This window comes from Streptomyces sp. AK02-01A (genome assembly GCF_033795305.1).
Taxonomy (GTDB): domain Bacteria; phylum Actinomycetota; class Actinomycetes; order Streptomycetales; family Streptomycetaceae; genus Streptomyces.
Map to the genome: position 1 here is coordinate 170,383 of NZ_JARBAE010000005.1, position 85,259 is coordinate 255,641.

The 85,259-nt window shown below is 71.0% G+C and carries 66 protein-coding genes, 2 rRNA genes and 2 pseudogenes (1 of these 70 running past the window's edge); 13 read left to right on the plus strand and 57 right to left on the minus strand.

What is annotated here, in order from left to right; translation table 11 throughout:
* Together PV679_RS08120 and PV679_RS08125 are read left to right on the plus strand one after the other, a co-directional pair.
* Nucleotides 1-327 carry the 3' end of a lytic polysaccharide monooxygenase gene (locus PV679_RS08120; protein WP_319679385.1) on the plus strand. Its footprint begins 726 nt before the window's first position, so the window shows 327 of its 1,053 coding nt (coding positions 727-1,053); its start codon lies beyond the left edge, outside the window; it ends in the stop codon at nt 325-327.
* 269 nt (nt 328-596) lie between these two features.
* Entirely contained in the window at nt 597-4,349 is a 3,753-nt protein-coding gene (locus PV679_RS08125; RefSeq protein ID WP_319679386.1) for a S8 family serine peptidase, read from the plus strand.
* A gap of 77 nt (nt 4,350-4,426) precedes the next feature.
* On the opposite strand, the gene PV679_RS08130 is transcribed toward PV679_RS08125, so the two are convergent.
* The 4 genes from PV679_RS08130 to PV679_RS08145 form a co-directional block, all read right to left on the minus strand.
* The gene (locus PV679_RS08130; RefSeq protein ID WP_319679387.1) at nt 4,427-5,317 is read right to left on the minus strand and encodes an esterase/lipase family protein; all 891 of its coding nucleotides are present in this window, start codon (nt 5,315-5,317) and stop codon (nt 4,427-4,429) included.
* A 158-nt stretch (nt 5,318-5,475) separates the two neighbouring features.
* The gene (locus PV679_RS08135; RefSeq protein WP_319679388.1) at nt 5,476-6,492 is read right to left on the minus strand and encodes a DNA polymerase thumb domain-containing protein; all 1,017 of its coding nucleotides are present in this window, start codon (nt 6,490-6,492) and stop codon (nt 5,476-5,478) included.
* The gene (locus tag PV679_RS08140) at nt 6,489-10,031 is read right to left on the minus strand and encodes a DNA polymerase III subunit alpha (protein WP_319679389.1); all 3,543 of its coding nucleotides are present in this window, start codon (nt 10,029-10,031) and stop codon (nt 6,489-6,491) included. The genes PV679_RS08135 and PV679_RS08140 overlap by 4 nt, the downstream gene beginning before the upstream one ends.
* Before the next feature lie 211 nt (nt 10,032-10,242).
* A complete protein-coding gene (locus PV679_RS08145; RefSeq protein ID WP_319679390.1) occupies nt 10,243-11,325 on the minus strand; it encodes a S1 family peptidase in 1,083 nt (360 codons plus the stop codon).
* 357 nt (nt 11,326-11,682) lie between these two features.
* Here PV679_RS08145 and PV679_RS08150 point away from each other — a divergent pair, with 357 nt between their 5' ends.
* Nucleotides 11,683-12,549, plus strand: a complete 867-nt coding sequence (locus PV679_RS08150; protein WP_319679391.1) for an alpha/beta fold hydrolase — start codon at nt 11,683-11,685, stop codon at nt 12,547-12,549.
* A 57-nt stretch (nt 12,550-12,606) separates the two neighbouring features.
* Here PV679_RS08150 and fxsT read toward each other — a convergent pair whose 3' ends face one another.
* The 5 genes from fxsT to PV679_RS08175 all read right to left on the minus strand — a co-directional run bounded on the left by fxsT (nt 12,607) and on the right by PV679_RS08175 (nt 21,243).
* Complete coding sequence (gene fxsT / locus PV679_RS08155; protein WP_319679392.1) at nt 12,607-16,554, minus strand: FxSxx-COOH system tetratricopeptide repeat protein; 3,948 nt, start codon at nt 16,552-16,554, stop codon at nt 12,607-12,609.
* Nucleotides 16,538-17,893, minus strand: a complete 1,356-nt coding sequence (fsxC, locus tag PV679_RS08160; RefSeq protein WP_319679393.1) for an FxsC protein — start codon at nt 17,891-17,893, stop codon at nt 16,538-16,540. Before fsxC ends, fxsT begins: the two co-directional genes overlap by 17 nt.
* 80 nt (nt 17,894-17,973) lie before the next feature.
* A complete protein-coding gene (locus tag PV679_RS08165) occupies nt 17,974-18,768 on the minus strand; it encodes an AAC(3) family N-acetyltransferase (protein WP_319679394.1) in 795 nt (264 codons plus the stop codon).
* On the minus strand, nt 18,761-20,992 hold the full coding sequence (fxsBH, locus tag PV679_RS08170) for a radical SAM/SPASM protein FxsBH, inactivated beta-hydroxylase extension form (protein ID WP_319679395.1): 2,232 nt from the start codon (nt 20,990-20,992) through the stop codon (nt 18,761-18,763). Before fxsBH ends, PV679_RS08165 begins: the two co-directional genes overlap by 8 nt.
* A gap of 86 nt (nt 20,993-21,078) precedes the next feature.
* The gene (locus PV679_RS08175) at nt 21,079-21,243 is read right to left on the minus strand and encodes an FXSXX-COOH protein (protein ID WP_319679396.1); all 165 of its coding nucleotides are present in this window, start codon (nt 21,241-21,243) and stop codon (nt 21,079-21,081) included.
* A gap of 230 nt (nt 21,244-21,473) precedes the next feature.
* Between PV679_RS08175 and PV679_RS08180 the strand changes: the two genes are divergently transcribed.
* Nucleotides 21,474-22,382: a DUF4231 domain-containing protein gene (locus PV679_RS08180; RefSeq protein WP_319679457.1), complete on the plus strand. Its 909-nt coding sequence runs from the start codon at nt 21,474-21,476 to the stop codon at nt 22,380-22,382.
* Nucleotides 22,383-22,449: 67 nt separating this feature from the next.
* On the opposite strand, the gene PV679_RS08185 is transcribed toward PV679_RS08180, so the two are convergent.
* From PV679_RS08185 to PV679_RS08215, 7 genes are all read right to left on the minus strand, one after another.
* Nucleotides 22,450-22,929: a hypothetical protein gene (locus tag PV679_RS08185; RefSeq protein WP_319679397.1), complete on the minus strand. Its 480-nt coding sequence runs from the start codon at nt 22,927-22,929 to the stop codon at nt 22,450-22,452.
* Between the two features lie 159 nt (nt 22,930-23,088).
* Nucleotides 23,089-23,988, minus strand: a complete 900-nt coding sequence (locus tag PV679_RS08190) for a S1 family peptidase (protein WP_319679398.1) — start codon at nt 23,986-23,988, stop codon at nt 23,089-23,091.
* 330 nt (nt 23,989-24,318) lie between these two features.
* Nucleotides 24,319-25,146 carry a DUF1684 domain-containing protein gene (locus PV679_RS08195; protein WP_319679399.1) on the minus strand — a complete coding sequence of 276 codons (828 nt, stop codon included), beginning with the start codon at nt 25,144-25,146 and terminating at the stop codon, nt 24,319-24,321.
* Nucleotides 25,147-25,151: 5 nt separating this feature from the next.
* Nucleotides 25,152-26,225, minus strand: coding sequence for an LLM class flavin-dependent oxidoreductase (locus PV679_RS08200; protein ID WP_319679458.1), 1,074 nt, complete (start codon nt 26,223-26,225; stop codon nt 25,152-25,154).
* Between the two features lie 53 nt (nt 26,226-26,278).
* On the minus strand, nt 26,279-27,352 hold the full coding sequence (locus PV679_RS08205) for an LLM class flavin-dependent oxidoreductase (RefSeq protein ID WP_319679400.1): 1,074 nt from the start codon (nt 27,350-27,352) through the stop codon (nt 26,279-26,281).
* 101 nt (nt 27,353-27,453) lie between these two features.
* Nucleotides 27,454-29,448, minus strand: a complete 1,995-nt coding sequence (locus PV679_RS08210; RefSeq protein ID WP_319679401.1) for an FAD/NAD(P)-binding protein — start codon at nt 29,446-29,448, stop codon at nt 27,454-27,456.
* 386 nt (nt 29,449-29,834) lie between these two features.
* The gene (locus PV679_RS08215; protein WP_319679402.1) at nt 29,835-31,049 is read right to left on the minus strand and encodes a DUF5685 family protein; all 1,215 of its coding nucleotides are present in this window, start codon (nt 31,047-31,049) and stop codon (nt 29,835-29,837) included.
* Nucleotides 31,050-31,325: 276 nt separating this feature from the next.
* On the opposite strand from PV679_RS08215, the gene PV679_RS08220 reads away from it, so the two are divergent.
* Nucleotides 31,326-31,760 carry a cell division protein SepF gene (locus PV679_RS08220; RefSeq protein WP_319679403.1) on the plus strand — a complete coding sequence of 145 codons (435 nt, stop codon included), beginning with the start codon at nt 31,326-31,328 and terminating at the stop codon, nt 31,758-31,760.
* Nucleotides 31,761-31,797: 37 nt separating this feature from the next.
* Here the strand turns inward: PV679_RS08220 and PV679_RS08225 are convergent, their stop codons facing one another.
* Together PV679_RS08225 and PV679_RS08230 are read right to left on the minus strand one after the other, a co-directional pair.
* A complete protein-coding gene (locus tag PV679_RS08225) occupies nt 31,798-32,994 on the minus strand; it encodes an acyl-CoA dehydrogenase family protein (RefSeq protein ID WP_319679404.1) in 1,197 nt (398 codons plus the stop codon).
* 120 nt (nt 32,995-33,114) lie between these two features.
* Nucleotides 33,115-34,881 carry an MFS transporter gene (locus PV679_RS08230; protein ID WP_319679405.1) on the minus strand — a complete coding sequence of 589 codons (1,767 nt, stop codon included), beginning with the start codon at nt 34,879-34,881 and terminating at the stop codon, nt 33,115-33,117.
* A gap of 421 nt (nt 34,882-35,302) precedes the next feature.
* Here PV679_RS08230 and PV679_RS08235 point away from each other — a divergent pair, with 421 nt between their 5' ends.
* Nucleotides 35,303-36,283, plus strand: a complete 981-nt coding sequence (locus tag PV679_RS08235) for a phosphatase PAP2 family protein (protein WP_319679406.1) — start codon at nt 35,303-35,305, stop codon at nt 36,281-36,283.
* 124 nt (nt 36,284-36,407) lie between these two features.
* Here the strand turns inward: PV679_RS08235 and PV679_RS08240 are convergent, their stop codons facing one another.
* The 4 genes and pseudogenes from PV679_RS08240 to PV679_RS08255 form a co-directional block, all read right to left on the minus strand.
* Nucleotides 36,408-36,623, minus strand: a complete 216-nt coding sequence (locus PV679_RS08240) for an I78 family peptidase inhibitor (protein ID WP_319679407.1) — start codon at nt 36,621-36,623, stop codon at nt 36,408-36,410.
* A 348-nt stretch (nt 36,624-36,971) separates the two neighbouring features.
* Nucleotides 36,972-37,925: pseudogene (locus PV679_RS08245) on the minus strand (helix-turn-helix transcriptional regulator); the annotation flags it as partial.
* Between the two features lie 152 nt (nt 37,926-38,077).
* Nucleotides 38,078-38,905: a hypothetical protein gene (locus PV679_RS08250; protein ID WP_319679409.1), complete on the minus strand. Its 828-nt coding sequence runs from the start codon at nt 38,903-38,905 to the stop codon at nt 38,078-38,080.
* Nucleotides 38,902-40,170 (minus strand): glycosyltransferase family 4 protein, encoded by a 1,269-nt coding sequence (locus PV679_RS08255; RefSeq protein WP_319679410.1) that lies wholly within the window; start codon nt 40,168-40,170, stop codon nt 38,902-38,904. The genes PV679_RS08250 and PV679_RS08255 overlap by 4 nt, the downstream gene beginning before the upstream one ends.
* Nucleotides 40,171-40,608: 438 nt before the next feature.
* Here PV679_RS08255 and PV679_RS08260 point away from each other — a divergent pair, with 438 nt between their 5' ends.
* A complete protein-coding gene (locus PV679_RS08260; RefSeq protein ID WP_319679411.1) occupies nt 40,609-41,388 on the plus strand; it encodes a hypothetical protein in 780 nt (259 codons plus the stop codon).
* Nucleotides 41,385-41,834, plus strand: a complete 450-nt coding sequence (locus PV679_RS08265; RefSeq protein WP_319679412.1) for a hypothetical protein — start codon at nt 41,385-41,387, stop codon at nt 41,832-41,834. The genes PV679_RS08260 and PV679_RS08265 overlap by 4 nt, the downstream gene beginning before the upstream one ends.
* A gap of 85 nt (nt 41,835-41,919) precedes the next feature.
* Here PV679_RS08265 and der read toward each other — a convergent pair whose 3' ends face one another.
* The 5 genes from der to aroH all read right to left on the minus strand — a co-directional run bounded on the left by der (nt 41,920) and on the right by aroH (nt 46,387).
* Nucleotides 41,920-43,380, minus strand: coding sequence for a ribosome biogenesis GTPase Der (gene der / locus PV679_RS08270; RefSeq protein WP_319679413.1), 1,461 nt, complete (start codon nt 43,378-43,380; stop codon nt 41,920-41,922).
* A gap of 65 nt (nt 43,381-43,445) precedes the next feature.
* Nucleotides 43,446-44,033 (minus strand): lysophospholipid acyltransferase family protein, encoded by a 588-nt coding sequence (locus PV679_RS08275; protein ID WP_319679459.1) that lies wholly within the window; start codon nt 44,031-44,033, stop codon nt 43,446-43,448.
* A 53-nt stretch (nt 44,034-44,086) separates the two neighbouring features.
* On the minus strand, nt 44,087-44,797 hold the full coding sequence (cmk, locus tag PV679_RS08280) for a (d)CMP kinase (RefSeq protein ID WP_319679414.1): 711 nt from the start codon (nt 44,795-44,797) through the stop codon (nt 44,087-44,089).
* Between the two features lie 145 nt (nt 44,798-44,942).
* On the minus strand, nt 44,943-46,028 hold the full coding sequence (locus tag PV679_RS08285) for a prephenate dehydrogenase (RefSeq protein ID WP_319679415.1): 1,086 nt from the start codon (nt 46,026-46,028) through the stop codon (nt 44,943-44,945).
* Complete coding sequence (gene aroH / locus PV679_RS08290) at nt 46,025-46,387, minus strand: chorismate mutase (RefSeq protein WP_319679416.1); 363 nt, start codon at nt 46,385-46,387, stop codon at nt 46,025-46,027. The genes PV679_RS08285 and aroH overlap by 4 nt, the downstream gene beginning before the upstream one ends.
* Before the next feature lie 179 nt (nt 46,388-46,566).
* Here aroH and PV679_RS08295 point away from each other — a divergent pair, with 179 nt between their 5' ends.
* On the plus strand, nt 46,567-47,277 hold the full coding sequence (locus tag PV679_RS08295) for a DNA polymerase beta superfamily protein (RefSeq protein WP_319679417.1): 711 nt from the start codon (nt 46,567-46,569) through the stop codon (nt 47,275-47,277).
* Between the two features lie 16 nt (nt 47,278-47,293).
* Here the strand turns inward: PV679_RS08295 and PV679_RS08300 are convergent, their stop codons facing one another.
* The 11 genes from PV679_RS08300 to PV679_RS08350 form a co-directional block, all read right to left on the minus strand.
* On the minus strand, nt 47,294-48,316 hold the full coding sequence (locus PV679_RS08300) for an ADP-ribosylglycohydrolase family protein (protein ID WP_319679418.1): 1,023 nt from the start codon (nt 48,314-48,316) through the stop codon (nt 47,294-47,296).
* The gene (locus PV679_RS08305; RefSeq protein WP_319679419.1) at nt 48,313-49,056 is read right to left on the minus strand and encodes an NUDIX hydrolase; all 744 of its coding nucleotides are present in this window, start codon (nt 49,054-49,056) and stop codon (nt 48,313-48,315) included. The genes PV679_RS08300 and PV679_RS08305 overlap by 4 nt, the downstream gene beginning before the upstream one ends.
* Nucleotides 49,057-49,457: 401 nt before the next feature.
* On the minus strand, nt 49,458-50,759 hold the full coding sequence (locus PV679_RS08310) for a pseudouridine synthase (protein WP_319679420.1): 1,302 nt from the start codon (nt 50,757-50,759) through the stop codon (nt 49,458-49,460).
* Entirely contained in the window at nt 50,759-51,412 is a 654-nt protein-coding gene (gene scpB, locus PV679_RS08315; RefSeq protein WP_319679421.1) for an SMC-Scp complex subunit ScpB, read from the minus strand. Before scpB ends, PV679_RS08310 begins: the two co-directional genes overlap by 1 nt.
* Nucleotides 51,409-52,620: a segregation and condensation protein A gene (locus PV679_RS08320; protein WP_319679422.1), complete on the minus strand. Its 1,212-nt coding sequence runs from the start codon at nt 52,618-52,620 to the stop codon at nt 51,409-51,411. Before PV679_RS08320 ends, scpB begins: the two co-directional genes overlap by 4 nt.
* A 49-nt stretch (nt 52,621-52,669) precedes the next feature.
* Entirely contained in the window at nt 52,670-53,239 is a 570-nt protein-coding gene (locus tag PV679_RS08325; RefSeq protein WP_319679460.1) for a hypothetical protein, read from the minus strand.
* Nucleotides 53,236-54,357 (minus strand): ParA family protein, encoded by a 1,122-nt coding sequence (locus PV679_RS08330; protein WP_319679423.1) that lies wholly within the window; start codon nt 54,355-54,357, stop codon nt 53,236-53,238. The genes PV679_RS08325 and PV679_RS08330 overlap by 4 nt, the downstream gene beginning before the upstream one ends.
* 381 nt (nt 54,358-54,738) lie before the next feature.
* Nucleotides 54,739-55,854 carry an alanine dehydrogenase gene (gene ald / locus PV679_RS08335; RefSeq protein WP_319679424.1) on the minus strand — a complete coding sequence of 372 codons (1,116 nt, stop codon included), beginning with the start codon at nt 55,852-55,854 and terminating at the stop codon, nt 54,739-54,741.
* Nucleotides 55,855-55,998: 144 nt separating this feature from the next.
* Nucleotides 55,999-58,338 (minus strand): tetratricopeptide repeat protein, encoded by a 2,340-nt coding sequence (locus PV679_RS08340; protein ID WP_319679425.1) that lies wholly within the window; start codon nt 58,336-58,338, stop codon nt 55,999-56,001.
* A gap of 733 nt (nt 58,339-59,071) precedes the next feature.
* On the minus strand, nt 59,072-59,698 hold the full coding sequence (locus PV679_RS08345) for an NUDIX hydrolase (protein ID WP_319679426.1): 627 nt from the start codon (nt 59,696-59,698) through the stop codon (nt 59,072-59,074).
* 123 nt (nt 59,699-59,821) lie between these two features.
* Nucleotides 59,822-61,480, minus strand: coding sequence for a CTP synthase (locus tag PV679_RS08350; RefSeq protein WP_319679427.1), 1,659 nt, complete (start codon nt 61,478-61,480; stop codon nt 59,822-59,824).
* Between the two features lie 401 nt (nt 61,481-61,881).
* Here PV679_RS08350 and PV679_RS08355 point away from each other — a divergent pair, with 401 nt between their 5' ends.
* Nucleotides 61,882-63,690, plus strand: a complete 1,809-nt coding sequence (locus PV679_RS08355; RefSeq protein ID WP_319679461.1) for a glycoside hydrolase family 15 protein — start codon at nt 61,882-61,884, stop codon at nt 63,688-63,690.
* Nucleotides 63,691-63,822: 132 nt separating this feature from the next.
* Here the strand turns inward: PV679_RS08355 and PV679_RS08360 are convergent, their stop codons facing one another.
* From PV679_RS08360 to PV679_RS08375, 4 genes are all read right to left on the minus strand, one after another.
* Nucleotides 63,823-64,521 carry an HAD-IA family hydrolase gene (locus PV679_RS08360; protein ID WP_319679428.1) on the minus strand — a complete coding sequence of 233 codons (699 nt, stop codon included), beginning with the start codon at nt 64,519-64,521 and terminating at the stop codon, nt 63,823-63,825.
* Nucleotides 64,522-64,656: 135 nt separating this feature from the next.
* Nucleotides 64,657-65,022, minus strand: coding sequence for a hypothetical protein (locus PV679_RS08365; protein WP_319679429.1), 366 nt, complete (start codon nt 65,020-65,022; stop codon nt 64,657-64,659).
* A 27-nt stretch (nt 65,023-65,049) separates the two neighbouring features.
* Nucleotides 65,050-66,687: a phosphotransferase gene (locus tag PV679_RS08370; protein ID WP_319679430.1), complete on the minus strand. Its 1,638-nt coding sequence runs from the start codon at nt 66,685-66,687 to the stop codon at nt 65,050-65,052.
* Nucleotides 66,688-66,784: 97 nt separating this feature from the next.
* The gene (locus PV679_RS08375) at nt 66,785-67,690 is read right to left on the minus strand and encodes an SDR family oxidoreductase (RefSeq protein WP_319679431.1); all 906 of its coding nucleotides are present in this window, start codon (nt 67,688-67,690) and stop codon (nt 66,785-66,787) included.
* A gap of 416 nt (nt 67,691-68,106) precedes the next feature.
* Between PV679_RS08375 and PV679_RS08380 the strand changes: the two genes are divergently transcribed.
* Complete coding sequence (locus tag PV679_RS08380; protein WP_319679432.1) at nt 68,107-69,735, plus strand: PucR family transcriptional regulator; 1,629 nt, start codon at nt 68,107-68,109, stop codon at nt 69,733-69,735.
* Nucleotides 69,736-69,746: 11 nt separating this feature from the next.
* Here the strand turns inward: PV679_RS08380 and PV679_RS08385 are convergent, their stop codons facing one another.
* From PV679_RS08385 to PV679_RS08405, 5 genes are all read right to left on the minus strand, one after another.
* Complete coding sequence (locus PV679_RS08385) at nt 69,747-70,829, minus strand: glycosyltransferase family 4 protein (RefSeq protein WP_319679433.1); 1,083 nt, start codon at nt 70,827-70,829, stop codon at nt 69,747-69,749.
* Between the two features lie 191 nt (nt 70,830-71,020).
* A complete protein-coding gene (gene recN / locus PV679_RS08390) occupies nt 71,021-72,766 on the minus strand; it encodes a DNA repair protein RecN (protein WP_319679434.1) in 1,746 nt (581 codons plus the stop codon).
* A gap of 136 nt (nt 72,767-72,902) precedes the next feature.
* Nucleotides 72,903-73,808, minus strand: coding sequence for an NAD kinase (locus PV679_RS08395; RefSeq protein ID WP_319679435.1), 906 nt, complete (start codon nt 73,806-73,808; stop codon nt 72,903-72,905).
* The gene (locus PV679_RS08400) at nt 73,805-74,620 is read right to left on the minus strand and encodes a TlyA family RNA methyltransferase (RefSeq protein ID WP_319679436.1); all 816 of its coding nucleotides are present in this window, start codon (nt 74,618-74,620) and stop codon (nt 73,805-73,807) included. Before PV679_RS08400 ends, PV679_RS08395 begins: the two co-directional genes overlap by 4 nt.
* A gap of 87 nt (nt 74,621-74,707) precedes the next feature.
* Nucleotides 74,708-74,983: a hypothetical protein gene (locus tag PV679_RS08405; protein WP_319679437.1), complete on the minus strand. Its 276-nt coding sequence runs from the start codon at nt 74,981-74,983 to the stop codon at nt 74,708-74,710.
* A 42-nt stretch (nt 74,984-75,025) separates the two neighbouring features.
* Here PV679_RS08405 and PV679_RS08410 point away from each other — a divergent pair, with 42 nt between their 5' ends.
* Nucleotides 75,026-75,373 carry a sterol-binding protein gene (locus tag PV679_RS08410; RefSeq protein WP_319679462.1) on the plus strand — a complete coding sequence of 116 codons (348 nt, stop codon included), beginning with the start codon at nt 75,026-75,028 and terminating at the stop codon, nt 75,371-75,373.
* Nucleotides 75,374-75,670: 297 nt separating this feature from the next.
* Here PV679_RS08410 and PV679_RS08415 read toward each other — a convergent pair.
* The 6 genes and pseudogenes from PV679_RS08415 to PV679_RS08435 all read right to left on the minus strand — a co-directional run.
* Nucleotides 75,671-76,384: pseudogene (locus PV679_RS08415) on the minus strand (NAD(P)H-binding protein); the annotation flags it as partial.
* A gap of 104 nt (nt 76,385-76,488) precedes the next feature.
* On the minus strand, nt 76,489-76,668 hold the full coding sequence (locus PV679_RS36165) for a hypothetical protein (protein ID WP_416069669.1): 180 nt from the start codon (nt 76,666-76,668) through the stop codon (nt 76,489-76,491).
* 209 nt (nt 76,669-76,877) lie between these two features.
* Nucleotides 76,878-77,696 carry an ABC transporter ATP-binding protein gene (locus tag PV679_RS08420; RefSeq protein WP_319679438.1) on the minus strand — a complete coding sequence of 273 codons (819 nt, stop codon included), beginning with the start codon at nt 77,694-77,696 and terminating at the stop codon, nt 76,878-76,880.
* 69 nt (nt 77,697-77,765) lie between these two features.
* Nucleotides 77,766-78,836, minus strand: coding sequence for a FecCD family ABC transporter permease (locus PV679_RS08425; RefSeq protein WP_319679439.1), 1,071 nt, complete (start codon nt 78,834-78,836; stop codon nt 77,766-77,768).
* Nucleotides 78,833-79,798: a FecCD family ABC transporter permease gene (locus PV679_RS08430; protein WP_416069670.1), complete on the minus strand. Its 966-nt coding sequence runs from the start codon at nt 79,796-79,798 to the stop codon at nt 78,833-78,835. Before PV679_RS08430 ends, PV679_RS08425 begins: the two co-directional genes overlap by 4 nt.
* Nucleotides 79,799-80,058: 260 nt before the next feature.
* Nucleotides 80,059-81,087, minus strand: a complete 1,029-nt coding sequence (locus tag PV679_RS08435; RefSeq protein ID WP_319679440.1) for an HAD-IIA family hydrolase — start codon at nt 81,085-81,087, stop codon at nt 80,059-80,061.
* A gap of 72 nt (nt 81,088-81,159) precedes the next feature.
* On the opposite strand from PV679_RS08435, the gene PV679_RS08440 reads away from it, so the two are divergent.
* Nucleotides 81,160-82,482 (plus strand): DUF1015 domain-containing protein, encoded by a 1,323-nt coding sequence (locus PV679_RS08440; RefSeq protein WP_319679441.1) that lies wholly within the window; start codon nt 81,160-81,162, stop codon nt 82,480-82,482.
* Between the two features lie 58 nt (nt 82,483-82,540).
* Here the strand turns inward: PV679_RS08440 and PV679_RS08445 are convergent, their stop codons facing one another.
* The 4 genes from PV679_RS08445 to PV679_RS08460 form a co-directional block, all read right to left on the minus strand.
* The gene (locus tag PV679_RS08445; protein ID WP_319679442.1) at nt 82,541-83,413 is read right to left on the minus strand and encodes a tetratricopeptide repeat protein; all 873 of its coding nucleotides are present in this window, start codon (nt 83,411-83,413) and stop codon (nt 82,541-82,543) included.
* Nucleotides 83,413-84,735, minus strand: a complete 1,323-nt coding sequence (locus PV679_RS08450; RefSeq protein ID WP_319679443.1) for a hypothetical protein — start codon at nt 84,733-84,735, stop codon at nt 83,413-83,415. The genes PV679_RS08445 and PV679_RS08450 overlap by 1 nt, the downstream gene beginning before the upstream one ends.
* 222 nt (nt 84,736-84,957) lie before the next feature.
* A 5S ribosomal RNA gene (gene rrf / locus PV679_RS08455) occupies nt 84,958-85,074 on the minus strand.
* Between the two features lie 107 nt (nt 85,075-85,181).
* Nucleotides 85,182-85,259, minus strand: a 23S ribosomal RNA gene (locus PV679_RS08460); the annotation flags it as partial.

Genomic DNA, 85,259 nt, shown 5'->3' on the forward strand with positions numbered 1-85,259 from the left:
AACGGCCACGGTGACGACGACGCCTCCACCGGCGCCGGAGTGACGGACGCCGTGGCCGGTACGGCATCGGAGGAGCAGCAGGCTCAGGAGGACGCCAACTACCCGGAGCCGAACAGCGCCGCCGTCCCGGCCGGGGCGCAGGACGCGCGGCCCGCGCGGGCCGCGCAGCCCGCCGGTGGTCAGGAGAATCTCGCCGAGACCGGTGGCAACAGCACTACCCCGTACCTCGCGATCGGTGGCGCGGCGACGCTCGCCATCGGCGCCGCGGTGATGTTCGGTACGGCTCGCCGCAGGGCCGTACCGTCATCGGGACGCCACAGCCGCTGAGCCCCGGACACACCAAGCGCCCAGAAGACAGCCGTCCGCTCCGGTGCCCCATCCCGGAGCGGACGGCTTCCGCGTGTCCGGATCTTCGTCGCCGCCGGTGTTCGTGCCCGCTGTACGTGATCTTCGGTGGATGTTCGCCGGCCGTCCCGCCGCTGGCCATCTCGTGACTTGGCACAACTCCGCCAGCCGTTTCCGTGGCCCGGCCCGGTCGCGGATCCATAGATTCCCTCCGCCGGAAGATTTTCTCACCTACCTCCAGTGGGGTCCCCTTGCAACTCCCCTCTCGCAGACGCGGGCTGCTGGCGCTCAGCACGGCTCTGGCGGTCCTGGCCGCCGTCCCCGCCGCGGGCGCCTCGGCCTCTTCCTTGCCCGCCGCCGCTTCCTCTGTCGGAGCTTCCGCTGTCGGCGGATCCCCGGCCGCCGTCGCGGCGGCCTCCGGATCCGAGCGCACCATCACTCTGATCACCGGCGACAAGGTCACCGTCAGCCGGGCCGCCGACGGCACCGTGAGCCACTCCGTCCGGGGTCCTGACGGCCGGTTGGACGGCTTCGAGATCAACAGGACGGGCGACGACACCTATGTCTACCCGCACTCCAGCCTGCCGTACATCGCCGCGGACCTGCTGGACAAGGGCTTGTTCAATGTGACCCGGCTGCTCGCCGACGGCTACGACGACGCGCACACGGACCGCCTCCCGCTGATCGTCACCTACACCGGCGCCGCGGCCGCCTCACGTGCCCGGGCGCCCGAGGGAGCACGCACCGTCCGTGCGCTGAGCAGCATCCGGGGCGCCGCGCTGACGGCGGACCGTTCGGCCGGATTCTGGTCGGCGCTCACCGGCGGCGAGGCCGGAGCGGCCGGTGCCCGTACCGGTGCCGGACCCGTCCTCACGGCCGGTATCGCCAAGGTGTGGCTGGACGGCAAGGTGAAGGCGGATCTCGCCGACAGCACCGCGCAGATCGGCGCGCCTCAGGTGTGGCAGAGCGGGAACACCGGCCAGGGCGTGGATGTCGCGGTCCTGGACACCGGCATCGACAGAGGCCATCCGGACGTCGGCGACCGCGTCACCGCCGAGGCGAGCTTCGTGCCCGGCGAGGACGCCACCGACCTCCACGGCCACGGCACCCATGTGGCCTCCACCATCGCCGGTACCGGCGCCGCCTCGGACGGCAAGGAGAAGGGCGTCGCTCCCGGCGCCGATCTCCACATAGGCAAGGTGCTGGACAAGGACGGCAGCGGCCAGGACTCCTGGATCGTGGCCGGTATGGAGTGGGCCGCGCGCGACCAGCACGCCAAGGTCATCAGCATGAGTCTCGGCGGCGGTCCCACCGACGGGTCCGACCCGCTCAGCATGGCCGTCGACCAGCTCAGTGCCGAGACCGGCGCGCTGTTCACCATCGCCGCGGGCAACTCAGGACCGAACGCGTACTCCGTCAGCGCGCCGGGCGCGGCCGACGCCGCGCTGACGGTCGGCGCGGTGGACGGCGCCGATCAGCTCGCCGAGTTCTCCAGCCAGGGACCGCGGGTGGGAGACGGCGCTCTCAAGCCGGATCTCACGGCTCCCGGCGTCGACATCCTGGCCGCCCGGTCCCAGTACGCCGCCGAGGGCGAGGGCTACTACCAGACGATGAGCGGCACTTCCATGGCCACGCCGCATGTGGCGGGCGCCGCCGCCCTGCTGGCGGCGCGGCATCCCGACTGGAGCGGAGCGCAGCTCAAGGACGCGCTCGTCAGCACCACGAAGGCCACGCCGCAGTACGGCGCGTACCAGGCCGGCAGCGGCCGTCTGGACATCGCCGGTACGAGCGCCGGCACCGTGTTCGCCACCGGCAGCGTGTACTCCGGCTACCAGTTCTGGCCCACTCCCGCCGGACATCAAACGCGGCGGGAGGTGACCTACACCAACACCGGGGGCACACCGGTGACTCTGGACCTCTCGACGCGTGTGCCGGGCGCGCCCGAGGGAGTCTTCACGCTGTCCTCGTCGCAGCTCACCGTCCCCGCGCACGGGACCGGCAAGGTCACGGTGACCGCGGACTTCGACCGCCTGCCGGCCGACCGGATGCTCACCGGCAGCGTCGATGCCACGGACGCCGCCGGAGTGGTCAGGGCCCACACCACGATCGGCGCGGGCCGGGAGGGCGAGCGTCACACCCTTACGCTCAAGGCCAGGGACCGCGACGGAAAGCCGCTCTCCGGGACCATCATCCTGGCGGGCAAGAAGTTCTTCGCCCCGCTCCTGATGGACGAGTCGGGCACCCTCGATCTGCGTCTGCCGCCCGGCACCTACACCGCCTGGATGGACGCCGAGCTGGAGGGCGCCAACGGGCCGCACTCGCGCGGCCGGGGCCTGCTGACCCTGTCCGAGATCACTCTGGACCAGGACACCACCGCCACCATCGACGCCTCCAGGGCCCGGCAGATCAAGGCCGTCACACCGCGGAAGACCACGTCCGGCGGGGTCCGTCTCGATGTCTACCGCGGCTTCGCCGACGACGACTACTCCGCCTCGGAGATCTGGCCCGACGCCTCCTACGACAGCGTCTGGACGCTGCCCACCGGCAAGAAGGTCAGCGAGGGAGAGTTCGTCTTCGGGGCCCGCTGGCGTCTGGAGCAGCCGGCGCTGACGGTGTCCTCCGGGACCCGCGTCTTCGACGATCTGCGGGCCCACCGCGGTGCCGCTCCGCTGCGCGAGGGACGTCACACGCTCGACGCGGTGTTCGCCGGTGACGGCGGTACGGCCGGCTACCGGTCCCTGAAAGCCCGGGGCAGGGCCGTCGTGGTGCGCCGCAACAACACGGTGCCGCTCAGGGAACAGGCGGACGCGGCGACGGCGGCCGGAGCCGCGCTGCTGCTCGTCGTCAACGACGGCGACGGCCGCCTGGAGCCCTGGGGCGACTCGATCTGGGGCGCGTCCGATCTGGCGCCGCTGCCGGTGGCCACACTGAGCCGGGACGAGGGTGAGCAGCTCATCACGCGGATCCGAGGCGGCGGCCGGCGCACCCTGGAGGTGACCTCCAACCCGGTGACCGGCTATCTCTACGATCTGGTCCACCACTGGGACGGCGCCGTGCCCGCGGAGCCGACGTACCGGCCGGGCGGGCGCGAACTGGCCCGGGTCGATGTCTCCTTCCGTAACCACCAGCCCGGCAAGGCGGTGGAGACCCGCGGCGATGTGTGGAAGTTCGGCGAGACCGCGCTGAACGACACCGGGGTGCCCGCGCGCGGCGACCGCACCGACTGGGTCACCGCCGGTGTGGAGTGGGGCGAGCGCGCCCAGTTGGTCAATGTGCTCCATGAGCGGACGTCGGGACTGAGGACGTACCGGGCCGGCACCACCACGCCGCTGCACTGGTTCGGCCCTGTCCAGCGGCCACGTATGGACGACGAGATCGCACCGGTACGGCTGGACGACACGATCGCCGCGTTCGTGCCGGGCTGGGGCGACTCCGGGGCCGGCCATATCGGCACCACGTCCGGCAACAGCGATGTGTCGAACGCTCTGACGCTCTATCAGGGAGCCAGCGTGGTCGGCGAGATGACCATCGACCAGATCGTGGTGTCCGGACTCCGCCGGGAGCGCCTGCCGTACCGGCTCGTCTCGGAGAACTCCCGCGGTGCCTGGAGCGCTCCGTACTCCACCAGCACCAGGACCGAGTGGGAGTTCACCTCCGGCGCCGGCGCTGTCGGCGAAGCGGGGACGCTTCCGCTGATTCAGCTCGACTACGCGGTCGACACCGACACGGCGGGCCGGGCGGGCCGCCGGGCCGGCCTTACGCTGACCCCGTCCCATCTCACCGGCGCACCGGAGTCGGACACCATTCGCACCGTCACCCTGGATGTCTCCTACGACGACGGCGCGAGCTGGCACAAGGCCACGCTCCGGCGGAGCGGCAAGGGCTGGGAAACCACTCTGAAGGCCCCGGCCCGAGCGGACTTCGTCACTCTGCGCGCGAGTGCGCGCGACACTCGGGGCAACAGCGTCGAGCAGAGGATCAACCGGGCCTTCGGCCTGAGGTGACCGCGGCCTGAGCGTGTGTCATGGGAGGCGGGGCCGCGACGCGCGGTCCCGCCTCCGCCGTTTGCGGTCCGCGACGGTCAGCCGATCACCGAGGCGCAGGTGGTCGGCGTGGCGCGGGCCGGGTCGAGGGCGTTGGCGACCTCGTGGAAGGCGATCCTGTCGATCGTCCCGATCGCGCCGTGCTCGGAGAAGTCGACCGGGCACAGGTCCTGGAGCAGCACATTGCGTACGTCGGGACCGTTCAGGAACTGCGAACGGTACGGAGTGACCACCTCGTCGTACCGGGTCGCGATGACGGTGTAGCGCACTCCCGGGACCGTGTCGCCGCCCGCGTTGAGCCTGGTGAGGAAGGGCGATCCGGCCAACTGGTCGGCGAGGCCCGGTGTCTTGTCGTTCAGCAGATCTCCGGCTCCCGGGAAGTAGGCGAGCAGCCCGGCCAGTCCGAGCAGAGTCGTGCCGTGGTTGTCGGGCGCGATGCCGACCAGCGCGTTCACCTTCGCCGCTCCGCCCAGGAACTTCAGGTAGTAGCGCGGCATCATGCCGCCCTGGGAGTGGCCGACGACATCGGCCTTCGTGGCGCCGGTGGCGGCGAGCACTCCGTCCACATAGGTGGCGAGCCGGGCCGCCGAGGCGTCGATGGGGCCGAGGCCGTAGAAGACCGGCACACCGGGGAGTTGGCCGTAGTCGAGGGAGAAGACGCAGTAACCGCGGTTCACCAGATACGGCGCGAGGCCGAGCCAGTTGTCGATGGAGTTCCCGAAGGTGCCGTGCACCAGGACGACGGGTCGTGGATGAGCGGCGGAGGGCTTGCAGGAGTAGTTGTTCCAGCCGCTGCTCGCGGCGGAGGAAACGGTGGTCGAGGCGGCGGTCCGGGCGGCGGCGGGCGTGACCGCGACCGTCGCGGCCAGCAGCAGTGCCGCCAGCGGTCCGAGCGCGCGTTTCCAGGGCAGCGTTTTCCAGGGCAGCATCGGGCGGTCTCCTTGCGGCTCAAGGGAATGGCGATGACTGTCAGCCCATATGGCCCGGACCACAAAGATGGCTGTGCTCATGCCAAGTTACGCACTGGTAAGAAGCGGAGGGAAGTTACGCGTCGGTAAAAACTCCGGCCGACCGCCTCACCGTAAGCTCAGGCGGCCAGCGATCCCGGTATCAACACCTGCGGGCCGAACTTGGCACGGGCCAGGTCCGCCACCGCCTCGATCCGGCGCGCCCGGTCGTCCACGGGGTCGAACGTCAGTTGCCGGGAGGCATGTTCGGCCGGTGCCAGGCCCTCGGCCCGCACCGAGAGGGCCCGGACCCGGGCCCGTTGCAGTCCGAGCGACTCATGGATCCGGTACACGGCGCCGGCGAGCGCCGCCGAGTGGGCGGTCGGCTCGCGCAGCGTACGGGTACGGATGGTCGTGGACCGGTCCGCGTATCGCACGGTGAGCGTCAGGGAGCGGCACACCTGGCCCGTTTCCCGCATCCGGATGCCCAGTTCCTCGGTGATCGAGAGCAGTGCGCGCCGGTGCGAGTCCTGGTCCAGTTCATCGCGGGAGAAGGCCCGTTCGGCGGCGAGCAGGGAGGATCTGCCGCGCTCCGGGCCGTGATGGTGTGCGGCGGCGTCCGGGACGAGCGTCGTGCGGTCGATGCCGTGCGCCTTCTCGTACACTTCACGCCCCGTACGCACCCCGGTGATCCGCTGCAGCGTCGACAGCGGCACGGCGGCGGCCTTTCCCACGGTGTCGAGTCCGTACGAGCGGAGCGCGCGGGCCGTCGCGGCGCCGATCCCGGGCAGGGCGGCGACCGGCCTGGGCTCCAGGAACCGTTCGACCGCGCGCTCGTCGTCCGCCACCACGAGCGTCGTCCCCGGCGCGGCCTGCCGCGCGGCCATCCTGGCCAGCATCGAGGTGGCGGCCACACCGACCGTGCAGCCGGCGCCGAGGTGCGCGAGCGCCCGTACCCGCAGTACGGCGGCGATGCCCGCCGCGTCCTGCCCGAAGTACCGCTGCGCGCCGCGCACATCGACGAGCGCGGTGTCCGGCGGCAGCGCCTGGACGGCCGGGCTGATGTCCTCGATCAGTCCGAGCAGAGCGGGCAGCGCCGCCTCGACGGTGCCCGCTCCGGGCTCCGGGCCGAAGTGGAACCGGATACAGAGGATCATCCCGCGCTCCCCGGACTGGAGTGCCACAACTTCCGTCCGGTGGGCATGCCTTCACCGGGCGGCTTGAGGTCCGCCCAGGGATTCATCTCATAGCCCGTGGGCAGATGGATGCGCCGGCCGTGGTCGGCGGACGGGCCCGGCGGACCGGAGGAGGCGGCCGGGTCCGGCGCGTCCAGCGCGGCCGCGACCGCGTCCAGGCCGCCTTCCTTCCGCAGCTTCACCAGCTCCGCCAGATTCCAGGCCGCCGTCCCCACCACGCTCAGGCTCCGCGCGCCGCGCCGCTGCACCACTCCGCGTACCAGCAGCAGCCAGGAGTGGAAGACGGTGTGCGCGCACGCCTCGTGACTGTCGTCGAAGAAGGCGAGGTCGACCAGGCCCGTACCGTCGTCCAGCGTTGTGAAGATGACCCGCTTGCCGGATCTGATCGGCGGCGTCTGGGTCGCCGCCTTGGCGCCCGCGACCAGCACGGTCCTGCCCTGCGGCACCTCGCGCAGCCGCTTGGCCGACATCACTCCCAGCTCCTTCAGGAACGCCTCGTGATCTTCCATGAGATGGCGGGAGACATCCATGCCGAGCACACCCAGCTCGGCGCTGAGGCGTTCCGCGTCACCCAGGTCCGGCAGCCCCGCCGGAGCGGTCCGCCGTCCTCCGCCGAGCGGTAGCTGATCTCCGCGGGAGCCGGATTTCCGCTGCGCTCCGTGCAGTTCGGACAGATGCAGCAGCAGATCACGCCGATTGGCGCCGAATCCGTCCAGCGCGCCCACCTGCGCGAGCCGTTCGGCGACGGGCCTGCTGGGCCTGGCCCGCTGCCAGAAGTCCAGCAGCGAGGAGTAGGGCTGTCCCGCCTCGATCCGCGCCGTCTCCGCCGCGCTGATGCCATGGACGTCACAGAGCGCCAGCCGCAGCCCCCACACTCCTGCCCCGGCCCCGCTCACATCAGAGGTACCACTCACATCAGAGATCCCACCCACATCAGAGGCACCACTCACACCAGAGGTCCCGCCCACATCAGACACCAGTTCGATTCTATGAGCGGCCGCCGACCGGTTCACATCCAGCGGCAGCACCGGCACTCCGCGCCGTCTGGCGTCCGCGAGCAGCAGCCGCTTCGGATACATCCCCGGGTCATGCGTGAGCAGCCCGGCGTAGAAAGCGGCCGGATGGTGCGCCTTGAGCCAGGCCGACTGATAGGTCGGTACGGCGAAGGCCACGGCGTGCGCCTTGCAGAAGCCGTACGAGCCGAACGCCTCGATGATCTCCCAGGTGCGCGCCACGACCTCCGGCGTGTATCCCTTCTGCCGCGTCCGCCGCTCGAACCAGGCGCGGATCCTGGCCCCGGACTCCGGGTCGGACAGACCCCGCCGCACCTTGTCCGCCTCCTCCCGGCCGCAGCCGGTCATGATGTCCACCATCCGGATGATCTGCTCGTGGAAGACGACCACGCCATAGGTCTCGCGCAGCGGTTTCTCCAGATCCGGATGCGGATGGCGGACGGGCGCCCGGCCGTGCCTGGCCTCGATGAACGGCCGCACCATGTCGGCCGCCACCGGTCCCGGCCGGAAGAGTGAGATGTCGACCACCAGATCGTGGAAGGTGGCGGGCCGGAGCCTGGCGACCAGATCGCGCTGGCCCGGCGACTCGATCTGGAAGCAGCCCAGGGTCTCGGCGGAACGGATGAGCCGATAGGTCGCCGGGTCGCCCTCCGGCACCTGTTCCGGGTCGTCGATGTCCACCTTCTCTCCGGTGGCCCGCTCGATCTCCGCGACCGCGTGCGCCATCGCCGACTGCATCCGTACGCCCAGCACATCCAGCTTGAGCAGCCCCAGATCCTCGACGTCCTCCTTGTCGAACTGGGACATCGGGAAGTTCTCGCCGCTGGTCGGCACCACCGGAGTACGGCGCAGCAGCGAGGCGTCCGAGAGCAGCACTCCGCACGGGTGCATGGCGATCCCGCGCGGCAGCGCGTCCAGCGCCTCCACCAGCTCCCACAGCCGCCCGTACCTCGCTCCCTCCCGGCTCTCCTTCGCCACGGCCCGCAGCTCGGGCAGTTCCGCCATCGCGGCCCGCGCGTCACGGGCCCGGATGTGCGGGAAGGACTTGGCGATCCGGTCGATCTCGGCCGGGTCCATGGACAGGGCCGCGCCCACGTCCCGTACGGCATGGCGCACCCGGTAGGTCTCGGGCATGGCGACGGCCGCGACCCGCTCGGGGCCGAAGCGGTCGAGGATCGCGCGGTAGACCTCCAGCCGCCGCGCGGACTCGACGTCGATGTCGATGTCCGGCAGTCCCGGCCGCCGGCTGGAGAGGAAACGTTCCATCAGCAGTCCGTGCCCGACCGGATCGGCATGTGCGATCCCCAGCAGATGGTTGACCAGGGAGCCGGCGCCCGAGCCACGCGCGGCGACCCGGATGCCCATGCCTCTGATGTCGTCGACGACCTGGGCGACGGTGAGGAAGTACGAGGCGTAGCCGAGCCGGCCGATCGTGCCCAGCTCGGCGTCCATCCGCGCCCAGTACTCCCGGTCCCGGTCATAGCCGCGCAGCACCATCCCGGCGGCGCAGCGCGAGCGCAGCACCCGCTCGGCGGTACGGCGGTCCGCGCCGACCAGCCGCGGCTCGGGGAAGTGGACGGTGCCGATCCCCAGATCGTCCTCGGGGTCGACCCGGCAGGCGGCGGCCGTCTCCTCGGTCAGGGCCAGCAGCCGGTGCGCGGTGCCGCGCCGCAGTCCGGCCGCCTCGGCGACCAGCTCGGCGGTACGGATCATCCCGGCCGGGTCCTTGAGCCAGCGCTCTCCGCTGTCCAGGCCCCGCCGGGGATCGATGGGGACCAGCCGGCGGGCCGCGTCGAGGACATCGGCGACCGGGCCCTGTCCGGCGTCGGCGTAACGCACGGCGTTGCTGAGGACGGCCCGTACGCCTTGTTCGGTGGCGAAGCCGAGAGTACGTGCGGCATGCCGCAGCGAGCCGGGTCCGGCGCCCGGCCGGCCATGGTGCACGATCTCCAGACGCAGCGCGTCGCCGTAGATCTCACGCCACGGCACGAGCAGCCGCGCGGCCCGGTCGGGGCGGCCCGCCGCGAGGGCCCGGCCGATCTCGGAGTCCGGTCCGAGCAGCACGGTCAGTCCCTCGCCGTGGTTGTCCGTCCAGGGCACCAGCGGGCCGCCGTCCCCGGCGGCGTGCGCGGTGGAGACCAGCCGGCAGAGCTGCGCCCAGCCCGTCGCGTCCCGGGCCAGGAAGACCGCGCGCGGCGCGGACTCGTCGACGAAGGCGCCGCCGCGCACGGGAGCGCGCCTGCGTTCGGTGGGGCTCTCCGCGCGCGCCCGCTCGCCCACCGCCAGCTCCACTCCGAAGAGCGGCCGCACACCGCTCCTGGCGCACGCCTTGGCGAAGCGGACCGCTCCCGCGAGGGTGTCGCGGTCGGTCAGGGCGAGGGCGTCCATGCCCCGCTCGGCGGCGCGCTCGGCCAGCCGCTCGGGGTGCGAGGCCCCGTACCGCAGGGAGAACCCGGAGACGGTGCGCAGATGCGTGAACCCGGGCATCACGCACCTCCTGGATCTGTCCGTTCTCACCTCCCCCGTCTCCACCATAGACCAACTTTCGAACGTTCGTGCGAAAGCCGTGGCGCCCTCTTCGCACCGGCCCGGTGAGCTCCCGGAACCGGCAGAGCCCGGCCCACCAGTGGTGGGCCGGGCTCCGGAAGGCAGCCTGGGCCGGACAGCCGGCCGGTCAGCCGGTCAGCCGGTCAGCCGGTCAGCCGATCTGGGCACCGAACGCGGCGAGCGCCTCCGTCGCGGGCTGGAAGAACGTCTCACCGCCCGAGGAGCAGTCGCCGCTGCCGCCCGAGGTCAGCCCGAGCGCGGTGCCGCCCGCGAAGAGCGAGCCTCCGCTGTCGCCGGGCTCGGCGCAGACCGTCGTCTGGATGAGTCCGTTGACGATGTCGCCGCCGCCGTAGTTCACGGTGGCGTCGAGCCCGGTGACCTGGCCGCTGTGCACCTGGGTGGTCGAGCCGCTGCGGGTCACCGTCTGGCCGACGGTCGCGTCGCCCGCCTGAGTGATCGGCTGCGAGCTGCCGTCATAGAGGTCGACCTCACTGGGATGCGGCACATCCGCGGTGTACCTGACCAGGCCGTAGTCGTTGTCCGGGAAGCTGGAGCCCTCGTTCGTCCCGATCTCGGTGCCCTGCGCGTCGGACCAGGTCTGGATGGCCTCCGTGCAGTGCCCGGCGGTCAGGAAGTACGGCTCGCCGCCCTTGACCACGTTGAAGCCGAGCGAGCAGCGTCCGCCGCTGCCCGTGATGGCGTCGCCGCCCGAGACGAAGGGCTTGAACTCTCCCGCCGTCTTCCTGAGCTCGGCCTTGTCGCCGAGCTCCTTCACCACGCCGCTGAGCTTGTTCCACGCCTCGCCCTTGACCGTACGGTCGGCCGTGACGACCACCTTGTTGGACACCGGGTCGACGACCCAGGACGTCCCCGGCACGGTCGCCCTGTCGGTGAGGACCGCCCGGGCGCTCCTGAGCTCGGTGAGGGAGTTCTCGACCAGTCTGGCCCTGCCGCCCGCCTGGCGTATGGCCTCGGCCGCCCGCTCGTCGACGACATTCACCACGAGCGCCCTGGTCTTGGCGTCGTAGTACGAGCCGGCCGTGTCACCGCCCAGCTTCTCGTCGAGGGTGGATGCGAGGTTTCCGGCCGCCGTCGCCGTCAGCGACTTGACCGTGAACTGAGGTGTTCCCTCACTCGCGTTCGCAGTCTGGAAGGTGATACCCGCGACCGCCAGGGCGAGTACGGCACCGCCTGCCGCCGTCGCCCGCTTTTTGGACACACGCCTGTGCTGCAACGTCAACCTCCTGTGGGGGCCGTGTCAGGGCATGTGGGGTGTCCTGGCACGGAGGATGAGGCGCCCACTATTCCGAGACCGGCCGGGAGCACACAAGGTCGACTTCAGGACGCCCGTACGGCGAGTACGCCGCGCCCGGCACCGCCGGCCGCTCCGCCACGGCCAGGATCGGTTCCATTCGCGAACACCTGGAGCAATCACCACGTCATCAGCGGGTGAGGACTAGTCCTGTCTTGAATTCGCCCTCGACGGACCGGCGTCCGCACCGTCAACGGCCCTCGATGGGTGATCAGTACACCGACGGGGAATGCAGGGACACGGTGCCCGCACCGGGTACGTACGAAGAAAGGGGCACGGGTGCGACGTCGGGTGCGCGCGGCGGACGGGCGGCATCTGATGGTGGAGCGTCTGGGAGACCCACGCGGCAGACCGGTCTTCCTGCTGCACGGCACACCGGGCAGCAGGCTGGGACCCGCTCCGCGCGGCATGGTGCTGTACCAGCGAGGGATGCAGCTCATCGCCTACGACCGTCCGGGATACGGCGGTTCAGACCGGCTCCAGGGACGCAGCGTGGCCGATGTGGCCCAGGACGTCAGGACGATCGCCGACGCCCTCGGCCTGGAGCGGTTCGCCGTCGCGGGCCGCTCGGGCGGCGCCCCGCACGCACTGGCCTGCGCCGCGCTGATGCCCGACCGGGTGACCCGGACCGCCGCGCTGGTCACGCTCGCGCCCCGGGACGCCGCCGGGCTCGACTGGTTCGAGGGCATGGCGGCCTCCAATGTCCGGGAGTACACCACCGCGTCCGTGGACCCGGACGGCGTCGCCGCCCGGCTCACTCCGCGCGCGGACGCGATCAGAAAGGACCCGGTACGGCTGCTGGACGATCTGCGCAGGGAGCTGACCGACTCCGACCGCGTGGTGGTCTCCGACGCCGGCGTCAGGACCATGCTGCTGCGCAACTACCAGGAGGCGCTGCGGAGTTCCGCGTACGGCTGGATCGACGACGCCCTCGCCTTCTGCAGCCCCTGGGGTTTCGATCCCGCCGACATCCAGGGGCCCGTACTGCTGTGGCACGGCGAGAAGGACGTCTTCTCACCGGTCGGCCACTCCCGCTGGCTCGCGGCACGCATCCCGGGCGCGACGGCCGTCCTGGAACCGGCCGCCGCGCACTTCGACGCGCTGCGCGCCCTCCCGCGGATCCTCACCTGGCTGATCGACGACTAGTAGTGCCTGGTCAGACACGGGCTAAGGGCTGTCCCCGCCGTGCGCGGCCGGCCGGTCTCACACCGCCATTGGCTCCAGATCGCGGTGGGCCCTCCGCTCGTCGCGCGCCAGCCGGGTCAGCGCGTGATCCTCGCCGAGCAGCCGCGTCAGCTCTCCGGCGGTCTCCGCGCGCAGCCGCGCCGCCTCGTCCTTGCGGCCCAGCGCGCCGAGCGTCACACACATGTTGGAGACGACGGCGAGCACCTCCGGATGGTGCGCGCCCAGCACCGCGCGCAGTCCGGCGACAGCGTCCCGCTCGATGGCCAGCGCCTCGTCCAGCTCGCCCAGGTCCACCTTGGCGTTGGCGAGGTTGACCGTACAGAAAAGGGTGTGCGGATGCTCGTCCCCGAGCACCTCCCGCATGGTCCGCAGCGCGTCCTGGAGCAGTTGCTCCGCCAGCTCCGGGCCGCCGCAGCCCCAGTGGTAGATACCGAGGTTGTTGATCGCGGCGAGAGTGTACGGATGCCGCTCCCCCGGGACCCGCGTGTACTGGTCGACGACCTCCTGCGCCAGATCCCGCGCCGCCACCGGCTCGCCCGCGGCGAAGTGGTCGGCCGCCAGATTCAGATCGCAGGCGAGCGAGTCCGGGTTGGCGTCGGCGCCGTACTTGGCGCGGTAGCGGTTGCGGGTGGCCGTGGTCAGCCGCCGGGCGTCCTCCAGCAGGCCGGCCCTGCGCAGCGACACGGCGAGGCTCTTGGCCGCGGCCAGAGTGCCGGGAAAGGCCCGTCCCATCTGTTCCTTGTAGAGGGCGTAGGTGCGGGTGAGCAGCGCGACCGAGTCCTCGTACCGGCCGATCTCCCGCAGATCGCGCGCCAGGCTGGTGGCCGAGGAGAGGGTGTACGGATGTCCCGGGCCGAGCACCTCGGTCCGCCGGTCGAAGACGTCCTGGTCCATCTCGCGTGCCTGCGCGTAGCGGCCGACCATCCGCAGATTCAGCGCCCGGTTGTTGGCGGCCGCGAGTGTCCTCGGATGGGACTCGTGGAAGATCCCGCTGAAGCCTTCGTGCGCCTCCGTCGCCAGGTCCATCGCCTTGCCGTACTCACCGAGTGTGCCGAGGTCCATGGCGAGACCGCTGGTGGTCATGTACGTATGCGGATGGGACGGCCCCAGGACCACGCGCTGGCGCGCCAGGGTCTCCTCGTCCAGCTCCCGCGCCTCCACGTAACGGCCCTGTGAGCGGAGGATGTTGGAGAGATGGAAGCGCAGATACAGATACTGCGGATCGTCGTTGCCGAGCTTCTCCCGCCAGCTTTCGCGCAGTTCGCCGGCGAGCTCGGAGGCGGCCGGCCAGTCGCCGCGCTTCCACAGATAGCGCACTCGGTCGATCATCAGCCGGCGGGTCTCCGGCCGTCGGCAGAGGCTGGCCTCGGACGGTGTGAGGTGCGGCCAGATCGTGTTGAACCTCTCCCAGGTGGCGGGGTTGTCGATCGGTTCGTCACCATCGGGACGGGCGCCCGCGAGGATGCGGTGGACCGCGTGCCGGGCGTCCATCTGCTCCTCCTCGGTGAGCTGGGCCCGGATGATCGCCTGGACCAGCCGGTGCACCTGGATGCTGTTGCCGACCTGGTCCACCTTGGCCAGCGCGAACCGGCCGATCTCCCGGATGACCCGGCCGAGGACCAGGGTCTCCTGGAGCGAGACGTCGTACGGCTTGAGCGCCTCGATCATCTCCTTGCTGTAGAGGAGGTTCGCGGAGATCGGCTCGGGCGCGAAGAAGGCGCAGAGCTGGAGCAGCCGTACGGCGGCGGGTGAGCGTTCCTTGAGCCGCTCGATGGAGATGTTCCAGGTCGCGGCCACCGGCTCCGGATAGCCCACGGGCTGGTTGAGGGCCAGCACACTGGGGGCCTGCCGCGCGAGCTGGTCCAGATAGTCGGCGACGGGAGTGGCGGTCTCCGCGATCCAGGCGGCGGCCTGTTCGACGGCGAGCGGCAGATCGCCCACGGCGGTGGCCACCTTGTCGGCGTCCTGGGCGCTCAGCCCCGGCGCGCGCCGCTGGAGATGTTCGACGGACTCCTCACGCAGGAAGACATCGACGGGCAGCGCGTCGCCGTACTGCGACCAGCTCTGGTTGCGGGAGGTCACCAGGACATGGCCGGGACCGCCCGGCGGGAAGAACCGCTGGAGCTGCGCGGGGTCGTCCGCGTTGTCGAAGACGAGCAGCCAGCGCGAGGACGGTATTCCGCGCCGCAGCAGATCGACCGCCTCCTGCGAGGCGGCCGCCATGTCGTCGCCGCCCTGCGCCCCGAGCCGTACAGCCAGTTCGGCGAGGCCGGCCACCACATCGGCGGTCTGCTCGGACGAGATCCACCAGACCAGGTCGTAGTCGGCCATGAAACGGTGCACATACTCCAGCGCCACCTGCGTCTTGCCGATACCGCCGAGCCCGTACAGGGTCTGCGGCTGCGGCAGCACCACGGCCATTCCGCCGCCGAGCTGGTCGCGCATCCGCTCCAGCACGAGGGAGCGGCCGGTGAAGCCGGCGTTGCGGGCGGGCGCGTTCCAGATCTTCGGGACGGTGCCGGGAAAGCGCGGGCCCGGCGAGACCGCGTCGCTGAGCTGTACGGGCCGGTCCAGCGCGCGCAGCAGCGCGGTGGTGGCGTGCACCTCGTCCAGCCGGAACAGGTCCACCGGGTTGCGGTCGATATAGGGCGTGGTGAGCCGGACGTCACCGACGCGCAGCGGCAGCAGATGGCGCCGGCCGCCGCCGGGTTCCTCGGAGGCGGCGCGTGCCCATACCTCCACGGCCCGCGCGGACTTGAGATACGCGCTGGAGAGCAGCACGACCGTACGCGCGGCGTTCTCGGCGGCGCCGGCCCCGGTGCGCCGCGCGCCGGCGGTCTCCGGGCCGGCGGAGACATCGCGTGGCACGACCCGGAAGCCGGCCCGTGTGAGCACCGATTCGATCCAGTCGGCCCACATCCGGTTCTCGGCCACATAGCTGAGGAAGAGATCGGCGGGCAGCGCGGGACGGCGGCGGGTGAACGCGTCCCTGATCCGCAGCCTGATCTCTTCGCCGACCTGAGGCATCGAGGTGATGGCGCCGTCGGTGACATAGCTGGTCAGCCGTTCGAAGGCGGAGAGCAGGGAATTGCTCAGTCCGGCCTCGTCGCCGAAGGTCGCCAGCGTCTCCTCGTAGGCGTAGTAGGGACGGTACGGAATCTCCACCGCGCCCCAGTAGGCGGTGAGTCCCTCTCCGGTGAGCCCGCCGGGAAAGCGGTCGAACTTCAGCCGTGCCAGGGCCCGTCCGGCGTCGGCCTTCTCCTTCTCGCCCTCGTCGATGCGCATCGGCACCGGGAAGATCCGGATGCCGCGGCCGCCGTAGCGCTCGTCGATCTGGCGGGCCACCGCGGCGGCGCCGTCGATGGACTGGTCGCTGAGGGTGAAGCAGTCGACGAGGACATCGGGCAGATGGACCGTGCAGATGTCGGCGATGTCGCTCAGGCCCGTCCGGCTGTCGATGAGGACGTAGTCGTAGTGGGCCTTCATGTCGTCGCGCAGGGCGTCGAAGAAATGGCCGCCGCCGAGCCGGTCGTAGAAGTTGTCCCAGTCGAAGGTGGAGACCGTCGCGGAGTATTCGCGGTTCTGCTTGCCGGCGGAGACGAAGTCGAGCGTGCCGCCGGCCGGGAATTCCCAGCCCAGCGGCTCCGGAGTGAGAGAGACGGCGTGCGGCTGGATCCGCGCGTAGTCGCGGTGCCAGTCGCCGGGACGCTCCACGGGGCTGGTCGCGGCCCAGGCGTACTCGGTGATCAGATCGATGACACCGGTGGTGGCGCCGAGGGTGGAGGGGTCGAGAAAGGGATGGAAGAACCGGTGCAGGCCCGGTGCCTCCAGATCCCAGTCGACGGCCAGGACCCGCTGTCCGTTGGCGGCGAGAATCCAGGCGGTGTTGGCCAGGGCCATGGTGCGGCCCGTGCCTCCCTTGTACGAGTAGAAGGTGACGATGCGTCCGTCACGACGTTCTGTCATCCGTGTCCTCCGCATCGGGCGCCAGGTCGTGCGTCTCGGGTATGTAGTGCGTCGTCGCGTAGTCGGCGGCCATCGGGCCGCGCAGCCGCGGGCGTTCCGTGTGGCCGCCGCCGGCCGGTGGATAGGCCGCCGCGTGTCTCAGATACTGCTGGGCCGCCGCCTCCACCACCTGCGGCAGGATCTGACCGAACGCCTCCATGCTGGGCACTCCTTTGGCGGCGGCCCGGCAGGCGGCGCGGCCCTGGCCCATCTTCTTCGGCATGGTCCGCTCAAGCTGGTCGCTCAGCTCGGCGTCGGCCGCCCGGCTCTGCCGGTCCTCGCGGTTCCACGGCACGACAACGCTCACCCAGGGCCGGTGCTCGGCGTCGAACTGGGCGAGCCGCTCGCGCTGTTCGTCGTCGCGCAGGGCCCAGCGGTCGACGAGCAGGATCTCCGGCCGGGTGGGTGCCTGTTTGCCTTCGTGCGGTACGGACACCTCGTCGAACGAGATGATGTCGGCCTGGTAGTTGAGAGAGCGCACCAGATCCCTGGCGACATACGCCAGCGGCCGTGCGGAGTCCGGGTGATAGGGATTCCAGTCCTGGGCCATGCTGCCGTAGTAGTGGGCCTCCCGGCCCTCCGGCAGATCGTGCCGGGTGGGAGCGGCCACGGTGACCTGCATCGGACGCGGCCCGCCGTTCGCGCCGAAGGCGCTGGGCGCCTGCCGGTAGTCGACGGGACGGCCGGGGCCGACGGCGGCCGTGTCGGCGACACTGACGATGCGTTTGGCGAGTTCGTAGACCGCCCGCTCGTACTCCTCGGCGAACACCCGGAGCTTGATCAGGCCGTAGAGCCCGTCGGTGACATAGCGGTCTCCGAAGTCCCGGTGATTGAACTGGAGCCGCTCGGCGGGACCGGGCAGTTGCTGCGGCGGCACCGGCACCCAGAGCGCGGGGACGATCGCCTCCGCCGTGCGGTTGTTCTTGGCCTGCTCCCAGATGACGCGCTGGGCGAAGGCGTACCACTCCTTGCCGCACATCTCGCTGGCGAAGTAGCGCGGCGAGAACAGCGGCACGAACACCCGGCAGGTGGCCAGCACTTCGCCGAGCCGTTCCGACCAGCCCTCGCCGGAGCGTATCTCCCGGTCGATGAAGCCGGCCTGGGCCCCGGCCGGCAGGTCCGTCATGGCCATCACATGGCCGCACAGATCCCGGAAGAGCCGCTCGACCCACATGTCCGGGTCGGGTCCTCCCACACCGTTCCTCGGTGTGTGCGCATAACTCAAGAAGAAATACGGCCGATGGTCAGCCGCTCGCTGCTGCGGTGACGCGTACACACGACCCCCGTCCTGTGTGAGCACTCGCCTCCGCGATCGACGCGGACGCGAGCCAATCAATCATTCCGGAGCTGAGCCCGCTCCCTCCCATGACGTTCGGTCAATCAGCGCCGCTTTTCGGTCATCCAGCTCTCCGCGTGGGCGACGGCGGCCTTGATCGGGAACAGCCTCGCGGATGTTCCTCCCAGTTGTCCCTTCTGCTCCACGCCCCACGGGAACGCGGCGCCGATCGATTCGAAATCGCTGTCGTCGAGAGCGACATCCTCATATTCGACCCACCGCGGACTTCCGTCAGGCGCTTTCACCACACAGCGATAGGACCGCGGCGGCGCGGCGCGCTTGTATTCGGCGAAATGGAAAGCGGTGCAGGCGGCGAAACCGACATGGACCATCAGCACCCGGGCATCGGCCCTGACGAGAGCGCCCAGCGGCGAGTCCTCGCCGAGATGACTGTGCAGCGGATGGCCGGCCATCAGCTCGTGCGCCCGGCGTCCGACGGCCGCGAAGGACGTCTGCGGATGCGCGCTGCGTACGGCTCCGGGATGGGTCCGCACGGACTCGGCCAGCCGGCCCATTCCCTCACACGGTGTGGTCTCCGCGTCGAAGGCCGGCATCCGTGCCCGGAAGGCCGCCGCCTGGCGGCGGGTCATCCCCCGGATGCGCGCGAGATGGGCCGAGGAGGTGTCGGAGTTCTCCTCGGTGAAGGCCGGGACGACCAGGGTGCCCTCGTCTCCCAGCGCCGTGAGCAGCGCGGTGCGCAGGTCGTCTGCGTCCAGTCCGGTGCCGCTCAGGGACGCGTGGACGAGCAGTGTCGTCCCGGGTGTGACTCCCAGCGCCGCGAGATCACGCGTCAGCGCGTCCGTGCTCGCGGCTCTGGTCCCGGTCTCGTTCTCAGCCATGGTCGGCCTCCTTCCGCAGCGCCGCCAGCAGGCTCTTCCCGCTGACGGTCAGTTCGGCCGCGTTCTCCAGTGTGTCCAGGGCCCGGCGGGCATGGTCCCGGTACGCCGGGTCGTACGCCGCCAGCCCCACCCGCTCGTACGTCCCCGCCAGCAGTTCCGACACCGGGACCGGTGCCTCGCGCCAGGGCGCGGGCCGGCTCCACTCGCCGTCCCGCGCGTACAGGTCGGTGACCTCGGTCAGCGCCCGCAGCCTGGCCCGGCGGAAGCCGCGCAGCAGCGCGCGCGCCAGCTCTTCTGCGCCGCCGCGTACGGGCACGCCCAGCGCGCCGTAGCCGTGTCCGCCCACCTCGGGTCCGGCGGAGAGCAGCGGCGTCAGTGTGGACAGCGACTCGGCCGCCGCCGAGGCCTGCTCGGGCACGGCGGCACCGAGCAGCCTCCAGGCCGCGGCCAGCCGGCCGCTCCACTCGGCGGCCGCGTCGGGGCCGAGTCCGGGATGGACGGGCGCGCCGTAGCAGTCGCGGTACGGGTCGAGGTCGTCGAGTGCGAGAGCGGGCGACCCGGCCAGGACGAGCCCGCGCACGGGACGCCAGTGCGAGGTGGCCTCGCCGCGGCGTGGGACCAGCCGCTCCGTCGTGCCGGTACGCACCAGGAAGCCGTTCCCGGCGCTGCGCACCTCGGCCTCTCCGCTCTCCTGGGGACCGCCGAGGCGCAGTTCGCCGAGGGTGGGCAGCCGGAGCGCGCCGTCCCGCCAGCGGACCCGTACGGGCAGGTCCAGCCCGCCTCGGACGACCGCGGCGGCCACATACGACGACAGTCCGCGCGCGGCGGCGAGCGCGCCGGGACGCTCCTGGCGCAGCGCGGCCACGGCATCGATCAGCCAGGTGCGGGTGTAGGGGTGGGCGAGCACCTCGTCGAGCCCGTCGGAGCGCGCCTCGACCACGCCCGCCAGCTCCCATGCCTCCTGCCAGGCCTCGCCGCCTCTGCCCGCGAGTTCGCTGTGCAGGCCGGCCAGCAGCGCGCGGGTCAGGTCCTGCTGGGCCACCAGCAGTTCGCCGGTGTCCGTGACGGCGGGCGAGGTGCTCGCGGCGGCCGTACGGGATTCGACACCGCGGATCAGCGCCTCCAGGTCGGCGCAGTAGACCGAGGTGTTGTCGAAGCCGCCTTCGGTGGTGCCGTCCGCACCGGGCGCCGACCGGTAGCGGTGCGTGTAGAGCCCGCCGCCGCAGGAGCGTACGACCGGGCACCGCCGGCAGGTCTCCGCGACGCCGCCGAGCCCGAGCTGACGTGCTCGTACACCGGGATGGGCGGCGACCTCGTCGAAGGCGTGCGAGAAGACGTCGAAGCCGGTGGCGGCCGCGCCGTCGTAGGCGCTCTTGAGCGAGTCGGCCTGCTCCAGTGTGCCGTCGGTCTCCACGACGACCAGATCGGTGGGCGCGAGTCCCAGTGACTCGGTGAGACTCGGGCCCCCGGAGAGAGTGGAGAGCACCGACTCGAAGAGCCGTACGGGCATCCGGCGGCCCCGCTCGTCCCAGCGGTCGAAGACCGCGAGCAGCCAGTCGGCGTAGGCGGTGGGCGAACCGTCCGGGCGCGGCGGCGGCGCGTCCCAGGTGGCGTGCGGCAGCAGGAAGTCGATCCGCGGCGGATCGAGCGCGGCCAGCGCGTCGTACACCGCGACCGGATCGTTGGCCGCGTCGACGGTGCACAGCAGCCCGAGATCGAGATGGCGGTAGCGGTCCTGGCGGAGCAGTCCGACGGCCCTGAGGACCAGTGGATGGCTGCTGCGGCCGTCCGCGAAGCGGCGGTGGCGGTCATTGGCCGCCCGGTCGCCGTCGAGCGAGATGCCCACCTTGACGTCGAACTCGTCGAAGAGGTCGAGATGGCGGGTCGAGAGCTGGAGCCCGTTGGTGTGGATCCGGAGATCGAGTTCGGCGACTCCGTCGAGGGCCCTGGTCAGCTCCTCGCAGACGCGTCGCAGCCGTGCGATGCCCGCCAGCAGTGGCTCCCCTCCGTGCAGGATCACTGACACGGAGGGCAGGTCATGGGTCTTGGCATGCTCTGCCAGTCGCAGAGCCGTCCATAAAATCGCTTCGTCAGAGATTGTCTTGGGGCGGGTGCGCCAGCTCTGATCGGCGTGTTCGTAGATATAGCAGTGGTCACACGCAAGATCACACCTGCTGTGGACCTTCAGAACGATCTCGCGAAATGGGACCAGCGGTCCTGTCATTACGCCAGTCTAGAGTGTGTTTCGACAACGGTACCGCCGCCCGGAAGGCGACGTCCGTGGTGCTGGATGAGGCTCCTGGAGGCGCTTCAGAGTGCGGAGTTGAAGCTCGACACGCGCGCGGTGCGGTGGCTGGGCATGGGCAGCACGCGTCCGAGCTTCTTGGCGACCTCGGCGTCGCGCACATCGATCTCCGCGAGGGGAACCCGGTTCTTCTTCGCAGTGGCGAAGGTGACAGAGGTCTGATAAGTCACGACGGCCGTCCTTGATCATGTTGTCCGAACAGGAGACACGGCACCGTTGCAGTGTCAGCGGCTCGACTTTACTCTCATGAACTCTCGCGGCAACTCGGCACATGACGCCGAGACAGAAGCGTTGCCGGGAATTCACGACGCGGCGCGGAACGCACCATTCCATCGATCGAGTGACAACAAAACAGCAGACGGGGGCGCGCATGGCCGAGTTACGCGGACCACTGCACAGCATGGTCTTCCACAACGCTGATCTGCCGGTTCTCTTCCATCACGCGGACGCGCTCGCCATCGCGCGGCAGCGGAAGGCAGTCAACGCGACCCGCCTCCAGTTGCTGCTGCTGGTCCTGGGCGCCGTACCGGCCTCACTGCCCTGGCAGGCAAGGCTGGGAGGTTCGTTCCAAGTCGTCAGCGCTCTCGGCGCGTTGGCCTACGCGGGCGTACTTCTGCTCACCTTCCGGTCGGCCGGCCACAGAGCAACGTCGCATTGGCAACTCAACCGCTCCGCAGCGGAGTTCATCAAATCGCTCTCCTGGCGGTACGCGGTGCACGGCGCGCCCTTCGACTCCGGCGCCGCGGACGCCGCGGGCCTGTTCGCCGTCCGGATGGAGGCGGGGCTCGGAGAGCTGCGGAAGGTCGGCTGGCAGGATCCACGGGACGGCACGGACGGCGGGCCGGGACCGGCCGGTGAGCTGATAACGGCTCCCATGCGGACGCTGCGCGAGAAACCGTTCAGCGTCCGCAAGGAGACCTATGTCAGGGACCGGCTGATCGAGCAGCGGAACTGGTATCACCGCCGGACGGTGGTCTCGCGCCACGCCACCACGCTCTGGTCGGCCACCATTGTCCTGCTCACCCTGCTGGCGCTCCTGCTGACGGCGCTGCGGGCCTTCTCGGTGACGGAGTCCTCGGCCGTGCTGGGTCTGCTCTCGGCGTCCGCCGCCGCCTGTCTGGCGTGGAGCGAGATACGGCGCCATCAACCCCTCATCTCCGCACACTCGTTGGTCGAGGAGGACCTGGCGGCGATGCATACGGCGATGGAGACGATGGTCACCGAGGAGCAGTGGGCGAACGCCGTGTACGAGACCGAGCGGATCGTCTCGCCACAGCACACCGACTGGCTTGTCCGCCACCGGAGTTGAGAGAGAGGTTGTGGGAGTTGAGCGAGGGACCGCGCCGTCGGTGGACGCGGGCGGGTCCCGTGAGGGGTTAAGTGCGCTCGACGCCCTCGCACCAGATCACCGTCACCGGCTTTCCGCGCTCGCGCGCGTACCGCACGATGTCGCCGGTGCCGCCGAGGCCGCGGGCCGGACGGCCGTCCCAGACCGCCAGCAGACGGTCGCAGTTGTCGGCGATATAGGTGCCCGCCGCGTAGTAGGCCTCGTCGGTGGAGTGCGGGAAGGCCATCCGGACCTCCAGCGTGGCCCGGTTCTTCAGACGCAGATAGCCGGCCAGCTCCTCCGGGTCGTCGAAACCGTCCTCGTAGTCACCACTGGGAATGACCACGGTCAGCTCGGCGCCGCGGTCCAGCGCGAGGCAGGCGAAGAGCTGGTCCGCGCCCGCCGCCAGGCTGGAGAGTGCGCGCAGGGAGCCCGTATGGCCGCGGAGCGCGGTCCTGATGGCGGCCTCGATATGCGCGTGGGCCTCGGCGGGGATGTCCCGGTGGCCCGTCACTCCGATGCGTTTCACTGCTCCGGGCCCTCCGGTCCCTCCGTGGCCGACCATCCCGACATCTTCTCAGAGACACGCGGCAGCGAGCCCCCGGCCGGTGGTCGGCCGAGGGCTCGCCGGTGGCGGCCGCGGTTCCGTGGATCCGCGGCTCCGCCGTCGCGGACGGTCAGCCGTGGGTCAGAGGATGGTGACGCCGTAGGCGCTCAGGGCCTCGGTGACCGGCTGGAAGTAGGTCGTACCGCCGGAGGAGCAGTTGCCGCTGCCACCGGAGGTCAGACCGACCGCGCGGGAGCCGGAGTAGAGCGGGCCGCCGCTGTCGCCGGGTTCGGCGCAGACGTTGGTACGGATCAGGCCGGAGACGATGTCTCCGCCGCCGTAGTTGACCGTGGCGTTGAGTCCGGTCACGGAACCGCTGTGAATACCGGTGGTGGAGCCGCGGCGGGTGACGGACATACCGACGGTCGCGTTGACCGCGCTCGTGATGTCGACGCTGCCGACCGTGCCCGGGTGGGCGAGCGAGGTGTTGGAGTACCGCACGATGCCGTAGTCGTTGCCCGGGAAGCTGGAGCCGGCCGTGGGACCGATGCTCGTGGAGTGCGAGGAGTTGGTGTACCAGGGCGGATTGCCCTCGGTGCAGTGTCCCGCGGTCAGGAAGTAGTAGGTGCTGCCGCTGACGACGTTGAAGCCGGCCGAGCAGCGCCAGCTTGTGGCGTACACGGCGTCGCCACCGGAGATGAGCTTGGAGAGCTTGCCCGGTGTGCGCTCGACGCGCAGCGCGCCGGCGTTGGCTCCGGCGGCCTGCTTGAGCTCGGCGATCTCGGCCGTGGACACGGTGCTGTCGGCCGTGATGACGAGATCGTTGCTCGCCTTGTCGACGTACCAGGCGGTGCCCGCCACGTCCGCGCTCAGTACGGCGTCGCTCGCCGCGGTGAGCTGGGAGGCGCTGAAGACTCCGGCCGAGTCGGCGTTCGCGGCGGGTACCGCGAGCGCCGCGGCGGCGACGAGTCCGGTGGTGACGGCGAGCAGACGGATGCGTCTGGCTATGCCACTGCGGGGGGTGGTGCGCTTGATCCTCACGTGTCGTTCCTCCGAAGGGAATCGGGGGCCCGCGGGTGGGGTGCCGGGCCCGTGAGGCGCAGCCGGGAGCGCTCATCCGGATTGCGGAAAAGCCGTACTCCCGACCAGCGCTGTTCGGGAGTATTGGGGGCCACAACCGGCCGCGCAAGGGCGCCTTTTGGCCGTCCGTGACGGGTGAGGCGGACGGGGCTGAGGCGTCCCTTGCGGCGGTCCCGGAGCGGTCCGGAGCAGTCCCGAAGCGGTCCCGGAGAAGTCCCGGCGCGGTACGGAGCAGTCCCGGCGCGGTACGGAGCAGTCCCGGCGCGGTACGGAGGAGGACAAGCGGTGGTGTCAGCCGCCGAGAAGGTCGCGCTCTCCTGCCGGGACGGCGATCGGGAGCGTGTTGCCGGGCGGCGGGAACGGGCAGATGAAGTGGTCCGCGAAGGCGCAGGGCGGCAGCAGCGATCGATTGAAGTCGACCGTCACCGTGCCGTCCTCGGCCGGAGCGGCGGGACGCAGAAAGCGGAAGCGGTAGCTCTCCTTCCCGCTGGTGGTGTCGGCGAAGACCACCCAGAGAGAGCCGTCGGGCTCCACCGCGGCCTGAAAGGTGTGTGCCGTATCGCCGACGGTGAAGGAGAGTTCGCCGCCGAGGCCGAGGCCCCGTTCGCGTCCGTCGGCGTTCTCGACCTGGACGGTACGGCTCTCGTCGTACGGGCGGAAGCGGCCCGGCAGCACCCAGTCCGGGTCGTACGGCGTGGCGTCGATCCCGAGGAACGCGCGCCGCGCCGCCGAGTCCGGATCGAAGTCGCGTACCGCCCAGAGCCCTTCGCGACGCAGGACGACCAACCGGCGTTCACCGGCGGCGATCCGGGACTCCGCGTTCGGCGGCCGGTCGGCGGTGAGCCGGATCCGGCCGGCCAGCGGACGGCCGTCGGCGGTCAGACCGTCCTCGGCCGCCGCGGTCAGCACCACCTCGTCACCGTCCTCGCGCCACACTCCGGGAACCGCCGGAAGGTGTCCCTCCGGATGGTCTCCGAGCCAGTGGGTGCCGGTGAGCGAGAGCGGTCCGTACGGCGCGGACACCGTGAAGACACGCTGCTCGTGCCAGCTCTTCCAGTCCTGGACCGTCTCCGGCGCCGCCGCGGCGGCGCCGGAGACGGCGGAACTCTCGGTGGTCATACGGGTCAACCTTTCGGCACGGGGCTGAGCAGCCCAAGATGTGAGCGGAGCGTGGAGCCCGTGTATTCCGTACGGAAGGCTCCGCGCTCCTGGAGAAGAGGGACGACACGGTCGACGAAGTCGTCGAGACCGCCCGGCGTGAGCGGAGGTGTGAGGACGAAGCCGTCCGCCGCGTCCTCCAGCACAAAGGTGTCGAGCGCCTCGGCGACAGTCTCCGGGGCACCGACGAAGTGCGGGAAGACCCGCCGCTCGCGGATCGCGGCGGCCCGCTCCTGTGCCTCGGCGTCACTGTCGCCGAGGACGACGGTGACCCTCGGCATGATCTTGAGGTCGGAGGGTGTCCTGCCGTACTTCGCCAGCCTGCTCTTGGTATCGGCGTAGAAGGCGCGGCCCGCCTCCAGGGTGCCGTGGCGGGTGAGGACGACATCGGCGGCGGAGGCGGCGAACTCCCGGCCCTCCTCGGAGCCGCCCGCCTGGATGACCACCGGGTGGCCCTGCGGCGAGCGAGGGAGAGTGAACTCTCCCGCGATGTCGAAGTGCGCGCCGGAGTGGGCGAACGGGCGGGGAGCGCCGTGCGGGGAGCCGGGTCCTGCGGGGGTCCAGGAGTCCCACAGTTCACGGGCTGTCGCGACGAACTCCGCGGCCCGGATGTAGCGGCCGGTGCCTTCCGGACGGCCGCGCCGGACGTCCTCTCCGGCCGACGAGTCGGAGGAGGTGACGGCGTGCCAGGCGGCGCGGCCGGCGCTGAGATGGTCGAGGGTGGCGAGCCTGCGGGCCAGTTCGTACGGCTCGTTGAAGGCGGCGCTCACGGTGGCGGCGAGACCGAGCCGGTCGGTGACGGCGGCCAGCGCGCTCAGCACGGTGATCGGTTCCGGCCGGCCGGCCGTGTCCGGTTCGTGGATCAGGCCCTGGTGCTCGTGCGGACGCAGCGCCTCCGCGAGGAAGAGGAAGTCGAACTTCCCGCGCTCCGCGGTACGGGCCAGGTGCTCGAAGGAGGAGAAATCGATTCCCGGCTTCGAACGCCGGCCGGTCCTGACGGCGGTGGTGCCGGTCCCGGGATGACGCGCGGCGAGATGCATCCGCTTGCGGACGGCGCAGCCCGCGGCGCGGGTGGCACCGGTCGGGACGGCGGTCACGCGGTCCCTCCGGCGAGCGTGTACTGGGTGGCCGGGCGGGCGAGGCCGAGATGTTCCCTGAGGGTGCCGCCCGGATGGAAGGTACGGAACCGGCTGCGGTGCTGAAGAAGCGCCACCGTGCCGTTGACAAGCCGTTCGAGATCGCGCCACGGCTCGGCCGGCGTGAGATGGAAGCCGTCCACGGCGCCGGTCCGGTGCCAGGCCGTGATCAGTTCGGCGAGATCGACGGGACCGCCACGGTAGTGCGGGCCGCCGGCCCCGGCGGTGGTGCGCGGCGCGCTCTCCAGGCCCGGTTCCGCGGGCCGTTCACCGCCGCTCAGATCGATGGTGAGCGCGGCCAGTACCCGCAGCGTGTCCGGGTCGCGGCCGTGGCCGGCGGCGCGGGCGCGAAGCTCCTCCCGGACCGCTCCGATCCGCTCGGGCGCGGCGGCGCCGACCAGGACCACATCGGCGTACCGCGCGGCGGTCCTGACACTGTGGCCGCCGGTCACATCGACCACGGTGACGGGATGGCCCTGCGGTGGTCTCGGCACCACGGCCGGGCCACGGACCGGAAAGCCGGTGCCCTCGAAGCCGGCATGGTGCGGCCTGTCCCGGCCGACGAGGCGGCCGGTCGCCGTGGAGCGGATCCCGGCGCCGTCCTCCCGGCCGTCCCACAGCCGGGCCGCGGCGTCGGCGACCTCGCCCGCCTCCTGCCAGAGGTCCGCGGCGGGCGCGGCGGGACGCCGGCCGAAGAGCCTGGCCTGCGCCGGAGTGTCCGACACATCGACGAGCCAGCCGGCCCGGCCCCGGCTCACCCAGTCCAGAGTGGCCACGGCCGTGGAGACATGGAACGGCTCGGTGTGGGTGGTGGTGACCGTCGGCACCAGGCCGATGCGCTCGGTGGCGGGCGCGACCCGGGCCAGTACGGCGAGCGCGTCCGGGCCGGGGCGCGCGAAGGAGTCCCGGAGGGTGACGAAGTCGAGGGCGCCGTGCTCGGCGAGCCTGGCGAGTTCGACGTACGGCGCGGCTTCGTACTCCGGTGGACCGCCGATCTCGGCGGCCAGATGCAGGGGTCGGAGTGCGGACATGACGGCCTTTCAGCTTCTGTTGGCGGCGTGGTTGCCGGCGTCCGGGGTCGCGGTGCCGGGGCTTTGTCCCGCCGGCTTCTGAGCCCCGGAGCGGGACGCGGTCAGGCGCCTGGGCTCGTGCGACAGGACAGGTCGCGGAGCAGGCCGAGCGCGGCCCGCGCGGTGGCGTCGTTCTGCCGGAACGCCGCTCCTCCGGTACGGGGCCGGGTGAAGGCGCCGCTCGACCGCGCGGTGGTGTAAGGGCCGAGCGCGAAGCGCCGTGGATGCGGCCTGCCGTCGCTCTCCAGGAGCCGTCCGTCGTCCGGGTCGACCCGGACCAGGCCCGCCGATGTCGCGGCGGCGCCCTCCTCGTACAGCCCGCGCAGCAGCGGACTGCGGGTGCGCTCCGGCGAGGGGTCCGGGAGCCGGGCCTCGACCAGCGCGCGGGCCTCGATGTGCTCTCCCGGTACACCGGCGCCGCCGGCCCGGAAGATACCGCGCCGCTCGTCGGCCTCGACCGTCATGTCCGGGCCGAGGAAACGGACGACACCGGCCTCGGAGAGCGCGAGGAGCTGGCGCAGCCGGGGTCCCGGCGGGCCCGAGGCGACATAGCTGAAGAAGCCGTGCCACCGGCCGCCCGTGTCGCCCATGTCGCCGAGGCGGATGAGCTGGCCGTAGACGGAGAGCAGCCCGAGGAAGACGGCCAGGTCCGCGCTGTGCGAGGGGTCGTGCCGCCGGGCGAGATCGTCGCTTATGTAGCGGCGCAGGCCGTCCTGGAGCGCGTCGTACGACGGAAAGCGCACTCCTCGCAGCGGACGGTCGAGGGCATCGAGATCGAGCCGGTCGGCGGGGTCGGGCACGGCCGCGGCGACCAGCGCTTCCAGCTCCGGACTGGCGGGTTCGACCGCCGCGTACTTCTCCTCGAAGTCGGTCCAGGCGATGCGGGTGCGCTCCGGATGGGCGGTGAAGAGCCGGTGGTAGTGCGCGTAGCCCAGCTCTTTTTCGGCCAGCGGCCAGACATCGCGCCGGAAGTCCGGCGGTCCCGGTCTGTTCAGCAGCTCGTCTATCTGTTCGGGACCGAGGAAGCGCGGCAGCGGAGGCCGTTCGCCGTCCAGTCCGTAACCGATCTTGGAGTGGTACGGCACACCGCGCCGGGATCCCACGTACAGGACCGGCTCGCGGCCGGAAGGGTGGTAGACGAGCTTTCCGTCGGTGCCGTCGTCGCCGTTCTCGCGGGCGGCGTCCGAATAGCGGCCGCCGCGTCCCTCGGTGAGCAGCACCATCAGATCGATGAAGGCGAGTCCGAAGCCACGGACGATGACGGGTTCGCCTGCGGGCAGTGCGGACAGATCGCTGTCCGCGGTGAAGTCCGGCGGCAGATGGATCAGCCCGTGCCGGTCGGCGAAGCGGCTCAACTCCCGCTGCTCCTCGTCCGGTTCACCGTCGAGATGGCCAAGGGTCAGTACGACGAGATCGGCGAGCAGCGGTTCAACGCGGTCCTCCAGCCATACGCGCTGCCGGCCGTCGCGCGGACCGCTGACACGCAACGCGTGGGTGCGGTGCCGGTGGACGGTGACACCGGGCGGCAGCGCGGCCACCGTCTGTTCGTAGACCCAGCTCAGATAGGCGCTCTGGAGCCGCCGGCTGGGAAAGGTCTCGCCGGTCAGTTCGGCTATCTCCGTGCGGAGCGGCGGCCTCTCACCATCGGACTCACCGCCTCGGGACTCGGCGCGTTCGGACTCGGCGCGTTCGGACTCGGCGCGTTCGGACTCCGCGGAGATCCTCGACCGGCCCTCTCTGATGTCCCGTGCCCACTCGTGCAGCGCCGGCCCCTGCCGTACGGGCCCGGCCAGTGGCACCGTGTCGTCGGTGTACATCGTGACGTCCTGGGCCATGGAGTTCATCCAGAGCAGCGGCGACTGGTCACGCCGCCAGATCCGGCCGCCGCCCGGTGGATGCGGGTCCACAAGATGGATGTCCAGGGGCAGGCCGCCGTAAAGGGACCGCGCGTTGGCGGCGATCCGCTCCAGAAAACCCGTGCCGCGCGGACCGGCGCCGATGACGACAAGAGACGGGGTGACGGGCCGGTTACGGGCGGTGTCCGATGAGACAGGCATGCGAAGGCTCCGTGGATACAGAGATCGTGCACGGGAGGTGCCTTCATGGAAACGCAGCCGGATCGAGCCCCTCAGCACGGTCCGCTTGCCAGGTCGAGGCTACGGCGTGCGCACGGCCGGTTGTCAAGCCTGTCCGCACTGTGAGCCGACCGTCTCAGCCAGTTGACGCGGAAACGGATGCCTGTTCCACTTGGCGCATGTATTCGCAGCAGTGGCTGGTCACACGCTCCCACATCGACTTCGGTCGAGTGTGGTCCTCTTCCTGTTGAGCTGACGCCCTGCACGGCCTCCGGCGCTCGCGCCCGTCCCCGCGTGCCTTCACACGCAGACACCACGCTTCATTCCCCTCGCCCAGCCAGTCCGGTCCGCTGTCGGCATCGACCGCGTCAGCAGCCACAGTCACAGCAGTCGGGACAACCGTCGCAGTCACACTCCCGGCAGCAGCCTTCCCGCTTCTTGCGCGACCAGGGGCCCTCGTACTCCTCCGCGCAACACAGTTTGCAGGTGCAGCACAGTCCGACGAAGACCGCGCAGCCGGCCCAGAATCCGCGCCTGCCCGGCTTCGGCGGATCCGGCTCAAAACCGGGCGGGAGCCCGCCCGGGCCGCCCGGCGCGCCCGGGTTCCCGCCGCCGTAGGGGTTGTTGGAGCCGTACGGACCGTCGGAGCGGTACGGCCCCGCGCCCGGGCCGTCGTACGGCCCCGGCGGCCCGCCGTGCTGTCCGCCGTGCCCTTGGTGCGCACAGGTCGCCGCACCGAAGGCGCGCTCCACCGAGGTGCGCAGTTCGTGCGCCAGCAGCACATGCGCCAGCGTGCCGTCGGTGAACTCCGCGTCACGCAGCGCGAGACGTATTCCGTGTACGGCGTCGTCGGCGAGCCGCCGCGCCTCCGCGCGTGAGGTGGCGGTCGCGGTGAGCGGGTTCCACGCACCCGACGCCGCGTCAGCTCCCTGATCCTCCACGGCGTCCAGCAGATGCGCGAGCCGTCCGAAGAGCCGTCCGGCCTCGGCCAGCGGCGCCCGGTTGCCGGGCCGGCCCGCCAGTACCGCGGTGTGCGCGAAGGCGGCCGCGGTGGCCGTCTCGGTCGGCTCCGTGACGGTGAGCAGCGGGGTGCCGGGGCCGGCCAGCGCCTCGGTCCCCGGCTGCCGGTCGACCGCGTCGACCAGTACGGCCGTGTCGAAGCCCAGTTCCGCGCCGGCACGCGCGCCCGCCCTGTCCCAGCCGGCCGCGACCCGGCGCGCGGCGGCGGCCACCGGCCGCCGCTTGAACGCCCCGTCTCCGTCCGCGACGTGGTCCCGCACCTTCGCCGAGGCGAGCACCAGCGACACCGCGGCCGCCAGCCGGGCGCCTTCGCCACTGGCGACCGGAGCGGTGCGCATACCACGCAGTGGACAGGGCCCCGCCGTGCGCCGCCGCGCGGCGCTCCGCTCGGTCTGAGCATCCGTCAGAACCGAGACGATCAGGCCGTCGTAGTTGGTGACGATCCGCGAGAGCTGTCCATGGTCGGAACGAAGTGCCAGGCACAGCCCGCAGAGATGGGCCATCCACTCGCTTCTGAGTCCGCCGGTGAGCCGATGGCCGCACGGTCTGACGATTCCGAACACAACTGTCCCCCGAGAGTCGTTCGCGTGTGCGGAACGCATCGTATCGAGTGACCCGTTCACCCGGACGTCCCCTACGTCACCCATCTGGCCGGAAGTTCATATTTTGCACCCCGTCAGGGCCCGTACGCTGGAAGAACCTTGACGAATCACCACATCTTCTGCACCAGTAGCGTCACGAATCGCCTGCGCGCCGACTATCCCCTTGGCGCGCAATCCGCATCATGGACGACGATAGGGATAGGGAACGACATGTGACCGCGGTGAAAGGAGGCGTCCATGGGATCGGTGCGCAAGGCGAGTGCCTGGCTGGGCCTCGTTGAGGACAACGACGAGCGTTACTACGACGACGAGTACGCCGAGGGTGCGGAAAGTGGCGACAACTGGAAGACCGACCCTCGCGTGCGGGTCGCCTCCCGGAGCGCCCACGAGCAGGACCGCAGAATCGCCACCGTCTCCCCGGACGGCTTCCGGGACGCCCGGGGCATCGGGGAACTCTTCCGGGCCGGCGTCCCGGTCATCATGAATCTCACCGCCATGGAGCCCACCGACGCCAAGCGCGTGGTGGACTTCGCCGCCGGACTGGCCTTCGGGCTGCGCGGCTCGATCGAGCGCGTGGCCACCCGGGTCTTCCTGCTGACCCCCGCCGACACCGAGATCGTCACCGGTGACTCCGCGGGCCGCGCGCAGGACGGCTTCTTCAACCAGAGCTGAGCAGGGCGCTCACCGGTTCCGCCTGGTGTCCTACCGGTCACCGGAAGGCGTCGAGGCCGGTGAGCGCCTTGCCCAGCACGAGCTGATGCATCTCGACGGTGCCCTCGTAGGTGAGCACCGATTCGAGATTCGTCGCATGCCGCATCACGGGGTATTCGAGCGAGATCCCATTGGCGCCGAGGATGGTCCGCGAGGTCCGGCAGATCTCGATCGCCTCCCGCACATTGTTGAGCTTGCCGAAGCTGATCTGCTCGGCCCGCAGCCGGCCCGCGTCCATGCGCCGTCCGAGATGATGGGCGAGCAGGATGCCCTTGTGCAGTTCCACGGCCATGTCGGCGAGTTTGGCCTGGGTGAGCTGGAAGCCACCGATCGGGCGGCCGAACTGCTCTCGTGTCCTCGCGTACTGGAGCGCCGACTCGAAGCTGGCGCGCGCGGCGCCCATGGAGCCCCACACGATTCCGTAACGGGCATGGCTGAGACAGCCGAGCGGCCCGCGCAGCCCGGTGACTCCGGGCAGCACGGCGTCGGCGGGGAGCCGTACGTCGTCGAGGACCAGCTCGCTGGTGACCGAGGCGCGCAGTGACCATTTGTGCTTGATCTCGGGAGCCGAGAACCCGGCGGTGCCGGCCGGGACGAGGAAACCGCGGATGCCGTCGTCGGTCCCGGCCCATACGACGGCGACGCCGGCCACCGAGCCATTGGTGATCCACATCTTGCGGCCGGTGAGGATCCAGTCGTCGCCGCTCCGCCTGGCGTGCGTACGCATCCCGGCCGGGTCGGAGCCGTGGTCGGGCTCGGTCAGGCCGAAGCAGCCGATGATCTCGCCCGTCGCCATACCGGGCAGCCAGCGCTGTTTCTGCTCCTCGGAGCCGTAGCGGTGGATCGCGTACATGGCGAGTGAACCCTGCACGGAGACCAGGGAGCGGATGCCGGAGTCGGCGGCCTCCAGTTCCAGACAGGCGAGTCCGTACTGGACGGCGGTGGCTCCCGCGCAGCCGTAGCCCGTCAGGGACATCCCGAGCGCGCCGAGAGTGCCGAGCTCGCGGGCCAGCTCGCGGATGCCGGGCAGCTCGCCGCTCTCGTACCACCCGGCGATGTGCGGCAGGATCCGGTCGGCGGCCCAGGCACGCACGGTGTCCCGGATCGCCAGGTCCTCCGGGTCGAGCAGATCGTCGAGGCCGAGCGGGTCGTCCGGGTCGAAGGACGGCGGCTTCGTCGCGGACGGTGCGGACATGGGAAGGGCCTCCGGCGGCTCGCAAACACGCCCTGGCGGCGCTGGTCACGACTCGGCGCCGAGGTTACGGCCCAGTAGGCCGCTCGTCCAGTCCGGGCCCGCCCGGCGGCCGTCCGGCCCTCACCTGGACCGCGCCTCGGCCCTTCCGCGCAGCGCGGCCAGATCGGACGGCTCCCGTGTCTCCGGCGGTTTGCGCAGCTTGGGCGGCCGCTTCTCCGGCGGTTTGCGGAGCCGGGACGACGGCCGCTCGGCCGGCCGTGGCTCCGCGGAGCGCTGCTCCGGTGGCCGCCTCATCCCGCGCGCCTGCCGGGCCTTCGGCGCCTCTTCGGCCGGGGCGGCTCCGGGCGCCGGACAGTCCATGATCCTCGGCAGTCGTAGCGCGGCCAGTGCGCCGAGCAGCAGCAGACCGGCGCTGACCAGCAGCGTCACATGCAGGCCGTGCACGAACGACTGGCGCGCGGCGGTCCGCAGGGACTCTCCGGCCGGCCCGCCGAGCCGGGCCGCCACCTGATACGCCTCGCCGAGGGACTCGGCCGCCGCCGAGCGGGCTCCTGGCGGAACATCGCGCACCGACGACATCGCGGGCGCGTAGGCGGCGTTCATCACGCTGCCGAGCAGCGCGATTCCCATGCCGGCGCCGAGTTGGTAGGACGTCTCGCCGATGGCCGCCGCGCCGCCCGCCTGTTCGGCCGGGGCCTCGCTGAGCATCGACTCGTACGCGCCGAAGAGCGTGGTCTGGAGTCCGAAGCCGAGCAGGACGAAGGCAGCGGTCAGCAGCGCGGGCCGGTCGTGCTGGCCCATCAGGACCAGCAGCAGTACGGCGCCGGCGGTGAGGACGAAACCCCAGGCCACCATCGCGCGCGGGCCCACCCGGCGCAGCGTGGCCGATCCGGTGGCGCCCGCGGCCATGGCGGCGAAGGTCAGCGGCAGCAGCCGCAGCCCGGTCTCCAGCGGGCTCAGTCCCAGGACGAGCTGGAGGTACTGGACGGCGATCAGCTCCAGGCCGACCAGGGCCAGCATGGCGAGGACGATGCAGCCCACCGAGGTGGAGAAGGCCGGCCTGGCGAACATCCGCATGTCGATCAGCGGTTGCGTCCGGCGGCGCTGTCTGCGTACGAAGAGGACCAGCAGGGCCGCGCCGAGACACAGCGGGCCGAGAGTCGCCGGGTCGAGCGCTCCGTCTCCGGCGCCGAGGCGCTTCACGCCGAAGACCACGCCGAGCACTCCGGCCGCCGCCATCAGCGCGCCGAGCACGTCCCAGGGGCCGTCGGCGCAGCCCTTCGACTCGGGCAGCACCAGGCGGCCGAGCGGCAGGATGACCGCCAGCAGCGGCAGATTGATCAGGAAGACCGAGCCCCACCAGAAGTGCTCGACGAGGAAACCGCCGAGGACCGGGCCGACCGCGGCGCCGACCGCGGCCACGGCGGTCCAGACGCCGATGGCCACCGCGCGCTCGCGCCGGTCGGGAAAGACCGCGCGCAGGACGGACAGGGTCGCGGGCATGATCATCGCGCCGCCCACGCCGAGCAGGGCGCGCGCTCCGATCAGCACCACCGGACTGCCGGCGAAGGCCGCGACCGCCGAGGCGGCCCCGAAGAGCCCGTATCCCAGCAGCAGGACCCGTCTGCGTCCGATGCGGTCACCGAGCGTGCCGAAGAGGATCAGCAGCGAGGCGCAGACCAGCGGATACGCGTCCACGATCCACAGCAGCTCGACCCCGCTGGGGCTGAGGTCCGCGGTGACGGCCGGGACGGCGACATGCAGCACGGTCGCGTCGAGTGCGACCAGCAGCAGACTGACGCAGAGGACGATCAGGACGACCCAGCGGTTGGCACCGCCGCCGGTGGCCGCGCGCAGCCGTGCTCCGGCCGTGGTGGTCCCGGACATCTGAGTACCTCCCAATGCGTCCCTCGCGTTCGGCGGGCCGACGGGGACCTCGTCCCTCGGGGCGGCCCGGCATCGGCTGGCGAGTGAGCCGTCAGCGTACGCGAGTGAACGCGTGTGGTGCGTGGTGCATGTCTCACCGTTCCGACCAGGGAGTGTGGCGTACGCCACCCTCGGCGCGCCAACACCACGGGGCGGAAGGGCGAGCGGCAGGGAAATTCCACACGACGTCATGGTGAACTAATTCTGTTCCGCACAAAGACGGTTCCCGTGACGGCGTGTCGATTAATAGCGGCCAAGGTCACGTGGTTTTCGGGAACCGTCCCGAATAAACCGTCCCTTGCGACGGACTCCACATCACATCGTCATCACGAAGAGAGCGGATGGACCTGTTCGGTCACTCACTCGCTGTAACGTCGATTGCGTGCGTACCGACATCTTTGCCCGACTGGACCGGGAGCCGGAGCCGCCGAAGATAGAGATCCCGCGGATGAGCCGCACCCGCAAGGCTCTCTTCGGCGGGACGCTGGCGTTCTATCTCGCCATCGTCATTGCCGTGCTCGCCTCGTCCTGGCTGGTGACCCTGGACTGGAAAGTCATGCTCTTCCGGCCTTATCAGCAGTGGCCGGGCCTGCATGCCTTCCTCGACTACTTCGTGGTGCTCGGCCAGCGCGGGCCGACCGCCGTGATGATCGCGGCCTGGCTGGGCTGGCGCTCGTGGCGCCAGCACACGCTGCGGCCGCTGCTGACTCTCGGTGCCGCTCTGCTGCTGCTCAATGTGACCGTCGGAGCGGTCAAGATCGGGCTCGGGCGGCTCGGCCCGCACTACGCGACGCAGATCGGCTCCGCCGAGCTCTTCGCGGGCGGCGATATATTTCCTTCGGGACACACCGCCAACGCCGTGGTGACCTGGGGAATCCTGGCGTATCTGGCCACCACGCCGCGGGCCAGGCGCTATCTGTCGGTCATGTCGTCCGTGGTGGCGCTCGGCGTCGGCGCGACGACCGTCTATCTCGGTACGCACTGGCTGAGCGATGTGCTGCTCGGCTGGGCCGCCGGCCTGCTGATCCTGCTGGGACTGCCCTGGGTCGAGCCGCTCATCGGCCGGTCCGAGCTGGCGATCTTCGCGGGACGCGAGCGGTGGCGTGCGAGCCGAAGGCTCACTCCTTCCACTCCGGTCGCGGCCGGAGGCCCGACGCCGGCGCCGGCCGCGCAGCCGGCGACGCCGGGCGGCGAGGCGGCCAGGAAGCCGGTCGCCGCAGGTCAGGGTGGCCGCGTCACGGGCAACAGGACCATCGCTCAGCTCACCCAGCCACGGCCGCACGCGGTGCGCGCGGAACGGCCGCCGATGACTCCGGCGGGCAGCCGTCGCCCGCCTCACTCAAGGCCGGCGACGGGCGGCTGAGCGGCGCGCGGAGGCTTCGGGCACGGTACGCACAGACCGTCTCGCGCAGCAGGGAAGGCCCCGGCTCCGGCCGGGGCCTTCCGTATGCCGTGGTCCCGCATGCCGTTGTCCCGCGCCGGCGAGCTCAGCCGTGCCAGCAGCGGACGACCCGCCCGTTGTCGACCTCGAAGTTCAGCCTGCCCGCCACATACTCCATGGTGATGATCGAGCCCGGCGGCAGCCCACGGACCGTGCTCCAGCCGCGCTCACGGGCGAGACGCTCGGCGCTCTCGGCGTCGAGGCCGACGTAGGACGCGGGATCGTCGGAAGGGTGTACGGGAGGGGTCGGTGTCGGTGCCATACCACTCACCGTAGGCGCCGGGAGCCGGTGAAGGAAGCCGGGCGGACGCTCGCCGGGACGGCTCCTGTCTGTCACCGGTCACACCCGTGTCACAAGGTCATGACGCGCGTCGGACACGAACGGCTTCACTCCAACGGGCGCTTCATACACCACTCCGGAGTAATTCGGTGTTCCTGAATATCGCTCGATTTTTACTCGTCCTGAATTCACCTTTGCCGGACCATGACGTCGACGTTCCGGATCAATTCAAGAAGTGCACAGAATTCACGAATCCCCCGCACAATCCGACGTCCGGCGACACGTTTGATTCGCGCCATATCCGGACGCTCCGTACGCGCTCCATCAGCCCAGTGCCCGCGACAGCCGGTCGCGTGCCGTCCTGATGCAGTCGGTCAGCTCCGGCGGCTCGATCACCTCGAAGTCGAGGCCGAGGAGCAACACATGGATCACCATCACATCCAGGCTCGCCGCTCCGGTCCGCAGCAGACAACTGTGCTCGTCGATCGCCTCCAGGACACCGGCGGACGGAGACACGGTCCTGGCCGCCTCCTCCGCCGACGCCCGGAGCCTGATGACCGCCGTGGCGGCATAGGCCCCGGTGGACACTCCACGCGAGACATAGGCGGCGAGATCCTCGGCGGGCGGCGGGCGCGGAGTGAAGCGCGGGCCGTGCGGCGGCCTCGGAGTGACGCGGTCCGCCCGGAACGTACGCCAGCCGGAGCGGTCCAGGTCCCAGGCGACGAGATACCAGCGGCGCTCGGTGCACACCAGACGGTGCGGCTCGGCGGTACGGCGAGTGGCGGAGCCCTCGTGGTCGCGGTACTCGAAGCGCAGCCGCTCGCTGTCCCGGCAGGCGTTGGCCAGCTCCGTGAGTACGCCGGGATCGACGGTCGAGCGCTCCGGTCCGCGCAGCATCGGCACGGTGAAGGCGTTGAGTGCGCCGACCCGGCGGCGCAGCCGGTCCGGCAGTACCTGCTCCAGCTTGGCCAGAGCGCGTACGGAGGTCTCACCGATGCCCTCGACTCCGTTGCCCGCCGCCGTGCGCAGACCGACGGCGACCGCGACGGCCTCCTCGTCGTCCAGCAGCAGCGGTGGCAGTTCCGCTCCGGCGCCGAGCTGATAGCCGCCGCCCGTGCCGGGGCTGGCGTTCACCGGATAGCCGAGCTCCCGCAGCCGGTCGACATCGCGCCGTACGGTGCGCGTGGTGACGCCGAGCCGCTCGGCGAGACCGGCGCCGGACCAGTCGCGGTGGGTCTGGAGCAGTGAGAGCAGGCGCAGCAGGCGGGCCGAGGTCTCCAACATGAGGCCGAGTCTGGCAGCCGTCGCGGACAGAGGCTGTCCGCGAGTGCCTCACGGGCTCCGGCGAGACATGGCGGCGGACGGCCTGCGACGGCACTACGTTCTGCGGCTCATCGCGCGGCGGGTCATCGCGCGGCAGGTCATCGCGCGGCAGGTCATCGCGTCGTGGACGAGACCGGCGCGGGGTCCAGCCGTACGCAGAAATCGTTGTCACCGGTGTAGCACGGAGCCGCCAGCCAGCCGTCCGCCCGGTGGCCGGGATAGACGTGGATCGCGCGCTTGTCCCAGACGTCGTCGAGAATCCGGGAGATCCGTATCCCGGCGGCGTCCCGCGCCGGCCGCAGCCAGAGATCCCACCACTGGCGCTTCTCGACCGGCTTCGCGGCGAGCGGACCGTACGGCAGCGTGAAGACGAAGGCCCCGCCACGGCCGGTGACGGCGACCCGGTGGGTACGGTCGCCGCCGCGCAGCCGCGCCTCGGCCTCCGCGCCCTCTCCCAGCTCGGAGCCGTACAGCATGCCCTCGACCGTCGCCGTGTCCTGGTCGCAGCGGACCGTCCCGGCTTCGGCGTGCGGTGCGCGGACCCAGGAGCGGACGGCGAGACGGCCGTCCGGCGTGGGATACGGAATCCGGGCGAAGACCCGGCCGGATTCCGGGACCCGGTCGATCAGGGCCCGTACATCCCGGACGCCGGGCCGTACCGGCTCCTCGCCGGCGGCGCCCGTGCGGACGTCCCAGTGTCCCTCGGCCAGATCGACCGTGCTGGGCAGCACGGCTCGCAGCCGGGACTCCCCGGCCCCGGTCAGCGGCAGCCGGACCTCGTCACCGGCCTCGCCGGGCCGGCCACCGCGCCGGCGCAGCACGAGCAGCGCGTCGGGCCGGGCGGCACCTCTGATGTCGAAGGTGATCCCGCCCGCCGAGTCGGCGATGCAGTCGGCGGTGTGCACGGCGTGCGACATCCGCCGTCCGGTGGGTCTGGTCATGCGGTCCTGCCCTTTCGGATCACGTCGGCGGCCTTGTCGCGCACGCTGTACGCGCCGCCCAGTACCGCGCTGCCGCCTCGGCGCAGCGCGTCGCGCAGCGTGGCCCGAGGAGTCCTGGCCAGCTCGGTGAAGAGCGCCTCGTGGCGCCCGGCGATACGCGCCGGGTCGAAGCGGGCCGAGGCGGCGAGCGCCGCCTGTCCCGTGCGCCCGCGCAGTTCGTCGTCCTGGATCAGCCCGAGCAGCGCCGCGGCGATGGCGTCCACATCACCGGTCGGCACCAGCCGGCCGTCGACACCGTCCTCGATGATCTCACCGGGCCCGTGCGGGCAGTCGGTGGCGACGACCGGGACGCCGCAGCGCATCGCCTCCACGATGGTCATGCCGAAGGCCTCGCGGCTGGAGGTGACGGCGGCGATCGATCCCTTGACCCACTCCGCCTCCAGCGGAGCGGCCGGCCCCATCAGGAACACATGGTTGTACAGCCCGCTCTCCTCGACGAGCTTCCGGAGCGCCGCCTTCTCGTCGCCGGCCGAGTCGCCGCCGCCGTGGATCCGCAGCCGCCAGTCCGGGCGGACGGTCACCACCTGCGCGAAGGCCCGCACCAGCAGGTCGTACCGCTTGACCCGGGTGAGCCGGCCGGCGGCGACGACCCATTTGCCGGTCGAATCGGCGGGCGCGACAGTGGGCGCGGGCACGCTGTTGGGGATCGCGCCGATCCGTACACCGGGCAGCCGCAGCCGGGCGCGGTAGGCGCGCGCGTCGGCCTCGGTGACCGTGGTGACCGCGTCGAGAAGCCGGTAGCGGTGGCCGATCTCGCGGCGGAGCCGGCGGCTGTGGCTGTCGAGAGAGAGGTGTTCCTGCCCGACGCGGACCTGGCCGCGCCGGGCCTGCAGAGCGATATGGACATTGAGTCCCGCGCGGGTGCCGATGACGACATCGGCCTCCAAGGAGCGCAGATGAGCGGCGATCCTGGCGTCCGTGAGCCGGCTGTACTGCCGGTGCCGCCCGTCTCCTCGCGGGAAGACCCGGGCGGGCCTGGCGTGCTCCGGATCGTCGCCCTCGTAGCCGGGACCGTCGCGCCGCAGATCGACGAGGTGACGCAGCCGTACGCCGGAGGGAGCGCCGAGGGCCGGCTCCTCGCGGTGGCGGAAGACCGAGGCGATCTCGACGTCGTGCTGCTCGGCCAGTGTCCCGGCGAGGTTGAACGTGGTCCTGATCGTCCCGCCGATGCCGTACGCGTTGTGCAGCAGAAAAGAGATGTGCATACCGTGCCGGTTCCCCCTAATCCTGTCCGCCTGCCGGTCCCTCCGCCCGCCGGTCCTGTCCGGGCGACTGGGTAGACGCAGAAATGACCCGGATGGTGCCGACTCCAAGCACATTCGTACGATCACGCACCCGGACGGCGCAGCGAAGACACCCGGACCGGCGGGCTGACCAGCGGGAATCAGCCACCCCATTGCTTCACTGATTCCCGATTTGTCGACCTGTCAATGTACTGACCCGCGATTCGCCGTTCCGGGTCAACTTCCCGTCGTCCAGCACGCATTGGCACGGAAGCACTGGTTTCGTGCGACGCCTCGTCCGTTTCGCCGGATGGTTCGATTCTGTGCCATTCCACGCGTGACCCTGGCCACGGCTCGCCCGTTGTCTTCTTTACGAGCCGGGAACAGCCCGGCCCACGCACTGAGTTCGAGGAGCCACCCGTGCCGCGCATGCTCGACGTCAGCGAGGACGTACGCGCCGAGATCGGCGACGAAGAAGCCGACCGGCTGCTCACCGGTGAGAACTCCCCGGGCAGCTACGACTGCACCTCCTGCCGGACGCCCGGCGACTCCGAACAGGAGCGGACCAGCACCGTGCTGTTCGTCGGCGAGGAGACCGCCGTTCTCGCCTTCGCCCATGCCACCTGCATCCCGTCGCAGGTCGTCCAGGTCGCCGAGGACCAGCTCCAGGGCGCGGTCCGGAGCATCACCAGCAGCGAGCCGGGGCCCGGAGCCGCCGCCGGTGCGGGACAGGCCGTTCTCGGCGTGACCAGCGGTCTGGTGCTGATCGAGGGCGATCTGCACCCGGCCCTGGTCGTCGAGCCGACCGCCGCGATCACCCGGCCCGGCTCGCGCGGCACCACCGACGAGTTCCTCCAGCTCCTCGTCGAGCAGGGTTTCCAGCCGGTCGCCGATCTGAACCGGCTGCCCGCTCCGCTGCACGGCTGGTCGGTGCTGCTCGCGATGGGCCAGCTCCACGCCGTGCTCCAGCCGGGCACCGGCGGCGGCAGCCCGGTCGCCTGGTGGCAGGCCCATCAGCCGCTCCAGGTCACGGAGGGCTGGCGGGCGGCGGCCAACAGGTCGCACACGGTGCTGGTCTTCGCCGCGCCGGTCGGCGCGATCGGCCAGCAGCCCCGCGAGGACCTGCTGCGTGACGCCCTGGACAAGGCCACGGCCAATGGCATGCTGGTCGCCGCGGCCATGCCGCTGGCCGGCACATGACCGAGGCCACCCGGGCCGTCCTCGGTACGGCCCGCGCACCGTCGGCGGCAATTTCCGCGGCCTGCCCGCATCCGACGGAGGGCGGGGTCGTTGGCACGTATGTGCACTCATACGACCCCTCCCGACAGCCGTACCAGCGCCAGATCCCGTCCATGCGCCCCGCGCAGGACGTAGCGGACGGATATTCGACGACGCCGATCTACGACGCGCTGTACTCCGAGTTCCGCCGGTCCTTCAGAGCGCTGCCCGGAGACCGGAGCAACGAGGAGAATCTCGGCTTCACGGCCTTCGGCACCGGCCTGCACGCCGCCCACGTCGGATACGCCGGCGGCCACAGCGGGCTCGGTCACACCTCGTTCACGGGGTCCTGGCAGCGGGAGGGCCGCCAGCGCACCGGGCGGCACGCGCCGGCGGCCCTCCCGCCGGGTCCCCGGCGCGGTGCCTGACGGCGGGTCCTGCGGACCGGCGGGTCCTGTTCACGCGTGAGGGCCGGTCCTGCGGACCGGCCCTCACGTCACTCCTTCCGGCCGCTCACTTCTTCCGGCCGCGCTTCTCACGCACCCGCACGGAGATATGGATCGGAGTGCCCTCGAAGCCGAACTCCTCGCGCAGCCGGCGCTCGACAAAACGCCGGTAGCCGTGCTCGATGAAGCCCGACGCGAAGAGCACGAAGCGCGGCGGCTTCGTACCCGCCTGCGTACCGAAGAGGATCCGCGGCTGCTTGCCACCGCGGATCGGATGCGGATGAGCCGCGACCAGTTCACCGAGGAACGCGTTGAGCCTGCCGGTCGGCACCCGGGTCTCCCAGCCCGCCAGCGCCGTCTCGATCGCCGGGACCAGCTTCTCCATGTGGCGGCCGGTCCGCGCCGAGACATTTACCCGTGGCGCCCAGGCGATCTGGGCCAGCTCCGTCTCGATCTCGCGTTCCAGGTAGTAGCGCCGCTCCTCGTCGAGCGTGTCCCACTTGTTGTACGCGATGACGAGAGCGCGGCCCGCCTCCACCGCCATCGTGATGATGCGCTGGTCCTGGACGCTGATGGACTCGCTCGTGTCGATCAGTACGACCGCGACCTCGGCCTTCTCGACGGCGGCCGCAGTGCGCAGCGACGCGTAGTAGTCGGCGCCCTCCTGGAGGTGGACCCGGCGGCGGATGCCCGCGGTGTCGACGAACTTCCACACCGTCCCGCCGAGCTCGATCAGCTCGTCGACCGGGTCGCGGGTGGTGCCGGCGATCTCGTTGACGACGACGCGCTCCTCGCCCGCGACCTTGTTCAGCAGAGACGACTTGCCGACATTGGGGCGCCCGATGAGCGCGATACGACGCGGTCCGCCGACGGCGGTGCCGAAGGTCTGCGCCGGGGCCTCGGGCAGGGCTTCGAGCACCGCGTCGAGCATGTCGCCGGTGCCTCTGCCATGCAGCGAGGAGACCGGGTGCGGCTCGCCGAGTCCGAGCGACCAGAGCGCCGTCGCGTCGGGCTCGCCGTTCGGTCCGTCGACCTTGTTGGCGCAGAGCACGACGGGCTTGCCGGCCTTGCGCAACAGCCTGACCACGGCCTCGTCGGTGTCGGTCGCGCCCACCGTGGAGTCGACGACGAAGACCACCGCGTCGGCGGCCTCGATCGCGTACTCGGCCTGAGCGGCGACGGAGGCGTCGATGCCCAGCACGTCCTGCTCCCAGCCGCCGGTGTCGACGACCTTGAAGCGGCGGCCCGCCCACTCGGCCTCGTAGGTCACGCGGTCGCGGGTGACGCCCGGCTTGTCCTCGACGACCGCCTCACGGCGGCCGATGATGCGGTTCACGAGGGTCGACTTGCCGACATTCGGCCGGCCGACGACGGCGAGGACGGGCAGCGGGCCGTGACCGGCCTCACCGATCGCGCCCTCCACATCCTCGGCTTCGAAGCCCTCCAGCGCGGCAAGCTCCATGAACTCCGCGTACTCGGCGTCGCCAAGCTCTCCGTGCTCGTCGCCGGAGTCGATCTGGTCGTTCATGAAGTCCGTACCTCGTTCATCGTGATCGGTGCACCGCGGCACGCGGCGCACTACTCAAGTCTTGCCTAGCGCCCAGTGAGGCGCCTGGCGTTCTCCAGGTGGGCGGTCAGCCGCTCCTGGATCCGTACGGTGGCGTCGTCCATCGCCTCGCGGGTGCGCCGCCCGCCGCTGTCGCCCGCCTCGAAGGCGTCGCCGAAGACGACGTCCACACGGCCGCGCAGAGCGGGCAGCGCCGGTATCAACCGTCCCCGGCTCTCGGTGCTTCCCAGCACCGCCACGGGCACGATCGGCGCGCCGGAGCGTACGGCGAAGTACGCCAGCCCGCCGCGCAGCGAGGCGAAGTCGCCCTCGCCCCTGGTGCCCTCGGGAAAGATCCCCAGCACTCCGCCGTTCCTGAGCACGGCGAGCGCGCCGGTGATCGCCGCGCGGTCCGCGGCCTTACGGTCCACCTTGAGCTGCCCGATGCCCCGCAGGAACGGGTCGAGCGGGCCGACGAACGCTTCCTTCTTGATCAGGAAATGCACCGGACGCGGCGCCGTGCCCATCAGCATCGGACCGTCGATGTTGTGCGCGTGGTTGACGGCCAATATGACGGAGCCGCTCGCCGGCACCCGCCAGGCGCCCAGCACCCGCGGTTTCCAGAGCCCGTGCATCAACCCTATGCCGATGCCGCGACCGATCGCCGCGCCTCGTGCGGACGGTGCGCTCACCGTTCGGCCCGCTTCTCCTCGACGAGAGTCACGACACGGTCGATGACCTGCCGCAGCGTGAGGTCCGTGGTGTCCACCTCGACCGCGTCGTCGGCCTTCGCGAGCGGAGAGGTCTTCCGGCTGGAGTCCGCCGCGTCCCGCTTGATCAGCGCTTCCCGGGTGGCGGCGACATCGGCCGCCTCCTTGCCCTTCAGCTCACCGCTGCGGCGGGCGGCCCGTGCCTCCGGCGACGCGGTGAGGAAGATCTTGACGTCGGCGTCCGGCAGGACGGTCGTACCGATGTCGCGGCCCTCGACCACAATGCCCCGCGACGACGCCGCCGCCGACGCGATGGAACGCTGGAGCTCGGTGATGACGGCCCGTACCTCGGGAACGGCGCTGACCGCGCTCACCGCGGAGGTGACTTCCCGCGTACGGATCGGGCCCGCGGCGTCGACACCGTCGACGGTGATGGCCGGGTCGGCCGGATCGGTGCCCGAGACGAGGACGGGCTTGCCCGCGGCGGTCGCGACGGCGGCGGGGTCCCGCACATCCACGCCGTTGCTGATCATCCACCAGGTCATCGCCCGGTACTGCGCGCCGGTGTCCAGGTAGCTGAGTCCGAGCTGGGCGGCCACGGCCCTGGAGGTGCTCGACTTGCCCGTGCCGGAGGGCCCGTCAATGGCAACGATCACAGCGGTCCGGGCGGCGGTTGCTCCGTTTTCCACGGGGGCGGACACCTTCCTGGTTCACGGGGTGGATGTACGGGGACGTCCGTACGCCCCCGCACAAGGTTACCGAGTACTCAGGACCGCGAATGCACCCGTTCGGCGGGACGCCGCCGGTACCCGCTCCGCGGTGGCCGCGTGGCCGCTACTGGCGGATCGACCAGCCGCGTTCCCGCAGGGCCGCGCTGAGCACCGGGGCCGCCGCCGGTTCCACCATCAACTGGGCCAGGCCCGCCTGCTGCCCGGTCGCGTGCTCGATCCGGACGTCCTCCACATTGACTCCGGCCCGTCCGGCGTCCGCGAAGATCCGGGCCAGCTCGCCCGGCTGGTCGCTGACCAGGACCGACACGATCTCGTAGACCGTGGGCGCAGCGCCGTGCTTGCCCGGCACGCGCACCCGGCCCGCGTTGCCGCGCCGCAGGACGTCCTCGATACCGGCCGTGCCGCCGCGCCGCTTGTCCTCGTCCGAGGACTGGAGCGCGCGCAGCGCCTCGACCGTCTCGCCGAGATCCGCGGCGAAGCCCGCCAGCACATCGGCGACCGGCCCCGGGTTCGCGGAGAGGATGTCGACCCACATGCCGGGGTCGGAGGCCGCGATCCTGGTGACATCGCGGATGCCCTGGCCGCAGAGGCGTACGGCCGTCTCGTCGGCCTCCTGCAGCCGGGCCGCGACCAGCGAGGAGATGAGCTGTGGGGTGTGCGAGACCAGGGCGACCGCCCGGTCGTGCGCGTCCGCGTCCATGACGACCGGCACGGCGCGGCACAGCGCGACCAGTTCCAGGGCCAGGTTCAGCACCTCGGTGTCGGTGTCCGCGGTCGGCGTCAGCACCCAGGGACGTCCCTCGAAGAGGTCCGCGGTCGCGGCCAGCGGCCCCGAGCGCTCCTTCCCGGCCATGGGATGCGTACCGATGTAGGAGGTCAGATCGAGGCCGAGCGCCTCCAGCTCGCGCCGCGGGCCGCCCTTGACACTGGCCACGTCCAGATAGCCGCGCGCCACACCGTCCCGCATCGCCGCGGCGAGCGTGGCCGCGACATGGGCGGGCGGCACCGCGATGATCGCCAGGTCGACCGGTCCTTCGGGCATCCCGTCCGTGCCCGCGCCGAGCGCCGCGGCGGTGCGGGCGCGCTCCGGGTCGTGGTCGGTGAGGTGGACGGTGATCCCCCGGCCGGACAGCACCAGTGCCGCCGAGGTGCCGATCAGGCCCGACCCTATGACGACGGCGTTTCTCACTGGGCGATGTCCTTGCGGAGAGCGGCCGCGGCGCCGAGGTAGACGTGCGCGATCGCGGACTTGGGCAGGTCGGACTCGACATGGGCGAGGATCCGGACCACACGCGGCAGCGCACCCGCGATGTCCAGTTCCTGAGCGCAGATCAGAGGCACGTCGACGATACCGAGCCCGCGCGCCGCGGCGGCCGGGAAATCGCTGTGCAGATCGGGCGTGGCCGTGAACCAGATACTGATCAGATCGTCCGGAGTGAGCTCATTGCGCTCCAGGATCGCGGTGAGGAGCTGCTTGACCTGGTCGTCCATGTGCGCGGACTCGTCCCGCTCCAGTTGGACGGCCCCACGGACCGCTCGTACCGCCACGACGCTCTCCTCAGTGATCGACTGCTCCGGCCAGCGTAGTCAGCCACCGGGAGAACGGCTTCCGCGACCGTCCTGCGAGACGGTGGCGGGGCCACCGCGGCGGACTCCGGACCGGTGGCGGAGGCGCGGGCCGGGAAACCAGTACGCGGCGCCCTGGCCCTTCTCGTACTCTCTCGCGCATGACACCGCCCGACGCTCTCGTCCGCGACCACACGGTCTACTCCTGTGTGATGGGTTCACGCGCCTTCGGACTGGCGACGCGGGACAGCGACACCGACATCCGTGGTGTCTTCCTCGCTCCCACCTCGCTGTACTGGCGCTTCGAGAAGCCTCCGGCGCATGTCGAGGGACCGGCGGCCGAGCAGTTCTCGTGGGAGCTGGAGCGCTTCTGCTCGCTGGCGCTGCGCGCCAACCCCAATGTCCTGGAGTGCCTGCACTCACCGCTCGTCGAGCGCGTCGACGACACGGGCCGTGAGCTGGTCGCGCTGCGCGACGCGTTCCTGTCCCGCCAGGCGCATCGGACCTTCGTCCGGTACGCCGAGGGCCAGCACAGGAAGCTGGTGGCGGATGTCCGGCGGCACGGCGCACCGCGCTGGAAGCACGCCATGCATCTGCTGCGCCTCACCGCGTCCTGCCGGGATCTGCTGCGTACGGGCCGGCTTGTCATCGACGTCGGCACGGACCGGGAGTCCCTGCTGGCGGTGAAACACGGCGAGGTTCCCTGGTCCGAGATCGAACGGCGGATGGACCGCCTCGTCGCGGAGGCCGAGGCGGCCGCCGCGCGCTCGCCGCTCCCGGCCGAGCCCGACCACGCCCGTGTGGAGGACTTCCTGATCCGCGCCCGCCGCGCCTCGGCGCTCGGGCCGGGACCGGGCCGGGTCCCTGTCTGACGGCCGTCGGCGCGGGTCAGGCGTCCCAGAGGGCCGCCAGCGACAGCAGATCGCTGCGGTACTCGATCCGCTCCGCCCACTCCTTGGGCCAGGCCGCCGCGCCCAGGTGCGCACCGGCGAACGCGCCCGTCAGACAGGCGATGGAGTCCGAGTCGCCCCTGGTGCAGGCGGCTCGGCGCAGCGCCGTGACCGGCTCCTCGGGAAAGAGCAGAAAGCAGAGCAGCCCGGTGGCCAGCGCCTCCTCGGCGATCCAGCCGTCGCCCGTCGCCAGGCACGGGTCGGTCTCCGGAGACGGGGTGCGCAGGGCACTCTGTACACGTTCGAGGGCCGCCACGCACTCGTCCCAGCCCCGGCCGATGAAGGACTCCGGCGACGGGTCGTGGCCGAGCGTCCACAGGTCGCCCAGCCAGCGGTGGTAGTAGCGGTTCCGGTTCTCGTACGCGTACGAACGCAACTGGCCCACCAGGCCGAGCGGTTCCGCGCCCCGCGCCAGCAGGAACACCGCGCGCGCCGTCAGGTCGGAGGCGGCCAGCGCCGTCGGATGGCCATGGGTGAGAGCGGACTGCAACTGCGCGGCGCCCGCGCGCTGTTCATCGCTCAGTCCCGGGACGAGACCGATCGGCGCGACCCGCATATTGGCTCCGCATCCCTTGGAGCCGACCTGGCTGGCCTGCTGCCAGGGCCGGTCGCCGTCGAGGAGCGCGCAGGCCGTCAGACAGGTGCGGCCGGGAGCGCGGTTGTTGTCCGGTGAGTGGTACCAGGCGACGAACTCGTCCCGCACCGTCCGTTCGAGACGCGCCGGGCCGAGCACGCCCGAGTCCATCGCGGTCCGTATTCCCCGCGCGAACGCGAGCGTCATCTGGGTGTCGTCCGTGACGAACGCCGGCTCCGGCAGAGCCATCTCCCGCCACGGGCCAAACTTGGCGAGGATCGACGGCACATCGTTGAACTCCGTCGGAAAGCCCAGGGCGTCGCCCAGTGCGAGCCCGGTCAGCGAGCCGGTGGCGGCCTGTTTGGTGAGAGCCCTCGTGGTGATCATGCGGTCCGTCCTTCCGGTCGCAGAAGTGGTGGATGCAGTGTCGTGGCGGCGCCCGCGCGGTACAGCGCGGCCGGTTTCCCGCGCCCGCCCGTCAGCCGAGGCGGTCCCTCGACCGCCTCGACGAAGCCGGGCGAGGCGAGCACCTTGCGCCGGAAGTTGGGACGGTCCAGCTCGACGCCCCAGACGGTCTCGTACACCTGGCGCAGTTCTCCGAGAGTGAACTCGGGCGGGCAGAAAGCCGTGGCCAGACAGGTGTATTCGAGCTTGGCGCCGACGCGGTCGCAGGCGTCGGCGAGGATGCGCTCATGGTCGAAGGCGAGCGGTCCGAGCGACCCGAACTCCGTCCAGCGCGCCCGGGCGGCGTCTCCGCCGCCGCGCGGCTCCGGCAGATCCGGTACGAGCGCGGTGTATGCCACGGACACCACTCGCATCCTGGGGTCGCGGTCCGGGTCGCTGTAGGTCCTGAGCTGTTCCAGATGGAGAGCGGTGGCGGTCCGTTCGGACAGGCCGGTCTCCTCGGCGAGTTCGCGGCGGGCCGCCTGCCCGGCGGACTCCCTCGGCAGTACGAAGCCGCCGGGCAGTGCCCAGGCGCCCAGGTAAGGGTCCTGTCCGCGCTCGACGAGCAGGACGTGCAGCCGGCCCTCGCGGACGGTGAAGACGGCGAGGTCCACGGTGACGGCGAAGGGCTCGAAGGCGGAAGGGTCATAGCCCGCCGGTGCGCCCGGCCGCCGCGTGTTCACCGGCGCTCCGGCAGCGGCGGCGACCAGGGACCTGGTCCACCCCCGTGGGTCCAGGTCCGCCGGCCGCGTCCGGCGAGGTTGTCCGCGAGACTCACACCCGCCTCCTTAATGGTCATACTGACTATAAAGGCGAACACGCGTACCACACAAGGGAAAAGCCCGCGGCCATCAGGCCGCGGGCTCCGTTCTTCCGGACCGCGAGCGCCGGCGGGCACCGGCGGTGTCGGAGTGCGGGCTAAGGTCTGTCCCGTCATCCCCGGCGGGCGCGCGACGACAGCTACGGCGCCTCGCCGCGTTGTCGGAACGCCCGGATACACATCCCGTATGCGAGCGTCCCTCCGCCGTGCGATCCACCGCATCCGGCGCCGCGCGCTGATCCACCAGGGACTACGGGACAGCCCTTACAGCCCGACCTCCCTCATCAGCATGCCGACCTCGGTGTTGGTGAGACGGCGCAGCCAGCCGGACTTCTGGTCGCCCAGCGGAATCGGGCCGAAGGACGTCCGGACGAGCCGGTCGACCGGGAAACCGGCCTCGGCGAGCATGCGGCGGACGATGTGCTTGCGGCCCTCGTGGAGCGTGACCTCCACGAGGTAGTTCTTGCCGGTGTTCTCCACGACCCGGAAGTGGTCGGCCTTGGCGTAGCCGTCCTCAAGCTGGATACCGTCCTTGAGCCGCTTGCCCAGATCGCGCGGGAGCGGGCCCTGGATCGCGGCCAGATAGATCTTCTTGACGCCGTACTTGGGGTGCGTGAGGCGGTGGGCCAGCTCACCGTGGTTGGTGAGCAGGATGATGCCCTCGGTCTCGGTGTCGAGCCGTCCGACATGGAAGAGCCGGGTCTCACGGTTGGTGACGTAGTCGCCGAGGGACTGGCGGCCGTCCGGGTCCTCCATCGTGGAGACGACACCGGCCGGCTTGTTCAGCGCGAAGAAGAGATACGACTGCGTGGCGACGGTCAGCCCGTCCACCTTGATCTCGTCCTTGTCCGGGTCGACGCGCATGCCCTGTTCCAGGACGACCTCGCCGTTGACCTCGACGCGGGCCTGCTCGATCAGCTCCTCGCAGGCGCGGCGCGAACCCATACCGGCGCGGGCGAGGACCTTCTGCAGTCGCTCACCCTCCTCCTCGGCACCGGGGTTGGTCCTCGGCGTCTTGACCGAGGGCCGCTCCGCGTACCGGTCGCGGTTGCGCTGCTCGATCTTGGCGTCCAGCTCGCGGGGCCGGGCGGGGCCGCCCTGGCCGCCTCGGCGCGGGCCGCCGGTCCGGCCGCCCGCGCTCTGCGAGGGCCTGGGACCGCCCTTGGCACCACCACGGGCCGCGGCGCCGCGGGCACCGCCCTGGCGCGCGCCGTCGCCGGAGGACTCGCCGGAGCGGCGCGAACCGCCGGGAGCACCGGACGCGCCGGAACCACCGGTGGGACCGGAGCGGCCCACGTCGTAACGGCGCTCCTCGGGACGGGGCCGGGACGGACGCTTCGGCTGCTCGTCCCGTCCACCGCCGGCGGTTGCACGGTAGTCACGGCTGTCACGGCTGTCACGGCTGCCGCCGCCACCGCCGCTCCGGCCACCACCGCCGCTGCTCCGGCCGCCGTTTCCGTCGCCGGAGCCACGGAAGTCCCGGCTCCCGCCGCTCCGGCCGCCGTTTCCGTTCCCGCTCCCGCCGCTCCGGTTGCCGCTTCCGCTGTTCCTGCCGCTACTTCGCATTAAATGTCCGTCTTGTCGTCTACGTGAATGTCCGGGGCGTCCGGTGCGTCCGGATCGAACGACGGAACACCTTCCAGGGTCTCGGCCTCGATCGCGTCCGCCTCGGGGAGGAAGGGCGCGAGCTCCGGGAGCTCGTCCAGGCCTCGCAGGCCCATCCGTTCCAGGAAGTAGTTCGTCGTCCTGTACAGGATCGCACCTGTTTCGTGTTCCGCGCCCGCCTCCTCGACCAGCCCGCGCTGGAGGAGGGTGCGCATGACGCCGTCGCAGTTGACTCCGCGTACGGCCGAGACCCGGGAACGGCTCACGGGCTGGCGGTACGCGACGACCGCGAGGGTCTCCAGTGCCGCCTGGGTCAGCCGGGCGTGCTGGCCGTCGAGTACGAAGCTCTCGACGGCCTCGGCGTACTCGGGCCGCGTGTAGAACCGCCAGCCGCCGGCGACCAGCCGCAGCTCGAAGCCGCGGCGCTGGACGGTGTACTCGTCGGCCAGCTCCCGCAGCGCGTCCGCGACGGCCCGGCGGGGACGGTCGAGGACCTTGGCGAGGTGCTCCTCGGTGGCGGGCTCGTCGACGACCATGAGGACCGCCTCCAGTGCGGGCTTGAGGCCGAGCTCCGCGACCGTGCCGGTGCTCGTGCTCCGCTGCTCGGCGCTCATGCCTTCTCCTCGCTCGTCCCGTCCGTCGTCCCGCCGGGACCGCCGTCCTCGCCGTCGAACTCGTCGCTCACGCCGTCCTCGCCGTCGAACTCGTCGCTCACGCCGTCCTCGCCGTCGAACTCGTCGCTCACGGCCGGCGCCGCGTCGTCGTTCCCGCCCGTCCAGCGGACCATCAGCGGCCCGAGAGCCTCCTCCTGGTCCAGGGCGACGGCCCGCTCCCGGTACAGCTCCAGGAGCGCCAGGAAGCGCGCGACGACCGTAAGCGTGTCGGCGGAGCCCTCGGCGAGTTCCTGGAAGCTCGTCTCGCCGCGCTCCCGCAGCATCGCGACGACCAGTGCCGCCTGCTCCCGCACCGATACGAGCGGCGCGTGGATGTGATCGACGTACACCTGCGGCCTGGGTTTCGGCTGCATCGCCTTCACGGCGAGCCTCGCGAAGCCCTCGGGCCCGATGCTGATCACGACCTCGGGAAGCAGCTCGGCGTGCTGTGGTTCCAGCCCGACGGTACGCGGATATCTCCGGGCCTCGGCCTCCAGTCGCGTGCTGAAGATCTCCGCGACCTGTTTGTACGCGCGGTACTGCAGCAGCCGTGCGAAGAGCAGGTCCCGCGCTTCGAGCAGGGCGAGGTCCGCCTCGTCCTCCACCTCGGCGGCGGGCAGCAGCCGGGCGGCCTTGAGATCCAGCAGGGTCGCCGCGACCACCAGGAACTCCGTGGTCTGGTCGAGATCCCAGTCCGGTCCCATGGCGCGGATGTGCACCATGAACTCGTCGGTGACCTTGGAGAGTGCGACCTCGGTCACATCCATCTTGTGCTTCGAGATGAGTTGGAGCAGCAGGTCGAAGGGGCCCTCGAAGTTGGCGAGCCGCACCGTGAACCGGCCGTCACCGCCCTCGTCGGCGGCGCGCCTGTCGGCGGCGTCCTTCGCGGCGGGACCGGCGCTCTCCGGTGGCGGTGCCGAGGACGGCTCTCGCGCCGGCGGCTCGTCGGGAGCGGGCCGGAGGGCTTCATCCGGTTCGGAGCCGGGCGCGGCCTCCACAGGCGCGGAGCCGGCCTCAGCGGGCACGGTCGCAGCGTCGGCGACCGGCTCCGGGGCCTCTTCCGGGCGCGTCCGCGCCGCCGCTCCGCCGGCCGTCGCGGGCCTCGCCGCTCCTGGGCCCCGGCCCAGGGAGCGGCGAGGCTGGCGGTTCTGGTCGGGAGGCGGGGGCATCGCGGTCCTGGGAGGCGGGGAGCGTGGGAGCTGCCCGCGCAGGCTATCGTCAGCGCCCGCGCAGGCGCCGTACGAGGATGCTGGCGTCGCCGCGTGATTCGAGGTCCGCGAGGACCACGGCGACCGCCTCGCGGACGATCCGCCCGCGGTCCACGGCGAGACCGTGCTCACCGCGCAGTACCAGCCGTGCGTGTTCGAGGTCCATCAGTTCCTCGGCCGAGACATAGACCGTGATCTTCTCGTCGTGCCGTTCCCGCCCGCTGGGACGGCGGTTCGCACCGCGGCCCCGGCGGCGCTGCTGGCCGCCCTGCTGCGCGGCGGCCTGCGCCGCACCGGTGGAGGCGGCGTCCTGCGGCCGGCGGCCCTTCACCGACGCGGCCGCCTGTTCCGCGTCGGCCGTACGGCTCCTGGGTGACTCCGCGGAGTCCGCCGACGCGGCGGAGTGCTCCTCGGCGGAGGCCGGTGAGCCCGCCGTCTCGCCGGCCGGACCGCTCTCTCCCGCCGGAGGCGGCACCCGGGGCTCGCCGTTCGCGTTCCGCCGCCGGTCCGCGGGCGACGACGACTGCAGCGCCGTGCCACCGGTGGTACGGAACAGCTCGTCGGCCCCGGGCAGACTCACTCGGCGTGACACCGGGCGAGCACCTCCCTGGCGAGCTGGCGATACGCGGCGGCGCCCACGGAGTTCGAGGCGTATGTCGTGATCGGCTCACCGGCGACCGTGGTCTCCGGGAAGCGCACGGTCCGCCCGATCACCGTGTGGTACACGTGATCGTCGAACGCCTCGACGACGCGCGCGAGGACCTCGCGGCTGTGCACCGTACGGGAGTCGTACATCGTCGCGAGGATGCCGTCGAGCTCCAGCTCCGGGTTGAGCCGCTCCTGGACCTTCTCGATGGTCTCCGTCAGCAGGGCCACTCCGCGCAGCGCGAAGAACTCGCATTCCAGCGGCACGATCACCTTGTGCGCGGCGGTCAGCGCGTTCACGGTCAGCAGACCGAGCGACGGCTGGCAGTCGATCACGATGTAGTCGTAGTCCTGCATCAGCGGCTTCAGCGCCCGCTGGAGCGTGGACTCGCGCGCGACCTCGCTGACGAGCTGCACTTCCGCGGCCGAGAGGTCGATATTGCTCGGCAGCAGGTCCATGTTGGGCACCGCGGTCTTCAGCAGGACCTCGTCGGCCGCCATGCCCCGCTCCATGAGCAGGTTGTAGACCGTGAGGTCGAGCTCCATCGGATTGACGCCCAGACCGACCGACAGGGCGCCCTGCGGGTCGAAGTCGACGAGCAGCACGCGCCGGCCGTACTCCGCGAGCGCGGCACCCAGGTTGATGGTCGACGTGGTCTTGCCGACGCCGCCCTTCTGGTTGCACATCGCGATGATCGTCGCGGGGCCGTGGTCGGTGAGCGGGCCCGGGATAGGGAAGTACGGCAGAGGACGCCCGGTCGGGCCGATCCGCTCGCGGCGCTGGCGTGCGGCGTCGGGGGCGAGAGTGGCCGCGTACTCGGGGTCGGGCTCGTACTCGGCGTCGGGGTCGTAGAAGTGCCCCTCGGGCACTTCGTCGTAGTCGGCGAAGGGAGTGGACTCTCGGCCACCCTCGTTGCCGGCCATGGCGTTCACGTGTTGGCCGTCCATCATCTGGTGGGCTGTCGTCATGTGCTGGTGGGTGGCGAAGGTGCGGACAGCGACGGAGCCGACAGCCTCGAACCCGGACGACGGGCTCTGGCCCCTCGCAGGCATTCCTGGTTGACCACCCCCGGGAGTAAATGTCGACTCATTCACAAGTCGTCTTACCTCCTTGGACGTGACCAGGAAACTTATCGATAGGTCAGCGTGGCACTATGCCGACGGTTGGCGACTCTATGGCGTGTCACCGCTTCGCAGCAACACAATCCGCCGGACCCGGCCCGATGTGTCGGCGACCGAACACCTCTCTGTCAAGGGCGCACCAGCCTCTCACCACGGCATGGCGCTCATGTTTCCGCGGTGTGCGAATCGGTTGAAAGGTTACGTTCGGAGTGAGTTGATCGGGGGCCCGGACGCGGCCGGGTACACATCCGGCCGGACCTCGCGCAGCAAGATCCGGCCGTTGGCGTGAAGTTGACGACGCGCGTTGACGCATCAGTCCAGAAGCGCACTCAATTCGGCGTGATCCAGTCCATGCGCCTCGGCGACCTCACGGTAAACCACCTGGCCTTCATGGACATTGAGGCCCTTGGCCAGAGCCGGATCCCGGCGCAGCGCGTCGGCCCAGCCGCGGTTGGCGAGTTCGACGATGTACGGCAGCGTGGCGTTGGTCAGCGCGTACGTGGAGGTGTGCGGCACCGCGCCCGGCATGTTGGCCACGCAGTAGAAGACCGAGCCGTGGACGGGGAAGGTCGGCTCCGCGTGCGTCGTGGGACGCGAATCCTCGAAGCAGCCACCCTGATCAATCGCAATGTCGACAAGTACACTTCCGGGCTTCATCTTGGCGACCAGCTCGTTGGTGACGAGCTTCGGCGCCTTGGCGCCGGGGATGAGAACCGCGCCGACGACGAGGTCCGCCTCGACGACCGCCTTCTCCAGTTCGAAGGCGTTGGAGACGATGGTCTGGACCTTGGTGCCGAATATCCGGTCGGCCTCGCGCAGCTTGCTGATGTCACGGTCGAGCAGCGTCACATGGAAGCCCATGCCGACGGCGATCTGTGTGGCGTTCCAGCCGGAGACACCGCCGCCGATGACGACGGCCCGGCCGGCCGCCGTACCCGGGACGCCTCCCGGCAGGACACCGCGACCGCCGGCCGAGCGCATCAGGTGGTACGCGCCGACCTGCGGGGCCAGCCGGCCCGCGACCTCGGACATCGGCGCGAGCAGCGGCAGCGCTCGGTTCGCGGTCTCGACGGTCTCGTAGGCGATGGCGGTGGTGCCGGAGTCCAGCAGGGCGTCCGTGCACGCGCGGGACGCGGCGAGGTGCAGATAGGTGAAGAGCGTCTGGCCCTTGCGTAGCCGGGGGTACTCCTCGGCGATCGGTTCCTTGACCTTCAGCAGCAGGTCCGCGGCGGCCCAGACCTCGTCGGCGGTGGACAGGATCCGCGCGCCGGCGGCGGTGTACTCGTCGTCCGTGATCGACGAGCCGGCGCCGGCGTTCCGCTCGATGACGACCTGATGGCCGTGGCGCACCAGCTCGTGCACACCGGCGGGGGTGATGGCCACCCGGAACTCGTTGTTCTTGACCTCGCGGGGGATACCGACCAACACGGCAGATCACGGTCCTTGACTCAGGGGATTCCGGGGCAATCCCATACATGGCCGGGCGCCGCGAGGCGCACGGGAAGACACCGCGAGTAGGAGCGGCGGAGCCAGTCTAATGAAGGACTTCCCACTGTCCAGCCTTGCAAAGCATTATTCCCCGGTCGAACCGCTACGGATTTCGTAGGCAGGATCCTCCGTTTCCAGGATTCGTTCGGCCGCACTGCGATGCAGCCTGGCCGCGGTCGGATCGCCGAGCCGGTCCAGGGTGTCCGCCAGCCGGAGCTGCAGCGCCGCCAGCAGCCGTACGTCGTCGGCCAGCCGGGCCCACTCCACCGCCTCCTGGCAGGTACGCAGCGACTCGTACGGCCGGCCCGCGTACTCCTGGACCCGGGCCGCCTCGCTCAACGCCCTTGCCTGGCCGGGCAGATCACGCAGACGGCGGTAGCCCGCGACGGCCGCCCGCCAGTGGCGCAGCGCCTCGCCGTAGCGGCCCGCGTAGGTGTGGACGGTGCCGAGGCGGCCGTACAGCCTGGCCTCGTCGGCCCGCTCGCCACGGCTCTGCCGCTGCGCGAGCGCTCTTCCGTACCAGTCGGCGGCGCGCTGCCACTCCTCCAGATCCTGGTAGGCGCCGCCTACGGATTCCATCGCGCGGCCGGTCGCGTAGAAGTCATTGGCGGCCCGTCCGGCGTCCAGCGCGGCCCGGTAGCGGGCGAGCGCGTCGTGCGTACGGCCGGTCTGGGCGTCCAGATCGCCGATGTTCAGCAGCGCGGCGGCCTGCTCGCGGTGCAGTCCGCGCCGCGCGGCGATGTCGAGGACGAGCTGGTGCAGCCCGTACAGCTCGGGCGCGGCGGCCTCGGTGCCGCGGTGCGCGGCCAGCGCGCGGACCAGCGCGGCCACCAGCCGGCGGGCCAGCGTGTCCAGCTCGCCGTCGGCGACCGCGAGCCGGGCGGACGCCAGCAGCGCGGGCTGCCGCAGCCGCAGCCACTCGGCCGCCGCGTCGGCGTTCGGGAAGCGCAGCGCGCGGGGCAGTCCGGCCAGTTTCCTGCGGGCCGGCGAGCCGTCGGGTTCGGTGACCGCGCGGCAGGACTGGAGCAGCCGTACGGTCCGCTCCAGCATCCGGGCGCGGGCGAGCTGCACCTCGCCGGGCCGGTCCTTCTCCTCGACGAGGTCGCGCAGCAGCGGTACCAGACAGCCCGGCACTCCGTACTGGTCGCCGACCGTTCTGAGCAGCCCCAGCGCGGTGAAGTCGTCCAGCGTCTTCCGGGCGGCCGAGACCGTGCAGCCCGCCAGCGCCGAGGCGGTGTGCGCGTCGGCGAGACCGGCGGGAGCGAGTGCCAGCAGTCGCAGTATCCGCGCGGCGGGCGCGGGCAGGCTCTCGTACACCAGCCGGAAGGACCGGGCCAGCGGCCGGTCGCCCAGAGGCCGTTCCGAGTCGTGCGGCAGCGCGCGCAGCCGCTTGGCCGCGTCGGCGACCGACGCGGTGGGACGGGCCGCCAGCCAGCCGCCGGCCAGGACGAGCGCGGCGGGCTGGCCGCCGCACTCCTCGGCGAGGGATTCGGCGGCCTGCGGATCGACGGTGATCCGCACAGCGCCGGTGTACTGGGTGAGCAGTTCGACGGCGGCCTTGGCGTCCATGCCGCCGAGGGTGCACGGGCGTACGTCCGGGATGCCGGTGAGCGGGCCCTGCGCGACCGCGACCACCAGGCAGTCCGGGTTGTCGGGCACGAGCGGATCGACCTGTTCCGCGTCGGCGGCGTCGTCGAGGAGCAGCAGCACCCGCCGTACGGCCAGCGCCTCGCGCACCATCTGGGACAGCTCGTCCTCGTCGGCGCCGGGCGGAGTGGCGATGTCGAACACGCCGAGGATGTCCCGGGCGGTGCGCTCGGTGGGCACCCGCTCGCCGCCGGGCTCGGTCAGCCGGGTCCGCACGACTCCGTCCGGATAGCTGTCCCGGAGCTGCCCGGCGAGTTCCTCGGCCAGCGCGGTACGTCCGGCGCCGGGGCGTCCGGCGATCAGCAGGACCCGCGCGCGGGGCTCCTTGCGCCCGGAGATCGTATTGAGCCCGGCCCGCTCCATGTCACCGAGCAGCGCCTTGAGCTCGCGCTCCCGGCCGAAGAACCGGCCCTCGTGAGCGGGACGCGCCCGGCTCGGGACGGGCCGGGTGTCGACGCGCCGCGCGGGCGCCCGGGGCGGCCTGGTGGCCGAGGGCCGGGTGAGCGACGGCCGTCCCACCGAGGGCCGTGGCGGGGCGCCCGGGGCGGTCGCCGCCGGGTCACCGGCCTGGAGACCGGCGGCCGCGTCGACCACTCCGCGCGCCGCCGGAGGCCCGCCTTGGTCGTCCGGGCCGTCCGGCCCTGCCGTGGCGTCAGGTTCTGCCACGCTTCCGCCGTGCGCCAGCGGGCCGCTCGTGGCCTCCGGCACACCGGCCGCCGCGGCGGAGCGGGATTCCTCCGGAATCCCGTCCGCGCCACGCGCCACCGACCCGCTCATGTCCCCGGTATCTCCCCGCGGCGCTTGCGCGCCGTCCGCTCCCCCCGTGGGCGCACCACGCGCCCCCGGCCCCTCTGTCTTCTCTGTCTTCTTGGCGTCCACGGCGTTCTCGGCGCTCCCGTGCTCACCGCTCCCGCCGTCGGCCGACTTCGACGCGCTCTTGTCCGCTCCTCGCGGCGCCGAAGACGCCGAGTCGCCACCCTCCGTAATCCGGCCCGGCGCGGAACCGTCCGCGTCATCCGCGAGAGCGTCCGGGTCCTCCGGTCCCTCCGGGACCTTCACCCGGGCCGGACCCGTCGGCTCCGGATTCTCCGCCGGCGGCTTCCGCCTGGCCGGCCTGGCCCAGCGCCACCGCCTCTTCGACGGACCGTCAGATTCGCCCGCTTCCAGGCCGGTTGGCGTCTCGTCCGCCGAACCGGCCGGCTCCTCCGGGTCCTCCGCGGAACCGGCTGTCTGCCCCGTCGCACGCGCGCGGCCGGGGCCGTTCAAGTCCACCGCCTGATCCGTCACGGGCCACGCTCCGTCCTGCGCACGAGCCGAGCCCGGCGGGTCTCCGCGCGGGCGCTTCGAGCGTAGTTCACTCTCTGCGACCAAACCGGGAGAGCGCGGCCGGTAAATCCCCCAATCGGATCAGCTTTTCTTCAGACCAGAGGATCACTGGACGAGCGCTGGAGAACCGCTGGAGCGCTCCCGGAGCGGCGCTGGAGAGACGCTGGAGGACCGAGAAACCGGCTCAGGATTCGAACGGACGGGCGGGCCATGGCGCGTCCGCCGGCCGGAGCGTCTCCAGCCCGTCACCCGCCAGTACCGCGGTCAGCGCCAGGACACCCACGGCGAGACAGGTGTTGTGCAGCTCACCGGCGAGCACACCTCGGGTCAGCTCCGCCAGCTTCACCCGGGCCAGCTCCATGTCCGCCTCCTCCTCGGAGACCGCGAAGCGCTCGCCGTCCGCCTCCGAGAGATCACGGGCCAGAAAGATCCGTACCGCCTCGTCGGAGCCGCCGGGCGACGTGTAGACGTCCACCAGGACCCGCCAGTCCTCGGCCTTGACGTGGGCTTCCTCATACAGCTCGCGCTGCGCCGCGTGCAGCGGGTTCTCGCCCGGTACGTCGAGCAGACCGGCCGGGATCTCCCAGAGCTTCTGGCGTACGGGATGGCGGTACTGGCGCAGGACGACGACCCGGTCCTCGTCGTCCAGCGCGACGATCGCCACCGAGCCGGGATGCACCTGGTAGTCGCGGGAGTGCACCGTACCGTCCGGCATGACCACATGATCCGTACGGACACTGGTCTTGTTGCCGCGGAAGGGCGTCGACGTCGCGGTGACCCGCCATTCCTCGGGGGCGTCCTTGATGATCATGAAAGCGTCCTCCCACATGGCAGCGCAAACGCGGAAACCGGGGCACCGGCCTCGAAAGACCCGTGCCCCGGCTCCCACCGTATCGCTTGGCCGAGCGCGGCCATTCTCCCCGTGGGCCGCCCGCTACTGGCCCTGCCGGCGCTCCACCGCGGCCTTCACCAGGCCCGCGAAGAGCGGGTGCGGCCGGGTCGGCCGGGAACGCAGCTCCGGGTGGGCCTGGGTGGCGACCAGATAGGGATGCGTGGTGCGCGGGTACTCCACGTACTCGACCAGCTTGTTGTCGGGAGAGGTGCCGGAGAAGACCAGACCGGCCTTCTTCTCCAGCTCCGCGCGGTAGGCGTTGTTGACCTCGTAGCGGTGGCGGTGGCGCTCCTCGACATACGGCTGATCGTCGTACGTCTCGCGCACCAGCGAGCCCTCCGCGAGCTTGGCCGGGTAGAGGCCGAGCCGCATCGTGCCGCCCAGGTCTCCGGCGCCCTCGACGTAGGCGAGCTGCTCCTCCATGGTGGAGATCACCGGATGCGCGGTGCCGGAGTCGAACTCGGTGGAGTTGGCGTCGGGGATCTCGGCGAGATTCCGCGCGGCCTCGATGACGATGCACTGGAGGCCGAGACAGAGACCGAGCAGCGGGACCTTGTTCTCCCGGGCGTACTGGATCGCGCCGACCTTGCCGGTCACACCGCGCTCGCCGAAGCCGCCGGGGATGCAGATGGCGTCGACGTCGCCGAGCTGCTTCGCCGCGCCCGCCGGAGTCTTGCAGTCGTCCGACGTGACCCACTTCACTGTGACGCGGGCCTTGTTGGCGAAGCCGCCCGCGCGGATCGCCTCGGTGACCGAGAGATAAGCGTCCGGCAGGTCGATGTACTTGCCGACCAGCGCGACCGTGACCTCGTGGTCCGGGTTGTGGACCCGGTCCAGCAGATCGTCCCAGACCGTCCAGTCCACGTCGCGGAACGGCAGGTCCAGCTTGCGCACGACATAGGCGTCCAGGCCCTCGGTGTGCAGCACCTTCGGGATGTCGTAGATCGACTTGGCGTCGATCGCGGCGACCACGGCGGCCTCGTCGACATCGCACATCAGCGAGATCTTGCGCTTGATCGAGAGCGGCACATCACGGTCGGCGCGCAGCACGATCGCGTCCGGCTGGATACCGATGTTCCGCAGGGCCGCGACCGAGTGCTGGGTCGGCTTGGTCTTCAGCTCGCCGGACGGCCCGATGTACGGCAGCAGCGAGATGTGCACGACGAAGACATTGTCGCGGCCCACCTCGTGACGCACCTGCCGGACGGTCTCCAGGAACGGCAGCGACTCGATGTCGCCGACCGTCCCGCCGACCTCGGTGATGACGACATCGACGTCGTCAGTCGCCATCCGCCGGATCCGGTGCTTGATCTCATTGGTGATGTGCGGAATGACCTGGACCGTGTCTCCGAGGTACTCGCCGCGCCGCTCCTTGGCGATGACCTGCGAGTAGACCTGGCCGGTGGTGACGTTGGCGGAGCCGTCGAGGTCCACGTCGAGAAAGCGCTCGTAGTGCCCGATGTCCAGATCGGTCTCGGCACCGTCGTTGGTGACGAACACCTCACCGTGCTGGAACGGGTTCATCGTGCCGGGGTCGACGTTCAGGTACGGGTCGAGCTTCTGCATGGTGACCCGCAGACCGCGCGCCTTGAGCAGCGCACCCAGACTGGAGGCGGTCAGGCCCTTGCCGAGGGAGGATGCGACACCCCCGGTGACGAAGATGTGCTTGGTCGTCGAGGATGTCGAGGATCGGGTCGGCATGGCCAAGAGGGGGCTCCCGTGGTCGCGGTCTGAGGTGCGTGCCGGCTTCCCTGTCGAAGGGTGAAGGGTCTGCCGTCGCTGCGGGTTCGGGGCCCCGTTGCGTCGCAGGGAGTCCACCGGTCCACGGGCTACCAGGGTATCAGCGCCCAGGAGAGGCTGCTTCCGGCCACGCGTCATCACACCTTTCCGTTGTGTCACCCTTGGCTCACCCGTTCGGCGGACCGATGTTGCCGGGACCGTGGCGCGGATCTCCGAGGTGCGTCGTATCCTGCTCGGACATTCGCTGCCGAGTCCGGCCGGCAAACGGCACCACCCCGCCCGATTTCCCGGAAAAAGAGCTCGTCAACGACCCTTGACCGCAGTAAGCGCCCCGCGGGGCGGACGTGGCCGTTCGACTGGAGATGCACGTGGCCGGGCGCATCGAGGATTACGCACTCATCGGAGATATGCAGACCGCTGCCCTGGTCTGCCGGGACGGCACAGTCGACTGGCTGTGCCTGCCCCGCTTCGACTCGCATGCCGTGTTCGCGGCTCTGCTCGGCACCGATGAACACGGTTTCTGGCGGCTCGGGCCCGCGCATCCCGCGGGTTCCGCACCGCCGCCGTCCTCACGGCGCCGCTATCGCGGAGATTCGCTGATTCTGGAATCGGAGTGGGACACGCCACGCGGCACGGTCAGAGTGACCGATTTCATGCCGCCGCGTGACGGCGCTCCGCAGCTCATCCGGATCGTGGAGGGCATCAGCGGACGCGTGCCGATGCGCTCCTCGCTGCGGATGCGCTTCAGCTACGGACGCGTGGTGCCGTGGGTCCACAAGGTCGGCAACCGCACGGTCGCCGTCGCCGGGCCGGATTCGGTCTGGCTGGACACCACGGCGGAGACGTACGGCAAGGACCTCACCACGTACTCCGACTTCACCGTGGCACCGGGCGACCGGATCGCCTTCACCATCAGCTGGGAACCCTCGCACCGGGAACCGCCCGCTTTGCCCGATCCCGAGGGCTCGCTCGAAGCGACCTCCGATTTTTGGCGTGAATGGGTCGAGCACTGTACGTATCACGGCCCCTACCGGGAGGCAGTGGTCCGTTCGCTGATCACTCTCAAGGCCCTGACCTACGCGCCGACGGGCGGGATCGTCGCCGCGCCGACGACCTCGCTGCCGGAGGAGATCGGCGGCGTACGGAACTGGGACTACCGCTACACCTGGCTGCGCGACGCGGCGATCACGCTCTCCTCGCTGCTGCGCACCGGCTACCGCGAGGAGGCCCGCGCCTGGCGTGAGTGGCTGCTGCGCGCGGTCGCCGGCGACCCGGAGAACCTCCAGATCATGTATGGCATCGCCGGTGAGCGGGAGCTGGGCGAGGCGGAGCTGGACTGGCTGCCCGGCTATGAGCAGTCGGGCCCCGTCCGGGTCGGCAACGGCGCCGCGCACCAGCTCCAGCTCGATGTGTACGGCGAGGTCACCGAGGCGCTGCATCTGGCGCACATGACCGGTCTGGCCCGTAACGACTACGCCTCGGTGCTCCAGCTCAAGCTGATCCGCTATCTGGAGAAGCACTGGGACCAGCCGGACGAGGGCATCTGGGAGGTGCGCGGGCCGCGCCGGCACTTCGTGCACTCCAAGGTGATGGCCTGGGTCGCGGTCGACCGGACGATCAAGCTGATCGAGTCCGGCGACGCCGACGGGCCGCTGGAGCGCTGGCGCGAGCTGCGGGACGACATCCATCATGATGTCTGCGAGAAGGGTTACGACAAGGAGCGGAACACCTTCACGCAGTCGTACGGCTCCAAGGAGCTGGACGCGTCACTGCTGCTCATTCCGCAGATGGGCTTTCTGCCGCCGGACGACAAGCGGGTCATCGGCACGATCGAGGCGATCCAGCGGGAGCTGTCCACCGAGGACGGTTTCGTCATGCGCTATCCGACCTCGGGCGAGGACGCGGGCGTCGACGGTCTGCAGGGCGACGAGGGCGCCTTCCTGGCCTGCTCGTTCTGGCTGGCCGACGATCTGGCGATGATCGGCCGGGTGGACGAGGCCCGCAAGCTCTTCGAGAAGCTGCTCAGTCTCCGTAACGATCTGGGGCTGCTGGCCGAGGAGTGGGACTCCCGGCTCCAGCGCCAGGTGGGCAACTTCCCGCAGGCGTTCAGCCATGTGCCGCTGATCGACACGGCGCTGCGGCTGACGGCCTCCGGCGCGTACGGCGGCTGACGAGCCCTGTTGTGGGCCGGTCCTCGGAGACCGGCCCACTCGCGCTGTGCCGGGGCCGGTGGGATGTCCACCGGCCCCGGCACAGCGGTCGCCGGCGGTTTCAGGCCGCTCGGGAGCCGGCCTCCGCTCCGGTCAGCCGACCAGGTCGAGCACCGGAAGCAGGCCGTCGGGACGCTGGTCGACCGGCAGATGGTCGACGAGATGGACCGGGCAGCCCAGCGCCGCCGCGCCGGTGTCCGCCCGCCGGTCGTCTCCGACCATGGCCACCTGTTCGGGCGGCAGCCCGAGCAGTTCGCAGGCCGTCCGGAACAGCCGTGGATCGGGCTTCTGGACTCCGTGTTCATAGCTGAGCACGAATGTGTCCACCAGGGCGTCGAGCCCGTACGCGCGAAAGACCGGCCGCAGATCCCAGCCGATGTTGCTCACCACCGCCACCGGAATTCCGCGCTGCCGCAGTTCGCGGAGGACCTCGGCCGTGTCCGGGTACGGATTCCACGCGGCCGGTGTCATATGGCGGGCGTACAAGGTCTCGTACACCGTGTCGCCCCACGGCAGTTCGGCCTGCCTGGCCAGTCCGGTGTACACGGCGCGATGGCATTCGGGCGTCAGATCGCGCTCGGCCCACGACCGCTCCAGATGGCGCGGCAGCACCTGCGGCGAGATCCCGCCGGGCAACGCGCCCAGCCGCTCCAGCCGTCCCGCGTACTCGGCGACTTCGGCGCCGGTGACGGGCACGCGCGCGTCGTCCAGCACCGCGCGGAGCCAGTTCTCCGTCGCCTCGACCCGCAGCAGCGTGCCCGAGAAGTCAAACATGCAGCCCTTGATCGTCACAGGTGTTCTCCTCTTTCCTCGTGGTGGAAGGGCCTTGCCCTCATGGTGGAAGGGCCTTGCTCCCGAGGGACGGCCCGCGCCGTGGCAGGGGCCGTCCCGGTCGGTCGTGCCGCTGTCAGCCGGCCGGCCGAGCCGTCATGAGGGACGCGGCGCCGGCACCTTGTCGCCGGGCACCTTGGGTACATGAAAGACGATCAGCCGGACCGGACGCGGAACCGGCAGCGCGCCGTGCAGATCGTCCGGTTCCAGGACCAGCAGGTCACCGGCGCGCAGCCGGATCCGGATGTCATTGACCCAGTAGTCGGCGGTGTCGAGGAAGTAGAAGATCTCGTACAGATACCGGTGGAGGTGCTTCTCCTCCGTGAAGCCGGCCGGGTGCTCGACCAGCAGAACCGCCGCCCGGTCGACCGGCACGTCCACCGGCAGGTCGAGCAGAGACAGCACGGTCCGTCCGTCCGGGCGCTGGTCCGGTGTCAGGTCCGCGGAGCGCACGACACGCATCCCATCCCCTCCTTTCCCTCGGTCATGTCAGGCCACCCGGGCGGTGGCGGTCGCGGCCGTCACGTCCTCGTACAGGCTGTTGAGGAGTTCGAGGCCGCGCGCGTAGCAGGCCAGAGCGACGGTCTCCCGCGCGTCGCGGACTATGTGGAAGGGCATGACACTGCACATGTGCGCGGCCTCCGCCAGGCGCACCTTGAGCAGCCAATGAGCGTCGTCCTGGGCCCAGTTCGTCGCCAGCAGCCAGGCGTGGACCCGTTCCCGCACGCCGCGGTAGAAAGCGACCAGGCGCGGAGAGGTGAAGGTGTAGTTGATCTCGTCGTCGCCCGCCTCGACCCGTACATGACCGTCGTGGATCAGGTCGTACAGGGAGTTGACGGAGTGCCAGATCTTGCCGAGGTCGTAGGCGACGTCATAGCCGGAGTTGCCTCTGGGATCGATCAGGAAGAACCGGTGGTTGTCCCTGTCGATCAGGATGTTGTCGAAGTGAGGGTCGCCGTGGGTGCGGACCAGACGCTCCGGCGTCAGTATCCGCAGTGCCTCCTGGTCGTTGGCCACGGCGGTGACCAGGTGCTGGACTCCGCGTAAGGAAACACCGTTCACCCGGACCGTGTCCGCGGTCCACAGCCGCCGCCGGTCGGGAAGTGCCGCCGCGGTCTCCGCGAGTCTTCGCTCGATACGGTCCAGATGGGTGCGCCGCACATAGTCGTCCGGCGCGGATCTGTGCCCGACCGGATAGAGATCGCGTCTCAGCGTGGCCAGTGTCCGGCGCGTCCAGCGCGCCGCCTCCTCCTCGTCGACCTCTCCGGCCAGGATCAGCCGCCGCAGCGTGGGCAGATGGTGGTAGGCCAGATCCATCGAGACACCGTGCGACTCGATCCGGGATTCGACGACGTCCGGGAAATGGCGGCCGGCGGTCGCTTCGAGACCGTGCAGCCAGCCGATCTCCTCGGTCAGCTTGCCGCAGCCGGCGCCCACCGCCTCCTTGCGGACCGTGCGACGTCCGGACGCGGGATGGAGCCGTATATAGGTCCGGGCATGGGAGCCACCGGCCAGCGAGCTTCCGACCACCACGTCCTTTCCATGGACGTCCCGCGTCAGAGCCGCGCACTGGACGCGGGTCCGCTGTGCCAGCCGGCTGACCACCGTCTGCCAGGGAAGCCGGAAGCCGCCCTCCTCCAGGATCGCGCACAGGGCCGCTCGGTCCCGCTCGGTCAGGAACAGCGCTCCGAGGTAGCCGAAGGCGCCGCTGGTGCCCAGCCCTTCCAGGATCAGCGCCAGCTTTCCTTCCCGGCGGGTCATGGCGTACAGCCGGTTTCCGAGGTCTTCCCGCTCGGTCACCAGGACGGTCGCCGTGCCCAGGTTCGCGAAAGCCGGCAGCACACCGGCGCGGATGTCACAGGCGCAGTCAAGAATGAGGACGCTGCCGCTGCCGTCGCGCAGTTCGCCGGTCAGCGATCGCGACCGCTCTTTCTCCTCGGCCGCCACGACATGCCGCAATACGCCGGGCCACAGAGCGGTTTCTTCGTTTTCGGCGGCCGTTTCTCCGGTGAAGACGGTGACATGGCCGAGAGTTCCGTCCAGTACGGCGTCTCGCACCCGGGAAAGCACGCCGACAGATGTATCCGGGTGCTGCGGGCACACGGTGTTGCGCACGATGATTTCCACCGGATTTCTCCTTCAGGAATGATGTGACGTGCGAGATCTGTGCCGAGGATCCGGGAAGGCCGGGACATACCGGCCGCAGCCGCCCGGAGCTCGATGGCTACCGACGCGCGCTGTCGGTCCTGCCGGCCTCGATCGACCGGAGAAAGGGACCGACGCGTTCGGAGACACCCGCGGGCGGGCGCATTCCGAGCAGTTCCAGCCGTGCCGCGCTCAGCCAGGGACGGACGGGCTTCGCGATCCCGGATGCCGGTGGCGGCGTGCGCAGCGGACGGAGCAGGGACGTCGGCAGGCCCGCCGCCGCCGCGATCCTCCGGCCCCAGGCGTACTTCGTCATCCCTTCCTGGCTGGCCATGTGAAGGATGCCCTCCAGGTCCCGGCCGATGGCGCGGTCCAGCAGCCCGGCGATGTCCCGTGTCCAGGTCGGCTGGCGCTCGAACCGATCGTCCAGTTCCACCGGGGTGTCGCGCTCCAGCGCGTGCAGAAGGGATTCGGTCCAGGTCGGCCCACGGCCCGGGACACGGCCGCCGTAGAGCACCGGAAGGCGGACGGTCAACTGGCCAGGGACGCGGGACGCGTGGATCTCACCCTGCCGTTTGGTTCGGCCATAGACCTGTAGTGGCCGGGGAGTGTGGCTCTCGGTGTATCCGTCCGGAGCGGCGCCGTCGAATACGTATTCCGTCGAGATGTACACCAGCTTCACGCCGTGGCGGATACACGCTTCGGCGACATTCCTGGTCGTCTCCGCGTTTAATCGGGCCGCTGACTCGGGGTCGCTCTCGCACGCCTGCACATCGGCGTTGGCGACACAGTGCACACAAATGTCGAGGGAGTTCTCCGCGAAGAACTGGTCGACCTGACGACGGGAAGTGGCGTCGATCCGCCGATAATCCGGATGGTGCTGGGTGTTCGACCACCCGGTCACTTCATTTCCGGCGCTCAGCGCCGTGACAATATCCGTGCCCAGCATGCCGCTTGCGCCGGTCACGAGGATTCTGCGAGGCATGTCGTTCTCTTCTCCACCCCGGGGGGCGTCGGCGGAACCGTCGGCACCGGTCACGGCCGCTGGGGCCGTCCTCGGGTGTGCGCGACGGAGCTTTAACCGTTCCGATCGGACAGCCGCGCGGCACGGAGCCGCAGCGGTTACGTGGGGATCCTGCGGAAGAGGAAGTGGCTGCCGAGGAGAGTCCCTGCGCGAGGCGGCATTGCCTCAGCGCACTCTGGGAGCGCTCCCAAATTCATGACCATGATTGCTGGCGCGTCGGGCCGCTGTCAACCATTCCCCGCGCGGCCCAGGAGCCCGGCCGCCACCTTCCGACGGCGGCGGAACGGAGTCCGGAATGCCCCGCGCGGAGCCCCGTACGAGGAGCGGCGACCGGCCTGGATGCTCCGGGACCATATCGACGGGTAGCCTCCGGCTTCATGGACACTCAGGGCGGAATCACCGTGCGGCGGGCGCTTGAGCTGCCCGGACTCCGCGGTGGCCTCCCGGAGGTCGTCGCCTGCCCGGACCGGCTGGACCGTACGGTGCGCTGGGTGCACGCGGGCGAGGTCCCGAACATCGCCTCGCTGCTCAAGGGCGGCGAGCTGCTCCTCACCACCGGTCTCGGCCTGGGCACCCGGCCCGCCGAGCAGCGGGCCTTTGTCCGCGGGCTCGCCGAGCGCGGGATCGCGGCGCTGGTGGTGGAGCTGGGGCCGCGCTTCGACCGGCTGCCGGCGACGATCGTGGAGACGGCCCGCGCGGCCGGACTGCCGCTCGTACAGCTCCACCGTGAGGTGCCCTTCGTCTCGGTGACCGAAGAGGTCCACACCGAGATCGTGAACGGCCACTACGCGCTGCTGCGGCAGGCCGAGGAGGTCCACCGGCAGTGCACGGAGGCGCTGCTGGACGGCGGAGGCGTGCCACAGGTCCTCCGGATCCTCGCGGACTTCGCGGGCAACCCGGTCTTTCTGGAGACGGCGGAGAGGCGGCTGCTGTACGCCGCGGCTTCCGGCGCCGCTCCGGCCGCCGCCGACCCGTTGCAGATCTGGGAGGGGCTGCGCGGCCGGCGGTCGGCACGGGCCCAGGAACCGCCGACGGGCACGGTGCTGGTGGATGTGCCGGGCGGCGGTCACGGTACGGGCGCGGTGCGCGCGCGGCTGGTGCTGCCCGCCGTGTCGGCGCCGCTGCTGCCGGTGCACCGGATGGCGGCCGAGCGGGCGGCGGGCATTCTCGCGGTCGTGCTGATGCAGGCCCGCCAGGAGGAAGAGCTGGCGGCGCGCGGTCGCGGCGACTTTCTGAACGATCTCGCGGCGGGCCGGATCCTCGCGGAGGACGCTCCGGCGCAGGCCAAGGTGCTGGGCTTCAAGCCCGGTGCGGGACCGCTGCTGCCGGTGGTGATGCGGCTGGCGTCGGAACTGTCGCCGTCGGGCAACTGGGCGCTGCTGGCGCGGGCCGTTCTGGAAGAGCTGTCGTCGGTGGGAGTGCCGGTGCTGCTGGGCGTACGGCCCGTGGAGGGCCGGGTGCCGCTCCTGCTCGGGCTGCGCTCGGAGTCCGAACGTACGGCGGTGGCCGACCGGGTCGCGACGGCGCTGCGGGCCGGAGTGGAGCGGGCCGGTCTGGAGCGGGCGGGCGCGCGGCCGCCGGTGGTGGTGGTCGGAGTCCCGGGCGGCTGGGCCGCGGCGAGCGCGGGGCTGCGGCACGCGGCGGAGACCGCGGCGGCGGCCCAGGGCCTGCCCGACCGGCCGTGGCACGACGCGCGGCGCCTCGATATCGACCTGCTGCTGTGGCGGCTGCGCGAGCATCCCGATCTGGCGGCCTTCGTGGACCGGGCGATCGGCCCGTTGCGCGCGCACGACCACGTGTCGAGACCGGCGCTGCTGCCGACCCTGGAGGTCTATCTGGCGCACGCGGGCCGCAAGGCCGAGACCGCGCGCGAGCTGCGTCTCAACCGCCAGACGCTTTACAACAGGCTGGCCAGGATCGCCGAACTGCTCGGCACCGACCTGGACGATCCCGAGACCGTGCTGGCGCTGAGCCTGGCCCTGAGAGCCCGCCGCCACGCGCCGTGACCTCGTCGGCCTCAGCGCGTCGGCAGCGTCAACTCGTCGTACACGGAGAGCACTTGGGCGACGGTCTCGTCCTCCGTGGGCCAGGTCGCCGCCTGCGTCCGTCCCGCCGCCACGAGTTCCCGCCGGCGCTCCGGATCTCCGAGCAGCCTCAGCACGGCTTCGGACAGGGACGCGGCGTCACCGTACGGCACGAGTTCCGCCGCGTCGCCGACCAGTTCGGGAATGCCGCCGACCGCCGTGGCGACCAGCGGGACACCGAGCCGCAGCGCCTCCTGCGCGAGGATGGAGCGAGCCTCCCAGCGGCTGGGCAGCAGCGCGAGGTCGGCGGCCGCGAGCAGCTCGGTGATGTCGTCCCGGCGGCCGATGAGCTGCACGGGCAGCTCGCCGTTCTCGATGCGGCGTTGCAGTCTGCCGCGCTCGCGGCCCTCTCCCGCGATGACAAGCAGCGGCGCGGGGTCGAGACCGCGCCAGGTCCTGGCGGCGTCCAGCAGGGTGTCGTATCCCTGGTTGGGCGCAAGGGAGCCGACGGCCATCAGTAACGGACGTCCGACGGCGCCGACTTCCGCACGGGCCTTGCTCTCCGAGGCGTCGGCCGGCCGGCGCGGAGCGGGCACCGCGACCGGCACGAGACGGGCGTCCCGCGCTCCGCTGCCACGGGCCCGGTCGACCAGCTCCGAGGACGTACCGAGCACAATGGCCGCCGCTCTGGCGGCCCTTCGCTCCAGCAGCCGCGTCAGATGAGCCCGCGGTCCCTCCTCGAACGGACGGGTGTGCCAGGTGACGACCAGCGGTACGCGCCGGCCGCCGAGCGCGATCGCGGTCCGTACCGCGGCGTGCAGCCCGTGCGCGTGCACCACGTCCGCACCGGCGCAGGCGGCGCGCAGGGCCGCGACGGCCGCCGGATCGCCGCGCCGCGGTACGGGAACGTGCTGCGCCCCGGCGCCACGGAAGTCGTACGCGCGGTCGAGTTCGGCGGGTGCGCACACCGTGACGCGCACGCCCCGGGCGGCCAGACCCGCCGCCAGCGACCGGACGTGCGCGCTGCTGCCCGCACTGCCGCCGCCCAGCACCTGGACCGTACGCAGTTGTGTCACGTGGCCAAGGCTCCTGGTTCGGGATCGGGGACTCCGTCAAGGATGCCAGTCCGTACGCACGTTCCGGCACCGCCGGTGCGTCGTTCTTGTGTCCGGTGCCTCAACTCCGCGTCCGGGATCACTCGCACGGGTGAAGGCGCGAGGCGACGGGCCCGCGCCGACCGGCCGCGCGCCGGGGCCTCCGGCCGGTGTCACGCGTCCGCGCGTGCCGTGGCCAGCAGTTCTTCCGCGTGGGCGCGGGCCGTCTCCGAGTCCTCCTGGCCGGCCAGCATCCGTGACAGCTCGCGCACCCGGTCCTCGCCCTCCAGGACCGTCACACCCGAGCGCGTCACCGAGCCGTCGTTCGTCTTCTCGACCAGTAGCTGACGGTCGGCGAAGGCCGCGACCTGAGGAAGATGGGTCACCACCACCACCTGCGCGGACTTGGCGAGCTTCGCCAGCCGGCGGCCGACCTCGACCGCGGCCTTGCCGCCGACACCCGCGTCGACCTCGTCGAAGAGATAGGTCGGCACGGGATCGGAGCCCGCGAAGACCACCTCGACGGCGAGCATCACGCGCGACAGCTCACCGCCCGAGGCGCCCTTGGCGATCGGGCGCGGCTGGGCGCCCGGATGCGGCGCCAGCAGCAGCTCGACCTCGTCCACGCCGTGCGGCCCGTACACCACGGGACGTCCGCCCACCTCGATGCCGGAGACCTCGTCGGCGGACTCGGTCTGCCGGATGTCGAACGAGACCCGCGCGTGCGGCATGGCCAGCGAGGCCAGCTCCGCCGTGACGGCCTCCGCGAACCGCGCCGCCGCTTCCGTCCTGGCGTCCGTCAACGCCTGGGCGAGCGAGGACAGTTCGGAGCGCAGGCCGTCGCGCTCGGCCGTCAGCTCGCCGATCCGGTCGTCGTCGCCCTCCAGCTCGGTGAGCCGGGCGGCGCTCTCCTCGGCCCAGGCCAGGACGGCGGTGATGTCCTCGCCGTACTTGCGCGTCAGGCCGGTGAGCGCGGCCCGGCGCTCCTCCACCGCGGCGAGCCGCCGCGGATCGGCGTCCAGATTGTCCGCGTATCCGGCGAGCTCACCCGCCACATCCGCCAGCAGGATGGAGATCTCTCCCATCCGGTCGGCGAGCCCGGCGAGCGCGGCGTCGTGGGACCGTACGGCCTCCAGCGCCCGTCCGGCGCCCGCGACGAGCGTCGTCGCGTCGACGCCCTCCGGGTCCTCCGGATTACCGGCGAGCGCCGCGTGAGCGATGGCCGCCGCGGAGGCCAGCGCCTCCGCGTGACCAAGCCGCTCGGCCTCCGCGGCGAGCTCGGTGTCCTCTCCCGCCCGAGGCTCCACACCGGCGATCTCGTTCAGCCCGAAGCGCAGCAGATCGGCCTCCTGCGCACGCTCCCGGGCCCGGGTGGTCAGCTCCTCCAGCTCCGTGGCCACGGCCCGCAGCCTGCGGTAGGCCGCCGCGTAGGTGGTGTGGGGCCCGGCGACCGCGTCGCCCGCGTACCGGTCCAGGGCCTGACGCTGCCGCGCGGGCCGCAGCAGGCCCTGCTGGTCGGTCTGGCCGTGTACGGCGACGAGGTCGTCCGCCAGCTCGGTCAGCACAGCCACCGGCACGGACCGCCCGCCGAGATGCGCGCGCGAGCGCCCCTCGGCCGAGACGGTCCTGCTGATGAGCAGTGTGCCGTCGTCCAGCTCCGCGCCGGCCTCCTCCGCGCGTACGGCCGCGGACGAGCCGGCGGTCATGGTGAGCCGTCCCTCCACGACCGCCGCCTTGGCGCCGATCCGCACCAGCGCGGGATCGGCGCGCCCGCCGAGCAGCAGCGCCAGGCTGGTGACGACCATGGTCTTGCCCGCGCCCGTCTCACCGGTCACCGCGGTGAAACCGGGCGACAGCTCGACCACCGCGTCGTCGATGACTCCGAGCGACCGTATCCGCATCTCCTCCAACACGGTCATGACCATACGAGGTCCTGGCCCCGCCGTGCGACGGACCCCACCCCCGGTTCGCCCGACCGGGCAGTGTTCGCCGCTTCCGGCCGGGCCGCCGCCATGGATTCCGTACGCGCGCGATCGGCCCGGAAGCGCGCCTCGCTCAGTGCGGCGCACCTCGCCAGCCGGAGACCGGCAGCGCGAACTTGGCCACCAGCCGGTCGGTGAACGACGCGTGATGCAGCCGGGCGAGCCGCACGGGGACGGCTCCGCGCCGTACCTCGACCCGCGCTCCGGGCGGCAGCTCGACGGTCCTGCGCCCGTCGCACCACAGGACGCCGTTCGGAGTGTGCGCCTGCACCTCCACCGCGAGCACCGTGGTCGGCGAGGTCACCAGCGGTTTCGCGAAGAGCGCGTGCGCGCTGATCGGCACCATCAGCAGCGCCTCGACCTCCGGCCAGACGACCGGTCCGCCGGCCGAGAAGGCATATGCCGTCGACCCGGTGGGAGTGGCGCAGACGATCCCGTCACAGCCGAAACCGGTCACCGGCCGGCCGTCGATCTCCAGAACGACTTCGAGCATCCGCTCGGGCGAGACCTTCTGCACGGCCGCCTCGTTGAGCGCCCAGTCCTCGTGGACGACATCGCCGTTGCTGTGCACGACGACATCGATGGTCATCCGCTCCTCAACCTCATACGCACGGGTGACCACCCGGTTGACGACCTTGTCCAGATCGTCGCGCTCCGCCTCGGCGAGGAAGCCGACCCTGCCGAGGTTGACACCGAGCATGGGAACGCCCGAGGCCCGCGCGAACGCGGCACCGCGCAGCAGCGTCCCGTCCCCGCCGAGCACGATCAGCAGTTCGCAGCCGTCGAGCACGTCGTCGGTGCCCTCCGGGACCGTCTCGACGGCCGGCGGCAGCGGCAGATCGACCGCCTCGGCGGCCAGGACCCGCACACCGATGCCGTTGCGCAGCAGTCCGTTCACAACAAGTTCGGCGCTTCTGATCGCCGCGGGTCTGCCGGTGTGAGCCAGCAGGAATACGGTGCGTTCTGCGTTCGTGGTCAACGGGGTCCCTCCGCCACTGCACGGTCGACATCCGCCGGATCGAGTTGGGGCGCTCCGGCTCGGAGCCACAGAAAGTACTCGACGTTTCCGGAGGGGCCGGGCAGTGGGCTGGCCGTGACGCCCCGTACTCCGAGCCCGAGTTCGGCCGCCCGCCGCGCCACGGCCCGGACAGTCTCCGCGCGCAGCTCGGGACTGCGTACGACGCCTCCGCTGCCCAGCCGCTCCTTGCCCACCTCGAACTGCGGTTTGACCATCAGTACAAGATCGGCGTCCGGAGCCGCGCAGCCCACCAGCGCGGGCAGCACCAGACCCAGCGGAATGAACGACAGATCGCCGACGATCAGATCCACCGGTTCTCCGCCGATCGCGTCGAGCGTCAACTCACGTACGTTGGTGCGGTCCTTGACGACGACGCGCTCATCGCTCCGCAGCGACCAGGCGAGTTGTCCGTAACCGACGTCCACGGCGATCACACGGCCGGCGCCGGACCGCAGCAGGACATCCGTGAAGCCACCGGTGGACGCGCCCGCGTCGAGCGCCCGCCGGCCCCGGACCTCCAGTCCGAGCGGCGTGAAGGCCGCCAGCGCGCCCGCGAGTTTGTGTCCGCCGCGCGACACGTAGTCGGGGTCGCCGTCGTCCTCGGTGACGACGACGGCCGCACTGGTCTCGACCTGCGTGGCGGGCTTGGTCGCGGTGGCGCCGCCGACGGTCACCCGGCCTGCGGCGATGAGCTGGCTCGCGTGCTCTCGCGAGCGTGCGAGATTACGGCGTACCAGCTCGGCATCGAGACGGCGGCGTGCCAGTCCTGCCACGTTCGGTTCAGCTCCTGTGGTCGTGCGCGAGAAAGGTCACGGGGCGCCGGATGGCCCTGAGGCCGCTGTGGTCCCCGGGCCACCGTGTCATCCCAGAGGCCCGTGCGGTCCCTGGGATGCTGGACGTGCGTCGAGCGCGGTCAGCGCGTCGCGCAGTCCCCGGTGTACATCCTCGTACACCTCGGCATGGCCGTCGGCGGGGAGGTGGTCGGCGTCGGCGAGACGGGCCAGCCGCTCGTCCACGCCGGCGTCGCCGGTCGGTACGCGTTCCACACCGAGCGGCCGTGGCGCCGCCGGTTCGTACACGGGGATGTCCGCCGCTCCGGGCTCCCGCTCGGCCGGGCCCGCCATCGAGTCGCTCATGCCCAGACGCTACCCCGAAGCGCTGCGGTACCGTCGGTCGCGATGGCGACGAAGGAGGAGTGCCGCGGCGCACTCGACAAGCTCTCGGAGAATCTGGCCCGGGCGGACGGCAAGGTCCGCACAGCGGCCGGCTTCGACCGCTCGTTGAGCTGCCACATCACGGATCTGGACATCACCTTCGCCGGCCGTCTGACGGGCGGCCGGATCGTGGTGGCCGGCACCTTGGACGGCCCGCCGCGCGGAAAGGCGCAGATCGCACTGGCCATGGCGGGCGACGACCTGGTCACGCTGGTCGGCGGCGAGCTGAATTTCGCCCGCGCCTGGGCCTCGGGACGGATCAGGCTGGACGCGAGCTTTCTCGATCTGCTGCGCCTGAGGGCTCTGCTCTAAGGGCTGTCCGGTCACGATGCCGGTCGGGCCGGCTGCCTGTCGTAAGCCGGCCGCATCAGGGGGCGGGACGAAGTAGGGGCCGCTGGTGTCGAAGTCCGACCGGTCGCGGGCAACGAACTGCTCGACCGAAAGCGGATCACGTCCACCGACCTTCCTGACGATGTCGTTCGTGCCGGCGAAGACGCCGTTCTGGTAGTCGACGGCGACGTTGCCGAGGTGCTGGACGAGGTGTTCGGGCAGCCCGCGCCTGAGCATGGCCGAGGCGAACTCCTCGACGGCGATCGGCTCGTAGTGCACCCGGTGGCCGAGCACACCGGCCATGGCATTGGCGATGTCATAGTGGTTCCGCTCGACCGGGCCGTGCAGGGTATGGACCGCGCGGTCGTGCGGTTCGGGGTCAGCCAGCACCGCGGCGATCACCCGGGACTGGTCGGCCGAGGCGATCGGGGCGTGCCGCCCTTCGCCGAACGGGAGCCGCAGGAATCCTTCGCCGCCCCGCACCTCCCACCACACCTTCAGCCACTCGGCGAAGAAGGTCGGCCGCAGGTGGGTGGTCACCAGGTCGGTCCGGTCCAGCAGACGCTCGCACAGCCAGTGCTGCCGGGCGGCGTTGCTGACGGCCTCGCGGCGGGCGGAGATCTGCGACATGTTGACCACGGACCGGACACCCGCCTCGGTCGCCGCCTGGGCGAAGATGACGGTCGACTCCACCAGGCCCGGCAGGATCGGATAGCAGAAATAGGCACCGGCAACGCCCTGCACGGCCGCGCTCACACCATCCAGGTCATGGAAGTCGGCCACGACGACCTCAGCGCCGGCCTCGGCCAGCGCCCGGGAGCGTTCGTCCTCCCGGTGGACCATCGCCCGGACGCGGTGACCGCGCTCCAGCAGCAGTTGGATCGCGCCGCTCCCGGTCTTGCCGGTCGCGCCCGTGATCAGGAACAGCCTGTCGTCGTGGGCCATCTCCATATCTCTCAGTTTCTCCGATCGAGAAAACGCTTTACGCCCCATCACGGATTACGCCCCATCACGGACGACATGTATGGGACGTCCCGACAACGCGGCGAGGCGCCGTAACCGTCGTCGCGTGCCCGCCGGGGATTACGGGACGACCCTCAGGCGCCTGGCGCATACCCCATACAGCACGCAACGCTCTGGACCGCGTTCACGCCCGTCACACCAAGAAGCCGACTGACAGTGGACCTCTCCAGTCGCAGCACATCACCGAGCTTTGACGGCGCACAGGGACCGACCTTGCCCAGAGCGGCCAAGAGGTTGACCTGGGCAATGGTCACACCATGACCGTCGAGGGCACCGCCGTAAAGACTCGTGAGCGTCCGGCCGATCAGCCGGACGCGCGCCCCAGACAGTCACCGACTATCTCGGCTATGGACGATGTACTCACACTTGTAGTGTTGTAACGCGCATCAAGATGAGACAAGCCCGCTCAGGCGGCCGAACAGCCTCCGGCGAGAGACCCTCGACATCCTCGCTGTGGCGGCGCCTATGACGTCTCGGTGGACACGGCGGCCGTCCGCCGTGTGCGGCGGCCCGCCGGGACCACCAGGGGCGTGCCGGTCTCCGGGTCCTCGATGACCTGACAGCGCAGACCGAACACCCGTTCCACCAGTTCGGCCGTGACCACGTCCGCCGGCGCTCCCTCCGCCACGATCCGCCCTTCACGCATGGCGATGAGGTGCGTGGCGTAACGGGCCGCGTGGTTGAGGTCGTGCAGGACGGCCACGAGCGTACGGCCCTCCGTCTCGTGCAGCTCGGCGCAGAGGTCCAGCACCTCGATCTGATGCTGGATGTCGAGGAAGGTGGTCGGCTCGTCGAGCAGCAGCAGCGGGGTCTGCTGGGCCAGGGCCATGGCGATCCACACGCGCTGGCGCTGACCGCCGGACAATTCGTCGACATAGCGATCGGCCAGCTCACCGACTCCGGTGGCCGCCATCGCTTCCTCGACCGTCCGTTCGTCCTCCGGCGACCACTGGCGCAGCAGCCCCTGGTGCGGATAGCGTCCGCGCGCCACCAGGTCGGCGACCGTGATGCCGTCGGGCGCGATGGACGACTGCGGCAGCAGACCGAGCGTCCTGGCGACCTTCTTGGCGGGCATCGAGTGGATGGCCGTGCCGTCCAGCAGGACCCGGCCCTCGGTGGGCCTGAGCATCCGGGAGAGCGCCCGCAGCAATGTCGATTTGCCGCAGGCGTTCGGGCCGACGATCACCGTGAAGGAACGGTCGGGTATCTCCACCGACAGTTCGCGGGCGATGATCCGCTGGTCATAGCCGAGGGTCACCGATTCCGCGGTGAGGCGCTGCATGGTCGTACTCCTGATGTCCACGGGGTTCATAAATGTCCGTTCACGCACGCGTTCGGATGTGTCGCGCCCTCATATGCGCCCTGCCTTGCGTTCGCCGACCAGCAGCCAGAGCAGATAGCAGCCGCCGAGGACACCGGTCACCACACCGACGGGCAACTCCCGGTCGCCGAAGGCCGAGGTGGCGATCCAGTCCGCGACCAGCAGCAGCACCGCGCCCATGACGGCCGCGGGACCGAGGTGGGGACCGGGCGAGCGGGTCAGCCTGCGGGCGAGCTGGGAGGCGCTCAGCGCCACAAAGGAGATGGGGCCGGCGGCGGCGGTCGCGACGGCGACGAGCAGCACGGCCGAGGCCATCAGGACCACTCTGGTCCGCTCGACCCGCACTCCGAGCGCGTACGCCGCGTCGTCGCCCATCTCCAGCATGCGCAGGGGCCGTCCATAACCGAGGATCAGCGGTACGAGCACGGCGCAGACCGCCAGCAGCGGCCAGACCTGGGCCCAGTCGCGGCCGTCGAGCGAGCCGGTCATCCAGAGCACGGCACGGGTCGCGTCGATCAGATCGGCCTTGGTGACCAGATAGTGGCTGGCGGCGGTGAGCATCGCGGCCACGCCGATACCGACGAGCACCAGCCGGTATCCCTGCACTCCGCGCCGCCAGGCCAGCAGATAGACGCCGACGCCGGTCACCGTACCGCCGACGACCGCACCGCCGGCGACAGCGACCGCACCGCCGTGAAAGAGGACGATCACAGTCAGCGCGCCGACGGTCGCGCCCTGACCGAAGCCGATCACATCGGGACTGCCGAGTGGATTGCGGGTGATGGACTGGAAGACCGCGCCGCCGAGGCCGAGGGCCGCGCCGACGAGCAGTCCGACCAGGACCCGCGGCAGCCGCAGCTCCCGGACGATGAACTCCTGGCCGGACGTACCGTTTCCGGTCAGAGCCGCGACCACATCGCCGGGAGAGACCGGATAGTCGCCGCTGCCGATGAGTACGACTCCGGCCGCCAGCGCGGCGACCGCGAGCAGCAGAACCACCAGTGCGGAGCGGTTGTCGACCCGTACGGAGAGCCCGCCGGGCAGACGGATCGCCCGGATCACGCGGCGCTCCGGCGCCTTCTCGCGGGAGAACACGGTCATAGCTGGGCCATCCTCTTGCGGCGTACGAGCTGGATGAAGACGGGCCCGCCGATCAGCGCGGTGACGATGCCGACCTGAATCTCGGACGGCCTGGCGATGACCCGGCCGACCACATCCGCGCCCAGCAGCAGTACCGGCGAGAGCACCGCCGCGTACGGCAGGATCCACCGGAGGTCGGGGCCCGTGATGCCACGCACCAGATGAGGCACCATCAGCCCGACGAAGACGATCGGCCCGCACGCCGCCGTCGCGGCGCCGCACAGCAAGGTCACGGAGAGCATCGCGAGGACGCGGGTACGGGTGAGATGCGCGCCCAGCGCGCGAGCGGTCTCGTCACCCAGTTCCATGGCGTTCAGCGGACGGGCGATCAGCAGCGCCAGCAGTACGCCCGCGGCGATGAACGGCCATACCTTGCCGACGGTCGACATCTCGGCCGAGGCGAGCGAACCGACGGTCCAGAAGCGCAGGCGGTCGAGGGCCGCGGAGTCCAGTAGCTGAACGGCGTTGACATAGCCGAACAGCGCGGCGCTCGCCGCCGTACCCGCGAGCGCCAGCCGTACGGGCGTGGCGCCCCGGCTGCCGCCCAGGACATATACGACGGCCGAGACGACCGCCGCGCCGAGGAAGGCGAACCACACATAACCGGTGAGCGAGGTGACGCCGAGAAAGCTGATGGCCGAGACGACGGCGGCCGCGGCTCCGGCGTTCACACCGAGCAGCCCGGGCTCCGCGAGCGGATTACGGGTGAGCGCCTGCATCACGGCGCCGGCCAGCCCGAGTGCGGTCCCGACGAGCAGTCCGAGGACCGTCCGCGGCAGCCGGACATCGGCGACGATCACATCACTGGCGGTGCCGGTGTCATGGAACAGTCCGTGCCACACGTCGCCGAGCGGCAGCGGCTTGGCACCGACCGCGATGCTGGCGGCACAGACCAGCAGCAGGATGCCGAAAGAGAGCAGCAGCCCCGCGGCGCGCGACGAGCGGTTTCTGCGGGCGGCGGCGGGAGGAATCGGCTCCGCGCGCTGTTCTGGAGGACTGTCGACCAACACGAGGTTAGGTTAGCCTACCCTCGCAATGGCCTCGCCGGAGGCAGCCGGCGGCCTTCGGACCGCCCGCCAAGGCGGCGGCTCCCGCACGGCGAGAGCACGCCACCCCAGGCCCTGTCTGACACATCCCGCCTGACCCACGACGGCCGGACAGGGCCAAGGCCGTTCCCGGCGGACTACAGTCCGAGCTTCGCCAGCGCCTTACCGGCCTCCAGCTCGCAGGAACCGTCGCCCGCGTCCGTCCAGGCCGCCGCACACAACGCACGCAGCCCGTCCAGCGCCGCACCGTCTCCGTCGAGCGCCAACACGCCGCCCTGGACGGAAGCCGTCCATCCGCCGCAGCCGAACGCACCGTCCGCCTCGGTCACTTCGGGCTGTCCGGTCAGCAGTCCGCGCAGATCAGCGTCCACATATGTCGGCCGGTGCCGTGGCGCGGCGGCCAGAAGCCGCGCCGCGTCCGTCACTCCCGTCAGCACGAGCAGCGAGTCCACACCGCCGGCGAACGCTCCCTCGATATCCGTGTCCAGCCGGTCTCCCACGACGAGCGGCCGCTTCGCTCCGGTCCGCAGGACCGTCTCCCGGTGCATCGGCGGCAGCGGCTTCCCGGCCACCTGCGGCTCGGCGCCCGTCGCGATCCGTACGACCTCGACCGCCGCGCCATTGCCCGGCATGATCCCGCGCGCGCTCGGAATCGTCAGATCCGTGTTGGACGCGAACCACGGCACACCACGGGAGATCGCGACACAGGCCTCCGCGAACCGGCCCCAGGTGAGGTCGGGCCCGCCGTATCCCTGCGCCACGGCGGCCGGATCCTCGTCGGCGGACTCCACCGGTTCGAGACCGCGTTCGCGCAGCGCCACCCGCAGTCCCTCCCCGCCGATCACCAACACCCGCGCTCCCTCCGGGACCTGCTCGGCGATCAGCCGGGCCACCGCCTGAGCCGAGGTGATCACATCGGCGGCATCGGCCGGCACGCCCAGCTCCGTGAGATGCTCCGCGACGGCCTCCGGCGTGCGCAGCGCGTTGTTGGTGACATACGCGAGACGCATCCCGGCGTCCCTGGCCGTACCGAGGGAGTCAACCGCGTGCGCGATGGCCTCGCCGCCCGCGTACACCACTCCGTCGAGATCGAGCAGAGCCGTGTCGTACGTCTCGTTCAGCGCCGTCGCACTGCCGCTCGGCCTGGTCCTGCTCTGCTCGCTCATCCGTCTTCCGCTCCTCGCTCGTGGCCTCTCCCCCGATCATCGCTCATCGCCGCTGACACATACGATGCACAGATGAACACAACGGGTCCTGCGGGCAAGGGGCTGCGACTTAATCCGTTCCGTGGACTCCGCTATGTCCCCGAGCGGGTCGGCAGCCTCGCCGCGGTGACCTCGCCGCCGTACGACGTGGTCGTCAGGCCCGACGGCCTGCATCATCTTGAGTCGGCCGATCCGCACAACATCGTCCGGCTGATCCTTCCGCAGGCCGCCACACCCGGCGACCGCCACCGGCAGGCGGCGTCGACACTGAGCCGCTGGCTGTCCGAAGGCGTCCTCGCGGCCGATCCCGAGCCCGCGCTCTATGTGTACGAGCAGCGCGACGGCGACATGCTCCAGCGCGGAGTCATCGGCGCCCTGGCGCTCTCCGCGCCCGCCGACGGAATCGTGCTGCCTCATGAGGATGTGATGCCGGACGTCGTGGAGGACCGTGCGGCGCTGATGCGGGCGACCGCCGCGAATCTGGAACCGCTGCTGCTGACCTATCGCGGCGAGGGCGACGCGACCGTCGACGCCGGTACGCCCGGCGGCAGCGGCGCGGACGTCACGTCCGGTACGGCCGCTGTCATCGCACGCACCATCGGCCGCGATCCGCTTCTCGCCACCACCACGGAGGACGGCTTCCGTCACCGGCTGTGGTCGGTGACGGATCCCGCCGACCTCGCGGAGATCGCCGACGACCTCTCCCACCACCAGGCGCTGATCGCGGACGGCCATCACCGCTGGGCGACATATCTCCGGCTGCGCGACGAGCATCCGGCCACCGGACCATGGGGCTACGGCCTGGTCCTGCTGGTCGACACGGTGCGCCATCCACTCCGGGTCCGCGCCATCCACCGGCTGCTCCACGGGTTGCCCGTCGACCGCGCCGTGGCGGCGCTCTCGGGCTCCTTCCGGGTCCGTACGATCGACGGCCCGTTGTCCGAGGCGCTCGACGCCCTGGCCGACGCCGCCGCCTCGGGCAACGCGTTCCTGCTCGCCGGAGACGGCCGATTCCATCTGGTCGACCGTCCGGACGAGGACCTGCTGGCGCGTACGGTCCGCGCCGACCGGCCGGCCGCCTGGCGCGAGCTGGACGCGACGGTCCTTCACTCCACGCTGCTGGACCATGTCTGGCGGATCCCGGACGCCCCGGAGCACATCGCGTACATCCATGACACGGAGGCCGCCGTCGACCAGGCGGAACGCCACGGCGGCACCGCGGTCCTGCTGCATCCGGTACGCGAGGAAGTCGTGCTCGACCTGGCCCGCCAAGGCGTCACCATGCCGCGCAAGTCCACATCCTTCGGTCCCAAGCCGGCGACGGGACTGGTGCTGCGGAGCCTCACCGTCGACTGAGACAAAAAACGCGAGTGGGCGGCACCCCGGCCGGGGTGCCGCCCACTCGCGTCATCACTCAGTGCTTGTCGCGCTCAGCGCCCTCGACGTCGACGGCGACGTGGCCGTCTTCGTCTTCGTCGATGTCATCGTCAATCTCAATGTCATCATCGGCGTCCTCGTCGATCTCGTCATCGGCATCGATCTCATCGTCGATGTCGGGGACTTCCCGCGGCTCCGCGTCTGTCGGCCGCACGTCGCTCAGGATCGCGGCCGCGGCATCGGTCTCTGCCTCGGCATCGTCGTCATCGTCATCGTCATCGGCGTCGTCTTCGATCATGGCGTCGACGAACTCGATCCCGTCCAGCTCGGCAAGACGGTCCGAGGCATCCGTGGCCCCGTCCTTGTCCGACTCGATCGCCTTGGCGAACCACTCCCGCGCCTCGTCGTCACGGCCGGCCGAGAGCAGTGCATCGGCATACGCGTAGCGCAGCCGAGCCGTCCACGGCTGTACCGAGTTCGACGCCAGCTCAGGGCTCTGAAGGGTCACGATGGCCGCGTCGAGCTGCCCCATGTCCCTGCGCGCACCGGCCGCGACCAGCCGCATCTCGACCTGCCCGGCCTTGTCGAGCTTCTGCACCTCGGGCTCGCCGGCCATCGCCATCGCGCGTTCCGGACGGCCGAGGCCGCGCTCGCAGTCCGCCATGACGGGCCACAGATCGACGTTCCCGGTCATCCGGCGCGCCGCCCGGAACTCGGCCAGGGCCTCCGCGTACTTCTGCGTGGCGTACGCGGCGAAGCCCGCGGCCTCGCGTACGGCGGCGACCCGGGAGGCGAGCCGCAGTGCCACGCGCGAGTACGCGTAAGCCCGCTCCGGGTCCTCGTCGATCAGCTTGGCGACCATGACGAGGTTCCTCGCGACATCCTCGGCGAGGGTCTTGGGCAGGCTCATCAGCTCCTGCCGAACGCTCCTGTCGATTTCGTCGCCCGTGACCTCGTCCGGGATCGGCAGCCGCTTGATCGGCTCCCGGTCACGGTCCCGGTCGTCACGACGTTCGTAGCCGCCGCCTCGGTTGTCGTCGCGACCGCGGTATCCACCACGGTCACGGTCGTCACGACGGCCGTAGCCGCCGCCACCGCCGCCGCTGGGACGGCCACCGCGGTCGTCACGGCGTCCGTAGCCGCCACCGCTGGGACGGCCGCCACGGTCGTCGTCACGGCGAGGCCCGCTCGGACGGTCGTCACGACGCCCGTAACCACCGCCACCAGCCGGCCGACCGCCGCGGTCGTCGTCACGGCGGGGGCCACTGGGCCGGTCGTCACGGCGCGGGCCGCCGCTGGGACGGTCGTCGCGACGGAAAGCGGGCCGGTCATCACGACGGTCATCGCGACGGAACCCACCACGGTCATCATCACGACGCGGACCACCACTCGGCCGGTCATCACGACGGCCGAAGCCACCGCCACGGTTGTCGTCACGGCGGTTGTCGTCACGGCGGAACCCGCCGCGGTCCGTGTCGCGCCGAGGACCACTCGGCCGGTCGTCACGGCGCGGGCCGCCGAAGCGGTCATCGTCACGGCGCGGACCACTGGGACGGTCGTCACGGCGCGGACCGCTCGGCCGGTCATCACGGCGGGGGCCGCTGGGACGGTCGTCACGGCGCGGGCCACTGCTGGGACGGTCGTCGCGACGGAAAGCGGGCCGGTCATCACGACGGTCATCGCGACGGAACCCACCACGGTCATCATCACGACGCGGACCACCACTCGGCCGGTCATCACGACGGCCATACCCGCCGCCACCGGACGGCCGACCACCACGATCATCCCGCCGGCCGAAACCACCACCGCCGGAAACGGGACGACCACCACGGTCGTCATCACGACGGGGGCCACTGGGACGGTCGTCGCGACGCGGGCCACTGCTGGGACGGTCGTCGCGACGGAAAGCGGGCCGGTCATCACGACGGTCATCGCGACGGAACCCACCACGGTCATCATCACGACGCGGACCACCACTCGGCCGGTCATCACGACGGCCATACCCGCCGCCACCGGACGGCCGACCACCACGATCATCCCGCCGAGCGAAACCACCACCGCCGGAAACGGGACGACCACCACGGTCGTCATCACGACGCGGACCACTGGGACGGTCGTCACGCGAACCGCGGAACCCGCCGCCGCGATTGTCGTCACGGCGGTTGTTGTCATCACGACGGAAACCACCACGGTCCCGATCATCGCGTCGCGGTCCGCGATCGCGATCGTCACGACCTCCGCGGAAGCCGCCCCGGTCGCCGCTGTCCCTGGGGCGCTGATCGCGCTCGGGACGGTCGTCGGAGGAATTGGGGGACATCGGTAGAGCTCCTGTCTTCGGGTACCGCAGTCATTCTCGCGCAGTGGGCCTGCCGATGCGCATCGGCTAATGAGAGGCAAAACAAAAAAGGACCCGTGGTCCAGCATGAACGCTGGACCACGGGTCCTTGAAAGATTGTTCGGCGGCGTCCTACTCTCCCACAGGGTCCCCCCTGCAGTACCATCGGCGCTGAAAGGCTTAGCTTCCGGGTTCGGAATGTAACCGGGCGTTTCCCTCACGCTATGACCACCGAAACCCTATCGGGCTCTAGCGAACAAGCACACTCTTCAATTGAGTACATACTGGTTCAACCGGTGCGACTGTTCGCAACCCGGGAACCACACAGTGGACGCGAGCAACTGAGGACAAGCCCTCGGCCTATTAGTACCAGTCAGCTTCAACCGTTACCGGTCTTCCACATCTGGCCTATCAACCCAGT

What these genes read in the sequence shown, in the direction of transcription:
- PV679_RS08410 (WP_319679462.1), top strand. Translation starts at nt 75,026, where the DNA reads ATGGCGACGAAGGAGGAGTGCCGCGGCGCACTCGACAAGCTCTCGGAG.
- PV679_RS08225 (WP_319679404.1), bottom strand. Translation starts at nt 32,994, where the DNA reads ATGTCCGCACCGTCCGCGACGAAGCCGCCGTCCTTCGACCCGGACGAC.
- PV679_RS08350 (WP_319679427.1), bottom strand. Translation starts at nt 61,480, where the DNA reads ATGCCGACCCGATCCTCGACATCCTCGACGACCAAGCACATCTTCGTC.
- PV679_RS08320 (WP_319679422.1), bottom strand. Translation starts at nt 52,620, where the DNA reads ATGCCCCCGCCTCCCGACCAGAACCGCCAGCCTCGCCGCTCCCTGGGC.
- PV679_RS08180 (WP_319679457.1), top strand. Translation starts at nt 21,474, where the DNA reads ATGGTCTTCCACAACGCTGATCTGCCGGTTCTCTTCCATCACGCGGAC.
- PV679_RS08355 (WP_319679461.1), top strand. Translation starts at nt 61,882, where the DNA reads ATGCACGTGGCCGGGCGCATCGAGGATTACGCACTCATCGGAGATATG.
- PV679_RS08310 (WP_319679420.1), bottom strand. Translation starts at nt 50,759, where the DNA reads ATGCGAAGTAGCGGCAGGAACAGCGGAAGCGGCAACCGGAGCGGCGGG.
- PV679_RS08265 (WP_319679412.1), top strand. Translation starts at nt 41,385, where the DNA reads ATGACCGAGGCCACCCGGGCCGTCCTCGGTACGGCCCGCGCACCGTCG.
- PV679_RS08300 (WP_319679418.1), bottom strand. Translation starts at nt 48,316, where the DNA reads ATGATCACCACGAGGGCTCTCACCAAACAGGCCGCCACCGGCTCGCTG.
- PV679_RS08130 (WP_319679387.1), bottom strand. Translation starts at nt 5,317, where the DNA reads ATGCTGCCCTGGAAAACGCTGCCCTGGAAACGCGCGCTCGGACCGCTG.
- PV679_RS08420 (WP_319679438.1), bottom strand. Translation starts at nt 77,696, where the DNA reads ATGCAGCGCCTCACCGCGGAATCGGTGACCCTCGGCTATGACCAGCGG.
- PV679_RS08275 (WP_319679459.1), bottom strand. Translation starts at nt 44,033, where the DNA reads ATGCACGGGCTCTGGAAACCGCGGGTGCTGGGCGCCTGGCGGGTGCCG.
- PV679_RS08205 (WP_319679400.1), bottom strand. Translation starts at nt 27,352, where the DNA reads ATGTCCGCACTCCGACCCCTGCATCTGGCCGCCGAGATCGGCGGTCCA.
- PV679_RS08425 (WP_319679439.1), bottom strand. Translation starts at nt 78,836, where the DNA reads ATGACCGTGTTCTCCCGCGAGAAGGCGCCGGAGCGCCGCGTGATCCGG.
- PV679_RS08445 (WP_319679442.1), bottom strand. Translation starts at nt 83,413, where the DNA reads ATGAGCCTGCCCAAGACCCTCGCCGAGGATGTCGCGAGGAACCTCGTC.
- PV679_RS08405 (WP_319679437.1), bottom strand. Translation starts at nt 74,983, where the DNA reads ATGAGCGACTCGATGGCGGGCCCGGCCGAGCGGGAGCCCGGAGCGGCG.
- PV679_RS08135 (WP_319679388.1), bottom strand. Translation starts at nt 6,492, where the DNA reads ATGATCCTCTGTATCCGGTTCCACTTCGGCCCGGAGCCCGGAGCGGGC.
- PV679_RS08220 (WP_319679403.1), top strand. Translation starts at nt 31,326, where the DNA reads ATGGGATCGGTGCGCAAGGCGAGTGCCTGGCTGGGCCTCGTTGAGGAC.
- PV679_RS08375 (WP_319679431.1), bottom strand. Translation starts at nt 67,690, where the DNA reads ATGCCTCGCAGAATCCTCGTGACCGGCGCAAGCGGCATGCTGGGCACG.
- PV679_RS08250 (WP_319679409.1), bottom strand. Translation starts at nt 38,905, where the DNA reads ATGACCAGACCCACCGGACGGCGGATGTCGCACGCCGTGCACACCGCC.
- PV679_RS08140 (WP_319679389.1), bottom strand. Translation starts at nt 10,031, where the DNA reads ATGCCCGGGTTCACGCATCTGCGCACCGTCTCCGGGTTCTCCCTGCGG.
- scpB (WP_319679421.1), bottom strand. Translation starts at nt 51,412, where the DNA reads ATGAGCGCCGAGCAGCGGAGCACGAGCACCGGCACGGTCGCGGAGCTC.
- PV679_RS08340 (WP_319679425.1), bottom strand. Translation starts at nt 58,338, where the DNA reads ATGAGCGGGTCGGTGGCGCGTGGCGCGGACGGGATTCCGGAGGAATCC.
- PV679_RS08195 (WP_319679399.1), bottom strand. Translation starts at nt 25,146, where the DNA reads ATGACCACCGAGAGTTCCGCCGTCTCCGGCGCCGCCGCGGCGGCGCCG.
- PV679_RS08255 (WP_319679410.1), bottom strand. Translation starts at nt 40,170, where the DNA reads ATGCACATCTCTTTTCTGCTGCACAACGCGTACGGCATCGGCGGGACG.
- PV679_RS08230 (WP_319679405.1), bottom strand. Translation starts at nt 34,881, where the DNA reads ATGTCCGGGACCACCACGGCCGGAGCACGGCTGCGCGCGGCCACCGGC.
- fxsBH (WP_319679395.1), bottom strand. Translation starts at nt 20,992, where the DNA reads ATGACAGGACCGCTGGTCCCATTTCGCGAGATCGTTCTGAAGGTCCAC.
- PV679_RS08365 (WP_319679429.1), bottom strand. Translation starts at nt 65,022, where the DNA reads ATGCGTGTCGTGCGCTCCGCGGACCTGACACCGGACCAGCGCCCGGAC.
- PV679_RS08240 (WP_319679407.1), bottom strand. Translation starts at nt 36,623, where the DNA reads ATGGCACCGACACCGACCCCTCCCGTACACCCTTCCGACGATCCCGCG.
- PV679_RS08200 (WP_319679458.1), bottom strand. Translation starts at nt 26,225, where the DNA reads ATGCATCTCGCCGCGCGTCATCCCGGGACCGGCACCACCGCCGTCAGG.
- PV679_RS08435 (WP_319679440.1), bottom strand. Translation starts at nt 81,087, where the DNA reads ATGAGCGAGCAGAGCAGGACCAGGCCGAGCGGCAGTGCGACGGCGCTG.
- PV679_RS08210 (WP_319679401.1), bottom strand. Translation starts at nt 29,448, where the DNA reads ATGCCTGTCTCATCGGACACCGCCCGTAACCGGCCCGTCACCCCGTCT.
- PV679_RS08440 (WP_319679441.1), top strand. Translation starts at nt 81,160, where the DNA reads ATGAACACAACGGGTCCTGCGGGCAAGGGGCTGCGACTTAATCCGTTC.
- recN (WP_319679434.1), bottom strand. Translation starts at nt 72,766, where the DNA reads ATGACCGTGTTGGAGGAGATGCGGATACGGTCGCTCGGAGTCATCGAC.
- PV679_RS08165 (WP_319679394.1), bottom strand. Translation starts at nt 18,768, where the DNA reads ATGGCTGAGAACGAGACCGGGACCAGAGCCGCGAGCACGGACGCGCTG.
- fxsT (WP_319679392.1), bottom strand. Translation starts at nt 16,554, where the DNA reads ATGACAGAACGTCGTGACGGACGCATCGTCACCTTCTACTCGTACAAG.
- der (WP_319679413.1), bottom strand. Translation starts at nt 43,380, where the DNA reads ATGAACGACCAGATCGACTCCGGCGACGAGCACGGAGAGCTTGGCGAC.
- PV679_RS08345 (WP_319679426.1), bottom strand. Translation starts at nt 59,698, where the DNA reads ATGATCATCAAGGACGCCCCCGAGGAATGGCGGGTCACCGCGACGTCG.
- PV679_RS08330 (WP_319679423.1), bottom strand. Translation starts at nt 54,357, where the DNA reads ATGCCTGCGAGGGGCCAGAGCCCGTCGTCCGGGTTCGAGGCTGTCGGC.
- PV679_RS08380 (WP_319679432.1), top strand. Translation starts at nt 68,107, where the DNA reads ATGGACACTCAGGGCGGAATCACCGTGCGGCGGGCGCTTGAGCTGCCC.
- PV679_RS08295 (WP_319679417.1), top strand. Translation starts at nt 46,567, where the DNA reads ATGACACCGCCCGACGCTCTCGTCCGCGACCACACGGTCTACTCCTGT.